94 protein-coding genes, 1 tRNA gene, 1 other RNA gene and 27 pseudogenes (1 of these 123 cut by a window edge) are annotated in these 112,741 nt (G+C 68.8%); 64 read left to right on the top strand and 59 right to left on the bottom strand.

The genetic code is table 11. The features are described 5' to 3' along the window. Window positions 1–1,228 carry the 3' portion of an NAD(P)/FAD-dependent oxidoreductase gene (locus tag C7T91_RS06925; RefSeq protein WP_108258624.1) on the top strand. 62 nt of this gene lie to the left of the window's left edge, so only the last 1,228 of its 1,290 coding nucleotides appear in the window; its start codon lies off the left edge, out of view; its stop codon occupies window positions 1,226–1,228. An 11-nt stretch (window positions 1,229–1,239) separates the two neighbouring features. Further along, window positions 1,240–2,670: an aldehyde dehydrogenase family protein gene (locus C7T91_RS06920; RefSeq protein ID WP_108258623.1), complete on the top strand. Its 1,431-nt coding sequence runs from the start codon at window positions 1,240–1,242 to the stop codon at window positions 2,668–2,670. A gap of 154 nt (window positions 2,671–2,824) precedes the next feature. On the opposite strand, the pseudogene C7T91_RS34965 reads toward C7T91_RS06920, so the two are convergent. Next, a pseudogene (locus C7T91_RS34965) lies at window positions 2,825–3,235 on the bottom strand (hypothetical protein); the annotation flags it as partial. Between the two features lie 8 nt (window positions 3,236–3,243). On the opposite strand from C7T91_RS34965, the gene C7T91_RS06915 reads away from it, so the two are divergent. The 3 genes and pseudogenes from C7T91_RS06915 to C7T91_RS06905 all read left to right on the top strand — a co-directional run bounded on the left by C7T91_RS06915 (window position 3,244) and on the right by C7T91_RS06905 (window position 5,101). Next, the gene (locus C7T91_RS06915) at window positions 3,244–3,471 is read left to right on the top strand and encodes a hypothetical protein (protein WP_108258622.1); all 228 of its coding nucleotides are present in this window, start codon (window positions 3,244–3,246) and stop codon (window positions 3,469–3,471) included. 708 nt (window positions 3,472–4,179) lie between these two features. After that, window positions 4,180–4,485, top strand: a pseudogene (locus tag C7T91_RS06910) (DUF2852 domain-containing protein); the annotation flags it as partial. Between the two features lie 540 nt (window positions 4,486–5,025). Then, window positions 5,026–5,101: transfer RNA gene (locus tag C7T91_RS06905), tRNA-Thr, on the top strand. An 859-nt stretch (window positions 5,102–5,960) separates the two neighbouring features. Here C7T91_RS06905 and C7T91_RS06900 read toward each other — a convergent pair. Together C7T91_RS06900 and C7T91_RS06895 are read right to left on the bottom strand one after the other, a co-directional pair. Then, window positions 5,961–6,248, bottom strand: a complete 288-nt coding sequence (locus C7T91_RS06900) for a hypothetical protein (RefSeq protein ID WP_108258620.1) — start codon at window positions 6,246–6,248, stop codon at window positions 5,961–5,963. Beyond that, complete coding sequence (locus tag C7T91_RS06895; protein ID WP_108258619.1) at window positions 6,241–7,155, bottom strand: ABC transporter substrate-binding protein; 915 nt, start codon at window positions 7,153–7,155, stop codon at window positions 6,241–6,243. The genes C7T91_RS06900 and C7T91_RS06895 overlap by 8 nt, the downstream gene beginning before the upstream one ends. Window positions 7,156–7,456: 301 nt before the next feature. Between C7T91_RS06895 and C7T91_RS06890 the strand changes: the two genes are divergently transcribed. After that, the gene (locus C7T91_RS06890; RefSeq protein ID WP_236638071.1) at window positions 7,457–8,569 is read left to right on the top strand and encodes a metallophosphoesterase; all 1,113 of its coding nucleotides are present in this window, start codon (window positions 7,457–7,459) and stop codon (window positions 8,567–8,569) included. 14 nt (window positions 8,570–8,583) lie between these two features. Beyond that, window positions 8,584–8,856 carry an amphi-Trp domain-containing protein gene (locus C7T91_RS06885; RefSeq protein WP_108258846.1) on the top strand — a complete coding sequence of 91 codons (273 nt, stop codon included), beginning with the start codon at window positions 8,584–8,586 and terminating at the stop codon, window positions 8,854–8,856. 419 nt (window positions 8,857–9,275) lie between these two features. Here C7T91_RS06885 and C7T91_RS34960 read toward each other — a convergent pair. Both C7T91_RS34960 and C7T91_RS32300 read right to left on the bottom strand, forming a co-directional pair. After that, window positions 9,276–9,551 (bottom strand): annotated as a pseudogene (locus C7T91_RS34960) (site-specific integrase); the annotation flags it as partial. Beyond that, entirely contained in the window at window positions 9,548–11,137 is a 1,590-nt protein-coding gene (locus C7T91_RS32300; protein ID WP_108258618.1) for a DUF484 family protein, read from the bottom strand. The gene C7T91_RS32300 and the pseudogene C7T91_RS34960, both read right to left, overlap by 4 nt. Before the next feature lie 101 nt (window positions 11,138–11,238). Between C7T91_RS32300 and ygfZ the strand changes: the two genes are divergently transcribed. After that, the gene (gene ygfZ, locus C7T91_RS06870; protein WP_236638070.1) at window positions 11,239–11,979 is read left to right on the top strand and encodes a CAF17-like 4Fe-4S cluster assembly/insertion protein YgfZ; all 741 of its coding nucleotides are present in this window, start codon (window positions 11,239–11,241) and stop codon (window positions 11,977–11,979) included. A 28-nt stretch (window positions 11,980–12,007) separates the two neighbouring features. Here ygfZ and C7T91_RS06865 read toward each other — a convergent pair. Next, window positions 12,008–12,127, bottom strand: a pseudogene (locus tag C7T91_RS06865) (lycopene cyclase family protein); the annotation flags it as partial. Window positions 12,128–12,491: 364 nt separating this feature from the next. Between C7T91_RS06865 and C7T91_RS06860 the strand changes: the two are divergent. Then, window positions 12,492–13,400: a DMT family transporter gene (locus tag C7T91_RS06860; protein ID WP_161555777.1), complete on the top strand. Its 909-nt coding sequence runs from the start codon at window positions 12,492–12,494 to the stop codon at window positions 13,398–13,400. Window positions 13,401–13,605: 205 nt separating this feature from the next. Continuing rightward, window positions 13,606–14,829, top strand: a complete 1,224-nt coding sequence (locus tag C7T91_RS06855) for a PhnE/PtxC family ABC transporter permease (protein WP_201742010.1) — start codon at window positions 13,606–13,608, stop codon at window positions 14,827–14,829. A gap of 6 nt (window positions 14,830–14,835) precedes the next feature. Here the strand turns inward: C7T91_RS06855 and C7T91_RS39160 are convergent, their stop codons facing one another. The 4 genes from C7T91_RS39160 to C7T91_RS06835 all read right to left on the bottom strand — a co-directional run bounded on the left by C7T91_RS39160 (window position 14,836) and on the right by C7T91_RS06835 (window position 17,798). Further along, window positions 14,836–15,138 (bottom strand): pentapeptide repeat-containing protein, encoded by a 303-nt coding sequence (locus C7T91_RS39160; RefSeq protein WP_407943271.1) that lies wholly within the window; start codon window positions 15,136–15,138, stop codon window positions 14,836–14,838. A gap of 1 nt (window position 15,139) precedes the next feature. Continuing rightward, a complete protein-coding gene (locus tag C7T91_RS34955; RefSeq protein WP_236638069.1) occupies window positions 15,140–16,120 on the bottom strand; it encodes a hypothetical protein in 981 nt (326 codons plus the stop codon). A gap of 20 nt (window positions 16,121–16,140) precedes the next feature. Then, window positions 16,141–16,278, bottom strand: coding sequence for a hypothetical protein (locus tag C7T91_RS32295; protein WP_161555776.1), 138 nt, complete (start codon window positions 16,276–16,278; stop codon window positions 16,141–16,143). A 119-nt stretch (window positions 16,279–16,397) separates the two neighbouring features. Beyond that, window positions 16,398–17,798 carry a glycosyltransferase family 2 protein gene (locus tag C7T91_RS06835; RefSeq protein ID WP_108258613.1) on the bottom strand — a complete coding sequence of 467 codons (1,401 nt, stop codon included), beginning with the start codon at window positions 17,796–17,798 and terminating at the stop codon, window positions 16,398–16,400. Here C7T91_RS06835 and C7T91_RS06830 point away from each other — a divergent pair. Both C7T91_RS06830 and C7T91_RS06825 read left to right on the top strand, forming a co-directional pair. Continuing rightward, a pseudogene (locus C7T91_RS06830) lies at window positions 17,781–18,113 on the top strand (LLM class flavin-dependent oxidoreductase); the annotation flags it as partial. The gene C7T91_RS06835 and the pseudogene C7T91_RS06830 sit on opposite strands and share 18 nt — an antisense overlap. Beyond that, window positions 18,113–19,003: an aldo/keto reductase gene (locus C7T91_RS06825; RefSeq protein ID WP_108258612.1), complete on the top strand. Its 891-nt coding sequence runs from the start codon at window positions 18,113–18,115 to the stop codon at window positions 19,001–19,003. The pseudogene C7T91_RS06830 and the gene C7T91_RS06825, both read left to right, overlap by 1 nt. Before the next feature lie 132 nt (window positions 19,004–19,135). Here the strand turns inward: C7T91_RS06825 and C7T91_RS06820 are convergent. Beyond that, a pseudogene (locus tag C7T91_RS06820) lies at window positions 19,136–19,690 on the bottom strand (IS5 family transposase); the annotation flags it as partial. Window positions 19,691–19,787: 97 nt separating this feature from the next. Here C7T91_RS06820 and C7T91_RS34950 point away from each other — a divergent pair. Both C7T91_RS34950 and C7T91_RS39155 read left to right on the top strand, forming a co-directional pair. Beyond that, window positions 19,788–20,141, top strand: coding sequence for a hypothetical protein (locus tag C7T91_RS34950; RefSeq protein ID WP_108258611.1), 354 nt, complete (start codon window positions 19,788–19,790; stop codon window positions 20,139–20,141). After that, window positions 20,120–20,824: a hypothetical protein gene (locus C7T91_RS39155; protein WP_407943264.1), complete on the top strand. Its 705-nt coding sequence runs from the start codon at window positions 20,120–20,122 to the stop codon at window positions 20,822–20,824. The genes C7T91_RS34950 and C7T91_RS39155 overlap by 22 nt, the downstream gene beginning before the upstream one ends. 336 nt (window positions 20,825–21,160) lie before the next feature. Here the strand turns inward: C7T91_RS39155 and C7T91_RS06805 are convergent, their stop codons facing one another. After that, a complete protein-coding gene (locus tag C7T91_RS06805; protein WP_108258609.1) occupies window positions 21,161–21,868 on the bottom strand; it encodes a DUF1028 domain-containing protein in 708 nt (235 codons plus the stop codon). A 380-nt stretch (window positions 21,869–22,248) separates the two neighbouring features. On the opposite strand from C7T91_RS06805, the gene C7T91_RS06800 reads away from it, so the two are divergent. The 6 genes and pseudogenes from C7T91_RS06800 to C7T91_RS34945 all read left to right on the top strand — a co-directional run. Next, window positions 22,249–23,136, top strand: coding sequence for a hypothetical protein (locus tag C7T91_RS06800; RefSeq protein WP_108258608.1), 888 nt, complete (start codon window positions 22,249–22,251; stop codon window positions 23,134–23,136). Further along, window positions 23,133–23,426 (top strand): hypothetical protein, encoded by a 294-nt coding sequence (locus C7T91_RS06795; RefSeq protein ID WP_108258607.1) that lies wholly within the window; start codon window positions 23,133–23,135, stop codon window positions 23,424–23,426. Before C7T91_RS06800 ends, C7T91_RS06795 begins: the two co-directional genes overlap by 4 nt. Window positions 23,427–23,689: 263 nt before the next feature. Next, the gene (locus C7T91_RS06790) at window positions 23,690–24,427 is read left to right on the top strand and encodes a class II aldolase/adducin family protein (RefSeq protein WP_269100285.1); all 738 of its coding nucleotides are present in this window, start codon (window positions 23,690–23,692) and stop codon (window positions 24,425–24,427) included. Next, a complete protein-coding gene (locus tag C7T91_RS06785) occupies window positions 24,424–24,750 on the top strand; it encodes a Rossmann-fold NAD(P)-binding domain-containing protein (RefSeq protein WP_108258605.1) in 327 nt (108 codons plus the stop codon). The genes C7T91_RS06790 and C7T91_RS06785 overlap by 4 nt, the downstream gene beginning before the upstream one ends. 647 nt (window positions 24,751–25,397) lie before the next feature. Beyond that, window positions 25,398–26,090 (top strand): calcium-binding protein, encoded by a 693-nt coding sequence (locus tag C7T91_RS06775; protein WP_108258603.1) that lies wholly within the window; start codon window positions 25,398–25,400, stop codon window positions 26,088–26,090. Window positions 26,091–26,571: 481 nt separating this feature from the next. Continuing rightward, a pseudogene (locus C7T91_RS34945) lies at window positions 26,572–27,328 on the top strand (transposase); the annotation flags it as partial. A 651-nt stretch (window positions 27,329–27,979) separates the two neighbouring features. Here the strand turns inward: C7T91_RS34945 and C7T91_RS06755 are convergent. Genes C7T91_RS06755 through C7T91_RS06740 form a run of 4 tightly spaced genes read right to left on the bottom strand, consistent with a single transcriptional unit; the run spans window position 27,980 to window position 30,487 of the window. Continuing rightward, window positions 27,980–28,585: a hypothetical protein gene (locus C7T91_RS06755; protein ID WP_108258601.1), complete on the bottom strand. Its 606-nt coding sequence runs from the start codon at window positions 28,583–28,585 to the stop codon at window positions 27,980–27,982. Beyond that, window positions 28,560–28,958: a CBS domain-containing protein gene (locus C7T91_RS06750; protein ID WP_201742008.1), complete on the bottom strand. Its 399-nt coding sequence runs from the start codon at window positions 28,956–28,958 to the stop codon at window positions 28,560–28,562. Before C7T91_RS06750 ends, C7T91_RS06755 begins: the two co-directional genes overlap by 26 nt. Before the next feature lie 3 nt (window positions 28,959–28,961). Next, a complete protein-coding gene (nqrF, locus tag C7T91_RS06745; RefSeq protein ID WP_108258600.1) occupies window positions 28,962–29,897 on the bottom strand; it encodes an NADH:ubiquinone reductase (Na(+)-transporting) subunit F in 936 nt (311 codons plus the stop codon). Continuing rightward, window positions 29,840–30,487, bottom strand: a complete 648-nt coding sequence (locus tag C7T91_RS06740) for an MFS transporter (RefSeq protein WP_108258599.1) — start codon at window positions 30,485–30,487, stop codon at window positions 29,840–29,842. The genes nqrF and C7T91_RS06740 overlap by 58 nt, the downstream gene beginning before the upstream one ends. Before the next feature lie 90 nt (window positions 30,488–30,577). Between C7T91_RS06740 and C7T91_RS06735 the strand changes: the two genes are divergently transcribed. Beyond that, window positions 30,578–31,456 carry a LysR family transcriptional regulator gene (locus C7T91_RS06735; RefSeq protein ID WP_108258598.1) on the top strand — a complete coding sequence of 293 codons (879 nt, stop codon included), beginning with the start codon at window positions 30,578–30,580 and terminating at the stop codon, window positions 31,454–31,456. Window positions 31,457–31,471: 15 nt separating this feature from the next. On the opposite strand, the gene C7T91_RS06730 is transcribed toward C7T91_RS06735, so the two are convergent. From C7T91_RS06730 to C7T91_RS06710, 5 genes are all read right to left on the bottom strand, one after another. After that, complete coding sequence (locus tag C7T91_RS06730; RefSeq protein ID WP_108258597.1) at window positions 31,472–31,873, bottom strand: ExbD/TolR family protein; 402 nt, start codon at window positions 31,871–31,873, stop codon at window positions 31,472–31,474. Between the two features lie 2 nt (window positions 31,874–31,875). Continuing rightward, entirely contained in the window at window positions 31,876–32,256 is a 381-nt protein-coding gene (locus tag C7T91_RS06725; protein WP_108258596.1) for an ExbD/TolR family protein, read from the bottom strand. Further along, window positions 32,253–32,447, bottom strand: coding sequence for a MotA/TolQ/ExbB proton channel family protein (locus tag C7T91_RS06720; protein ID WP_108258595.1), 195 nt, complete (start codon window positions 32,445–32,447; stop codon window positions 32,253–32,255). The genes C7T91_RS06725 and C7T91_RS06720 overlap by 4 nt, the downstream gene beginning before the upstream one ends. Continuing rightward, the gene (locus C7T91_RS06715) at window positions 32,414–32,653 is read right to left on the bottom strand and encodes a hypothetical protein (protein ID WP_108258594.1); all 240 of its coding nucleotides are present in this window, start codon (window positions 32,651–32,653) and stop codon (window positions 32,414–32,416) included. Before C7T91_RS06715 ends, C7T91_RS06720 begins: the two co-directional genes overlap by 34 nt. Window positions 32,654–32,778: 125 nt before the next feature. Then, the gene (locus tag C7T91_RS06710; protein ID WP_108258593.1) at window positions 32,779–33,321 is read right to left on the bottom strand and encodes an NADPH-dependent FMN reductase; all 543 of its coding nucleotides are present in this window, start codon (window positions 33,319–33,321) and stop codon (window positions 32,779–32,781) included. Window positions 33,322–33,502: 181 nt separating this feature from the next. Here C7T91_RS06710 and ffs point away from each other — a divergent pair. The 5 genes and pseudogenes from ffs to C7T91_RS06680 all read left to right on the top strand — a co-directional run bounded on the left by ffs (window position 33,503) and on the right by C7T91_RS06680 (window position 38,668). After that, an RNA gene (gene ffs / locus C7T91_RS06705) (signal recognition particle sRNA small type) lies at window positions 33,503–33,599 on the top strand. A gap of 77 nt (window positions 33,600–33,676) precedes the next feature. Next, a complete protein-coding gene (locus C7T91_RS06700; protein ID WP_108258592.1) occupies window positions 33,677–34,588 on the top strand; it encodes an alpha-hydroxy acid oxidase in 912 nt (303 codons plus the stop codon). Between the two features lie 127 nt (window positions 34,589–34,715). Continuing rightward, the gene (locus C7T91_RS06695; RefSeq protein WP_108258591.1) at window positions 34,716–34,952 is read left to right on the top strand and encodes a dihydrodipicolinate synthase family protein; all 237 of its coding nucleotides are present in this window, start codon (window positions 34,716–34,718) and stop codon (window positions 34,950–34,952) included. Window positions 34,953–36,112: 1,160 nt separating this feature from the next. Then, a pseudogene (locus C7T91_RS06685) lies at window positions 36,113–37,220 on the top strand (transposase); the annotation flags it as partial. 1,298 nt (window positions 37,221–38,518) lie between these two features. Beyond that, window positions 38,519–38,668 (top strand): hypothetical protein, encoded by a 150-nt coding sequence (locus C7T91_RS06680; RefSeq protein ID WP_201742007.1) that lies wholly within the window; start codon window positions 38,519–38,521, stop codon window positions 38,666–38,668. A gap of 1,893 nt (window positions 38,669–40,561) precedes the next feature. On the opposite strand, the gene C7T91_RS06675 is transcribed toward C7T91_RS06680, so the two are convergent. Together C7T91_RS06675 and C7T91_RS06670 are read right to left on the bottom strand one after the other, a co-directional pair. After that, window positions 40,562–41,200 (bottom strand): FUSC family protein, encoded by a 639-nt coding sequence (locus tag C7T91_RS06675; RefSeq protein ID WP_108258589.1) that lies wholly within the window; start codon window positions 41,198–41,200, stop codon window positions 40,562–40,564. Between the two features lie 73 nt (window positions 41,201–41,273). After that, entirely contained in the window at window positions 41,274–41,723 is a 450-nt protein-coding gene (locus C7T91_RS06670) for a MarR family winged helix-turn-helix transcriptional regulator (protein WP_108258588.1), read from the bottom strand. Between the two features lie 409 nt (window positions 41,724–42,132). Here C7T91_RS06670 and C7T91_RS39150 point away from each other — a divergent pair. Beyond that, a pseudogene (locus C7T91_RS39150) lies at window positions 42,133–43,074 on the top strand (LacI family DNA-binding transcriptional regulator); the annotation flags it as partial. Window positions 43,075–43,770: 696 nt separating this feature from the next. On the opposite strand, the pseudogene C7T91_RS39145 reads toward C7T91_RS39150, so the two are convergent. From C7T91_RS39145 to C7T91_RS32290, 5 genes and pseudogenes are all read right to left on the bottom strand, one after another. Continuing rightward, window positions 43,771–43,947: pseudogene (locus C7T91_RS39145) on the bottom strand (helix-turn-helix domain-containing protein); the annotation flags it as partial. Window positions 43,948–44,321: 374 nt separating this feature from the next. Continuing rightward, on the bottom strand, window positions 44,322–45,035 hold the full coding sequence (locus tag C7T91_RS06655) for a lysophospholipid acyltransferase family protein (protein ID WP_108258587.1): 714 nt from the start codon (window positions 45,033–45,035) through the stop codon (window positions 44,322–44,324). Window positions 45,036–45,093: 58 nt separating this feature from the next. After that, window positions 45,094–45,360, bottom strand: a complete 267-nt coding sequence (locus C7T91_RS06650) for a DUF982 domain-containing protein (protein WP_236638066.1) — start codon at window positions 45,358–45,360, stop codon at window positions 45,094–45,096. Window positions 45,361–45,534: 174 nt separating this feature from the next. After that, window positions 45,535–46,278: a DUF502 domain-containing protein gene (locus C7T91_RS06645; protein ID WP_108258585.1), complete on the bottom strand. Its 744-nt coding sequence runs from the start codon at window positions 46,276–46,278 to the stop codon at window positions 45,535–45,537. A gap of 97 nt (window positions 46,279–46,375) precedes the next feature. Further along, window positions 46,376–46,603 carry a pseudouridine-5'-phosphate glycosidase gene (locus C7T91_RS32290; protein WP_407943263.1) on the bottom strand — a complete coding sequence of 76 codons (228 nt, stop codon included), beginning with the start codon at window positions 46,601–46,603 and terminating at the stop codon, window positions 46,376–46,378. A gap of 4 nt (window positions 46,604–46,607) precedes the next feature. Between C7T91_RS32290 and C7T91_RS34925 the strand changes: the two genes are divergently transcribed. Then, entirely contained in the window at window positions 46,608–47,150 is a 543-nt protein-coding gene (locus tag C7T91_RS34925; protein WP_161555775.1) for a PP2C family protein-serine/threonine phosphatase, read from the top strand. Between the two features lie 619 nt (window positions 47,151–47,769). Here C7T91_RS34925 and tuf read toward each other — a convergent pair. The 3 genes and pseudogenes from tuf to C7T91_RS39140 form a co-directional block, all read right to left on the bottom strand. Continuing rightward, a pseudogene (tuf, locus tag C7T91_RS06630) lies at window positions 47,770–48,915 on the bottom strand (elongation factor Tu); the annotation flags it as partial. Continuing rightward, window positions 48,876–49,443, bottom strand: a pseudogene (locus tag C7T91_RS31410) (hypothetical protein); the annotation flags it as partial. The pseudogenes C7T91_RS31410 and tuf, both read right to left, overlap by 40 nt. Window positions 49,444–49,702: 259 nt before the next feature. After that, the gene (locus C7T91_RS39140) at window positions 49,703–49,951 is read right to left on the bottom strand and encodes a hypothetical protein (protein WP_407943270.1); all 249 of its coding nucleotides are present in this window, start codon (window positions 49,949–49,951) and stop codon (window positions 49,703–49,705) included. Window positions 49,952–50,124: 173 nt separating this feature from the next. Between C7T91_RS39140 and eutB the strand changes: the two genes are divergently transcribed. Both eutB and atpD read left to right on the top strand, forming a co-directional pair. Further along, window positions 50,125–51,120, top strand: coding sequence for an ethanolamine ammonia-lyase subunit EutB (gene eutB / locus C7T91_RS06615; RefSeq protein WP_236638064.1), 996 nt, complete (start codon window positions 50,125–50,127; stop codon window positions 51,118–51,120). Next, the gene (gene atpD / locus C7T91_RS06610; protein ID WP_330848821.1) at window positions 51,117–52,298 is read left to right on the top strand and encodes a F0F1 ATP synthase subunit beta; all 1,182 of its coding nucleotides are present in this window, start codon (window positions 51,117–51,119) and stop codon (window positions 52,296–52,298) included. Before eutB ends, atpD begins: the two co-directional genes overlap by 4 nt. Here atpD and C7T91_RS06605 read toward each other — a convergent pair. Next, the gene (locus tag C7T91_RS06605; protein WP_108258582.1) at window positions 52,226–53,260 is read right to left on the bottom strand and encodes a siderophore-interacting protein; all 1,035 of its coding nucleotides are present in this window, start codon (window positions 53,258–53,260) and stop codon (window positions 52,226–52,228) included. The two genes, atpD and C7T91_RS06605, sit on opposite strands and share 73 nt — an antisense overlap. Before the next feature lie 460 nt (window positions 53,261–53,720). On the opposite strand from C7T91_RS06605, the pseudogene cobW reads away from it, so the two are divergent. The 3 genes and pseudogenes from cobW to C7T91_RS34920 form a co-directional block, all read left to right on the top strand. Beyond that, window positions 53,721–54,593: pseudogene (cobW, locus tag C7T91_RS06600) on the top strand (cobalamin biosynthesis protein CobW); the annotation flags it as partial. A 448-nt stretch (window positions 54,594–55,041) separates the two neighbouring features. After that, window positions 55,042–55,932 (top strand): cobaltochelatase subunit CobN, encoded by an 891-nt coding sequence (locus C7T91_RS37760; RefSeq protein ID WP_456237836.1) that lies wholly within the window; start codon window positions 55,042–55,044, stop codon window positions 55,930–55,932. Window positions 55,933–56,125: 193 nt separating this feature from the next. After that, window positions 56,126–56,476, top strand: coding sequence for a hypothetical protein (locus tag C7T91_RS34920; protein ID WP_330848828.1), 351 nt, complete (start codon window positions 56,126–56,128; stop codon window positions 56,474–56,476). On the opposite strand, the pseudogene C7T91_RS06590 reads toward C7T91_RS34920, so the two are convergent. After that, window positions 56,424–56,627 (bottom strand): annotated as a pseudogene (locus tag C7T91_RS06590) (GTP-binding protein); the annotation flags it as partial. The gene C7T91_RS34920 and the pseudogene C7T91_RS06590 overlap by 53 nt on opposite strands. A 52-nt stretch (window positions 56,628–56,679) precedes the next feature. Further along, window positions 56,680–56,964 (bottom strand): precorrin-6A/cobalt-precorrin-6A reductase, encoded by a 285-nt coding sequence (locus C7T91_RS06585; RefSeq protein ID WP_108258581.1) that lies wholly within the window; start codon window positions 56,962–56,964, stop codon window positions 56,680–56,682. On the opposite strand from C7T91_RS06585, the gene C7T91_RS06580 reads away from it, so the two are divergent. Then, entirely contained in the window at window positions 56,942–57,370 is a 429-nt protein-coding gene (locus C7T91_RS06580) for a hypothetical protein (protein ID WP_145962801.1), read from the top strand. The two genes, C7T91_RS06585 and C7T91_RS06580, sit on opposite strands and share 23 nt — an antisense overlap. 182 nt (window positions 57,371–57,552) lie before the next feature. Here C7T91_RS06580 and C7T91_RS06575 read toward each other — a convergent pair whose 3' ends face one another. The 5 genes from C7T91_RS06575 to C7T91_RS06550 all read right to left on the bottom strand — a co-directional run bounded on the left by C7T91_RS06575 (window position 57,553) and on the right by C7T91_RS06550 (window position 64,043). Then, on the bottom strand, window positions 57,553–58,041 hold the full coding sequence (locus C7T91_RS06575; protein WP_108258579.1) for a hypothetical protein: 489 nt from the start codon (window positions 58,039–58,041) through the stop codon (window positions 57,553–57,555). After that, window positions 58,038–60,047: a site-specific integrase gene (locus C7T91_RS06570; RefSeq protein WP_108258578.1), complete on the bottom strand. Its 2,010-nt coding sequence runs from the start codon at window positions 60,045–60,047 to the stop codon at window positions 58,038–58,040. The genes C7T91_RS06575 and C7T91_RS06570 overlap by 4 nt, the downstream gene beginning before the upstream one ends. Continuing rightward, window positions 60,040–62,193, bottom strand: coding sequence for a hypothetical protein (locus C7T91_RS06565; protein WP_145962800.1), 2,154 nt, complete (start codon window positions 62,191–62,193; stop codon window positions 60,040–60,042). The genes C7T91_RS06570 and C7T91_RS06565 overlap by 8 nt, the downstream gene beginning before the upstream one ends. 265 nt (window positions 62,194–62,458) lie before the next feature. Continuing rightward, complete coding sequence (locus C7T91_RS06555; RefSeq protein WP_108258575.1) at window positions 62,459–63,496, bottom strand: site-specific integrase; 1,038 nt, start codon at window positions 63,494–63,496, stop codon at window positions 62,459–62,461. Window positions 63,497–63,755: 259 nt separating this feature from the next. Next, complete coding sequence (locus tag C7T91_RS06550; RefSeq protein WP_108258574.1) at window positions 63,756–64,043, bottom strand: helix-turn-helix domain-containing protein; 288 nt, start codon at window positions 64,041–64,043, stop codon at window positions 63,756–63,758. A gap of 1,525 nt (window positions 64,044–65,568) precedes the next feature. Here C7T91_RS06550 and C7T91_RS34915 point away from each other — a divergent pair. The 13 genes and pseudogenes from C7T91_RS34915 to C7T91_RS06485 form a co-directional block, all read left to right on the top strand. Beyond that, window positions 65,569–66,348 (top strand): annotated as a pseudogene (locus C7T91_RS34915) (Y-family DNA polymerase); the annotation flags it as partial. Between the two features lie 439 nt (window positions 66,349–66,787). Further along, the gene (locus C7T91_RS06540; protein WP_161555773.1) at window positions 66,788–67,309 is read left to right on the top strand and encodes a hypothetical protein; all 522 of its coding nucleotides are present in this window, start codon (window positions 66,788–66,790) and stop codon (window positions 67,307–67,309) included. Between the two features lie 183 nt (window positions 67,310–67,492). Continuing rightward, window positions 67,493–67,543, top strand: a pseudogene (locus tag C7T91_RS39135) (hypothetical protein); the annotation flags it as partial. A gap of 81 nt (window positions 67,544–67,624) precedes the next feature. Further along, a complete protein-coding gene (locus C7T91_RS06530) occupies window positions 67,625–69,490 on the top strand; it encodes a tandem-95 repeat protein (RefSeq protein WP_108258572.1) in 1,866 nt (621 codons plus the stop codon). Next, a complete protein-coding gene (locus C7T91_RS32280; protein WP_161555772.1) occupies window positions 69,487–69,651 on the top strand; it encodes a hypothetical protein in 165 nt (54 codons plus the stop codon). The genes C7T91_RS06530 and C7T91_RS32280 overlap by 4 nt, the downstream gene beginning before the upstream one ends. A gap of 115 nt (window positions 69,652–69,766) precedes the next feature. Next, window positions 69,767–69,949, top strand: a complete 183-nt coding sequence (locus C7T91_RS06525; protein ID WP_108258571.1) for a hypothetical protein — start codon at window positions 69,767–69,769, stop codon at window positions 69,947–69,949. 1,350 nt (window positions 69,950–71,299) lie between these two features. Then, window positions 71,300–72,476 (top strand): annotated as a pseudogene (locus tag C7T91_RS06515) (putative PEP-binding protein); the annotation flags it as partial. Between the two features lie 166 nt (window positions 72,477–72,642). Then, window positions 72,643–73,308, top strand: a pseudogene (locus C7T91_RS06510) (cell wall hydrolase). Between the two features lie 147 nt (window positions 73,309–73,455). After that, a pseudogene (glmM, locus tag C7T91_RS06505) lies at window positions 73,456–74,806 on the top strand (phosphoglucosamine mutase). Window positions 74,807–74,969: 163 nt separating this feature from the next. Continuing rightward, on the top strand, window positions 74,970–75,653 hold the full coding sequence (locus C7T91_RS38370) for a VPLPA-CTERM sorting domain-containing protein (protein WP_108258569.1): 684 nt from the start codon (window positions 74,970–74,972) through the stop codon (window positions 75,651–75,653). After that, window positions 75,653–76,018, top strand: a complete 366-nt coding sequence (locus C7T91_RS06495; RefSeq protein ID WP_108258568.1) for an RNA-binding S4 domain-containing protein — start codon at window positions 75,653–75,655, stop codon at window positions 76,016–76,018. Before C7T91_RS38370 ends, C7T91_RS06495 begins: the two co-directional genes overlap by 1 nt. A 46-nt stretch (window positions 76,019–76,064) precedes the next feature. Then, window positions 76,065–76,403, top strand: coding sequence for a ferredoxin FdxA (gene fdxA / locus C7T91_RS06490; protein WP_108258567.1), 339 nt, complete (start codon window positions 76,065–76,067; stop codon window positions 76,401–76,403). A gap of 346 nt (window positions 76,404–76,749) precedes the next feature. Beyond that, window positions 76,750–77,259, top strand: a complete 510-nt coding sequence (locus C7T91_RS06485) for a CarD family transcriptional regulator (RefSeq protein WP_108258842.1) — start codon at window positions 76,750–76,752, stop codon at window positions 77,257–77,259. Between the two features lie 64 nt (window positions 77,260–77,323). On the opposite strand, the gene C7T91_RS32275 is transcribed toward C7T91_RS06485, so the two are convergent. Genes C7T91_RS32275 through cbbR form a run of 3 tightly spaced genes read right to left on the bottom strand, consistent with a single transcriptional unit; the run spans window position 77,324 to window position 79,415 of the window. Continuing rightward, window positions 77,324–77,461, bottom strand: a complete 138-nt coding sequence (locus tag C7T91_RS32275; RefSeq protein ID WP_161555771.1) for a hypothetical protein — start codon at window positions 77,459–77,461, stop codon at window positions 77,324–77,326. Next, a complete protein-coding gene (locus tag C7T91_RS06480; protein WP_108258566.1) occupies window positions 77,449–78,456 on the bottom strand; it encodes a LysR family transcriptional regulator in 1,008 nt (335 codons plus the stop codon). Before C7T91_RS06480 ends, C7T91_RS32275 begins: the two co-directional genes overlap by 13 nt. Then, the gene (gene cbbR / locus C7T91_RS06475) at window positions 78,453–79,415 is read right to left on the bottom strand and encodes a LysR family regulator CbbR (protein WP_108258565.1); all 963 of its coding nucleotides are present in this window, start codon (window positions 79,413–79,415) and stop codon (window positions 78,453–78,455) included. The genes C7T91_RS06480 and cbbR overlap by 4 nt, the downstream gene beginning before the upstream one ends. 102 nt (window positions 79,416–79,517) lie before the next feature. Between cbbR and C7T91_RS06470 the strand changes: the two genes are divergently transcribed. The 3 genes and pseudogenes from C7T91_RS06470 to C7T91_RS06460 all read left to right on the top strand — a co-directional run. After that, complete coding sequence (locus C7T91_RS06470; RefSeq protein ID WP_108258564.1) at window positions 79,518–80,519, top strand: class 1 fructose-bisphosphatase; 1,002 nt, start codon at window positions 79,518–79,520, stop codon at window positions 80,517–80,519. Window positions 80,520–80,534: 15 nt separating this feature from the next. Further along, a complete protein-coding gene (locus C7T91_RS06465; protein WP_108258563.1) occupies window positions 80,535–81,407 on the top strand; it encodes a phosphoribulokinase in 873 nt (290 codons plus the stop codon). 12 nt (window positions 81,408–81,419) lie between these two features. Then, window positions 81,420–82,266 (top strand): annotated as a pseudogene (locus C7T91_RS06460) (1-deoxy-D-xylulose-5-phosphate synthase N-terminal domain-containing protein); the annotation flags it as partial. A 175-nt stretch (window positions 82,267–82,441) separates the two neighbouring features. On the opposite strand, the gene C7T91_RS06455 reads toward C7T91_RS06460, so the two are convergent. From C7T91_RS06455 to C7T91_RS32270, 5 genes and pseudogenes are all read right to left on the bottom strand, one after another. Next, window positions 82,442–83,026, bottom strand: a complete 585-nt coding sequence (locus C7T91_RS06455; protein WP_108258562.1) for a DUF3833 domain-containing protein — start codon at window positions 83,024–83,026, stop codon at window positions 82,442–82,444. Continuing rightward, on the bottom strand, window positions 83,011–83,295 hold the full coding sequence (locus C7T91_RS06450; RefSeq protein ID WP_108258561.1) for a hypothetical protein: 285 nt from the start codon (window positions 83,293–83,295) through the stop codon (window positions 83,011–83,013). Before C7T91_RS06450 ends, C7T91_RS06455 begins: the two co-directional genes overlap by 16 nt. Window positions 83,296–83,936: 641 nt before the next feature. After that, a pseudogene (locus C7T91_RS39130) lies at window positions 83,937–84,111 on the bottom strand (IS5/IS1182 family transposase); the annotation flags it as partial. A gap of 134 nt (window positions 84,112–84,245) precedes the next feature. Then, window positions 84,246–85,043, bottom strand: a pseudogene (locus C7T91_RS06440) (ABC transporter permease); the annotation flags it as partial. A gap of 13 nt (window positions 85,044–85,056) precedes the next feature. Beyond that, complete coding sequence (locus C7T91_RS32270) at window positions 85,057–85,218, bottom strand: hypothetical protein (RefSeq protein ID WP_161555770.1); 162 nt, start codon at window positions 85,216–85,218, stop codon at window positions 85,057–85,059. 124 nt (window positions 85,219–85,342) lie between these two features. On the opposite strand from C7T91_RS32270, the gene C7T91_RS06435 reads away from it, so the two are divergent. Further along, a complete protein-coding gene (locus C7T91_RS06435) occupies window positions 85,343–86,113 on the top strand; it encodes an alpha/beta fold hydrolase (RefSeq protein WP_108258558.1) in 771 nt (256 codons plus the stop codon). On the opposite strand, the gene C7T91_RS06430 is transcribed toward C7T91_RS06435, so the two are convergent. Beyond that, complete coding sequence (locus C7T91_RS06430) at window positions 86,101–86,283, bottom strand: hypothetical protein (RefSeq protein WP_108258557.1); 183 nt, start codon at window positions 86,281–86,283, stop codon at window positions 86,101–86,103. The two genes, C7T91_RS06435 and C7T91_RS06430, sit on opposite strands and share 13 nt — an antisense overlap. Before the next feature lie 286 nt (window positions 86,284–86,569). On the opposite strand from C7T91_RS06430, the pseudogene C7T91_RS39125 reads away from it, so the two are divergent. The 4 genes and pseudogenes from C7T91_RS39125 to urtA form a co-directional block, all read left to right on the top strand. Continuing rightward, window positions 86,570–87,486 (top strand): annotated as a pseudogene (locus C7T91_RS39125) (hypothetical protein); the annotation flags it as partial. A gap of 1,053 nt (window positions 87,487–88,539) precedes the next feature. Then, window positions 88,540–88,899, top strand: a pseudogene (locus C7T91_RS40335) (hypothetical protein); the annotation flags it as partial. A 101-nt stretch (window positions 88,900–89,000) separates the two neighbouring features. Further along, window positions 89,001–89,231 (top strand): adenosylcobinamide-GDP ribazoletransferase, encoded by a 231-nt coding sequence (locus tag C7T91_RS37750; RefSeq protein WP_108258553.1) that lies wholly within the window; start codon window positions 89,001–89,003, stop codon window positions 89,229–89,231. Window positions 89,232–89,615: 384 nt separating this feature from the next. Further along, entirely contained in the window at window positions 89,616–90,893 is a 1,278-nt protein-coding gene (urtA, locus tag C7T91_RS06395) for an urea ABC transporter substrate-binding protein (protein ID WP_108258552.1), read from the top strand. 612 nt (window positions 90,894–91,505) lie between these two features. On the opposite strand, the gene C7T91_RS06390 is transcribed toward urtA, so the two are convergent. Next, window positions 91,506–92,411, bottom strand: a complete 906-nt coding sequence (locus C7T91_RS06390; RefSeq protein ID WP_108258551.1) for a TRAP transporter large permease — start codon at window positions 92,409–92,411, stop codon at window positions 91,506–91,508. Window positions 92,412–92,449: 38 nt separating this feature from the next. Between C7T91_RS06390 and C7T91_RS06385 the strand changes: the two genes are divergently transcribed. The 5 genes and pseudogenes from C7T91_RS06385 (at window position 92,450) to murJ (ending at window position 100,203) form a co-directional block, all read left to right on the top strand. Further along, window positions 92,450–93,670: an efflux RND transporter periplasmic adaptor subunit gene (locus tag C7T91_RS06385; RefSeq protein WP_108258550.1), complete on the top strand. Its 1,221-nt coding sequence runs from the start codon at window positions 92,450–92,452 to the stop codon at window positions 93,668–93,670. Between the two features lie 176 nt (window positions 93,671–93,846). Continuing rightward, window positions 93,847–94,554, top strand: a pseudogene (locus C7T91_RS38365) (site-2 protease family protein); the annotation flags it as partial. Window positions 94,555–95,059: 505 nt separating this feature from the next. Continuing rightward, window positions 95,060–96,118 carry a penicillin-binding protein activator gene (locus C7T91_RS06365; RefSeq protein WP_108258546.1) on the top strand — a complete coding sequence of 353 codons (1,059 nt, stop codon included), beginning with the start codon at window positions 95,060–95,062 and terminating at the stop codon, window positions 96,116–96,118. Further along, entirely contained in the window at window positions 96,099–98,906 is a 2,808-nt protein-coding gene (locus tag C7T91_RS06360) for a [protein-PII] uridylyltransferase (RefSeq protein WP_108258545.1), read from the top strand. The genes C7T91_RS06365 and C7T91_RS06360 overlap by 20 nt, the downstream gene beginning before the upstream one ends. Window positions 98,907–98,913: 7 nt before the next feature. Beyond that, the gene (murJ, locus tag C7T91_RS06355; protein WP_108258544.1) at window positions 98,914–100,203 is read left to right on the top strand and encodes a murein biosynthesis integral membrane protein MurJ; all 1,290 of its coding nucleotides are present in this window, start codon (window positions 98,914–98,916) and stop codon (window positions 100,201–100,203) included. Window positions 100,204–101,589: 1,386 nt separating this feature from the next. On the opposite strand, the gene C7T91_RS34885 is transcribed toward murJ, so the two are convergent. The 3 genes and pseudogenes from C7T91_RS34885 to C7T91_RS06340 all read right to left on the bottom strand — a co-directional run bounded on the left by C7T91_RS34885 (window position 101,590) and on the right by C7T91_RS06340 (window position 103,522). Next, entirely contained in the window at window positions 101,590–101,979 is a 390-nt protein-coding gene (locus tag C7T91_RS34885; protein ID WP_236638100.1) for a M20/M25/M40 family metallo-hydrolase, read from the bottom strand. A gap of 148 nt (window positions 101,980–102,127) precedes the next feature. Then, a pseudogene (locus C7T91_RS34880) lies at window positions 102,128–102,232 on the bottom strand (hypothetical protein); the annotation flags it as partial. A 333-nt stretch (window positions 102,233–102,565) separates the two neighbouring features. Then, a complete protein-coding gene (locus tag C7T91_RS06340; protein ID WP_108258541.1) occupies window positions 102,566–103,522 on the bottom strand; it encodes an XdhC family protein in 957 nt (318 codons plus the stop codon). 150 nt (window positions 103,523–103,672) lie between these two features. On the opposite strand from C7T91_RS06340, the gene C7T91_RS06335 reads away from it, so the two are divergent. Both C7T91_RS06335 and C7T91_RS32245 read left to right on the top strand, forming a co-directional pair. Next, window positions 103,673–104,548, top strand: coding sequence for an AAA family ATPase (locus tag C7T91_RS06335; RefSeq protein WP_108258841.1), 876 nt, complete (start codon window positions 103,673–103,675; stop codon window positions 104,546–104,548). Further along, window positions 104,545–105,354 carry a hypothetical protein gene (locus C7T91_RS32245; RefSeq protein WP_161555763.1) on the top strand — a complete coding sequence of 270 codons (810 nt, stop codon included), beginning with the start codon at window positions 104,545–104,547 and terminating at the stop codon, window positions 105,352–105,354. Before C7T91_RS06335 ends, C7T91_RS32245 begins: the two co-directional genes overlap by 4 nt. Here C7T91_RS32245 and dctP read toward each other — a convergent pair. The 6 genes and pseudogenes from dctP to C7T91_RS06300 all read right to left on the bottom strand — a co-directional run bounded on the left by dctP (window position 105,290) and on the right by C7T91_RS06300 (window position 110,985). Beyond that, window positions 105,290–106,408, bottom strand: coding sequence for a TRAP transporter substrate-binding protein DctP (gene dctP, locus C7T91_RS06325; protein WP_161555762.1), 1,119 nt, complete (start codon window positions 106,406–106,408; stop codon window positions 105,290–105,292). The two genes, C7T91_RS32245 and dctP, sit on opposite strands and share 65 nt — an antisense overlap. A gap of 59 nt (window positions 106,409–106,467) precedes the next feature. Next, complete coding sequence (locus C7T91_RS06320) at window positions 106,468–107,775, bottom strand: TRAP transporter large permease (RefSeq protein WP_108258538.1); 1,308 nt, start codon at window positions 107,773–107,775, stop codon at window positions 106,468–106,470. Continuing rightward, on the bottom strand, window positions 107,775–108,326 hold the full coding sequence (locus C7T91_RS06315; RefSeq protein WP_108258537.1) for a TRAP transporter small permease: 552 nt from the start codon (window positions 108,324–108,326) through the stop codon (window positions 107,775–107,777). Before C7T91_RS06315 ends, C7T91_RS06320 begins: the two co-directional genes overlap by 1 nt. A 454-nt stretch (window positions 108,327–108,780) precedes the next feature. Then, window positions 108,781–109,662 carry a DMT family transporter gene (locus tag C7T91_RS06310; RefSeq protein ID WP_108258536.1) on the bottom strand — a complete coding sequence of 294 codons (882 nt, stop codon included), beginning with the start codon at window positions 109,660–109,662 and terminating at the stop codon, window positions 108,781–108,783. A 358-nt stretch (window positions 109,663–110,020) separates the two neighbouring features. Then, a pseudogene (gene mutL / locus C7T91_RS06305) lies at window positions 110,021–110,408 on the bottom strand (DNA mismatch repair endonuclease MutL); the annotation flags it as partial. A gap of 49 nt (window positions 110,409–110,457) precedes the next feature. After that, the gene (locus tag C7T91_RS06300) at window positions 110,458–110,985 is read right to left on the bottom strand and encodes an acyl-CoA thioesterase (protein ID WP_108258535.1); all 528 of its coding nucleotides are present in this window, start codon (window positions 110,983–110,985) and stop codon (window positions 110,458–110,460) included. Window positions 110,986–111,133: 148 nt separating this feature from the next. Here C7T91_RS06300 and C7T91_RS06295 point away from each other — a divergent pair, with 148 nt between their 5' ends. Both C7T91_RS06295 and C7T91_RS06290 read left to right on the top strand, forming a co-directional pair. Beyond that, window positions 111,134–111,427: a YggT family protein gene (locus C7T91_RS06295; protein WP_108258534.1), complete on the top strand. Its 294-nt coding sequence runs from the start codon at window positions 111,134–111,136 to the stop codon at window positions 111,425–111,427. 504 nt (window positions 111,428–111,931) lie between these two features. After that, entirely contained in the window at window positions 111,932–112,159 is a 228-nt protein-coding gene (locus C7T91_RS06290; RefSeq protein ID WP_108258533.1) for a sulfurtransferase TusA family protein, read from the top strand. A gap of 6 nt (window positions 112,160–112,165) precedes the next feature. Here C7T91_RS06290 and C7T91_RS34875 read toward each other — a convergent pair. Next, window positions 112,166–112,741 (bottom strand): CheR family methyltransferase (locus C7T91_RS34875; protein ID WP_330848820.1); only part of this gene is annotated, 576 nt, incomplete at its 5' end.

The raw sequence follows: 112,741 nt of genomic DNA, 5'->3' as shown, positions 1-112,741 counted from the left end.
CGCCGACGCGCCGGGGCCGTTCCCGCCGGCAGAGGGCGAAATCCGGACGGATGTCTGCGTCGTCGGCGGCGGCTTCACCGGGCTGTCGGCGGCGCTGCACCTGGCCCGTGCCGGGCACAGCGTGGTGCTGGTCGAGGCCAACCGGATCGGCTCCGGCGCGTCGGGCCGGAATGGCGGCCAGGTCGGCACCGGCCAGCGGGTCGAGCAGATGGAGCTGGAGAAGCTCGTCGGGATCGACGACGCGCGGAAGCTCTGGGAGATCGGGCTCGAGTCGGTGGCGCTGGCGAAGGCGCTCGTCGAGGAGGCGGGCGGCGATGCGGGCTGGGGGCAGGGCATCATCCATGCCGATCACCGCGCCCGCTATGCCGATGACAGCCGCGCCCATGCCGATCACATGGCGCAGCATTACGGCTACGAGCTGATCCGCTATCTGGACCGCGACGAGATCCGCCACGAGGTGGGCTCCCCCGGCTACCATTCCGGCACGCTCGACATGGGCGGCGCGCATCTGCACCCCTTGCGCTACGCCTTCGGGCTGGCGCGGCTCTGCCTTTCCGCCGGCGTGGCGCTGCACGAGGACAGCCGGATCACCGGGATCGAGGGCACCACGGTCGTCACCGGCCGCGCCCGGATCCGCGCCGAAAAAGTCGTGCTGGGGCTGAACGGCTACCACAACAACCTGCTGCCGGGCCTCGCCCAGCGGGTGATGCCGATCAACAATTTCATCGCCGCGACCGAGCCCCTGGGCGAGCGCGCGGCGGAGATCATCCGCAACGGCCATGCGGTCGGCGATTCGCGCTTCGTGATCAACTATTTCCGCCTCAGCGAGGACGGGCGGCTGCTGTTCGGCGGCGGCGAGAGCTATGGCTACCGCTTCCCGTCCGACATCGCCGCCAAGGTCCGGAAGCCGATGCTGCAGGTCTTTCCGCAGCTCGCGGACGTGAAGATCACCCATGCCTGGGGCGGCACGCTGGGCATCACCATGCAGCGCCTGCCGCATTTCGCCGAAGTGTCTCCGGGCGTGTTCAGCGCCTCGGGCTTCTCCGGCCACGGCGTCGCCATGGGCACGCTGGCGGGCAAGATGATGGCCCACGCGGTCGGCGGCGACCGTGCGGACTTCGACCTGATGGCGGGACTGCCCGCCTCGAAATTTCCCGGCGGCGTGGCGCTCAGGGAGCCGCTCTTGGCCGCCGCAATGACATGGTACGCGTTGCGTGACCGGTTCTAAGGAGTAATGAGATGACCGCACTTCAGACCGACAAGTTCTACTATGCGGGCACCTGGATGCAGCCCTCCGGGCAGGACCGGATGGGCGTGATCAACCCCGCGACCGAAGAGCAGATCGCCGAGATCGCGCTCGGCAATGCCGAGGACGTGGACCGCGCCGTGGCCTCTGCGCTGAACGCCTTCGAGAGCTTCTCGCGCAGCAGCAAGGCCGAGCGGCTGGAGCTCTTGGCCGCGATCCGCGCGGTCTACGAGAAGCGGTCCGAGGAGATGGCGCAGGTCATCACCTCGGAGATGGGCGCGCCGATCCGGCTGTCGCGCAATGCCCAGGCAGCGGTCGGGATCGGGCATCTCGACGGCTTCGTCCGCGCGCTGGAGCACATGCAGTTCGAATTCGAGAACCTGCAGGGCGACCTCATCGTGAAGGAGCCGATCGGCGTCTGCGGGCTGATCACGCCCTGGAACTGGCCGATCAACCAGATCGCGCTGAAGGTTCTGGCGGCGCTGGCGGCGGGCTGCACCATGGTGCTGAAGCCCTCGGAGCTGACGCCGCTCTCGGGGCTGCTCTATGCGGAAATCCTCGACGAGGCGGGCGTGCCGCCGGGCGTGTTCAACCTCGTCAACGGCACCGGGCCGGAGGTCGGCGCGGCGCTGTCGAAGCATCCCGACGTCACCATGATGAGCTTCACCGGCTCGACCCGGGCCGGCCAGCAGATCAGCATCGACGCCTCGGCCAACATCAAGCGCGTCGCGCTGGAGCTGGGCGGCAAGTCGCCGAACATCCTGCTCGACGATTGCGATGTCGAGGCTGCGGTCAAGCAGGGCTGCCGGGCGGTGTTCATGAATACCGGGCAGAGCTGCAACGCGCCGACCCGGATGCTGGTCCCGGCCTCGCTCTACGAGCGCGCCAAGGACGTGGCGAAGGCGGCGGCCGAGGCGACCGAAGTCGGCGATCCGGCCGAAGATGGCCGCCATATCGGCCCGCTGGCTTCGGACATCCAGTTCGGCAAGGTGCAGGCGCTGATCCAGCAGGGCATCGACGAGGGCGCGACGTTGCTGGCGGGGGGCACGGGCCGTCCGAACGGGCTGAACCACGGCTATTACGTGCAGCCGACGGTCTTCGCCGATGTCACCAACGGCATGGCCATCGCGCAGGAGGAGATCTTCGGCCCGGTCCTGGCGATGATTTCCTATTCCGACGAGGACGAGGCGGTGAAGATCGCCAATGACACGCCCTATGGTCTCGCTGCCTATGTGCAGTCGGGCGATCTCGACCGGGCGATGGCGGTCGGGCGGCGGCTGCGCGCGGGCATGGTGCGGCTCAACGGCTCGGATCTGGACTACGGCTCGCCCTTCGGCGGCTACAAGATGTCCGGCAACGGCCGCGAGGGCGGCGAGATGGGGATCGAGGATTTCCTGGAAACGAAATGCGTGTCCCGCCCGTGAGGCGGTCAGGCTGAAGGCCGCTCCGCCGAGGCGGGGCGGCCGTCAGGAAGGGCAGGGGGCCGGTCGGCCCCTTGCCGGGTCTCCGCGGCGCGGAACCGCTCAGTTGTTCGGGCAGGTGCCGAGGCTGCGGCAGGTCGCGCCCGCTGACGCGGCTCACGCGCTGGGTTGCCCGCGGGATGCCGCTGAGGGCCAGGGCGGCCGGGCAGTCCTCCTTCCGGAGGCGGCCCTTCCTGCGGATGGGAATGACCGCCGTGGCGCCACGCACCAAGATCTTCGCATGGAAGCGGCGCGTGCCCAAGGCGTCGCCAGCGGTGCCCGGCATTGCCCCATCGCGGCGCCATCGGACCGCGCCCGACGGGCGAGGGCGCATCCGCTGGCAACCCGCTCGTTGCGGTGCCGATCTTTTCATCCTGCGGTGGCTGGCCGGAGAATTCCGGCAGCTCCCAACTGCCGCCGCCGCGGCTGGACGTAAATTCCGCCGCCCGGACATCGCCGGTCGCCGTGTCCATCGCGAGGTGGAACTTGCAGCAAATGAGCGGCGGTCGTGGCCGCAGTGCGGCCGCGAATGTTCTCATGATCTTCCGCGAGGCGCTCGGCGACGCCAACGTGCTGTCCATGGCCGAGCGCCGGACCCGCTTCGCGGTGCTGATCCGGAACAGCGACCGCAAGCCCGGTCCGGTGGCGGACACGATCATCGATGCCCTTGCCCCTGGCGGTCCGGCGGTCGGGCATCTTGGACGGCAGGTGCGGCTTCGGCGCCTGGCGGGAGCTCGGCACCGGCATGGCCACAGGGCGCGGTAGCCATCGGCCTCGGACCGGCGGCCGCGCGATGGCTCACCCTGCGACCCGCAGGCACCGTGGCAGAAGGGCCAGATCGAGACCCTGAACCGCCGCGTGCGCCGCTGCCTGCCCCGGGACACCGCGGTGTTGGCGCTCCCAAATCGATCCATGAGGTCGATTTGCGACCGCCTCAACGCCTCGCCGGGGAAGTGCCTCGGCGACCGAATCCTGGCCGAAGCTTTCCGCGAAGAACGCGCCAGGCTGATCTGAACCGGAACCGGTGTCGCAACCAGGTTGGAACTCACAGGGAAGGCGAAGAACGTTCAGGTGCTCCGGCCAGGACACCATTGCTGTCCGAATGGCAGATCAGCCCCGGCGCCGGTCGGCAATTCTGCCGCGCCATGCGCATCCCATCGACCGCGGGTCTGTTCCGTAGACGGTCCGGCATCTACCAGCCTGCAATCTCCATCGGGACCATTTCCTTCAAGGCCACAAGGTGAAGGCAGCTCCTGTCCGGATGCCTGGCTCCTCGCCAGATGGCCGACGAGCGCCTCCTGCCGATGACCCGGGAGGTTTTCGAGGCTGGCCACCGACGCCATGGCGCCGCCGCCAGCTCGGCAGGCCCCGATGTGAAAAACTTTCACATCCGCCCTTGATAGAAGTTAAGAGGCTTCACATCTAGGGGATGTGAAAGGAATTCACATCAAGGACACACCAAGGGAGACCAAGATGAACGCAGTCGCTTCCTGGCCCGGCCAGGCGGAACAATGGCTCGACCAGCGCGGCAAGGGCGCCTGGATCGCGGCCATGGTTCTCGGTTTCATATTCTTCTGGCCTGTCGGCCTCGCCCTTCTCGCCTACATGATCTGGAGCAAACGCATGTTTTCCGGCTGCAAGAACGCCCGCAAGATGAAGACCGCCAAATACGCCTTCCAGTCCTCCGGCAACAGCGCCTTCGACGCCTACAAGGCCGAGACCCTGCGCCGCCTCGAGGACGAGCAGGAGGCCTTCCAGGACTTCCTGAAGCGGTGGCGCGGTTGACGGGGCTCGAACCCGCGACCTCCCGGACCGGTGGCGGTCCCCGGCGACTGTCCCGGGACGTCCGGTCTTCGGCAGGCGCGTCGGCCTCGGGCAGCAGCTTTCCCTCCGCCCGCGCCTCGGCGCGCCACTTGGGGAGCGCCGCCCGCGATATCCCGCCCCCAACCGCCAAGCGGTTCCAGGGCATTCGCGATGGCCGCCCGGAGCGATGGCGCGACATGGCTCGGTGTTCGGCGGCAGCATCTCCGCGGGAACCGCCGCCTTCCGTCCCGGCCGACAGGCCATGCGCCATCCTGTCCCGCCCGTCTGAATGCAGGAGGGGGCAGTTCCAGGGAAGGTGAAAAAAGGAACAAGGTGGGATCGTAAGTGGACTCCCGGACGGTCCGCATCAACTGGCGGCCATGCGGGCGCAGCGTAGGGACCGGGCGGTCCGGCTCCGTCTTGCAGAGACTCCAGTCACCTGATATTCCTGCCGTGAAATCGACGCATGGTTGGGACACCTTCTCCTTAAGTCCAGGCCCCATTCAGAGCGTCGATGCCCCTATAGCTCAGCTGGTAGAGCAACTGATTTGTAATCAGTGGGTCCGCGGTTCGAGTCCGTGTGGGGGCACCAATAAAATCAAGAACTTAGAGCCGGTTTTGCGATTTTCGGGGGCCTCTTGCGCTGAGATGGGCGACAATTGGGCGACAAATTTCGTATGCTCCCACAGGGGACGAGGCTAATATGCTACTCCCCTCCATGGTGAGGATTGAAGCTAGAATTTTTCACGGTAAGTTTCCATATTTATTATGTATATACATTAAAGTGAGGTCAGTCCTTAAGCGCATAGGGCGAATCGTTTAGAGTCGGGCTCCGCGCGCCCCCCGGCTGTGCTCCTCGGCCAAGAGGGACCCGTAGCCAAATCCGATCAAGCCGATCAATGCTAGGCGCCAGGCCCCTTCGGCGGCCGTGCCGGTCCCTAGGTGCTCTCACCTTTTCGTTGAGCAACCTGTTACGGGGAGATGTTCCGAAGGGCGTCCCACAGGCAGCCGTGTCCCAAGAACAGGGACAGGAGTGACGGGCTCACCCCGTCGCTTTCCAGCGCCTGCCTCGTCATGGCCGCGCGGGAGTCGTCGGGCGCGATGTTGTTGTCGAAGAGTTCGCTTCGAGGCTGTGCGGCGCCAGCTCTACGCCTTGGACGCTGGCGTTACCGTCGTCCTGTCGGCCGGATTTGGAGCGATCGAGGTGCTGAGGCGGGATGACCTGGAGGCGAAGCCCGTCTGGGACGCGGCGCAGCAGGACCAGCGCCTCGGCGTCAACGGTGGATTTAAATGGGTTTGTTTTGCCGGTGGGTTGCTGCCGTCCGGACTTACGTGTTCCCAGCTCCCACGTTGCAAACGGGGAATTCCGAGAACGGACGGTCGCGTAACGCGAGACATGACGAAGGCTGCCAGGCAGCCGGATGGCAGATCGCGTTAACCATGAATTCGATCTACCAGCTCCATCGCTCCCCGGACTCGTGCCAGGTGTGCCTCAGCATGCAAAAGTGGCTCTCGAAGACCTCCGCGCCGCGATCCGGCCCGCAGGCGGTGAAATGGGTATGCGCGTCGATCGCGCCGGGCATGAGCCAGAGCCCGCCGGCGTCGATCGTCCGGGCCGCCTCCGGTCCGGTTCCCGGGGCATGCAGGCCGTCGATGGTGCCGCCGGTGACGGTGACGTCGAGCGGCTGCGCACCGTCCGGGCAGATGGCGAGAGCGCCGGAAATCCTCAGGTCAGGCATTGGCCGCCTCCGCCAGCAGATCCCGTGTCAGCCCCGCCGGATCGGGCAGCTCCCGGAGCCAGCCGGAGGCCTTCAGCAGCCGTCCGAAACGCAGCATGTCCCCGGCCGGGATGCGGTGGTCCTGCGGCCAGAGCCCGGCCGTGCGGTAGAGATCGACGATCCGCGCGATCACCTCCGGCGCGAGATCGGGGAAGGCGGGGGCGACCGTTTCCGCCACCTTCCCGGCATCCGCCTCCGCGAGCCAGGCCAGCGCCTGGGCGATGGCCCGGGTGAAGGCAGCAAAGGCCTGCGGGCCGGCATCGATCGCTCCGGGCCGCGCGATATAGGCACTCCAGGGCACCCCGCCGGTCGCCCCGGCCAGGCTGCAGAGGGCATGGATTCGCCCCTCGGCCATCAGCGGCGCGGCGGCATGCAGGTGATGGATCGCGAAGTCCATGTCCGAGGCGAGGAAGTCGCCGACGGTTGCAGCGGCCTCCGGCTCCACGCGCTCGGCCGCGATCCCCTGCTCGGCCATGACCGCATCGAAGATGAAGCCCGCCGTGCCGATCTTGGCGAGGTCGAAGACCCGCTGCCCGGCCAGGTCGGACAGGGCGAAGCCAGGGACCGGCTCGCGGGCGAGCACGACCCAGGGGTTCGACCGGACCGCGGCGGCGAAGCTGACCAGCCGCTGCCCCTCTTCCGCCAGCTTCATCGTCACCATCGGCCCGCCGATGGTCAGGTCGGCACTGCCGTCGAGCACCGAGGGGATCTGGCCGCCATTGACGGTCTGGCCGCCCGACAGGCTCTGCACGGCCTCCACCCGGAGCCCCTGCCCGGCGAAGAAGCCCAGCCGCTCCGCAAGCACATGCGGCAGATAGTAGATCCGCGCCTCGGTCGGATCGCCGAGATTCATGGTCAGCCGGTACATTTGGCACCTCTAGATTGTTATACAATCATACAACGCATACTTGGACGGGACGGAACAGGCAAGACCGCGTGTGGCGCGCGCAAAAGGCCGAAGCGCCCTGGAACCGCCCGCGGCGGGCCAGGCCTGCGTTCCGTCGGAATCATGGAGCCGTGCGCCGGGTCTCCCGCGGATTTCAGCCGCAGCACCCCAAGCGGCCGGGCCAGCCTGCCGCCGGGCATGGGCATCGGGCGCGTGCCGCTTTGCCTGTCCGACCACGCGGCCATGGATGCCTTCGTCATCTTGCCTGCCCGGTAACGGCCCCGTGGCCCGCAGGCTGGTGCCCGGCCAGGACCGCGAAGGCTTCTGCGCCGTCAGCTTGCTGCCGTCAGCCGCATTCGGGCGCAAGGGCTTCGAGCTGACCGAGTTCGGCCGCGCGGCGCGGATCATCCTCGGCGGCGACTGCCTCGACAAGGGCCCGAGCAATCTCGCGATGCTCGACGCGCTGGCCGATCTGCGCGCCACCGGCGCCGCGCTGACCATCCTTGCGGGCAATCACGACCTGCGGCTGCGGCTCGCCGTCACCGCCTTGGCTGGCCCGCGCACGCCGATGACCGAGCACATTTTCCTGCGCATGGGCCGCAAGATCCTGCCGGCGCTGCGCGAAGTCTTCGACCGCTTCGTCACGCCCGAGGATCTGGCGGCGCTCCCGGATGACGCCGCCTGCCTGGCACGGCTCTCGCCCGGTCCGGACTGGCCCGCCACCTTCGCGGCCGCCGCGCGGGGACGCCTGCCGGAGAAGGCCATCGCCAAGGAGATCCGCAAGCTCGAAGAGAAACGCGGCCAGTTCGCCAAGGCTCTGGACCGCACCGGGCTGTCGGGCCGCGAATTGCTGGCCGCGGTGCTGAAATGCCGGGACGTGTTCTTCGCCCCGCGCGGCGCCTATGCTTGGTTCTACGAGGAAATGGATGTGGTCGCGCGCATGGGCTCGCTGCTTTTCGTGCATGCCGGGCTCTGCGACCGGATGTGCCGGCTGCTGGCCGAGGGCGGCACCGGGGCGGTGAATGCCGCCTACCGCGCGGGCGCCGAGGCCCCGACGCTCGATTTCTATTTCGGCCCGCTCGCCAACCTGGTGCGGACCAAGTACCGCGCCTCCGACTGGGCGCTCGGCGAGGAGGGCGTCGGGCTCCTGCACCGGCGCGGCATCCACATGGTGGTGCAGGGCCATGTCAACAACCATGCCGGCCAGCGGCTGCTGGCCAAGCAGGGGCTGCTGCATCTCGAGGCCGATGTCACGCTCGACCGCGCCTCGCGCAGCCTCGAGGGGCTCGACGGCATCGGCGCCGGCGCGACCTTGATCTTCCCCAGCGGAGATGTGATCGGTCTCAGCCGCGACTATCCGCGTGCCAAGCATTTCGCGCCCGGGCGCGCCGCCTGAACGGAAGGACCGCAATGGCCGACAAGACCACCCGTTTCTCGCATGACTCCCTGCAGGACGCGAAGACGATCAAGACCCTGCTGACCGCGCTGTCCAAGGGCTTCTCCAAGGGCGAGTTGACGCTCGGCGACGATGACAGCGAAATGGTGCTGCAGACCGCCGGGCTGATGAACCTGCGCCTGCGCGCCGAGCGCGAGGACGGCGAATGCCGGGTCAGCCTGCGCGTTTCCTGGACCGATCCCGCGGCGGAACCGGCCCAGAAGGGCGCGCCCAAGATCAGCTCCTGAGCGCTCCCCGCAGCGCGGAGCCCTTTGCGGGCTCCGCAGGCGAGACCGCGCCCCGGCGCCGGAGCGGCACCGCTGCTGCAAGGCATCCTGTCGTCCGCTGGGCAATGTAGCAGAAGTCTGCGTCGGGACGTGATGCCCCTTTCCCTGAGGTGGTCCCCAAAATCCGGACACCCGGCTACCTGGCCGGCATCGAGCCCCAGCGCCTCGGAGATGCGCAGCCCGCAGCCATAGAGCAGCGTCACCACCGCCACGTCGCGCGCCGCCACCCAGGGGTCGCGGGCCTGCAGCTCCACCGTTTCCAGCAGCGCCTTGGCGGCATCTTCGGTCAGCGGCCGGGGCAGCTTGCGGGTATAGCGCGGGGACCGGGTCGAGAGCACGGCGGTGACGTCGAAGCCCTCGCGCTCGGACCACCAGTTGTAGAAGCTCTTGACCGCCGAGAGCGCCCGGGCGCGCGACCGCGCGGCCAGCCCCTTGCCGGTTTCGTGCGCCATCCAGGCGCGCATCGCGGTCAGGTCGACCCCGCGCAGGCTGGACGGTGCGGCGCCGCCCTCGAGATAGCCGGCCATGAAGCCCAGATAGTCGCGCAGGTCGCCGCCATAGGCCAGGATCGTCGCGTTCGACGCATCGTCGAGCGCCCTCAGCGAGGTCAGCCAGCGTTCCAGCAGGTCGCGCGTGGCGGGGGGGAGGTCGATCACGCCAGCAGCCCCCGCAGGGTGCGTTCGCAGACCCGGCCGAAGAGTTCGAGCAGGTCGGTCGCGTGGCTCGGCAGGTACTGGTCGGGATCGGCAGCGCCGATCGCCAGCAGCGCGGCGGGGGCGGTGTCGCCCAGCTCCAGCCGGTAGAGCGCCTCGCTGCGGATCGGCCCGCGGCTTTCGTCATGCAGGCGGGGCATTTTCCCGGGGACGCGGCGCAGCGCGATCGGCACCGGGCGGCCGGAGCGCCAGCTGTCGATGTAGCGGGTGATGTCGCCCACGCCCACCGGCACCAGCACCTCGTGTTCGATCGGCATGCGGCCCTCGACCAGGATCCGGATCGAGGCGGCGCGCAGGATGTCCGCCACGTCGCTGCCGAGGCAGTCGAGGAAGGCCTCGAGCTGCAAGGGCGCGATCATCGAGAGGATCGCGCGGTGCACCTGCGTGGTGGTCGAGACATTCTCGTAGGAGGCCGACAGGACGTTCTGATGCGTGGATTCCAGCCGCGACAGCCGGTCCTCCAGCCGCGCGATCGCCAGCCCCCTGAGGTCGATCACGTTCTTGCCGCGCATCCCGTCATCGGCGGCGATCAGCGCGGCCATCAGCTCGGTGTCCTCCAGCACGGCGGCCGCATTCCTGAGGATCTGGTCGCGCACGTCCGGCTTCACGGCGCTCGCCGTTTCGATATGGGTCATCTGCTCTGGTGCCTCGGTCTTCTTGTTTGCTGCGAGGCTACCCCATTTTCCGCCGCAAGGGAATCTCCGAACCCTTGACGGCGCCGCGCGGGCCGTCAGGCTCGGGGCGTGTCCTTCAGAGAACGAGTGATCCGATGTCCGGTTTTCCCCCTGCCGCCCATGTCGTCCCGCTGGGCGACGGTCCCGCACCCGTCGCCGAAGGCGCCTGGCCCGACCGCGAGATCGTCCGCATCCTGCGGCCCGAGCTGCAGGGCTTCGCCGCGGCGCGGCCAAGGGCGCGGTCTTCGCCCCGCGCCGTGTCCAACCCTCGGCCTCGTAGCGCGCCGCGCTGGTTTCGGCGAGGCCGTCGAGCGCCCGCAGCCGCCCCTTGAGCGCCCGCGCCAGCGCAACGTCCTCCATCAGCGGAATGTCGGGATAGCCGCCGGTCTGGTCATAGAGCCGCCGCGACAGGAACAGGCCCTGGTCGCCATAGGGCAGCCCCAGCACCCGCGCGCGCCAGTTGGCCCAGCCTGCCACCCAGGCCGGCGCCAGCCCCGAGGCGCGGAAGCGCAGCGGGAAATAGCCCGCATGGTCCGGCCCTGCCGCCATGTGACCGGCCAGCGCCTTCACCCAGTCGCCCGACAGCTGCGTATCGGCATGCAGCACCAGGATCCACTCGCCCGAGGCCGCCGCCACGCCGCGCGCCAGCTGTCCGCCCCGCCCCGGCGGACCCGGCACGACCACGGCCCCCACCTCGTCGGCGATCTCCAGCGTCGCATCGGCCGAACCGCCATCGGCGAAGATCAGTTCATGCACCAGCCCCGCGGTCAGGGCGGGCAGAACGGCCTGCAACGTGCTTGGCAAGACATCGCCGGCGTTCAAAACCGGCATCACAACCGAAATCGGCGCCGCCATGACCTTTCCTTTCCTGAGCGTTTAGGTCATCTTTGACCCCGAACGCGCCCCTTACCGGGAGACCTAAATTGCTGCCAGACCAAACTCAACGGCCACGGACGGTGCTGCGCATCTCCGGACCGGAGGCCCGCGACTTCCTGCAGGGCCTGATCACCAACGACACCAAGCGGCTCGACGCGGGCGCGGTCTATTCCGCGCTGCTGACGCCGCAGGGCAAGTACATGTCGGATTTCTTCCTGATCCCGGACGGCCCCGACGCGGTGCTGATGGATCTGCCCGGCGGCCAGGCTGCCGCCGTGGCGCAGAAGCTGGCGATGTACAAGCTGCGCGCCAAGGTGGCGATCGAACCGGCGGAGCTGTCGGTGGAGCGCGGGCTCGGGCCAGTCCCCGCCGACGGCTTCGCCGATCCGCGCCATCCCGATCTGGGCTGGCGCCGCTACGGCACCGACCTCGCCGAGTCGCCCGAAGTCGCGCAGGAGATCGAGGCCCGCCGGGTGAAGCTCGCGGTGCCCGAGGCCGGGGTCGAGCTGATCCCCGACGACACCTACATTCTCGAGGTCGGCTTCGACCGGCTCAACGGCGTCGATTTCCGCAAGGGCTGCTTCGTCGGCCAGGAAATCGTCGCGCGGATGAAGCACAAGCTGGAGCTGCGCAAGGGGCTGAAGCGGGTCTCGGTCTCGGAACCCGTGCCGGTCGGCACCGAAATCCTGTCGGGCGGGGTGACCGCCGGCACGCTCTACAGCCAGGCGGAGGGCACCGGCCTCGCCTTCCTGCGCTTCGACCGGGTGGGCGACGCGATGACGGCGGGCGCGGCCAGCGTGGCGGTGCTCGAAGAAGCGTGAGCCAGCGCGGCCAGCGCGGCCGGGTTCTCGGGCTGCGGTCCCAGCCGCCGGCCTCGATCACGGTAACCTTGACCGACGGGTCCGCCGAAAGCCTTTTCGCGAGCACGGCGCCGGCAGAGCCTGCGCCGATGACGATGTAATCCGTCATGTCCTTCCTCCCATGTCATGTCTTCTGCCGCCCGGTCCCGATGCGCCCGGCCTCTCCCGCCGGGGCGCCGACGCTGGCAGCCTCCTCTGGACCGGAGTTATCCATATGCGACTTTCTTCGTCAATGACTAATCTTTACCACGGATGCGCCTTTTCTGCGGACGCAGCGCCATTCGGAGGCCGCAACCCTGCTTCCCGCCCTGGTCAAGTCATTCTGTTGGAACGGGAAATTTCATCCGGCGCAGCGGATGTCCGACTTGACTAACACGTTCATTAATCGCAAATTTTGTTGGAGACAGCGGATCCGCGCGGCCAAGAGACATCCGGCCGGCCCGGGCCTTCCGGCGCAACAGAAGCAGAACGCAATGACACGCATAGATTTTCCGAAGGTACATCCGTACCTTGCCGGAACCATTTTCGGTTCCATCACCGTGCTCATCTGGAGCATGTACAATATCGGCTCGAAGATCGGCATGGCAGACGGGTTCCGCGCCGCCGACCTGGTCTTCCTGCGCTTTTTCGGCGGCGGGCTGGTGATGCTGCCGGTGCTGTGGCTGGCACGCAGCGCGCCTGCCATCCCGGCCCGGCGCTTCCTGCCGCTGGCGTTGCTGGCTGGACCGGCCTTTGCCTTCGTGATCGCCTCGAGCTTCCAGGCCTCTCCGCTGAGCCATGCGGTGATCATCACGCCCTGCGCCTCTATGATGACGGCGAACCTGCTGGTCTGGCTGCTCGACGGAGACCGGCCCTCGCAGCGCCGCCTCTGCGGCATGGGGCTGATGGTGGCCGGGCTGGCGCTGGTCGGCATCGATGCCTCCTCCGCCCCGGAGGAGCTGAGCGGCTCGACCTTTCTCGGCGATGCGGGCTTCGCCACCGGCGGGGCGATGTGGGGCGGCTATACCTATCTGGTCGGCCGCTGGAAGCTGCCGGCACTGCAGGTCGCGTCGCTGATCACGGTGATCTCGGGGGCAGCGGTGACGCCGGTCTACCTGCTGCTTGCCGACTGGCCGGCGGTCGCCGCCTCGGGCTGGGCCGAGCAGGTGCTCTACCAGGGCGTGGGCGGCGGTGCGCTGGCTTTCGCCTTCTTTGCGCTGACGGTGTCGCGGCTCGGCGCGGCGCGGGCCTCGCTGTTCTTCGCGATGGTGCCGCCGATGGCGATCCTGATGGCGATCCCGATGCTGCACAGCATTCCCAGCCAGCTGCAGGTCGCAGCCATCGCGCTGGCGGTGACGGGGATCGGGATGTCGCTGAAGCGCCCGGCCGCGCAAGGCGGCTGACCCGGCGCGCCACAGGAGACGCGCCGGGGATTGAGGGCCGGGAGGCGCCGGATCAAGTCCGGCGCGGGAGCTCCTGCGGCCCGATTTTTCCGCGGTCGAGGACATCGTCCGCGCCACCGCCCTGACCGTCGGTTTCGCGCTGGCGGGCGTCACCATCGGCGGCCTCGCGGGGCTGGTCCTCGCGCCCTTCTACCACCTGCGCGCGGTGCGCCTTCCGGCGATCGCGCTGCGCTCCGTCCATGAGCTGTTCTGGGCGCTCCTGCTGATCGCCGCGATCGGGCTCGGGCCGACGGCGGGGGTGCTGGCCATCGCCCTGCCCTACACGGGCATCTTCGCCAAGGTCTTCGCCGAGCAGATCGAGGAGGCCGACCCGCGCCCCGCCGCCTGGCTGGGGCCGAAGGCGGATCCGCTGACCCGGTTCCTCTGGGCGCGCGCGCCGCTGGCGATCCGGCCGATGTGGAGCTACTGGCTCTACCGCTTCGAATGCGGGATGCGCGCCTCGGCGGTGCTGGGCTTCGTCGGCCTGCCGACGCTGGGCTTCCAGCTCGACGCCTTCTTCAAGATCGGCAATTACGGCGCGGTCAGCGCCGTCATGGCGGTCTATGTCCTCCTGATCGCGACGATCCGGCTCTGGATGCGGCCGCGCGCCGTGCCGGTCTGGATCCTCGCGGCCTTCGGGCTGCTCGCCAGCATCCCGGTGCCGCCGATGGGCCAGGGCGCGCTCCTTCGCGCGCTCCATGACATGGTCCCGGCCCCGGTCCGGAACGGCGACTGGGCGGGGCTGGCCCCTTGGCTCGGCGACCGGCTCACCGGCGAGATCCTCCCCGGCCTCTGGTCGACGCTGGTGGCGGGGCAGATCGCGCTGGCGCTGACCGGGGCGATCGCCTTCCTCGGCTTCGGCCTGGTGGTCCGCGAAGTGGCGGGACGCGCCGGGCGCGTGGGCGCGGACCTCGTGCTGATCCTGCTGCGCAGCTTCCCCGAATACATGCTGGCCTATCTCTTCCTGCAGATCTTCGGCCCGTCGATGCTGCCCGCGGTGCTGGCGCTGGCCCTGCATAACGGCGCGATCATCGCCCATCTGACCGGGCGCGAAGCCGCCGGCGTCACCCGCGAGCTGCGTGCCGATGCGCCGAAGGGCCTGACCCTCTGGGGCTGGGAGCTGGTGCCGCGGCTCTTCGGGCCGTTCCTGGCGCTCTGCCTCTACCGCTGGGAGATCATCCTGCGCGAGACCGCCGTCATGGGCCTTCTGGGCGTCGCGACGCTGGGCTTCTATGTCGACACGGCGATGCAGCAGCTCCGGCTCGACCGGGCGCTGGTGCTGCTGATCGCCTGCGGGCTGATGACGGCGGCGGTCGATGCGCTCAGCCGCGCGATCCGCGCGCGCCTGCGCGCCTCCACGCCGCACGAGGTCAAGCCCGACACCTGCTGACGAAGGTTACTCCGGCTGCTGCGCCACGACCGGGCTTTCCGGCTGGGTCGGCGCCGCCGGGCGGACCAGCTCGTAATGCACCCGCCCGTCCTGGCTCCAACTCCGGATCCGGGGAACCGATGCACCGATTACAGCGAATCTGAGCGCGCCGCCATTGTTTGTGCTCGCGCTCAGGTTCGTGCCGGTCAACGCAATGGCGGCCTCTCGGGTTCCGGCCAGATACGCCTCCGTGAGGAGTGCCCCTTGCATCCGCGCCAAGCGGAGGTCTGCCGCCTGCAGCCCGGTGGAGCTGAGATCGGCGCCGCGCAGGTCAGCATGGTCCGGGGCCCAGCGGGTCAGTGTCCCGCGCTTGGTGCTGCGCTCCGTCGCCCAGGCCTCGGGTCGGGCGCCGCGAAGAAGGCGGCGCAGTCTTCCGCCCCGAGCCGCCGGGACCAGTGCTTGCACCAGACTTCCCGCAGCCTGTCCAGATGCGGCATCTTTTCCGCATCCGAGAAATGCGGCGGGCCGCAGGTTTCGGCATCCAGCCCCTCGCGCGCGCACCATTCGTTGCGGAAGCGGCGCTTGTGGATCTCGCAGGGAAGCCAGTCCGCAGGCAGGGGGGCAGCACCTCTTCGCGGAGGCCGGCGGAGGCGAGCGCGAGATTTGGCGGGACGGGGCTCCGGTCGGCAATCCATGCCACTATCGGCGCCAAGTTGACCGGTCCGAAGCTGTCGTCCACGGTCTTGATCTGCGTCAGCGTCGCCGTCGCCGTCGCGGTTGCCAGCGTGGCGGCGATGGCGAGACCGTGGCGCCATGTGAAAATGCCCTTGCGCCCCTTCAGGTCATCCCGCAGGCGCGACCAGCTGGCAAGGCTGGCATGGAGTGCAAAGAGCGCGCAGGTCAGGGCCGAATAGCTCATCACCCAGTCATGGGCAGGCCAGCTGCGCCACCATGCGTATCCCAGCGCCAGGGGCCCGGCGCACCAGACCAGCAGGATCGCCGTCACCGTGGCGAGCAGGTCGAGCGGGCGGGCCTCTGCCGATCCGTCCTTGCGCCAGCGCAGGACGAGGTCGTTGAGCAGCCAAGGCAGGACATGCACCTCCAGCCGCGTGCCGTTGACATGCGCCGGAGGGACCATCAGCGCGGCGGTGCATTTGCGCACGAAGAGATGCAGGTAGACGTGCAGCGCGGCGCCGAGGATCGGGGCGGCGACGAAGAAGCTGGTCGTGGGGATCGACACGCCGACCAGCGGCAGCTCGGTCTGGCGGCTGTCGAGGAAGAAGTCCATATCCTCGACGCCCAGCAGCGTCACCGTGACGAAGGCCTGATAGGCTAGGAGCCCGAACCAGTTTGCCCGCCGACCCGCGTCAGGTCGTTGATCCGCGCGATGGCGAGGTCCCTGCCGTCCTGTTCCAGGCTGACAGGGAGCGCGGCGCGCGGGCGGCCATGGGGGAAAAGGCGGTTGGTCATAATGTGGCAAGACTGTCGCAGTCCGTGGCTCTGGAAAAGAGAGCTATGGCTGAATTTGGGTGACGCGGCTTGAGGACCGCAGCGGCGGCGCGGTCGTCCCGGACGCGGAACGGGCAGGGTCAGGCGGCCTCGCGCTTGCTGCCGCCGCGGATCACCCGCAGCGCGGCGCTGCCGGAAATCGCGCCGCCGAACATGCCGTGCTGGGTCTTGTCCCAGTAGAACGGCTTGTGCAGCATCTCGAAGAGCGCCTTGCAGGCGGCTGCGCTCGCGAGCGTGAAATAGAGCGGCAGGGTCAGCGCCCAGGGCAGCAGCCTCAGCCGTCCGGTGCGGTGCAGCGCCATTGCCGCCATCGCTGCCATCACCAGTTCGCTCAGCCCGAAGAACAGCGCGATCGCCGCCATCAGCGGATCGGGCACGACCTCCCGCACCGGATGCGCGATGCCGAAGGGAATCACCCAGAGCGACCAGAGCAGCGGGGCGAGCATGAACTGGACCAGCGTGCCGAGGAACATCGCCTGGAAGCCCCAGAACCGGCGCGCCCCGAGTTCGCGCCACAGCAGCCGCGGCTGCCGCATGTGGACTGCATAGGTCATCGCATAGCCCTTCAGCCAGCGCGAGCGCTGCTTGATCCAGGGCCAGGGGATGCAATTGGCCTCTTCCCAAGTGGTCATGTCGAGGATTTCGGTGACATAGCCCGCCCGCGCCAGGCGGATGCCCAGATCGGCATCCTCGGTGACATTGTGCGCGTCCCAGCCGCCGAGGGTTTCCAGCACGCTGCGGCGGAAGAACACCGTCGTGCCGCCCAGCGGCACCGCGAGTCCCAGATTGGCCACCCCCGGGAGCATCACCCGGAACCAGGCGGCGTATTCCATGGTGAAGCAGCGCGACATCCAGTTGAGCCCGGTATTGTAGAAATCGAGGCAGCCCTGCAGGCAGGCGACGCGCGGTCCGGCGGAGGCGAAGCGGTCGGCCACCTGGTGCAGCTGGCCGGGCTCGGGCGCGTCCTCGGCGTCATAGATGCCGACGATGCTGCCGCGGCAGAAATCCAGCGCGTAGTTCATCGCCCGGGGCTTGGTCTTCAGGCGGCCGTCGGGGACGGTCAGCACCCGCATCCATCCCGGCAGCTGGCTGGCCGACAGCGTCGCATGGGTCACGTTGTCATCGGCCTCGACCACCAGGCAGACATCGAGCAGCGCCTCGGGATAGTCGAGCTTTTCCAGGCGCCGCACCAGTTCTGTGGCAATGCGCTCTTCGCGGTAGAGCGGCACGAGGATCGAGATCACCGGCAGCTGGCCGGGGCGGCCGTCGCCATGCAGCTCCAGGATCTCCGCCCCCTGGGGCGGCGTCCCGCGGGCGAAGAGCGTGGCGCATTTCAGCACGGTCAGCCCGGCGAGGCTGAGGCAGGCGACGAGCAGCAGGATGGCGCAGAGCCAGGGAACCGACAGCATCCCGCCGAGCAGGCAGGCCGCGACGGCCAGCCCGGCGCCGGTGCGGAACGGCATTCGCTCGGCGTCAGCCATCAGGCCAGGGCCCGCGACAGCGCCGATGCCGACGGCTTCATCGAGCCGGGGCTCTGGACCGGGATCGGCCGGGCGCGCTCGGGCTGCGGGGCGGCGCTGGTCGGCTCGGCCGACCAGGTGCTGACCAAACTCGAGCGCTACCGGAAGATGGGGATGCGCGCCTTCATCCTCTCGGGCTATCCGCATATCGACGAATGCGAACAGGTCGGCCGCCTGGTGCTGCCCCATCTGAAGACCTGCTCGCTGCCCCATGAATACGGGCGGGTGCCCGCCGCGCCCCCCGCAACCCCTCTTGCCGCCGGAGTCCGCCGCTGATGGAACGCGTGTCCCTTGCCCCCGACCTGACCTTTTCGCGCCTCGTCTACGGCATGTGGCGGATCGGCGACGATGCCGACACCTCGCCGAAGCATGTCCAGGCCAAGATCGAGACCTGCCTGGCGCAGGGCATCACCACTTTCGACCAAGCCGACATCTATGGCGGCTACACCGCCGAGGCGATCCTCGGCGACGCGCTGCGTGCCGCGCCGGGTCTGCGCGAGCAGATGGAGATCGTCACCAAATGCGGCATCGTCGCGCCGGTCGGCCGCCATGCCGATGCCAGGGTGAAGCATTACGACACCAGCCGCGCCCATATCTTCGCCGCGGTCGATCATTCCCTGCGGGACCTCGCCACCGACCGGATCGACCTGCTGCTGATCCACCGCCCCGATCCGATGATGGATCACGAGGAGACCGGCCAGGCGCTCGACGACCTCGTGGCTTCGGGCAAGGTGCGCAGCGTCGGCGTGTCGAATTTCCGGCCCTGGGATGTCGAGCTGCTGGAGTCGCTGATGGCGCAGCCGCTGGTCACCAACCAGATCGAGATCTCGCTGTCGCGGGTCGCGCCCTTCACCGACGGCGACCTGGCCTTCCACCAGCGCCGCCGGGAAGCGGTCATGGCCTGGTCGCCCCTGGGCGGCGGCAGCCTGATGACCGGCAAGGGCCATCTCGCCGACATCATGGACGATCTCGCCCGGCAGCACGGCACCGACCGCGCCGCCATCGCGGTGGCCTTCCTGCTGGCGCATCCCGCCAGGATCCTGCCGGTGCTCGGCACCAACAGCCTGGAGCGGATCGCCCGGATCGGCGAGGCGGCGCAGGTCGCGCTGGGACGCGAGGACTGGTTCCGCCTCTACGAGGCCGCGCTCGGCCGCGAAGTCGCGTGACCGGCGCGACTTTTTTCGCGCCAGGGTAGGGCGCTCCGCCCCGGCATGGGCTATGAGGAACCCAAACGTGGTCCCCCGGGGGAGGAAATCGGATGAAGCCGTTGATCGCGGCGGCGCGCCTCCTCGGCGCCGTCAACAGCGGGCTGCTGGCGGCCGGGCGCTGGCTCGGCGTGGCAGCCATCGCGGCCATGGTCGCCGCGACCCTAGCGCCGCGGCCTCCGCCAGAGCCTTCTCCTTGCGTCTCAGCTCGCGCTCATCCGGCGGGCAGACAGTCCCCCGGATCGGTATGATCGGGTCTGCACCGTGCTCGAGGATCGCGGCACGGCAACGGCGTGTATCGCAGGCGCCATCGGCAGTGACCGTCTCGATGTCTTCTTCTTCCGGGATCTGCGTCAACAAATCAGGCAGGCCGGGACTGTCACCCTGCCTGCCCAAGGTGAACCCGACTGCACGAATATCGCCTGTAGCGGTGTCCATTGCCAAAAGCACCTTCCGCCATTCGCGCCTGCGCATCGCACCGTGCTTGAACGCCAGCCACTCACCGTCGCCACGAAAGCGAATGCGGGTGCTGTCGATCAGCAGGTTCAAGGGAGCGCCGGAACCCCGATATGGGGTCTGCACGGCGATCCGAGCCTGGTGCCCGCACAGGCTCGAATAGTCCGGTACCGGCCAGTCCGGACCCGCCATTGCCCTTCTGGTCCGCCTGGGCTGGTTCAAGCGCGTCCACGGCAAGTCTCTGGATGCCCGGCAAACCCTGGCGCTGCTGACGGCGCGGACCTTCCTGGTGGAGAAAGTCAGGGCAGCCGAGAACTCCTCGCGGGCCGCGCTGCGCAACTTCGGGCTGAGGACCGGCTCCGTGACCCGGAAGACCTGGGAAGGACGGGCCCGCGACCTTGCCGATGGCCATGACATCCTCGAAGGCCTCGTCGGGGCCATGCTGCGGGTGCGCGCCTTGCTGATCGCCGAACCGGACGCGCTGGACGGCCAGCTCACGGCACTCGCGAAGTCCGATCCGGTGACCCGGCTTCCGATGACGATGCCGGGTGTCGGCGTCATCGTGGCTCCGGGCTTCCGCAGCGCGGTCGACGATCCCGGCCGCTTTCCCGGTCCCGCAACGTGGGTGCGTGGCTCGGACTGACGCCGCGACGGTGGCAGTCCGGCAAGACCGACATCGCCGGCCGGCTCACCAAGGCGGGGATGCCCGCGTGCGCAGGCTGCGCTTCGGGGCTGCCGCCGTTCCGGCCGGGTGCGCATCCTGTCGCCGCTCGAGGCCTGGGGCCTGCGGATCGCGAAGGGGACCTGCACGAAGAAGGCCATCGTTGCCGTCAGCCGGAAGCTTGCCACGATCCTGTTGGCCATGTGGAAGACCGGCAGCAGATCGGCGATCTGTCCGGTCCGCGCCGCGGCATCGGCAGTCGCCAGGCGATCCGTCCCCCCGGACGGCGCGCTCGTCCTCCGCGCTCCCGGAACACGGTTTGCTGCGCCGGGCGGGCGAAGCGCAGGGCCGCCGTCCAGCCCGTCCGGATCTCGCCTTCTCCCCTGGCGGATTTGCCGCTGACGCGGACCGGCCCGACCTCCCGGACCGGCCCGGCCATGGCGCGGGAGCGCCCGATCCGGCGATCCGCGCCCGGATCCGGCGGATCGCGGCGCTGCCGGACGTCACCCCGGAGGCCGCGAGCCCGCTCCCGGCCTGAGCGCATTGGGACCGAAAGAGCGGCCTCCTCCCCGCGCCGCCGGGGCAGGTCCGGGAAGGTGGCAGGTACCGGCCGCCGCCGGTCGATCTCCAGCCGGAAGAGTCGAAACGGTTGTCGCAGCCGATGAGGTCGCGGAAGAAGGATTCCGCTTGGCCGACGCCGACGAGGATAGCCGCCATGCCCCGATCGCGGCCAACCGGCATCTCCTTGCAGTCATCGCCCAGCAGTGCCGCGCAGTCGATGCCGAAGGCCTTGGCCTCGAAGAATGCGCTGCGGCACGGATGCGGTTCGCCGCGGGATTCCCGAAAGTGCGGGCATCGGAGGGCGGCCGGGTCTGCCGGAACAGGCAAGCGTGGCGCCCGGACCAGCGTTGCGCGGAGCGGCGCGCCGAACCGGACAGGCGCTGCATCTGCAAGTTCGGGCTTGGCGCCGCCGCCCTGCGCTCCGGCCCAGGGCATTGCCGTCAAGCGATGGCCCGGGCTGCTGCGTAGCCGGACAGCGTCAGTTCCGGATTGTCGAGCCAGTCCCCGGCATAATAGGGCGCCAAGGGACCATAGGCGTCGAACAGCCGCCGCAGGTCGCGCACGGCATCGCCGCCCTCTTCGGGCAAGGGATTGGCCATGTCGACACGGATGTCGATCAGCGGCCGCTCGACCCCTGCGGTGCAGATCACCAGGCCGGCCGAGCGCTGGCCGATGGTCTCGCCCCCGGCGGCATAGCCCGCCTCGATCGCCTGCACGAGGCGCTCGCCGAAGCCGCCGCCGCCGCCCGCGGCAAAGCTGTCATGGATCGCCCCGACCACGCCCGCCCCAGACAGGTTGTTGCCCATAGCGACGAAGCCCTCGCCGACCAGATGCCCGGTCCAGACCGCGCCATGCGACGGGCTGTGCGCGGCAGCGCGGCCATCGGCGGTGACGATGCCGATCTGGCGGTAGTCGAAAAACCGGTCCTTCTGGCGCAGCGCGCCGAGGATCTGCTCGGGCGGCCAGCCCTGCCCGGCCAGCTTCAGCCCCGCGAGGCCGTGGCGCCAGTCGGAATGGCATTGCGACGAGATCGCCGCCACGCCGCCTTTCACATGCGGACATCGCGAGGCGACGCCCAGCGGGCTGGTGGCCAGGCAGATCCCGAGATCGCCGGTCTCGGCGTCGCGGGCGACGATGGTGAAGGTCATTGCGGAACTCCTCTGGAATGGCAGCGGGACGGGGCGCGGCTCAGAACGGCCGCGGCGCCACCGAGCGGGCGGCGTAGATCTCGACGAGCGGAAGGTATTCGCGATGCAGCCGCCGCAGGTCGGCCAGCGCGTCGCCCGCTGTCACCGGCGCGCGGCGCCCGCCTGCAGGCGGGTTCGCGATCATCCTGCCGGACTGGCTGCAGGCTCCGCTGCGGGCCGTTCTGTCGGGGGGCCATGATCCCGCCTATCTCGAGGCGGAAGCGCGGGCTTTTCTCCGGGACCTGCCGGGGACGGGGCGCAGCCCGCGTCCGGGACGGATCACGCAGGCACTGGCTGCGGCGCTCGATGCGCAGGCTTGCGACACCGGCCTTGCCGGGCTCGTGCTCGGCGCTGATCCGCGCACGACACCGCAGCTGTACTACCTCCAGACCGACGTGTCCGCGCTGGATGGCGCCTGCCGCACGGCCATTGCCGCGTGGTTCGGCGAGGCACCGCCGTATCCGGTGATCGTGCCGACAGGCCCGAAGACAAAGGTCGGATCGCGCCGCGTGCCGCCCGACAAAAAGGTTGCCGCGTATTTCCGGGAGCGCGGGGAGGCCGCAGCGGACGCGGCCCTCGGGCTGCAGCGCGGCAAGCCGTCCGCGGCCCGCGAGGTCCACGGAGCCTTCGCGGCGCATGCCGCCGCGGTGCTGCTGTGGTGTCTCGGACGGCGCCCACATGGCGAGGTTCTGCCCAAATTGCAGGAGCTTGTCCCTGGCGTCGCGCATGCCGCAATCAGGATCGTCGACAAGGGCAATCGCTCCGTCGATGACGGCCGCTGGCTGCCGCTGCCTTCCCTGGCGGCTGTGACGATCCGGGAAATACGATCGCAGCTGGACCATGTCATCGCCTGGGGGCGCATGTTCTCGCCGCAAGCCGTCGCCTATGCCCGGCGGGCGCAGGCCGGGGAGGTGTCGCCGCTGTTTCTGCTGCCTGATGCGGGCGGAACGCCGGTTCCGCTGCGCTGCAGCGAACACTGGGAGAGCGCGCCGATCCCGCGGTTGCCGCGCAACTGCTTCCGGCATGGATGGCGCAGCCGGATGACGCGGGACGGGGTCGCCGGGTGGCGGATCGATGCCTGGATGGGGCATGGCGGCTGGAGGTCCGCGCCGCTTCTGAGCGGATCGGCTTTCGCCGCCGGCGACCTCGACGGGATCGCGCAATGTATCGACGGGGTTGCGGCGGAACTCGGGATCACGGCGCCGATGGCGCGGAGGTTGCTGCCATGACGGGGCACTTCAGCGACGATCGGCTCGCGCAGGTGGTCGCGCGCCTGGCGGACCGTCTGCGGCCGGACGACCACGAGGCGCTGCGCGCGGCAGAAGAGGAAGCGAGGTCCGATCTGGCCGCGGCGGCTCCGGACCTGTCCGCCGCGGATGTGCAGAGGCTGGCGAAACTGGCGTTGGACCGGGCGGAGGATGCTCTGGGATGCCGCATTCCACGGGCGCGGCGCAAGCCCGCCCCGGCTCAAGGCCTCCGCCAACGGCCGGAATGCCGGAACCGGAAAGGCCGCCGCTGACGCGCCGCTTGCGGCGCTCGAGCCGAATGCCGGCGTTTCCGGCAGCCGAGACGCGGACGGCGCGCCGCCCTGCCGGAAGCGGCACGTCACCAGATGACTCCCGACTCGGCCGCCGCTCGGCCCTCTTCCGTCAAGCTCCAGCCCAAGTTTTGTGCTCCCAGGCAGAATTCCGGCGATTTGATCGCCAGTTTCCGGCACGTCCCTCCGTGTCCCGCATCCTGGATTGACCGCTTTCCCGCAGAACTACCACACTGGGATACCAGTTGCAGGAAGAGGCTTCCATGTTCGACGCCATCGACGAGACCCGCCAGGACCTGGCTGCCGTCTACCGGCTGATCGCCCGGTTCGGCATGGATGACCTGATCCATACCCATGTCTCCGCCCGGCTGCCCGGCTCGCCCGGCCATTTGCTGATCAACCGCTACGGAGACCTGTTCAAGGACGTCACCCCGGAAAGCTTGGTGGTGATCGATCATGACGGCCGGCAGGCCGAAGGCGCGCCGGTGCCGGTCAACACGGCGGGCGCGGTGATCCATTGCTGCATCCATGCCGCCCGGCCGGATGCCGCCTGCGTCGTGCATTGCCATACCCCCGCGGGTGTCGCCGTCAGCTCGCTCGAGGAAGGTCTCCTGCCGCTCAACCAGACATCGCTCCTGTTCTACGGCCGCGTCAGCTATCACGAGTTCGAAGGCATCGCGCTCGACAGGGACGAACAGAGCCGCCTGGTCGCAGATCTGGGCAGCAACCGGGCGATGATCCTGCGCAATCACGGGCTCCTGACCGTGGGCCGCAGCATCGGCGAGGCGTTCTCGCTGATGTACAATCTCGAGATGGCCTGCCGGATGCAGATCATGGCGGCCTCGACCGGCATGAAGATGCGCCTGCCCTCTCCCGAGGTCTGCGCCCGTACCGCCGCTCAATACGACTCCGACCCCGACGGCGCTGCAGATCTGGAATGGCAGGCGCTGCGCCGCCTCGCCTGGGAGGACCGGACGCCGTGACGACGACGGTCATGCTCGCCGATCCGCTGGCCTGGGACGACCGCTATCTCGCGGCGTTCCGGCAGCACTGTCCGGAGGTCCGGTTCCTGCGCTGGGACGAGGCCGCGGCGCGGGCGGAGCGCCATGACGTGCTGCTGGCCTGGCAGCTGCCGCCCGAAATGGAGGCGCTGCCGGCCTCCGTGCGCAAGGTCGTCTGCTTCGGCGCCGGGACCGACGGGCTGGACCGCGACCCGCGGCTGCCTGCCGGAATGCCGGTCGCGCGGCTCGTCGATCCCGACCAGGCCCGGCAGATGGCCGATTTCAAAGCCCTGCACCAAAATTGAGTCAGAGCCCAAATGGCTCCCGGCGAGGTCGTCATCCGGATGGAGGGCAAGGTCGACCTTGGGGCGCCGGACGCGACCGGCGGCGGTCCCGATATCCTGATCCGGCCGCGGCGCAAAGCGTCTGCAGCCAAGCGCTTCTGCCACAGGCTTTTCCGGCGCCGGGGAATGCCGAAGTTGAGGACTGGGCGCACCTGACGGTGCATGTCTCGCCGCAGCTTCGGGCCGAGCAATGCGCCGCCGCCGCTCTGCCAGCTCCCGGCGCCCCCGTGGCGGGATGCGACCGATCTCCATCCGGACTGCACCGCCCAGCCTGCAGCCGGAAGGGCGGCCGAAGCGCCGGAATTCGGACAGCGGGTGACAACCAGGCAAGGCCGCCAGTGGAATCGGGGCCTTGGCCGCCAGCGGATTTGCGCAACCGCGCCACGGCAACCGGCACGTCATCTCTGCCGGGTTTGAGCGGCAGCGCCTGTCCCGGAGAAATGCCGCCCGCTTCCGGCACCCCCCTGCGCGGAAGCAGATCGGCGGATGCCGTCATCCGGGCCTCGCGGAGGAGCACGTCATGGGTGTTCTAATTAATATGTTGTTTACTTACGGTTGCACCTGCCGCAAGGTAAAGAAATCGTGATTTTCTCGGGGGAGGAATTTTCATGAAACTCTTCATCGACGCCTTTGTCGTTCCGAAAAACCTGCTCGATGCCGTCTTCGGTCCGGGCACGGATGGCGGGTCATTGACGCTGGACCCGGCCGTGCCTGTGCAATTCCAGGATGCGGACGGGCGGATCGACATCTCCGACCCCGCGGCGACGCAGGTCGCAGTGGCGGACGGGAGCCCTGCCGACATCGTCTCGGTGCACTTCGCGGACCTCCTGCCGCCGGACGGGGGCGCCCCGCACCGCCTGGCCGTGATCGCGCGCGCGGGCTCGACGGACTGCATCCTTCTGCCCGTCGACCCGGCAACCGGCCAGGCCGTTGCCGCGGCAGGCATCCTCCCCGGCAGCTATCTCGCAGCCCGCAGTTCCGGACCAGTCGAGGTCACGTTGCCGCCAGCCGCCCCGGTGATGGAGATTGCGGCATCGGCCGCCTCCACCGCCGTTCCGACCGAGGGGCCGGATTCCCTGCCGGGAACATCGGGCGCGGACCTGATTGACGGGCTCGGCGGCGATGACACGATTTCCGGGCTCGGCAGCGGCGACCAGCTCTTCGGACGGCAGGGCCGGGACGACATCTGGGGCGGTGCCGGAGACGACCTGATCGAGGGCGGCGCGCAGGCCGACACGCTCGCCCGCCGCCAGCAGGCCCGGCTCGACGCCTGGCCGGCAGGAGAGGCCGCCGGTCCCTGAAAGGAGCTTGGTCCGCCGCCAGCGGCTTGGCCTGGCGCCGGAGCAGGATTCGGGATGGGCAGATGGGGGCGGCACCCAGCCCGGCGGCCGCGAAGCCGGTGCGGGCGTTTCCAAGCCCCGGTTCCGTCTGGCCATGGCGGAAACATCGCGCCGGACGGACCCGAGGCAAACTGCGTTGGCAGTGTTGCGGAACTCATTTGCCGCGGGGATCCACGTCGCGAATCCCACGGGGCAAGCCCCCATCTTGAGGAAGCAAGAACCTGCCCGCTACCGCACGGCGAACTGGAAATCCTATAACGATGCGTTGAAGCGTGGCGGGGCGCTGCTCGACTGGCCGGACCGGGACATGGCCCGCGCCGAACGCAGGCAAGCCCGGGCGTCCGCCGGTGTTCCCTGAACGACGACGATCAGAAGACGATCCGGGGGAGTCCGGTCCGATCGGCGCAAGCGGCAAATCCTCCGGCGGGGTTCCCTGAGGACCGGGCGGGCGGCGCCCTGCCCGAAGCTTGCCATCCAGGTCCGCCTGATCGTGAATGCCCTCTTCGGACTGCTGCTCCGGCAAGCGGCGGTCATGGTTTCCAGCATCCTCAAGAGGGCAGGGCTGGACTGGCGGCCCCCCTGCTTTTCCATGCTCTGCTGGAGCGTGACGGGACCGTGGCGCCAGCGGGGCCGCGAAAGCCTGTCGAACGATCACTGTCGAGCTATCGTTTTGCCGGGCCCAAGGTCCCGTGAACCTCCTTTGGTCCCCTCTCCGGCATTGCTGCGCAATGCCGTTCCGGGCAGCGGACAGCGCCGGCATCAAGGTCCCGGGCGGCGGCGGGTGGCTTGCGGGGAAGCACGGTATCCGGGCTGTCGCCAGCAACGCAAAGCCCATCTGGCAATGGACACGGGCACCGGCGACATCAAGGCGGCGGAAGTCACCGCCCGCCGCGAGGGCGACAGCCCCGTCCTTCCAGACCTTCTCGACCAGCTTCCGGAGGACGAAGGCATCGGCACAGTCACCGGCGAGCTGCCTGCGGATGCGCTGTCGCCCATCGGGCGCGGACCGATGCGCCGCGATGGGCAATTCCGGGCACCGCTGGCGGCGCCTCCGATACCCGGCGGTGCCACTCGGCGATCCTGGCGCGCGGAGGCACGAGGGTCATTCCGATCCGCAGGACGGCCGCCTCAGGAAGGCGGATTGCCCTGCCGCCTTGCCGTGCAACGGCATCCTGCGGGCAACCCGGCGCCTCGGCCGCGTTCGCCGCGCCGGTGCCTGCTGCGTCCACGCCGCCAAGCGCGGCGACGGCCGCACCGTCGAGCGCCAGCGGCAGGAAGGCGAAGGCGCCGAGCTGCTGCGCCGCGGTCTCGCCGTCATTGTCGGCCAGGATGAGGAAGCCGCCATCGGCATCGATCAGGAACCGGCCGTCAGCCTGCACCACCGTGCCGACATAGGTGCCGTCGACATAGCCCGACATCAGGTTGGAGCCGTCCTCGGCGATCTCCGCCGTGACCACCAGCCGGTGCCACGCATCGAGGCCGAACGCGCCCGCATACTGGCCGGAAATGCCGATGCCGAAGCTGTCGCCGGAGCGCAGCATGAAGAACTCGCCGTCCGAGCCGTTCGACAGGTCGGTCTGGAACAGGCTGTTATAGGACCAGCCGCTGTCCGAGCCGGCATGGAGGTCGAAGATCAGCGTGTAGGTGCCGATCATGCCGGAAAGGTCGCCCGGGATGACGGCAAAGCCGCCTTCCGGGCCCGAGGCCGGGGCATCGAGCAAGGCGATGGAGGACGTGCCGAGCGCCGGCAGGGAAAGGTCGCTGAGGGAGACGATGCTGCTCATGGGAAAATCCTGGAATTGGGGGGAGCCGGGGCTCCGGCACATGTCCGGAGCCGCGCGGGGCATGGATCAGGCGATGTCGAAGGACGCGGGCACCGCGCCGGTCAGGGCGATCTCGCCGAACAGGCGGTTCAGCCCCTCGGCCATGGCCTGCGCTTCGGCCTCGCTGGCGAACTCCGCCTCGAAGCCGCGCGTCACCGCGCGGCCGGCGACCGAAAGCCCGGTGCCGTCGGCGACGGCCCCGGCATCGCTCCCGTCGCCCCAGGCGAGGATGCGTTCGTAGAAATTGGAGGTGCGGGTGACCGTGCCGCCCTCTTCGGCGACGATCGCCTCGACGAAGCGTTCCAGCCGGTCGAAGGTTTCGACCGATCCGCCCATGTCCGGGGTCAGGCCGAACGCCTCCGCCGCCGCATCGTAGAAGACCCGGGCATCGCCGATGTCGAAGCGGAATTCGTCGGGACCGGCGGCCAGCGCGCCGGTGTCCCGCACCTTGGCCAGGACCTCGTCCGCGAAGGCATCGAAGGCCCGCGCCGTCTCGGAATCCGCGAATTTCGCCCGGAACAGCCCGTCGACCGCATCGCCTCGGATGGTGACTCGGGTCTCGGCGAAGACCAGCGAATTGACCTGGGCGCCGCCCGCCAGCGCGGCGTCATCGATCTCGCCGCGGAGCCGCACCGTGCCGCCGAAGGCCTCCGCCGCCGCTGCGAGCAGCGCGTCGATGCTCCAGCACCGGAAAGGCGCGGTGCGGCAGGTCGCGGAACGCCTCCGCCGCCGCGACGATCTCGGTTCCGGCATCGAGCACCGCGACCTCGCGCGTCATGTGATGCGCCACCGTGTCCGACCAGCGCTGGTAATAGGCAGCGCTCAGCGCCGGGCCGAAACAGTCCTTCTGCGTGAGGATGCCGACGAGCTGTCCCCCCGCATCCAGCACCGGCGCCGCCGAGACCCGCGCCGCGACCAGCCGGGTCACCGCCTCGCGCATCGGCAGCTCCGGCGCCAGCGCCAGGAACTCGCGGCGCATCACCGCGGCGATCATCTCCTCCGCCATGTGCTATCCTCCGAAATCGTCGCTGAAGATGCGTCCCGGCTCCACCCCGGCTTGGTCGAGCGTGCGGCGGACCGCGGCGATCATCAGGGGCGGGCCGCAGAGATAGTATTCGCAGGCCTCCGGCGCCGGATGGCGGCGCAGCGCGGCGCCCAGCGTCTCGTGGATGAAGCCGGTCGCGCCGGTCCAGCGGTCGCCGGGCGCCGGATCGGAGAGCGCCGGGGTCCAGGCGAAATTCGGGCAGTCCCGCGCGATCGCCTCGAATTCCTCCGTGTAGAACAGGTCGATCGCCGAGCGCGCGCCGTAGAAATAGTGCATCTTGCGCGGCGCGCCCGCCGCCACCTGTTCGTGGATCAGCGCGCGCAGCGGCGCCATGCCGACGCCGCCGCCGACGAAGACCATCTCGCGGGACGTGGGCTGGGCGTGGAACTCGCCATAGGGGCCCGACAGCTCCATCGCATCGCCCGGCTTCAGCCCGAAGAGATAGCTCGAGACCAGCCCCGGCGGAACGGTATCTTCCTGCCCCGGCGGCGGCACCGCGAGGCGGATGTTGAACACGGCGCGGCCGCGGTCCCCGGGACGGTTGGCAATCGAATAGGCGCGCGTGACCGGCCCCGGCGCCGTGGCGGTCAGCCCGCGCCAGCCGGCATCGGCCCAGGTCTCGGCGTAGTCCTCCGGCACCTCGATGCGCGAGAACGGCAGACGGTAGGCCGGGACGGTCAGCTGCATGAAGCTGCCCGCGCGGAACTGAAGGTTCTCCTCGCCCGGCAGTTCCAGCACCAGCTCGCGGATCAAGGGCGCCAGCATCCGGTTCGACGCGACGCGGCACTGGCGGGTCTCGACCTCCAGCAGATCGGCGGGCAGCTCGACCGCGACCGGGCCCTTCACCGCGACCTGGCAGGCCAGCCGGACATGGCCGCGCCGCTCGCTGGCCGAGAGCATGCCCCTTTCGGCCGCGCCGGGATCGCCGAGACGAGCGCCACGCCGGCCAGCGCCGCCACCGGCAGCCGCCAGCCGGTGGTCTCGACCATCGTGCCGACCAGAAGCCGCGCGGCCATGCCGCCGATGGAATTGCCCGCCAGCACGTAGCCCACCGCCCGGCCGAGGTGCTCCGGCGCCATCTCCTCGGCCAGCCAGGCCAGGTTGATCGCGGTGATGCCGCCGAGGATCAGGCCCAGCAGCGTCCGGAAGACGAGGAACATCGTCCAGTCGGTTGCCGCCGCCATGGCGAGAAGCAGCACGGCGGTCATCAGCGTGGAGAACAGGATCACCGGCTTGCGCCCGACCGCGTCCGAAACCGGCCCGGTGACCACGAGGCCGAGCGCCAGCGCGATGGTCGGCAGGCTCAGGCTCATCCCCGCGCCGGTCACGCCGATGCCGAATTCCTGCGCGAAGACAGGCATCAGCGGCTGCACGAAGTAAAGCGCCGAGAAGGCCGTCGCGCCGCACATCACCAGCGCCGCGCAGATCCGGGCGAAGCCGGGGCGGCGGTCCTCGAGCGGCAGGACGGGGGCAGCGATCGTGGCGGGCATGGCGGACTCCTTTTCGCCGCCTCTCCTACTGGACGCCGCACCATGCCGAAATTACAATATAGGCAAGTTATCCATGCCGGAATTCTATAGATGGACCTCAGAAGGCTGCAGACCTTCCTCCGCGTCGCCGAGACCGGCTCGCTCAGCGCCGCCTCGGACCGGCTGCGCATCGCCCAGCCTGCGCTGTCGCGCCAGATCCGCATGCTGGAGGACGAGGTCGGCCAGGTGCTCTTCACCCGCTCGCGCGAGGGCATGGCGCTGACCGCGGCAGGAGAGCTGCTGCAGGCGCGGGTCTCCGGGCTACTGCGCCAGCTCGAACAGGGCGTCGAGGACGTGCGCAGCATGGAGGAGGCGCCGCAGGGCAAGGTCGCGGTCGGGCTGGTGCCCTCGGCTGCCGCGATCATGGGCGCGGATTTCGCGCTGGCCGTCCGCCGCGCGCATCCCGGCATCCGGCTGAACCTCCAGCAGGGCTATACCAGCCACCTGCTCGACTGGGTGCATCGCGGCGATCTCGACATGGCGCTGGTCTATCGCGGCGCCGGACAGCTGCCTGCGGAGCAGCTGGTGCGCGAGGAGCTGCTGCTGGTCGGGCCGCGGGGCCATCCGCTGTTGGACGCCCCCGCCGAGATCGCGCGGCTCGACGGCGTGCCGATGGTGCTGCCGAGCGCCGAGAACGGGCTCAGGCTGATCGTCGACATGGCGGCCGAGCGCGCGGGGATGCGGTTGGGCTGGCCACCGGTGCGGGCGGCGGCTCCGGTGCGGCCGGAGCTTCGGGCGGCGCCGGCTCGGGGGCGATCTCGGGCGGGGTTTCCCACTCCTCGACCATTGCCGCGATCATTTCGGAACTGCCCTGAACGGAGACAGCGGCAGAGCCGCCCGCGCCGCCGGAGGCGCCGCCTTCCTCATCCCTCGCGAAGGCGGCAAAGATCGCCAGATGGCCGGCGAGCGCCGCGCAAATGCAGGCGGTGAACTGGATCTGCCGTTTCATTTCGAGGCCGTCACGATCTCGGCCCTGAGGATGCCGGCTGCGGGAAGCTGCGCCATCAGCGCGGCGAGCTTGGCCGCGGGCAGCGCGGCATCGACCCGGATCTGCAGAGGCGCGGCACAGCCGTCGCCGCAGTCGGCCATCGCGGCGGAGACCGCCTGCAGGACCTCGTCGCCGCCGGCCATGTCGCGGAAGCCGAGCTGTCCATCGGCATCGACCAGAAGAGTCAGCTCGCCTTCGGGCTGGGCCTCGCTGCGGGCTTCGGGCGGCTCGACCTCGAAGGGGGCCGGCGGCGCGATCTGCGCGGTCATCAGGAAGAAGATCAGCAGCAGGAAGACGACATTGATCATCGGGATGATGCTCTCCGACGGCTGCCGCTTGGGGGGAGAGGCAAGTCGCATGGCTATTCCACCAGTACCAGATTGGAGAAGCCGGCCTGGCCGAGGGCTTCCATCACCTCGACCAGCCGCTGCACGTCGGCGCCCTCGCCGGCCCGGAGCACGACCGGATCGGTCGCTGCCTCGGTCAGACGGCCCAGCTCGGCGGCCAGGGCTTCGGGCGCCATGGCGACGCCGTTCAGCGCCAGGCTGCCGGCCTCGACCTGGACCAGCCGCGGCGGTCCGGACCAGCCGCCGCCGCCGCCCGCCAGCGTCATCGGGATCTGCATGTCGATGCCGAAGCGCGAAGCGAGCATGAAGAACACCAGCAGCAGGAAGACCACGTCGATCATCGGCGTGAGGCTGGGCCGGCGCGAGCGGCGGGGCTTGGCGAGGGACAGGCTCATTCCGCGGCGGCCCGGTATTGCGGCGCGGCAGTGTCGCGGGCGAGGAAGACGCGGGTGCCGAGGTCTTCGAAGTCATGCGCCAGCCGGTCGCAGACGCTTTCCAGCCAGCTCAGCGCCATGGTGGCCGGGATCGCCACGGCCATGCCCGCCGCGGTGGTCAGCAGGGCTTCCCAGATGCCGCCGGCCAGCATCGCCCGCCCTGCCGCCGCGCCTTCTGCAGCGCGCGGTAGGGCTCCACCCAGGGCAGGACGTCCTGCATCGGCGAGACCGGAAAGGCCCCGGCGATGCCGTCCGGCGCAGCCAGCGCGGCCAGCATGGCCTCCGGCGAGACCGGGTCGGGATGCACCGGACTGCGCCCGGTGCCGAAGCGGATGGCGGCAAGATGCGGCTGGAACACGGGGCGACGGGCCTCTGCAGGTTGCGGGTCTCGCCCCGGATCCTACACGAGTTTTCCCTGCCCCGTCATGACGACCTCGCGAACCGCGCGGCTTTCCGCGCAGCCCGCCCGCCATCCGGGCCGTGTCAGGCCTTGGTGTCGACCCAGTCCGCGAAAGCGTCGACAAAGCCCTGCAGGAACTTGCGTGCGCCCTCGTCGGCAATGCCGCCCTCGGCATCGAAGCTCGAATCGCGCAGGCTCATGTAGACGCCGGGCTGGGTCATCACGGTCATGCCGACCGCGCCCATCAGGGTGATCAGCGACATGATGCCCGCCAGCGCGCCGAGCGCGCCCGGGGTGGCGCCGATCCCGGCGGCCGGCTTGCCGCTCCAGGAGCCCTTGCCATAGGGGCGCGAGCCCCAGTCGATCGCGTTCTTCACCGCGGGCGACATGAAGCGGTTGTATTCCGGCGTCAGCACCAGCACCCCGTCGGCGGCATCGACGATGCGCTTCATCTCGGTGACGGCGGCCGGCGGGTTCTCCCACAGGTCCTCGTTGTAGAGCGGCATGTCGAGATCGACATAGTCGAATTTCAGCTTGCCCTCGGCCAGCTTCTCCAGCGCTTCGGCGAATTTGCGGTTGATCGAGTCGCGGCGCAGCGATCCGACGAGTACGGCAACAGTTTTCATCACGGGCTCCAAACGGATAATTGTTAAGCTCTGGCCCCCTAGATATTCCGATGTACGGGAAAGAAAACCGGCACTTATGTGCGCAGGCGAACACAGATCGGCGCGAAACGGGCATATCTTGGTCCGCCTGCGTGCCCGCAGGGGGTTGAAACCTCCGTTTGCAACGCGTAGATGACCGCTCGAGAGGTTGGCGCGGGCAGGCACCTCGCCAACCCGGTCAGGTCCGGAAGGAAGCAGCCGTAACGAGCCCCGCTTGGGTCGTTGTCCAGCCTCTCACCCCACCCCCCTCTAGCGCCATGAAAATGCAGGAAACTCCTGCACTCCAAGGGCCTCTGCCACAAATCCTGCTACAAACGTGGTCGAGCGCGACGGCGAGACCCGGCTGGCGCGCGCCGCCACCCGGCGCGGCCTGCCGCTCTGCCTCTCCACCCAGTCGGTCACGCCGATCTGGGCGATCCGCGAGGCGGTGCCCGAAGCGCGGATCTGGATGCAGCTCTACACTTGGAACGACAAGGAGCTGAGCTACGGGCTGATGCGCCAGGCGGCCGATGCGGGCGCCGAGGTGCTGGTGCCGACGCTCGACACGCCGATCGCCATCCGCAAGGACTGGAACAGCCGCCGCGGCTTCGGCATGCCGTTCCGCTGGCGCGCCCGCACGGTTCTGGACGTGGCGCTGCACGCGCCCTGGGCGATGCGGGTGATCCTGCCCGAACTGCTGAAGGGCGGCATGCCCGCGCACGGCCATTATCCCGCGGAAAGCCGCCCGACCCTGACCCACGCACCGGACGACGCCCGCATCGGGTTCGCCCCGCCGCGCGACTGGGACGAGATCGCCCGGATCCGCGACCGCTGGCAGGGCAAGCTGGTCCTGAAGGGGGTCTGCGCCCCGGAAGACGCGGAAAAGGCGGCGGAATTCGGCGCAGACGGGATCGTCGTCTCGTCCCATGGCGGCCGCAATTTCGATGCCTGTCCGGCAGTGATCGACCTGCTGCCGCCGATCTGCGCGGCCGTGGGCAGCCGCGTGACGGTGCTTGCCGACAGCGGCGTGCGCCACGGGCTCGACGTGCTGAAATACCTGCATGCCGGGGCCGCGGGCGTGATGGCCGGCCGCCTGCCGCTCTGGGGACTGGCCGCGGCAGGCGAGCCCGGGGCGGAAACTGCGCTGGCCGGGCTGCTCCAAGAGCTGCAGGAGGCGATGATCCTGTCGGGGCTCGACCGGGGCGACCTGCCCGGCATGGCAGCGCCGCAGCACAAGGACGCCGCCTGAATTCCGGGCAATCCGGCAGCCCGGCACCCTCAAAGGATGTTTTTTTCGTATAGGCTACGATTTTTCCTTTGATGGATGGACTGCCGGACGCAGAACGGGAGGCAGGACAACAGGAAGGACCGCCCCCATGCAACTCTCGGGCATCGTCACCGCAACGCCGACCCCGCTTCTCGGGACCGGCCGGATCGACCGCAAGGCTGCCGCCGATCTGGCGAATGCGCTGGTCGCGGCCGGCACGGAGGGGCTGGCCCCGATCGGCGGCACCGGCGAGGCCACCGCGCTGACCGCTCCCGGGCCGCGGTCCGGGCCTCAATTGGTGCGCGTGTGCCGCATCGGGACCTGGCGCCCATGCCAGGAGGCCTGAGCTCGCCCGAGCCGCCGCCGGCGTCTCCATATGCGCCAGCGCCGCCGGCCGTCATGGCTCCGCTTCCGGAGGCGGGATTGCCGCCATCGCAGCTGGCGCCCTTCGCCATGTGACAAGTCGCAGGTTCAGGCGGAACATCGATGCCCGTTGCCGGGAGAGCAGCCGCGCGGCTGCGTCCGACGGTGCCATGACCAGCGGAAACTTGGGCAGGTTTCTTCGGCCTTGCTGGTTCGGAATCGGCAATGCGCGGGCCGGCACGGCTCTCCGGGCCGTGGGCGGGGGGAGCGCGATGGCGCTCAAGCCCCTTTCCAAGGCAGAGCCTCCCGGCACGCCCCTCGCCTGCAACATGCCGTGAATCATCAAGAAGCGCTCTGTGCGGCGTCATGTTTGCCCAAGGGCTCGGACACCGGCACGCCCCGCCGGCGCTATCCCCCTCGAAAACACCTGAAATCGGAATTTAGGGGGCGGATGCAGCGCTTGCCGTTCATCGGGCTTTCGGGGCCCCGCTGGCGCCACGGCCCCGTCCCGCATCGGCGCCGGCTAAGCGTGGAGACGTCCGGCACCGGCCAGTCCATGCCTGCCATTTCGAGGATGCTGGCGGCAATTCCGCCGCGCCGCCGCCCATCGGGCCCGAACCGATGGGGCCGCGATGGGCAACTCACGCGGGCCCGCGGCGATCCCATCGCCCGATCTGGCGCGGCGGCAGGCCGGACAGGACCTTCGCCATGACGCGGAACGGGACGGCATGCGCCGGGCAGGGCGCCGCCCGTCCGGCCAGGAATCCTCCGCGGAGGATTTGCCGCCTTCGCGGATCGGACCGGACTGTCCCCGGACCGTCTGCCGATCCTCCTTGTTCAGGAATGCCGGCGGACATCCCGTCTTGCCGATCTTCGTCACGAGCCAGGCCATGTCCTTGTCCAGCCAGACGAGCCGTGCCCCGCGCCGCTTAAGCGCGTTCGACCTTGCGCTCGGACCAAGGGCGCATCGACGGCTCAGGGCTGCATTTCGGTTGGTGGTACGGTAGCGGGCGGCGTCAGGCCTTGCTCATGGCAGGCTCTCGCCCCGCCGGAGCCACGCCGTGAATCCCGGAAGCCGCTGAGCCCTGCAACAGCGCCCACTCGCCATTGTCACTCGGACCAATGGCGCGACATGGCTCGTTCCAGGAGGCCTACATGCAAGGCATCTCGACCCGGTCGGTGGACGGCTTGGTCAAGGCGATGGGATGAGGAGGATCAGCGGAGCGTCCAGTGGACGGTCCGCCCGACGAATGCGGCATGTCGGAAAGCCAGGTCAGCCGCCTGTGTCCGGAGATGACGAGCGGGTGAACGCAGTCCTCACGCGGCCATTGGAGGGCGCCTGGCCATGCCTCTGGCTCGATGCGACGTACCTCAAGGTCCGCGAGGGCGGGAGGATCATCAGCAAGGCCGTGATGCTCGCCGTGGCCGTCAACGAGGACGGCAAGCGCGAGGTGCCGGGCGTCGCCACGGGCCCGTCGGAAGCCGAAACGTTCCGGACGGATTTCCTGCGCACCTTGGCCGATCGCGGTTTGCGCAGCGTCAATCTGGTGATTGCCGCCGCCCGCCGCGGTCTCGGCGCCGCCGCGCGCCGCGTGTTCAGCGCCACCCACCGGCGCTGCGTTCGGCAGCGGTCCCGGAGTTGCCCATCGTGGCGCCATCGGTCCGAGCCCGATGGGCGACGGCGGCCACTGCCTCACTGCATTGGATGCGCAACGCGCTCGCCCATGCTCCCGCCAAGCAGCGTACGGCCGTGGCGGCGATGCCGAAGGCCATCTTTGCGCAGGAGGCCAAGGCCGAGGCGGAAGCCCAGTGGATTGCCGTTGCCGACGCGCTGAGGGAAAAGCGGCCGAAGCTCGGCGAAATGATGGACGGCATCCGCGAAGATGTCCTTGCCTGCATGGGGCTCCGCCCGTTCTTGCCTCGAACCGTCCCCCGGACGGTTCGCCGCCTGCGGCGGACCGGCGCGAACTCCCCAGGCAGCATTGGAGCCAGATCGCGTCGACCAACCCGCTGGAAAGGGTGAACCGCGAGATCAAGCGCCGCGCCGACGTCATCGGGATCTTTCCGAACGATGGTGCCATCATCCGCCTCGCCGGCACGTCCGGCATGGGCCTCGGACCCATGGCGGCCACATGCCGAACTGCTCGAGACCAACGGCGAATGGGCCGTGGCTCGGAGATACATGTCTCTTGAACCCCTCGCCCGCGTGACCGAAACTCGGAACATCAGGCTGCCCGCCGCAGCCGCCTGATCAGATCCGGGCCTCTCCGAAGGTCGGCGATCTTACATGCGCGGCCTGCATCAAAATTGAGTCAGAGCCCCATTTGCCTGCCGGAGCCCGTCCGCGACCTGATGGCTGGAGGCGGCACTGGCTGGTCCATGACGGTCCGGAGACCTACCTCTGCCACGTGGGTCCGGGCGGGGGAACCGATCTTCGGCCCGAATGCGGACGGGCCGCATGTGCAGGGAACTGGATGGGCCGGAAGCCGCTGGACGCAGCGATCGCCGAGCGGGTCCTGACCGAGGGACCTCGTCCCGGACCCGGTCCTGAGGCTCGGCCGCAGCCGTCGCGCGGGCATGTCCAAGAGGCCGCCTTCCCATTGTGTGAAGGCCGGCAGGCCGAACGGAATGCTCCGCTGCACGGCCCGGACAATGGCCTGCTCCGGTCGCCAAAGGTGCAGACAGGCGAACGGGCACAAGTCCCGGCGGGGCTGACCTCAAGAGGAAGCGGAGGCCACCGATTGCGGTTTCCGCATGCGAACATGCGTGTCGAGGGCGGAAGGGGACCGGAGCAGCGGTGCTGGCGGTTTCGGTGCTCGCTTCGATGCGGTGCCGGGCGCGATGCCATCCTCGGGGGAGTTTCCGGGACCGGGGCAAGGCGGCCCGGCGCATCGCACGGTCTCCGAAACGCTTTCCAAGCTGGTCGCATTCTGTCTGCAGCTTTGCCTGAAGCAGGGCGGCTGCATCGGCGTCTTTGGGCGCGCGCCCGAGGCTGGGGCCTGTCGCCCATATCGGGGGGGAAATCCGTTCGGTCCTCCTCCGGGGCGGACCGGCCGCGTTCCGAACCCTTGCCCCTGGCGAGATCATGCGGCGCCGTCGGTCCTGCCGCTGGCGGCGACGGCAGGCGCGCCGCTCGGGAGACGTGGGTCCTTTGATCCGGGAATGGCGTGGCATGCCGGCAAGCGCGGCCTGCCCGGACCGTTTCGCGGGCCGCCTCGTTGCCCGGGTTTCTGCCGCAGATGCCTGCTGTCCGGGCCATCGGGACGGCCAGCAGGCATCTGCATGCGGCAACCTGCGGTGCCATGCTGCCATCCTGCGGGCAAGGCGATGTCCGGCCGGGCGCTGCGGAACAATCCGGCCTGCCGCCAGGCGCGCGGCAGAGACGGCCCGGATGATCCGCGTCAAGCGCGTCGGCGGGCGGATCATGTCGCGGGAGGCCGGACGCCAACGGACGGGTTTCAGTTCCGGATCGGACAAGCGGAAGAGCTGCCCGAAGCTCCCGCAGAGGAACCGGCGGCGGAAGCTGCGGCGCCTGAGGCTCCTGCCGAAGTGCCTGCAGCCGAAGCACCGGCGGAACCGGCCGAAGAGGCTGCTCCGGCGCCCGCTCCCGCGGCAGCGCCCGAGCAGGAGCTGGAAACCGCCGAAGCGGATGCCGCGGCAGCCAAGCCGAAACGGCGCGGCTGGTGGTCGGTCGGCTGATCACAGGCGATCCGGACGGACAGGAGGGCCACAGCGGAACACCGCTGCGGCCCTTTTCCTTTGTGCGTGCAGGACCCCGCAAGGCCGCGCCGGCGACCCTTGCAAAGGGGGGGCGGCAGCCCTTGGCGCGTCCCTGATCGGCCATGGGGTCCTTGATTGGAAAGCGTCGGCCGTGGTCTTTCCGGTGCGGGCGATTTGCATCTGGTTTGCGGCCCTGGGCCGCGACCGTCCGGACGCAAGAAGCGGTGCCGGGCCAAGGGGCGCCGACGCCCCTTGCCATCGGCCTCCCGCGCCCGGCCCGTTGGACGCCCCGTGCCGTCGGGAATCTGGCAATCGGTCTCCGGCGGCGGCGGTTTCCCGGGCAGATCGCCCGGTCCGCTGACAAGGGCAGTGCGGGGTGCGGTCCGGGAACCGGACGGCGGGACGCTGCAGAGTTGGCCCGCGCTCCGGGGCGCGCTTTGGCCGAGGATGAGCGGTCCCGTGCCCCAGGTCCGAAAGCCGTGTGGACACGGCGCGCCGGAACCGCGCCATCGCGGCGGGACCGGCATCGGCTGACTGGCTGCGGGAGGGAGCCTCGCGCAGCGGGCGACAGGAAGAGAGGGGCTGAACCGCGCGCCCTGCCTGCAAGGATTTCTCCGGTGCCAAGGCCGAAGCTCGCCGGGTGTCCGTGCCGGTCCGCGACAGCGGAAAATCTTCCGCGGAAGCTTCGAGGACCGAACAGGCTTGGTGAAAATCGATCGCCGCAGGCTGGCGCCAGGCGTCCGGCCATCAGCACGCAGGGGGTCGTGCTGCAGGAGCGGGGATGGTCTGCGGTCCTTCCGGGAAACGATCGCCCGCCAAGCAGTCATGCCGCCGCCGAGGCCGGGTTCGGGGCAGACCGGCTTGGGGAGGCGATTGCCGGGCAGGGGCCGGGGGCGCCCCGGCGGGGCAAGCCATGCTCGGAGCTGCCACGGCGCCGGCGCCCGATGGGCGACGGCGCATCCGCTGGCAACCCGCCGACGACGGCGGCGATCTCCCCGTCCGCCGGGATCCGGGCAGGCAGGTCAGGCAGCATCCCGCGCCGGTCCGAGCGAACCGGCATTGCCGGAGGTGACCTCGACGGCCCGGATCTCCTGCGTTTTCCCGTCGATGCCGAGGCGGATCCTGCGCCGTGAGCGAACCGCGCCACCGGTCAGGGCGGACCCGCGACAGCGCCGCTTGGCGCTGCCATAATTGCGCCTGTGCCATGATGCGCACTGTCGCGGCCATTGCTCCGAAGCCTTTCGCCTGCCGCATTGATGCCATTCGGCATCGTCCCCGGAGCGATGGCGGTCGGTGCCCCAGTGTCCGCGAGCAATCGAAGGGGGCCACCGGAACCGCCGCAGGGCCTGGCCACGTCCATTTTCCGGCGGGTTTTCGCGGCAGCACTGGCGCCAGCGTCACGTCTCCCTCTGCCGCTGCGGCAGGGCGAACCGGCGAGGTGCATGATGCAGCGGCAATCATTCCGCCGCATCGCAACGCGGACCTATGGATGCCCGACATGGCCGGAGCGCGTGCAACGGGGTCCTGCGGACTTCGGAGCAGCTCGGCCTGTCCCTGCGGCGCACCTGGAGCGGATGCCGGAGCCGGGTCGAGATATGAGCCGGATCCGGAAAAGGTCCGGGCGATCGCTTTTCCGGCGAACGGGGCCGTTGGCCTCGTGGCCGGAGGCGAAGCCCTCCCGGATGCCGCCCGCCGCAGTATCCCCCGCCGGGCAGAGCTTGCGGCGCTGGCGGCAGCGATGCGTGGCCTGTGCCCTGGCCGTCCATTCATCGGGCTCTTGCGGCGCCGCTGGCGCCACGGCCCCTCTTCCTTCGCCGGGGACTTTGACGCCGGCGCCGTCTTCAGCAGGCCTGGAGCACGGCGGGACGATACCTAGACGGCAATCCTTCGAGGAACTACGGCAGCCCCGTCCCGCTCTGCCATAGGCTGAGCGTGGAGACGTCCGGACCGGCCAGTCCAGCGCTGCCATCCCGATGACGGCCGAGACCGTCCCGCCCGCCGTCGCCCATCGGGCCCTGACCACTGGCGCAGCGGCGGGCCGGACAGGACCTTCGCCACCGCGCGGCACAGGATCGCCGCGCCCGAAAGGACCGGCGGCCTTCGGCGCGAACCCGGCCATGCGAGCTCCAGGCCGCCGGACGGGTCGAGCATCGCCGGGAGCACCACCACGGCAACGGTGATCGCGCTCATCAGCGGCAGGTAGCTGCGCACGCCCTGCCACAGATGGGTCAGCGACGCGCCGGCCGCGAGAAGCAGCGCCATGCCGATCGCGGTGGCCCAGGGGGAAGGGGAGAGCGCCAGCAGGGCCAGCCCGGCTGCCCCGCCGAGAACCGTGCCGAGAAGCCGCCAGAGCGCGCGCTCGAAGATCACGCCGCGCCAGGGCTGGGCGACGACCCAGACCGGCATCGAGGCCCAGAAGGCGTGTTCGATTCCAAGGGCGGTTGCCAGCGCGAAGGCGGTCCAGGCCGCGGCGCCCAGCGACAGCGCCCGTCCGAGCTCTGCTTTCGTCATTGGTCATGCCTTTCCTGTCCCGGTCCCGCGACCGGAGGTTCGGGTCTGCAATTGTCCGGCCCGGCCCGCGGGATCAGTCCCGGCGGCCGAGCGCCTGCATGTTCGCGTCGAGCTGCGCGAGCAGCGTCAGCGCGCTGTCGACATCGGCTTCGTCGACCCCTGCGAAGATCTCGCCGCGCAGCAAGTCCAATCGGCCGGCAAGTGCGGCGAGGAAGCCGCGCCCGGCATCGGTGGCGGTGACCAGCTTGGCCCGCCGGTCTCCGGGATCTTCGGCGCGCTGCACGAAGCCCTGCGCCACCAGCGTGTCGAGCACCCGCACCAGCGTGGGGCCCTCGATGTCCAGCTCCTCCGCCAGGTCCTTCTGGCGGTAGGGCCGGTCCTGCCGGATCAGGAAGCGCAGCGGCAGCGTGGAGGCATCGCTGAGCCCGTGCTCGGCGAAGACTGCGTCCATCATGCGGCGGTAGCGTCGCGATACGGTGATGAGCTGAAGGCCCAGGTCCTCCCGCTTTCCGGGACGAGACATTGCCGTTCTCCCAATAGATAGGTCGACTATCTAAATGACCGCATCCTGGCTGGCAAGGGGGGCGGTTCCGGAGAAACGCGGGTCCATCGCCCGACAAGATCCCCGAAAAAAATTTCTTATCAGAATCTTGTCCGTGTCGCGGCCCAGTTCTACAGAAATGACCATAGCTATTACTAATAGATAGACTTTCAAATTAATAGCATACCGAACGAAAACATGTGCAACGCTATCGACCTATTTGCGCCATTCGAGCGAGCGGGGGTGCCGTGGCTGGCGCGGCCGGGAGCGCCGCCGGGCGGCGCGCGGCAGGCCGTTTCGCTTGCGGCAGTGGCGGGACTGTGCAATATTTGCTCAAATTGCACCAGATGAAAGTTTTTTGCAGGCGGGTTCCGCCGCTGCGAGGGTCCCTATGCACCACCCGTCCAAGAAAGTCCGCCTCAGCGACCTGGCGGCCCAATGCGGCGTCTCTCCCAGCACGGTCTCCCGTGCGCTGGCCGGCGCGCCGGGGGTCCGGCCCGAGATCCGCGCCAAGGTGCAGGCCGCGGCCAAGGCGCTGAACTACAGCACCGCAACGAATTTCGAGGGCACGACGATGATCGTCGCGGCCAGCACCCATGCGATGATCGACTACCAGCGCAACCAGTTCACCGCCCATGTGCTCGAAGGGCTGCGCACGCGGGCGGCGACGCTCGGGGTGACGCTCGACACGCGGGCGATCGGCGGTCCGCAGGAAGAGCGGAAGATGCTCGGCGAGGCGCTTGCCGATCCGGCGGTCGCGGGCGTGCTGCTCTTGACCATCGACGACGAGGAGCTGCTGGAGCCGATCCGCGATTTCGCCAAGCCGATCGTGCTGGTCAATGGCGAGGACCCGACCATGGGGCTGTCGAGCGTGGTGCCGAACAACCGCGCGGCGGCGGCGCTGGCGACGCGCTACCTGCGCGGCCTCGGCCATGAGCGCATCCTGTTCCTGTCGCGGCCGGGGCGGCGCACAATCGCGCGGCGGATGGATGGCTGGCGCGACGAGGTGCTGCCGGTGCTGGGCGAGGGCTGGCGCGATCTGGTGCTTGATGCCGCCGACTGGACGCCGGAAGCGGCGATAGAGGCACTGCGCGGCCATGTCGCCGCCCGCGGCACCGATTTCACCGCGATCCTCGCGGCCGGGGACAGCCTGGCGATCGGCGCGCTGATGGCGCTGCGCGAAATGGGCGTGGCGGTGCCGGGGCAGGTCTCGGTGGTGGGCATGGACGGGTTGCCGCAGAGCGATTTCCTCGACCCCAAGCTCAGCTCGGTCGCCATCCCGATGCGCGAGATCGGTGCCGTGGCGATCGACCTGCTGCGCGACCATTTCGACGACGCCGCCTTCCTGCCGCGGCGGATCGAGCTGTCCTGCCGGCTGGTCGAGCGCGCCTCGGCGGGCCCGGTGCGGCAGGGCTGCGAGCGGCAGCATCGCCGCCTCGCGGCGGTAGCGCTCCAGATAGTGCCGCGCCAGCTCCCGCGCCGGGGCGGTGAGCTCGGTCGCCTCGGCCAGCACCGCCTCCGCCGCGCCGCCCTCTTCCAGCACCGGGAAATGGAAGCGCTGGCTCTCCAGGAACAGCTCCAGCTCCTCCCAGGGCGTGCCCGCCTCGGTGCGCGCCTCGTCCTCGCCGTCGAGGAAGCTGGTCAGCGCCTGCGCGCTTTCCGCCAGCGCCAGGCTGTCGCCATGCAGGTTGCGGTGGAAGCGCCGCCGCCAGGCCTCGTCGATATCCTCGGTCTCGACCAGGATCGTCGCCGCCGAGCGGATCGCAGTGGCCTTGGACAGCACCTCGTGCATCGCCGAAGACAGCCGCGGATCGTGGCTCAGCCGGTCGCTCAGCCCCTCGATCCGGTCCTGCAGGTCCTGGATGCGGCGATGCTGCGCCTGCACCACGGCCGCCCAGCCCGGAAAGCGGCCGACGAACTCGTCGCCGCGGTCAAGCTCGGCCCCGGCCTGGGGCAGATCGGCCGCTGCCTGCCCCAGCAGGTCGAGCAGCTCGGCCTCGGCACCGCGGGTCAGCTGCGCCACCTCGACATGCAGTTCGCGGGCGATCTCGCCCAGCAGCTTGCCTGCGATCCGGCGGCGGTTGTGTTCGATGAGGTTGAGATAGGAGGGCGAGATCTCCACCGCCCGCGCCAGCTCCGCCTGTTTCATCCCCAGAAGCGTGCGGCGCTCGCGGATCCGCGTGCCGGTCAATGCGCTGCGCGACATGGCCGCCCCTTCCCTGAAATTCACCGGCCGTCCCCGGGCCGCCTCAATCCGCAACCCGGTTCCGGGACCGCCCCGCGACCGGAACCCTATCCCGGCTTCTACCCCGATGAACAGCGTAACAGCAATGTGATTTGGTTACCTTTCCTTACCGGCATCCCCGGAAACGGCCGGTTCCGTCTCGTACTTTGGTCAGAAACGGCCCGCTCCGGCGGGGTTTTCCGCAATTGCCGCATTGCAAATCCCGGGTTCAGCACTGACCGTCCCGCCATCACCGGCCGGGGCGCGCAGGCGCATCCCCGCCGGACAGGCCGGGTCCGGCGGGAGCGGACCCAGACACGGGAGAGACATATGCTCGATAAGGTGGAGGACTTCCCTCAGGCCCCGCTGCGGGCCAGCCGGTCCTTCTCGGCATCGAGCAGCGCCTCGACCCCGGCCATCGCCTCGGCGGCCGGCAGCCCGGCAGGCACGGCCGGAAGATAGGACAGCGTGACCGTTCCCGCCGCCTTGCCGTCCGCGCGCCAGAAGCAGCCGGCATTGTGCGCCACCGGCACCACCGGCAGGTCGAGCTTGCGGTAGAGCGCGATCAGGCCCGGCTGGAACTTGCAGCGCTCCTCGACGCCGACCCGCGTGCCTTCCGGAAAGATCAGGATCGACCGCCCCTTGGCGGCCTCGCGGCGGGCTTCGGTGATCATCGCCGCCAGCGCCCGGCCGCCGGCGCCCCGGTCGACCAGGATCATCGGCGCATTCGCCAGATACCAGCCGAAGACCGGGATGCGCCGCAGCTCGTGCTTCGCGACCATGCAGATGTCGGGAACCAGCCGGTTGAAGGCCAGCGTCTCCCAGGTGGACTGGTGGTTGCACACATAGATGCAGGGCCCGCCGGGATGCTTGTTCTCGAGACCTTCCTCGCGGTAGCGCAGGCCCAGCACCAGCCGCATCAGCGCGAAGGCGCCGTTGGTCCAGATGCGGATCGCCGCGCGGGTCAGGCCCGGCCGCTGCAGCCATGCAAGCACCGGGATGCAGGGGCCGAGACACATGGTCCACAGGCCGAAGAGCCCGTCGAACAGCTTCGTGCGGAGCCGGAGCATCGCCGGAGGCGTCTCCGCCGCGGGGGCGCTGCGTCCGGTTGCGGCCCGGACGGCCGCTTCAGGCGTCATGGCGCACCCCGCTCTCGACCCGCGGCGCAAGGCCTGCGGTCCTGGCCGCCGACAGGAACGCGCTGCGTGCATTGCCCACCGGGCACATGCACTCCATGGCCGCGTCGAGCTGGCCGATGGCGCGCTGCCGGGCCACGTCGGAGACCGGCCATTTGCGGCGGAGCCAGTACTGCGCCTGCTCGATCGTGCTGATCCTGATGCGGCTGCCGCCCGCGGGTTCGGTGAGGGACATCGGTTCGCCCCAGTAGATTTCCATCAAATTCCTGTTTTCTTTCGCTGTTGAAGAGCCGGTGCATGTCATCGGACTGCACCGCTGCCGGCCCCCGGGGGGCGACGCTGTCCCGTGCGGCGCCGCGCTTGCGCGGCGATGGCCAGGATCAGCGACAGGCCGGTGGCGAAGCCGAGAGCGAAGGCGCCCGGCAGCACCGGCTCAGCCGCGCTTGGCTGCCGCTGCCGCAGTGTCGTGCATCTTGACCAGCGCGCCGTCATCGGGGGCGGGCGCGGCGCCGCGGTCCTGCGGGTAGACGAGCCCCGCGGAGATCACCAGCTTGGCGGCGTCCTCGACGGACATGTCGAGCTCGATCACGTCGCGGCGCGGGATGTAGAGCAGGAAGCCCGAGGTCGGGTTCGGCGTGGTCGGCACGAAGATCGACAGCAGGTCGTCGTCGCAGGGGGCGCGGCGGTTGATTTCGCCGCGGGCCGGCGTGGAGATGAAGCCGAGCGCCCAGGAGCCCTTGCGCGGGTATTCGATCATGCAGGCCTTGTCGAAGCTGGTGTCCTGCTGGGCGAAGACGGTTTCGGCGATCTGCTTCAGGCCGTTGTAGATCGAGCGCACCACCGGCATCTGGCCGACCAGTTCCTCGGCGGCGTTGAGCAGCGACCGGCCGATGATCCCCTTGGCGATCCAGCCGACCGCGATGGTGAAGAACAGGAAGAAGATGACGCCGACGCCGCGCAGGTTGATGCCGATATACTGTTCGGGATTGAACCGCGCGGGCACCAGCGGCAGCACGAAGCCGTCGATCCAGCCGACGACGGTCCAGATCAGGTAGATCGTCAGGCCGATCGGCGCGATCACGACGAGCCCGGTCAGGAAGCTGGCGCGCAGATTGGCAAGCAGACGGTGCTTGCGCGGTTTCTGGGGGATATTGGGGTCTTCGAAGGGCTCTAGCATCTGCGGGGGGTCCTGAGGGCGCGACAGAGCGAATTTAGGCATTGCGGCGGGAGCGCACAATGGCCGGCTGCCCATGGAATGGGCAGCCGCATCCGGTTCAGGCGAGTCTGGTGAATTCTTTGGCAATGGCCGCGGCAAGCCGGGCGTTGCTGCGCACCAGCGCGATGTTGGTGTCGAGCGAGCGGCCGCCGGTCAGCTCGAGGATGCGGCCGAGCAGGAACGGGGTCACCGCCTTGCCGAGGATGCCCTGTGCCGCCGCCTCGCGGGTGGCCTGGGCGATGACCGGCGCCATCTCGCCGGCGGGGAGCTCGTCGGTTTCGGGCACCGGATTGGCCACCAGCTCGGGGCCGGGCGAGATGATGGCGGGGCTGCGCCGCGCGATCCTCGGCGCGCATGAGCAGATCCTCGCCGAGGCGGCGCGCCGCGGCGGCGGTCCGATCGGCGCGACGGTGGTGGCGCTGATCCTGACCAACGACCATTTCGCCGCCTTCTGGGCCGGGGACAGCCGCCTCTACAGCTACCGCGAGCACCATCTCGACATGCTGACCTCGGACCATTCGATGGTGGCCGAGCTGGTGCTGGGCGGCGAGATGACCTGGGAGGAGGCCGAGAAGCTGCCCCATGCCAACGTGATCACCCGCGCCGTCGGCGTCGGCGAGGCGCTGGAACTCGACAAGATCCGCGGCGAAGTCCGCCCCGGCGATCGGTTCCTGCTCTGCACCGACGGGCTGACCAAGCATGTCGGCGCGCGGGAGCTCGCGGGCGTGCTCGAGCGCGAGCCGATGGAAACCGTGTCCGAGGCGCTGATCTCGCGCGCGCTGAAGGCGGGAGGAACCGACAATGTTTCGGCCATCGTCGTCGATGTCGTCTGAGCGGAAGGAGGTCCGATGCGCGCCGTTCCCTGGCTGATCGCCGCCATCGTCGCGCTGGCGCTGGGGCTGGCCGCGCTCCTCTTGCTGCCGCGCCTGCAGCTTCCCACCGGCGGCGTCCCAGGCGGCAGCGGCATCGACAGCGGCGCGCGGATCGACATCGAGCGGATGCGCTTCCAGATCGAGAACCAGCAGGACCGCATCGACGAGCTCGAGGGCCGGCTGAAGGCGCTCGAGGAAAGCCGCCTGCGCCGTCCCGCCCAGCCTGCGCCCGGCGGTCCCGGCCCCGGTCCAGGCGCGGGGGGCTTCCGCCAGGAGGGGCCGAACCCGATCCTCGACGCCTATGCCAAGGTTGTGCTGATCGCCGACCGGCTGAACGTCAACAAGGGCATCACCGTCGCCTCGCCCAATTTCCTGCAGGATTTCCTCGGCAAGCCGCGCGAGGTGCTCAGCGACGATTGCGAGCCGATGACCAACCCGGCGCTGAAGGACCGGCTGCGGATCGAGCAGGTCGGTCCGATCCGCGTCAACATGCTGGAGCCGGCGATCCAGAGCCTGAAGCGCGTCTTCGCCCGGATCGAGGCCTCGGACCCGGATCTCTACGGGCTGATCGCCAGTTCCGGCCGACGGTGCGGCCGCCTTCGCGGATGGCGAAGCGCAGCTTCTCTTCCATCGCGATCGGGGCGATCAGCTCGACTTCGAACTTCAGGTTGTCGCCCGGCATCACCATCTCGGTGCCTTCCGGCAGCGTCACGGTCCCGGTCACGTCGGTGGTCCGGAAGTAGAACTGCGGACGGTAGTTCGCGAAGAACGGGGTGTGGCGGCCGCCCTCTTCCTTGGTGAGGATGTACGCCTCGGCCTCGAACTTCTTGTGCGGCTTCACGGAGCCCGGCTTGCAGAGAACCTGGCCGCGCTCGACGCCTTCACGGTCGACGCCGCGCAGCAGCGCGCCGATGTTGTCGCCGGCTTCGCCGCGGTCCAGCAGCTTGCGGAACATCTCGACGCCGGTGCAGGTCGTCTTCTTGGTGTCGCGGATGCCGACGATCTCGATCTCGTCGCCGACATTGATCACGCCACGCTCGACGCGGCCGGTCACGACGGTGCCGCGGCCCGAGATCGAGAACACGTCTTCGATCGGCATCAGGAACGGCTGGTCGATCGGACGGTCCGGGGTCGGGATGAACTCGTCGACGGCTGCCATCAGTTCCTTGATCTTGTCGGCGCCGATGGCGTCGTCGCGGCCTTCCATCGCGGCCAGGGCCGAGCCTGCAACGATCGGGATGTCGTCGCCGGGGAAGTCGTAGGACGACAGCAGCTCGCGGACTTCCATTTCCACCAGCTCGAGCAGTTCCTCGTCATCGACCTGGTCGACCTTGTTGAGGAACACGACCAGCGCCGGAACGCCGACCTGGCGCGCCAGCAGGATGTGCTCGCGGGTCTGCGGCATCGGGCCGTCGGCTGCGTTCACCACCAGGATCGCGCCGTCCATCTGCGCGGCACCGGTGATCATGTTCTTGACGTAGTCGGCGTGGCCGGGGCAGTCGACGTGGGCGTAGTGGCGCGCCTCGGTCTCGTACTCGACATGCGCCGTCGAGATGGTGATGCCGCGGGCTTTCTCTTCCGGTGCGCCGTCGATCTGGTCGTAGGCCTTGAAGTCACCGAAATACTTGGTGATTGCCGCGGTCAGGGTCGTCTTGCCGTGGTCCACGTGGCCGATCGTGCCGATGTTCACGTGCGGCTTGTTACGCTCAAACTTTGCCTTTGCCATTCCCCATGCACCTCCAGAGGAGGCCCGGAATCACGGTATCCCAAGGAAATCAATGGGTCCTGACCCTGGAGGCTTCTCCTCCCGGCCGCGATCCGGCTGCGGACGTGGTAGCCCGACCTTTTCGAGATCGTCCGTCCGAGGCGCTGTGTGGCCTGCAGGATGTCGTTGCGCGCCAGCGCAGCAGGGCAGTCCTCTTTCCGCAATCGTCCGTGCCGCCACGTACCAGGATCTCCGCATGGCACCGGCTGGTACCGAAGGCATCGCCAGCGGTGCCCGGAGTTTCCCAACGCGGCACCATCGGTCCGAGCCGGATGGGCCATGGCACATCCGGCGGCAACTCGCCCGTTGCGGAGCCGATCTCCTCGTCATGCGGGATCTGGCCGGGGGCTCGGGAAGGACGGCGCTGTCACTCTCGCGGCTCGACGTGACTTCCATCACCCCGATGTCGCCCGCCGCCGTGTCCATCGCCGGATGGCCCTTGCGGCACTGGCGACGGCGGTGGGTACCATGCTTCCTGGCCAGCGATTCATTCACCGGGCTTTCGCGGCGCCGCCTGAGTGCGTTCGCCGTTGCACTCGGACCAAGGACGCAGCAACGGCTCTCTGCAGGATGTCCCGTTGGCGGCGCGGTGGCAGGCAGGCTCAGGCTTTGCCATGGCAGGCTCTCAATCCACGGGATTCACAAAATTAATCCCGGAAGCCGCTGAGTTCTGCAACAACGCCGGTCGGGGACAAGAGGGACCGGCCGGACGGCACCCGGGCCCCGGAAGGCCCCGACCGCCCGGGGTTCACTCGGCGGCGTGAAGCCGGGGCGCGGGCTCTGCCGAGCTCCGGGAATGGACCGGCTCCGTGATCAGCCGCGCGCTCTTCTGGCCCATCGCATGCGACCAGAGCCAGCTCAGCGCCACCGCCATGCGGTTGCGGGTGCCGATCAGGAAGTAGATATGCGCCAGCCCCCAGACCCACCAGGCGAGGCTGCCGCGGAGCCGCAGCCAGCCGAAATCGGCGACCGCCGCCTTGCGGCCGATCGTGGCCAGGCTGCCCTGGTGGCGGTAGACGAAGCTGCCGGGATCGCGCCGCCCGCCGGTGCGGGACAGGATCTTGCGCGCGACATAGGCGCCCTGCTGCTTGGCGGCCGGGGCGAGCCTCGACCGGGACCGCCCAGCTGGCCGCCGCGGCGCCCGGCATCACCCCCGAAATGGCCGCCGCCGTGTCGAAGCTGATGCGCAACCAGGACCTGATCGGCGTCGCGCAGAAGATCGAGGTCGTCTCGCGCTTCCGCACCACGCTGGGCCTGAAGGGCCGGCTGGCGACGCGGCTGCAGCCGAACCATCCGGCCGACGATCCGGCGGGCATCGCGGTGGCGGTGCTCGACGGACTGCTGCAGGGGGCGGGCGACGCGGTGATCGGCATCAACCCGGCCTCCGACAGCATTCCGAACTGCACCCGGCTGGTGGAGGCGCTGGACCGGCTCCGGCTGGAATTCGCCATGCCGGTGCAGAGCTGCGTGCTGACCCATGTGACCAACACGATCCGGATGATCGAGGCAGGCGCGCCCGTGGACCTGCCCTTCCAGTCGATCGCCGGGACCGAGGCGGCGAACCGCGGCTTCGGCGTCGACCTCGCCGTGCTGGGGGAGGCCAACGATGCCGCCCGCAGCCTCAACCGCGGCACGGCCGGAAACAACGTGATGTATTTCGAGACCGGCCAGGGCGCGCCCCTGTCGGCCGACGCCCATCACGGGGTCGACCAGCAGACGCTGGAGGTGCGCGCCTATGGCGTCGCCCGCGCCTTCGATCCGTTCCTCGTCAATACCGTCGTCGGCTTCATCGGCCCGGAATACCTTTATGACGGCAAGCAGGTGATCCGCGCCGGGCTCGAGGACCATTTCTGCGCCAAGCTGCTCGGCCTGCCGATGGGCTGCGATGTCTGCTACACCAACCATGTCGAGGCCGACCAGGACGACATGGACACGCTGATGACGCTGCTCGCCGTCGCGGGCGTCAATTTCGTGATCTGCGTGCCCGGCGCCGATGACGTGATGCTGAGCTACCAGACCCTGTCCTTCGAGGACGGCGCCTGGCTGCGCACCACGATGGGCAAGCGCCCCGCCCCGGAATTCGAGGACTGGCTCGCCGGCATGGATCTGGCGGCCGGTCCCCTGGCCCTGCCCGACCTGGCGCGGCGCATGGGGATCCCGGCATGAGCGGCAAGATGACCCTGCTCGAGGCGCGGCTGCGCGCCATGACCCCCGCCCGCGTGCGGCTCGCGCCCGAAGGCGGGCCGGTCGTGCCGCGCCGTCCGGTCCACCGCGCGCCGCCGCCCTTGCGGGCCCGGGCCGGCGCGGCGGAGATCTTCCGCACCGGGATCAAGGTGATCGACCTGCTGACGCCCCTGGCCCGTGGCGGCAAGGCGGCGATGTTCGGCGGCGCGGGCGTCGGCAAGACCGTGCTGGTGATGGAGCTGATCCATGCCATGGTCGCGGGCTATGACGGGATCTCGATTTTCTCGGGGGTCGGCGAGCGGTCGCGCGAGGGGCACGAGATGCTCCTCGACATGACGCGGGCGGGGGTGCTGGACCGGACCGTGCTGGTCTATGGCCAGATGAACGAGCCGCCGGGGGCGCGCTGGCGGGTGCCGCTCTCGGCGCTGGCGATCGCCGAGCATTTCCGCGATGCCGAGGCGCGCAACGTGCTCCTGCTGATGGACAACGTGTTCCGCTTCGTCCAGGCCGGGGCCGAGGTCTCGGGGCTGCTGGGCCGCCTGCCGAGCCGGGTGGGCTACCAGCCGACCCTGGCCAGCGAGGTGGCGCAGCTGCAGGAGCGGATCGCCTCCTCCGGCCGGGCCTCGGTCACCGCGATCGAGGCGGTCTATGTCCCGGCCGACGATTTCACCGATCCGGCGGTGACGGCGATCGCGGGCCATGCCGACAGCATGGTGGTGCTGTCGCGGGCGATGGCGGCGGACGGGATGTATCCGGCGGTCGATCCGATCGCGTCCTCCTCGGTGCTGCTCGATCCGCTGATCCTGGGCGAGGCGCATGTCGCGGTGGCGGCGGGGGTGCGCCGCGCGATCGAGCATTACCGCGAACTGCAGGACGTGATCTCGCTTCTCGGCCTCGAGGAGCTCGGCGCCGAGGACCGCCGCTTGGTGGAGCGCGCGCGGCGGCTGCAGCGCTTCCTGACCCAGCCCTTCACGGTGACCGAGGCCTTCACCGGCATCGCGGGCCGCTCGGTCGCCTTGGAAGACACGGTGGCGGGCTGCCGGGCGATCCTCGACGGCGAGGCGGATGGCTGGAGCGAGGAGTCGCTCTACATGGTCGGCACCTTCGAGGAGGCCCGCGCCCGCGAGGCGGCCGCCCGCAAGGCGGAGACGGCGGCATGAGGCGGCGGACGGAGAGGCGGGAGCAGGATGCAGGGCACGATCAGCAGGTGCCAGTCGAAGACCTGCGCGATCACCGCGGAGCCGCGCGGCCCGGCGACATGCAGCGCGCTGCCCGGTTCCGCCTGGCGCGCCCAGTCGGTGGCGGGCCCGGCCTCGTGCATCGCGAAATCGATGGTCAGCGTGCCGTCCGCGTTGTCATAGGCGCGGGGCGTGTAGTCGCGCATCTCGGGTTTCCCGCCGCCGGTTTCGAAGAACAGCTTCACGTGGTCGTCGAAGCCGAGGCTGGAAAAATTCTCCAGCCCGCCGCCTTCCAGGACGATCCGGCGCATCTGCGGGGTCACGTCGGACGCGGCGCGCACGGTCAGGTCGCGGCGGTGGATTTCGTGGCGGTGGCGGGTGATGATCTCGGTCATGTCGGTATCCTTTGCGGGCCCGTCCGCGGCGGCGGCGCCCAGTTGCTCGACCCTGTCTGCTGCAGCCCGGATCGCCGCTGCGGCGGCCCGGACAGCCTCGGGCGCTGCATCGCCGTCGAGAAAATTGCGGCGCAGCGCGGCCTTGAGCCGGTCCATCGCTTCGACGATGTCCGGCGGCGCCCCGTGGCGGAAGCGGTGGCCGCCATGCAGGAGCGGCCCGGTGCGGGTCTCCAGCGCGGCGGTTTCATGCTTCAGCCGCTCCTGCCCGAGCGGGGTTATGCGGCAGAGCTTGCGGCGGCCGTCCATGGCCTCGCTGGCAATCAGCCCGTCCTCTTCCAGCGCGGAGAGGTTGGGGTAGAGCACCCCGGGGCTGGGACGGTAGGCACCGGCGGTGCGGGCCTCCAGTTCGGTCATGATCTCGTAGCCGTGGCGCGGCTGTTCCGCGATCATCTGCAGGATCAAGAGGCGCAGCGTGCCGTTGTCGAAGGCGCGCCTGCGGGGGCGTCCGTTGCGCCGGCGGGGCTGGCTCTTGTCGGTGTCCTGCGTCATGCGGGAGATTTAGTATCAGATATATCTAACTGCAAGATATATCTGAAACGGACGGACAATCCCGCTCCGGTCTCCCGGAGGGGCGGTTTGCGATGCGGTGCAAGGGGGGGGAGCGACTTGGCGGCCTGGCCGTCCCGGGGGCGGGGCCTTCACGATCGCGTGCCTGCCGCCGTCCCGGCAGGTGGCGGGACGGCCGGGGTCCGGCGGCGCGGCGCCGTGCCGAGATCACCGCGACGCGCAACAAGGTCTGGGCCGAGGCGCCGGAAATCGGCGCCGACAGCCGCGCCGCCTGGGAGGATCTGGTCGGGATCGACGGCATCGGCGCGACTGTCGCCGTGTCGCTGGTCTCCGCCTTCGCGCAGGAGACCGAGCGGGCCTCGATCGACCGGCTGGCGGCGGAGCTCGCCATCCAGCGCGTCGAACGCCCGCAGGCCGAAGGCAGCCCGATCGCGGGCAAGACAACGGCTGCATCTGCTGCACCGTGGCCGAGGATTTCGTCCCCGCCATCGAAGGCCTGCTGGCGCGCGAGCCCGCNCCCCGACCATATCGTCATCGAAACCTCCGGCCTCGCCCTGCCGCAGCCCTTGGTGCGGGCGTTCCAGTGGCCTGCGATCCGCACCCGCGTCACCGTCGACGGCGTCGTGACCGTGGTCGACGGCCCTGCGCTGAGCGAAGGCCGCTTCGCCGCCGACGAGGCAGCGGTTGATCGCCAGCGCGCTCAGGACGAGGGGCTGGATCACGAGACGCCTCTTTCCGAGCTCTTCGCCGACCAGCTGGCCTGCGCCGACATGGTGCTGGTGAACAAGTCCGATCTTCTGGACGATGCCGGGTCCGTGGTCGCCTCTGTCCATGAGCGTGTCCGGAAGGGCGTGCAGGTGATCCCGACCGCGAAGGGCGCTGTCGATCCGGGCGTGCTTCTGGGGCTAGACATGGGGGCCGAGGACGACATGGAGGCGCGCCACGAGCTGCACCACCNATCACCATCATCATGACGATCATGACGATGATCACGACGACCATGATCACCATCANTCATCACGACCACGGACATGACGAGTTCGAAAGCTTCGTCGTCGTGCTGCCCGAGATCGCGGACGCGAAATCGCTGGAGGCCCGCGTCGCCGAGGCAATCGCGGCCCATGACCTGCTCCGGGTGAAGGGCTTTGCCGCGGTGAAGGGCAAGCCGATGCGGCTGGTGCTGCAGGCGGTCGGTCCGCGCATCGACACGCATTTCGACCGGCCCTTCGCGGCAGGCGAGGCGCGTGCCACGCGGCTGGTGGTGATCGGCCTCTCCGGCCTCGACCGCGCAGCCATCTCGGCAACCCTCGGCGCCGTCACCGAGCNCCGCCTGATGCACNCTGCTGGCCGCNAACGCCCGGAGCCGTCAATGACGGCTCCGANACCCGTCGATCCGGGCCAGACCCCGGCAGATNGTCATCTTTCTCTCGGCNCGCCGATACCGAGCTGGCCGCGCTTTCCGAGGCGCGGGGCCAGATGGCGGCACCGCCGGGACTGCGGCTGGCGAACATGGGCTGGCTGAGCCATCCGTTCACGGTCGACACCTATATCGACGACACNCTGTTCGGGCGCGAANGCTGGTGGTGGCCCGCNGTGCTGGGCGGGGCGGCCTATTTCCGCTNACGCGNGCCGAACAGCTTTCGGCGCGGCTCGGCGAGGCCGGGATTAGGCTTGCGCTCCTGCCCGGTGACGACAAGCCGGACGAGGAACTGTTTACGCTCTCGACGGTCTCCCGGGAGGATTGGGAACAGCTCTGGGGCTACATGGTCGAAGGCGGCCCGGCGAATGCCGCAGGATTCCTCGAGCTCTGCGCCCACATGACCGGGCAGGGCGAGCGGCCCGCGCCGGCCCTGCCGCTCCTGCGCGCCGGGTTCTACTGGCCGGGCTCGGGCATCGCCGATGCGTCGGAGGTGAAGCGCTATTGGACCGAAGGCGCGCCGGTCGTCGCGCTGGTGTTCTACCGGGCGCTGGTCGCGGGGGCGGGGCTCCATCCGATCGGCCAGCTGGTCAAGACGCTGCTCAGGCGCGGGTTGAATCCGCTGCCCGTCTTCGTCGCCTCGCTGAAGGACCCGGTCAGCATCGCGACGCTCGAGGGCATCTTTGCCGATGCGCCGCCGGACCTGATCCTGAACGCGACCTCCTTCGCCGTCTCCTCGCCCGATCCCGCCCGCTGGCAGGGCGAGCGGCCTGCGACGGTGCTCGACGCCACCGGCGCGCCGGTGCTGCAGGTGGTGCTGTCGGGCGCCTCGGGGCAGGCCTGGCTCGAGTCGGTGCGCGGGCTTTCCGCGCGCGACGTGGCGATGAACGTGGCGCTTCCCGAGGTCGACGGCAGGGTGATGACCCGGGCGGTCAGCTTCAAGGACGAGGCCTATTTCGACGAAGCCACCGAATGCATGATCGCCACCTATCGCGGCCTGATGGACCGGGTGGGCTTCGTGGTCGATCTGGCCGAGAACTGGATCAAACTGCGCCGCGCTGCGCCGGCCGAGCGCCGCGTTGCGCTGGTGCTGGCGAACTACCCGAACAAGGACGGGCGGCTGGCCAATGGCGTCGGCCTCGATACGCCCGCTGCGANCCGTCGGCGTGCTGAAGGCGCTGTCGGCGGCCGNGATACNGCCTTGNGAGAATGNCGCCGGAGGACGGCGCCGCGCTGATGGCAGACGTGCTGGCCGNGGCCGACCAACTGGCTGACCGACNCGGGCCGAGCGGACAGGCGGCGTGCGNGCTGCCGATGGATGCCTACCGCGCCTGGTATGACGCGCTNGCCTTGGGAGACGAAGCTGAAGATCGAGNGAGCGCTGGGGCGCGCCCGAGACCGATCCCTTCGTCGAGGACGGCGCCTTCGCGCTGTCGATCCTCGAATACGGCAATGTCGTGGTCGGCGTGCAGCCCGCGCGCGGCTACAACATCGATCCCGAGGACNACCTATCACGCGCCGGATCTGGTGCCGCCGCATGGCTATCTCGCCTTCTACCTGTGGCTGCGCGGGCCGTTCGGCGCCCATGCGATCGTGCATATGGGCAAGCACGGCAACCTCGAATGGCTGCCCGGCAAGGCGCTGGCGCTGAGCTCGGAATGCTTCCCCGAGGTGGCGCTCGGCCCGGTGCCGCATGTCTATCCCTTCATCGTCAACGATCCGGGCGAGCGACAGCTCGATCACGTCATCCTCGGCGCAGCCCTCGATGCCGCAGCCCTTGAGGATGCCGCCATCGACGCCCAGATCGCCGAATTCGTTGATCACCAGCGCGATCCGCTTGCCGCCTGCATTCTGGATGAGATGGCGGATCAGCGTGGTCTTGCCGGCCCCGAGAAAGCCGGTGACGACGGTCGCGGGAATCTTCTGGGCCATGGGGCACCTCCTTCTTGGGTCCGGCGCATTTGCCGGTCCCGACCGAGGCGTGTCAAGCAAGCCCTTCGATCCAGTCCGCCGCCTCCCGTGCCGAAGTGCAGAGCTGCCCCAGAGGCAGCGGCGGCGGCGCGACGAGCAGCACCTCGAGCCCCAGATCGCGGGCGGCGTCGAGCTTGTCCCGCGCCGGGCCGCCGGAATTCTTCGCCACCAGATGGGTGACGGCGAGATCGCGGAAGAGCGCGCGCTCGGCCGCGCAGCCGCCCGGGCAGAAGCCGCCAAGGCGCCGGGGTCCGGCGCAAGAAAGGAAGAGAAAGATGAAAACGAATTTTGCCGCCATCGCCGCCCTCGCCCTTGCCGCAACGGGCTTTGCCGCAAGCGCCGATGCCTCCGACCAGCTGGCCCGCTCGCTGGGCGTCGCCCCGGGCGCCTACAGCACCGCCGAACTCGTGCAGCTGCGCAATGCCCGCGAGCAGGGCGACTGGACGCGGGTGGCCTTCATCGAAAGCAAGGTCGCGCCTTCGGCCGCTGCCGCAGAGCAGGCTGCGCTGAAGACCGCCGCCGAGAAGGATGACGTCCAGCGCCTCGCCTTCCTGCAAGGCGCCGGCGTGACCGCCTCGCGGGACGCCGCCGCCGTCTCGGCCAATGCCCAGCTGGCCCGTGCCATCGGCGTGGCGCCGGGCGAGTTCGGCAGCGCTGCGCTGGCATCGGGCTACCTGCATGCCACCAGCCTCGACCGGCATTGATCCCGGTCCGGTTTCAGGCCTGCGCAAGCGCCCTCCGGGGCGCTTTTGCGTGTCTGGAAGGCGGTGAAGGACAGAGGTCGATAATCCAAGATTACCGGACATGAAGGAGACCGGCAGGAGGTGGCGCTTTGGAGAAAAATTGACGGACATAGCGCCGCCCCTGCCGATGAAGCGCCGTCTGGCTATGATGGCTCCCCGTCCCTGGAGTGGAAACCGACCACGTTGCCTGCCCCTTGCAGCCCCGCGATCTGCGCCTCGAGGTTGCGGATCTTCTCTTCCAGTTCGGCCTTGTCGGTCTTCCAGCGCAGGGCCTGGGCAGAGACCTGCTTCAGGGCTTGCTCGTAATAGCGGAGCGTGTCCTGCCGCAGTTTTCCGGCCTCGGCCTTGGTCGTGGCCGAACGCTTCGACAAGGCCCGCAGCCGGTCCTGCACGATCTTTCGCAAGCTCTTGTTGCGCGCGTTGCGCAGATAGCTCTCGCTCAGGCCTGCGCGCCGCAGCACCTCGGCCTGGGACAGCCTGCACGGCTTATCGCGATCCTCGGGATCGGGATAGAAGCCGTGCTCGGCGATTTCCGCTTCGATCTTGCCGAGCGCCGAGAGGAGAGCTGTCCGGGCATCCTCTTGGCGCCGGTGGTGGTAGCTGGCCAGAGCTGCGCCGTCTTGTCCTGTCATGTCATCTCCAGCAGGTTTTCCAGTTTGCGGCGGGTGTCATCCGGGAGGACTGAGAAGTTGCGGGGATCGCAGTCCTCCAGGGCCGCCCTCAGGCGCGGATCGCCAAGGAAGGCATCGAGCACTTGCCCGAACGGAGCCAGATTGGCGAGGATCTGTCCCTGGAGATAGGCGCGGTGCCCGGGGTCTGTCTCGCCAGAGAGGGCCTCCAGCGCGTCTGCGACGGCATCCCTGCGGTCTTTCGCGGCGGCCGCGGTTTCCAGCCGGAAGATGCACCCGGCATTGCAGGCTCCTATGTCGCGCTGGCCGGCGACCCTGCTGCAGAGCCCGGTTTGTTTCGAGTCCGCTGTGCAGTAGCGGCCGGGCCCCACGAGTTGCAGCGACGGGATGAGCGTTGCGAGGAGTCCGGGGTCGTCTTCTCCCACCTGGTCTGCCATCATCCGGGCCTGAAGATCCTCCCTGGCGATCCGCAGCCCGTCGGCAGCAGGCCCGCCGCAGTCATCGAGTTCGCTGGCGATCTCCTTGCGGCGCAGGTGCAGGATCTCGTGGCGCACCCGGTCGGCGTCCCGTCGGAAATCTGGATCGGCGAGCATGTAGCCCAGCGTGACTTCGATGTCGCGGTGTCCGAGAACGTCGTAGAGGACACCGCTCGCGCCCTCGAGGCAGAGACCGGCCAGGCGCGCCATGGTCTTGCGGTAGCGGTGCGGGGAGAGGTCTCCGTCGATTTCGGCGAGGGGCGTGCCGTCGCGGGTGCGGACAGCGCGCCCGAATCTGAGAATTCGCTTGCCCAGGCCCGAGATGTCCGGCCGGCTTTTCGGGTCCGTCGACCAGAGGTAGGGGCCATCCTGTGCCAGAGTGCAAAGCAGGCTCTGCTGCCGCCGGACGGCCGCCACGCCGTGACTGGCCAGCGGCCATTGCCGAACCTGCCCCGCGGGATTTTCGCTTTCCTTGTAGGTGAGGCCGGCGATGTGGCGGTACCCGGCGAAGGGGACCAGGGGGTCCCGGCCGAGGGTGACGAGTTCGGAGTGGCGCGCAGCGGTCATTGCCGCCAGGATCTGCGCATTGGCGATTTCGCACAGCCGCAGCAGGAAACGGACGCTGTTCAACGTCGCCACCGGCCAAGCGGACGCCAGGACCGTTTGCCTGCCCTCGCCGTCAATCAGGAAGCCGTTGGCGAAGGCATATCCCGGCGTGAGGATCTTTCCGCGCCACCGTGACAGGCGGCGCTTCCTGCATGCACGAACCGCGTCAGCACCGCGTCGGCCACGTTCATCGGCGGCAACTGCGGAAATCTCCCGGTAGCATGCCTCGAGGTCCGACTGGATGGAGGCCAAAAAGAAGCAGGCGCCCAGAATTTCGCTGAAGGCGGCATCGCAGAACGGCTGGATCGGATCATGTTCCCTTTTCTTCTTGGGGACATCCCCTGCGGGCCAGTCGTCGAATAGGCCGGCATTGAAGAGGGCGTTCAGCCGCGGAATGCATTTTGTTGCAAATGTCGGCTGGCTGTCGAGCAAGCGCCGGAACGCGTCGGGTGCCAGGGTCCGGAAAATGGCACCTCCATCCGGACAGCCGCTGCTGGCTGTCCGGCGCTGACCGGTCATTTCGATGGCCGTCTTGGCGGCACTCAGCATCGCCTTTGTCCGTGCCGCCCAGGTCGATATCGATGGCGGCTTCGAGATGCTCTTCCCGCCGCGCACGGTCTGGGTCAGATCGAGGAGGGCGATGCGCTTGAGGCGCCGGAGCATTTGCTCGGTCCTGGCGTCAGAGCGGCCCCAGCCCTGCAGGATTGCGGCGCGGAAGTCCACCGACCGCTGTCCTTGCGCGCGCTGGAAAGGCGGTACCATGTCTGCAGGTGCGAGGAAGACATCATCCTCCATCACGATGCCCGGAAACACCGGAAAATTGCGCAGCTCCTGCCAGGGCAGGCTCCAGCTCCGGCCGATTGGCACTGGGTGGCGGGTCAGCTCGCGGCGATGATCGTCCAGGCGTGCCTTCTGGTCATCAGGCATTGGCAGTACCTCCTGCGGCGGCCGGGTATTCGACCGCAATTTCGGCCGCGACGCGGGAAAGCGGGAATTCGTCGAAAATTTTCGCGGCTCCGGTTTTTAGCGCCTCGCGATGGCGGCCCATGGCTGCCTCGAAGGCGGCCCGCCGGTTCCGGCCCAGCCCGTCACGGACGATCTCGATCGTGTCCATTTCGCGGCGGAAGGAAGACGTCGCGAAACGTTCGGCCGGGAGGATCCTGGCCAGCTCCGAAAGTTCCGCAAGGCGGAGGGCGAGCGGCTCCAATGCTTCCAGCGTCAGGCTCGCATGGCGGCAGAGGGTGCAGCGCTGGACCATGCAGAGAGTGCCGGGAACATGTCCGGGCGCAAGCTCGGCCGGCGGATTGCGCGGGTCGGCACAAGCCAGGCGATCTCGCGAACGGAACGTCTGCAGGGAGGCCCGATCCTCTTCCGTCACTGCGTTTCGGACCGTTGCGGCAAGACGCAGCATGGTGGGATCGACGGTTCCGCCGCTTGCGGCTTCGGCCCCGAGCGCTTCCGTCATGCGCCGCCAGGCCGCGAACCGTTCCCTGATCTGGCGCTGCTGGCGGAGGTAGTGCCGCGTGGTCGAGACAGCCTTGTGGTGCAGTGCTTGCTGGACTGCAAAGATGTTGCCGCCGGACGTTTCGAAGACGTGGCTGGCATGGGCGTCGCGCAGGTCCGTCGGCTTGATCCTTGCGGTTGCGGCAACGAGGTCCGGGTCGTCCCGGTGGCGGGCCTCATCGATGGCGCAAGGGCGAATATGGGCGCGAAAAGCGCCCGATACCCAGGTGGTCACGCCGAGAACGCCGACCGCTTCGTGACCGAGGCCCTTTGAGTTGTAGTAAATCCAGGGCGACCGGAGTTTCCGCTCGATCATCGCAAGCTCGCGGGATGACGCTGCCGCCTGCAGGGAATCGGACAGAATTCTGGCACGGCGGGTCCTCAGGCTGTCGCGCAGGAATCTCGTCCGCTCCAGCTGAAATTTTATCACGGAAAAGGGGTGGTAACGGGACCGCTTCAGCGACAATGAGGATGCGAGCCGTCCTGTCTTCGGCCGGAGCGACAAGATTGCCGCCTGCCCGGCCTCCGCCTCGGATATTCCGTCGGAAGCGAAGATCGCGACGGTGCCGCGCCGGTCCTGGTCGCGCGAGAGATGTGCGCTGCGGTCGGAGTACCAGCCATTCCATTCCTCGAAAGCGGCATCCACCACGCAGATGCCCCGGACGTGATCGGTCCAGCCAGTATGGCATGAAACAAGCGTATGTCCTGCCACTGCGTCGGCGACACTGGGCGCATGCTCGCCCGCCAGGGAGGCGAAGTCCATGCCTGCGCCGCTCGTGTCGATCCGTTTGATGTCGGCTTGACTCAGGTCCCGCCCATCGACGATGCGCGACTGCATGCGTGCCCGCATCAGGACGGAGAGATTTGCGCGCGTTCGCCAGACGGACCCGGCGTCATCTTCGCTCGGGCCAGCATGGCGCGGGTCCATCCCGGTCCGGAGGGCCTCCTGCCCCCGCAGGTGGTACCACGTGCTCTCGTCCATGCCGCGCTTCGCGGCGGTATACACCATCTTCACGGCGCGTGGCTCCACGTCCATATGGTCGCTGATGTCGCGATCGGCCTCGATGGTCGGCCAGACGAGCGCAGGATCGAATGCGGGGTCTGTTTCCGAGATACGTGTGCGCGCCAAGAGCAGAAGTTTGAAGATGAAATTCAAGCATGTGATTTTCTCTCGGGATTTTCCGGCCTGCGAGAGGAGGAAACGGCGGAAGCTCTCGCCGTCGGCGGACTCGATGTCGGTCACGGAGGTGATGTCTCGGCCGAAATCTTGCGATTGACGGCCGAGAAACAGAAAGAACTTGCTGAGCTGGCCCTTCCTGCTTCGCACTGTTTTACTTGCATTTCCGCGGGTCAGCGCGCGGAAATGCGGCGCAATCTCGCCGATGAGCGCTGCACCGCAGCCGTCCCGGAAGGTCCGGAGGTCGACCTCGACGAGGATCTCTGCTGCATGCCGATGCGTCCAGACCAGCGGATCGTGCTCGTCATCGTCCCGGGACGGAGGCAAGTTCTTCCTGCGCGGCAATGTTGCGGAGAAACGCCTGTCGTCCTCAGATTTTCTGTACTTGCTCATCGCCTGCCTCCTCCTCAAGGGCGTCCAGAGAGATGGACCTCTGCAGCGAAATCCGGTCGGCCCCGACCGCGGTGCGGAGCCAGACAAGATACATTTCCGTTGTCCGTTTGCTCACATGGCCGAGAATTGGCCGGACGTACTGGTCTAGGAAGTCGCTCGCCATCGCCTCGATCATCGTGGCGGAAGGCGGCAAGGGGGACAGTCCGCCCCGGGCCCCAAGCAGTTCGAGCTCTGATTGCAGGCGGTCGAGGACCTGGTAGCACGCTCAGGCGTGCCGTCCGCAATGCGGACTCCAGCCCGCGAAAGGCACCGCGGAGCCATCGACCCAGAAATCATGCAGGCGCCTGTAAGAATAGCGTTTTCCCGTGACCGGAGACAGGAAGAGCTCTCTTGGATCCGGCTGCCCGGGGTGCTTCCGGCGGAAGGTGCGCAGCGCAATTTCGCGTCCGATCTTGCAGTAGGTCTGCAGCTCCGCGCACAGGGCGCGATCCATTTCGATCCAGCGGCGCTTGCCGCGCAGCTCGGGATCACCGGGAATGCGCTGCCCCTTCGTGCCGTACATGATCTCTACTTTCTCTTCCTCGGCGGAACCGGACTCCTCCGGCAGCTGATCGCGGCGGAACAAGAGCAATTCGCTAGCGCGCATGCCCGTGCCGAGAATCGTGCGGCACATGAGCGACGCGGTGATGCCGACGAGACCTGGGTGGGCGGCCCGTATGCCGGCGTCCCACTCCGCGAGTTCCCGGCGGCTCGGCAGCCGAAGCCCCTCGGGATGTGTCCGGACAGGGCTCGTGTTCGGAGCCCGGGGCTGTCCGAGGTCCGGAGAAGCTTGGTCGAGGGAAAGCAGGCCGTCTCGTTCGAATGGCGGACGCAAACCGCGGCAGGCGGCGAAGACGAGAAAATCGACGGCGATGTCCGTGCGCCGGCGGACAGTGCCCGCGGAAAGCGGGCGGCCGCGGGACGAATAGCTGCCGGTCTCCATCTGGTTCTGGTATGTGTCCTCGAGATCCGTGGGGCTCATTTCGCGCCAGTCGAGCTTGGCGCGCTCGCAATAAGTGATGAAGTTTTCGAGGTCGCGACCGTAGGAAAGCATTGAACTTGCGGATAGCCTTGAATGGAGCGCGTAGTCGCTGGCGCTCTCCTTCCGGCGGCGGGTCCAGTTCCCGGCTCCGAGCTGCATCAGGTAGTCGAGCGCTTCCTCGGCCAGCCGCCAGTCGGCTGACCAGATGACGGGGACGTGCTGGTACTTGCCGATCTCCAGCTCGTGGCATTTTTCCGCGCATGGCGAAATCAGGAAGGCCATCGCTGCCCTCGCGATTCTGATGTGCGGGATGGGGCGGCATGTCGATGCCGCAGGCCGGCGATCGCATCGCCGTCCGATTGAATGACGTCCATGTTTCGTTCCTTGTCCGGGCGCAGCCCGGCAGATTGCGCCCGGAGTCACCGAGCGCTGGAGCTTGACTTTGCAATCTGGCTGGGGAAGAGACGGACCGTCCTAGCGACAGCCTGGATCTTCCAGGTCGCCTCGGCACTGGTAGGACAGTGCCGAGGCAACTCTCACTTCACTTCAGTCTTTGTTTCGGCGTGTCCCTATCCTCCCCGCTCTGCGCTTCGGCCGGCCAGAGCAATCTGACGTCCTGGCCGAGGCGTGCCGCAATGTCGGCGCGGATCTTGCCCGACACTCTCTGGCTGCCGATGACCTGGGACACCATCGTGCGCCCGACGCCGAGCTCTTCGGCGAGTTCCGTCATGGTGATGCCTGCCCGCGCCAGGAGCACGTGCAGATACTGCTGGCGATCCGCCGGATCCCGGAGGTCAAAAGCCAGCGCTACTGTCGTGTTTGCGGGCATCGGTTCGCGTCCCTTGTGATTCGGTGCTGTTATCGGCCGGTTTTTCCGGCAGTGCAAGCGCAAATTGTCACTTTTTCTGCGCGGGCCCTGCCTGGGGTTCCGATGCGAGGATCGTGCCAGCTTTTTTTAATTACTTTTGCTATTTTTGGCCGCGAACCTCTGGTTATCCTGCAGAAATGGCATCTTGTGCACTGAACGTGCACAAGATGCCACCGGAACGAAGTGTCACCCTATAAGGTTCGGGGGGAATTCGTCTTTGTGCAATTAAAAAGTGACGAACGTCACTTTCTGTTCCGGAGGTTTTCGAACCCGGATACCCGAAAGTGAAACATGATTGCGCATCGTCTCCAAAACTCCCAATTTATTGAGAGCGGCTTCCGGTCTTCCTCTGGCCTGGCCGTTCCCGCCGAACGGATCTTCCAGCTGCTTTGCAGGTCGCGGAGGCCATCGCCCTTGCGTGCAGAGGAACGGTCTCGGGGTGCCGGGCGCAAAAGTTCGGGGGCGGTGCCCTCCGAGCCCGGCCTTGACCGGACGTAGCGGGATTTCCCGGTGTGCAGATAACGCCTGATATATGCGGCTGAAAACCGTTACATAATTGAAAAACAAGTGAAATTTTCTATGTAGCGCACTTCCGGACCGTGACGTGGCATCCCGGGATCCGAAGCGTCGGGCCGTCCCGGCAGACGCCCCTCGGCCTGGCTGCCATCGGCAAGGGAAGCAACGCGATCATGCACTTGCAAGGCGCTGCGGCCGTGGTGCTCAACTTCGCCCGCCCGGATCGGTCCGAAGGAAAAGTTTCGCGGAAAGCGAAGGTCGACTATAATTTCATTTTCGAGCTGTTGGCTTGAATTGCGCCACGGCCCCGAAGTTGGTGTCATTATACACGCAATTCCGCGTGCGGGGAGAGGTTCTCGCCGGGAAAGCCGGGCCGGAGGGCTTTGCCTTCCGTTCAGGCAACTGCACCGTCCCGGCTCGGCGGCCCGTGCCCGGGCGGAGCTTGCGATCGGCCATTCGCGGCAGTGGAAGGTCCCCTCTCTCGATCGAGGGGGACGCTGGGGCGGGGCAGGGCCTGGAGGCTGCGGTCAGCGACCGTGAGATGGAACGCGGCGTGGCCGGCCGAGGGAGTCTCCGCCTGCGTCATCGTGCATGGCCGTCCCGGCGCGTCGCCCGGTCCTGGCGCCCGCAGCTGCCTTCGCGCCGGGCGCGGGTTGCCCTTGCCTCGGTCCGGCTGCCTTCGGCGCGTGCCGGGACAAGGGCAACCCGGAGGCCGTCCTTGCCGAAGTTTCCCGGGTAGCCGGGATCTGCCAGAGCGCGGCTCTGACAGCCTCGCTGTCTTCTGCCCTTGCCGGCTGATCCGCTTGCAGCCCTCCGGCACCGGTCGTTTCGGCTGCGGCGTTCCGATATCTTTCGCCCAGCTCCGCCAGGGCCTCGCCGAGCCCGGAGAAGCTGCGACTCTCCGCCTCGGCTTCCGCCTTCTGCGCCGCCCTGCGGCCCGCCCAGCCAAGGACCAGCGCTGCGCTGGCAAATGCGGCACCTGCGATGGCGATCGGGTCGATTGGCATCATGGTCTCCAGTCATGAACCGGCACAGTCTGCGGGGCGGGGCATCGCTCAGCCTAGCCGCAATCCGGTCCGGCGGGAACCGGCTGCTGCCGCGTCCCGGCCGGAAGGGAGGCCTCCCGCGCTTTCCGGGGCGGTCCAGGCACGGGAGCATGCGGCGTGCTCCGGGCATTCGCAGGGGGGCGGACTGGCATTCCCGGGAATGCGGCAGCCGGAGGACATCGCCGGGGTCAGGCCTCCTTCGAGCGACCGTCCGGCCTGAACTCTCGCGCTGCCCGTGCTATATCCAGCGGAGCAATGCTTCCCGGAGAACGGCCGTGACAGAAAGCGCAGACGGAAGGGCCCCGGAAATTGCGCGTCTTTACCTCGATTTCGACAGCTTCTTCGCCTCGGCCGAGCAGCATTTCAACCCGTCGCTCCGCGGAAAACCGGTGGGCGTGGTGCCGCTCGACTCCCCACATACCAGCTGCATCGCCGTCAGCCGCGAGGCCAAGGCGCGGGGCGTGAAGTCGGGCTTCTCGGTCAAGGCGGCGCGGCAGGTCATCCCGGACATGATCTTCGTCATCGCCCGCCACGACGTCTATGTCCGCCTCCACAAGCGCATCCTCGTCGTCGTCGACACCATCCTGCCGGTCGCCGAGGTGCGGTCTATTGACGAGATGGTCTGCGCCCTCCTGCCCGAGGAGGCGCGGCAGGGCGCGGTGCTGGCACTCCGCATCAAGGCGGCGCTGGCCGAGGCCTTCAGCCCGGTCCTGACCTGCTCGATCGGCATGGCGTCGACCGAGTTGCTGGCCAAGATCGGCGCGGAGATGCACAAGCCGGACGGCATCGCGGTGATCCGCAGCACCGACCTGCCGGAGCGGCTGGCCGGGCTGGATCTCGCCGCGCTGCCCGGCATCTCGAAGGGCATGCAGGCCCGGCTCGCCGCGGCCGGGGTGACAGATTTCCCGGCGCTCTGGCGGCTGGCGCCGAAGCAGGCCCGCGCGATCTGGGGCAATGTCGAGGGCGAACGCTTCTGGAACGGGCTGCACGGCCACCATTCCGAGCGCCCGGAGACGGCGAAGAGCATGTTCGGCCACAGCCGCAACCTGCCGCGGGACTGGCGCACGCCCGAGCGCATCGCGGCCTGCGCACGGCAGCTGGCGCTGGGTCGGGGCGGCGCTCGGGCCGGAGGAGGAGCGCGCGGTGCTGGCCTTCTTCTCCTCGCCGCAGGGCGGGCGCATCGTCGAGCTGGAAATCTCGGCGCGCCGCGCGCTGCTCGAAGACGGCGTCGAGGAAGCCAGCCTGGCGCGGGTCGGCCAGCTCGAGGCCGAGGGCGCGCCGTTCTACGGCCAGATCGAGCGCTTCGTCGAGGTGAACGGCCTGATCGATTCCAACGTGGCCGGGGCGCTGAATTCCAGCTTCGCCTTTCTCGACGGGCTGGGCCAGGGCATGGGGAGCGAGGGGCAGGGCGATCCGCTGGGCGACGTGATGGCCCAGGAGCCCGAGATCCGCGCCTCGACCACCGAATGGGTCTATTCCTTCGCCGCGCTGGCCTATGCGCCGCTGGACGCCGCGGAACTCGACGCCTATATCGCCTTCAGCGAGAGCGCGGCCGGGCAGGCCTTCAACGCGGCGCTGTTCTCGGCCTTCGACCAGATGTTCCTGGAGACCTCCCATGCCACCGGCAGGGCGCTCGGGGCGATGATGCTGTCGGAGGATCTCTGAGCCCCGGACTGCTTGACACAGCGGGGCTTTTCCTGCATCAGGCGGCTTCCCGTCGCAGTGGCGGGATTCTCACAGCCGTAAGGCACGCAGTCCGATGGTGCGTCAGCGCACGAACTCCGCTCCGCGGGACCTAAGGGCGCGAAACCGAAAAAGGGTAGACACGAACGCTTCGACGGCTACCAGATCGACACCGTCACCGTCGCCGGGCATTTCCTCGGCCGCGCGACCGGGATCGAAGAGATCGTCTTTGCCGACGGCACCGTCTGGGACCGGGCGGCGATCGCGGCGCGGCTGCGCGACGGGCGGTTCAACGCCATGGACGACCTCGTCCGCTTCGGCATCGAGGACGCGCCGCTGCTGATCGACCCGGCCGACCTGATCGCGAACGACGCCGAGACCGGCGCGGAAGAGCTCGAGCTACTCTCGGTGCAGGCTGCCGAATTCGGCACGGTCGCGCGCGCGGAAGACGGCCTGATCGAATTCCTCGGCGTGCAGGACCACAATGGCGACGCGTTCTTCGCCTATACCGTCCGCGATCCGCTGGGCCGCGAGTCGACCGCGCGGGTCGAGGTGAACCTGTCGCCGGTCAACGATGCGCCGGTGGCGATGGACGATCCGCTGGTCTACGGGCTCGAGGACGTGCCGCTGCGCATCCGCATCGAGAACCTGCTGGCCAATGACTACGATGTCGACGGCGATGCCGAAGCCGAGGGGCTGCGCATCGTTTCGGCGGAGCCGCTGGCCAATGCCGCGGGCGCGCCGCTGCGGCCCTACAAGGACAACGACTATGACGGCGACGCGACCGACGCGACCTGGCGGCTCGATGGGCAATATATCGAGCTCCTGTCGCGCCCGGACCATTTCGGCTTTGCGGGCTTCACCTATGTTCTGGCCGACAACAGCGGCGCCGAGGCGCGGGCGGATGTGGAGATCTACTTCGCCCCGGTGAACGACGCGCCACGGCTGAAGGGCCGCGCCGCCTCGGCCAAGCTGGAGGAGACCACCCGCTTCACCGTCGCCCAGCTGATGGATCAGGTCTACGACATCGAGGGCGACGAGGTCAGCTTCGTCGGCCTGCATCTCGGCGCGGACGGCAATGCCACCCGTAACGGTGCCGAGGTCTTTGACGCGGAGGCCGGGACGATCGACTACACGCCGGCCCAGCTCGGCAAGGCCTGGATCTCCTTCGACGTGATCGACGCGCGCGGCGCGGAGGCGGTGCTCGATTTCCAGATCGAGGTGCGGCCGCAGAACCTGCCGCCGGTCGCCCGCGACGACCGCGGCATCCGCGCGCTCGAAGACAGCACGATCGCCATCGACCCGGGCCTGCTGCTGGAGAATGACAGCGATCCGGACGGCGACCCGCTGAGCTTCGCGGGGGTCTACCGTTTCGCCGAGAACGGCAAGGTGCGGGTCCGCGAGGACGGGCTGATCGAGTTTGCGGTGCGGCGCGATTTCAACGGCACGGCGAGCTTCGAATATACCGTCAGCGACGGGCGCGGCAGCACCGACACGGCAACCGCCTACATCACCGTGCTGCCGGTCAATCATGGCCCGGAGCTGAGGAACGACGTGGTTGCCGGCCTCGAGGACGGGCCGCAATACGTGATCCCGGCCGAGGCCTTCGGCAATGACCGCGATCTCGACGGCGACGTGATCTTCTTCCGCGACACCGTATTCCTCGGCAATTTCGCCTACCGCTTCCAGTCGCCGGACTACACGGTGCGGGCGGCGGCGGCGGACAACACCGGCCTGCCCGGCTGGCTGGACTTCGACGCGGCGACGCTGACCTTCTCCGGCATGCTGCCCGAGGGCAGCGGCCCGGCCGAGGTGGCGGTCTTCGTCGAAGACCCCGCCGCCGATGCGGTCCATGCCTTCCGCTTCGCCTTCGGCGATGCCGATCAACTGGCGGCGGGCATCTCGGTCGCGGAAGAGGTCATGGGCGGGTTCCGCCTGCGCGAGGCCTATGGCTGGTCGCCGGATGCCGATGGCGACGGCGTGGCGGAGTTCGACATCTCGGCGGGCAGTTTCGCCGCCACCAGCCAGGGCGGACGGCCGCTGCCCGATTGGCTGGCCTTCGACGCGGCGGCGCGGCAACTGGCGCTGTCGGGCTTCGCCAGAGCATCGCCCGGCCCCGCGAACATGCCGACGAAACCGCGGCGCGGGTCGATGCGGCGGTGATCGCGGTCCTGAAGGAGGCGCAGGAGGCCGCGCGCCAGGTCATCGCCGGCCACCAGCCGCAGATCCGCGCGTTGGTGGCCGAGCTCGAGGCCCGCGAGGTTCTGGACAGCGCGCAGATCGCGGCCTGCCTCGGTCCCAAGGCCGGCAAACCGGCGGATTGATGCACGTTTCCGGGAGGCAGGCTGACTCGGCGGCGGAAATCGTCTAGGGTCCGGCTACCCGGGGTGCCTGGCTTCGTGACGGCCCGGCACGGCTCCGGGAAGGGAGGAGTGACCCATGGACATGAACCAGATTTCCCAGCATGCCCACGCGCTTTACCGGGCGCATGGCGACAGGGCCGAGGCGGAGGCAGCGCAGAAGAGCAAGCTCTGCGAAAGCCGCGGCGACATGGAGGAAGCCGAGGAGTGGAACGCCATCCGCGGCGCCATCCGCATGCTGCGCGGCCCGAACGAAAGCTGATCCGCGCCGCGGATCGCTGACCGGTCCGCGCCCCGGCGCGGATCTCCGGCGGCGCTCAGGTCCCGCCGCGCCGCTGCTTGCGCATGTCTCGGACCCTCGCCAGCGCCGCAGGCTGCGTCCACCGCCGGTCGCGGCATTGGCGAGGGTCACCGGAACGGCAAGGCTCTGCGCCTCCCCGGTATCGCCCCGCGAAACGGCGAAGCCGGGGTGAGGCGCCGACTTTCCGCCGCACAGCTCCGGAAGCGCGAGGACCGTCATGCCACGATCCGGTTGGGCCGTGCGGCCCATGGCGTCACCTTCCGGAAGCTTGCCAGCCACGGAAGGCCGTNTCGGTCNCCGGCCAGGTCTTCCAAGNCAAATGTGCCGCTGCCATCACAGGNTCGGTTGCATCGGAACGTAGCGCCGCCGCATGGCCGTTGCCGAAGGGCCAGTTCCGCCGGGCATCGGCGTGCCNGCGGATATCGNGCACTGCGCNACGGCCCTGTACAGCCTTCCGATNCAGGGCAATNCGCCTTGTCCCTCGATCAGCTGCCTCTGCGGGGAAGGGGGGACCTCGGGATGCCCCGCGAACCCTTGCCGCCGCCCCGCCGAGGCCGATGCCTCATCCCCGGCGTGCCCGGACCGGAGCCGCGGCGCGCCGCCCTGGAGGATGGCACCGTGGCCAGCCGACCGAATGGCGGTCCGGAAGCTCGCCGCACAGCTTTCCGTCTCCGGCCTGCCGTGTTACGGCCGCGCCCTGCTGGCCGGGTCGAAGAGGGGCGTCGCCGCAGTCCCGCATTCCGGCCAGACCGCGGCGCCGGGACGGGAAGGGCGCGGCTGGCGGCCCGACCTCGACATCTTTGCGGGGGGTCCAGCCGGGCTTTCGGGGGGCGGAAAATCACCCGCGACGGGCGAAAAACCGCGCCAAAGCAATTGGCGGGGCGGTAGCAGATCCCGTCGCGCGCGGCGGATTTCTGGGGGAGGGCGTCCATCATTGCCCCGGCCCGGGCGGCCGACGGCAGAGTCTCGGTCCGGCCCTCGGGGAGGAAGACGATGTTGGTGCCGAGCTTGGAAAGCGGCGCGTCCGAAGGAAGGCGGAAAAATCGCGCGCCATCGCCCATCCCATGACGATGCGCTGGAGAGGGCTGCCCGGGCCCGCGCCGGGCTTGCGGCACCGTCTATGCGGATGGCGCGGCCCCGGCAGCTCATCGCGAGCTCGCGGTCTTCGGACGCAGGCCGTCGGCACGGGTCCCGCCAATCACGATGCTCCGGGCGCTGGCGGTGCCGGCATTGCCGCCGATCTCGGGGAGGCCATGGTCGCCAGCTCGGAGATTGCCGTCGCGGTGCCGGGCTGAGACAGCGCGCCACATGCGGCTGCCGGACGGGCGGGTGCTGGAAGAAGGCGCGCTGGTCACGCTCGACGGCTCCGCGGGCGAGGTGCTCGACGGCGCGGCCGAGATGCTGGAACCGGCGCTCGGGGAGGCGTTCCAGACGCTGCTGGGCTGGGCGGACGAGGTCCGCGACATCGGCGTGCGGGTCAATGCCGACACGCCCGAGGATGCCCGGATCGCGCGGACCTTCAAGGCCGAGGGCATCGGCCTCTGCCGCACCGAGCACATGTTCTTCGACGACGACCGGCTGACCGTCATGCGCGAGATGATCTTCGCCGATGCGCCCGAGGACCGGGCCGATGCGCTGCGCCAGCTGCTGCCGATGCAGCGCGAGGATTTCACCCGGCTCTTCGAGATCATGGAGGGCCTGCCGGTCTGCATCCGGCTGTTCGACCCGCCGCTGCACGAATTCCTGCCGGCCGACCGGCAGGGGGTGGTCGACCTGGCCAATGCGCTCGGCCGCCCGGTCTCGGACGTGCAGGCGCGGATCGACTCGATGACCGAGTTCAACCCGATGCTCGGCCTGCGCGGCGTGCGCCTCGGCATCGCCGTGCCCGAGATCTACGAGATGCAGGTCCAGGCGATCTTCGAGGCGGTGATCGCCATGGCCGAAAACGGCACCGAGGTGGTCCCCGAGATCATGCTGCCGCTGGTGTCGGCGCAGCGCGAGGTCGAAATCCTGCAGAGCCGGATCGAGCAGGTCGCCGCCAAGGTCCGCGCCGAGCGCGGCTGTTCCTTCCACTACAAGCTGGGCGTGATGGTGGAGACGCCGCGCGCCGCGCTGAAGGCGCAGTCGATCGCCGAGCTCTGCTCCTTCATGAGCTTCGGCACCAACGATCTGACGCAGATGACCTACGGGCTGTCGCGCGACGATGCCGGGCGCTTCATGCAGACCTACGTCCAGCAGGGCGTCTTCAATGAGGACCCGTTCCACTACCTCGACAAGGAGGGCGTCGGCGAGCTCCTGCAGATCGGCGCGCAGCGCGGCCGGAAGGCAAATCCGCGAATCGTCCTGTCGATTTGCGGCGAACATGGCGGCACGGCTGATTCGATTGCCTTCGCCAGGGAGTGCGGTTTTAACTATGTTTCCTGTTCGCCGTTCCGTGTTCCGGTTGCCNCGGTTGGCAGGCGCCCATGCGGTTTTGACTCGACGATAACCCCGGAATTACGACAAATTCTTGACAGTCGGCAGAATCTCGCCGACGCTGATTTGTGGCCTTGGTGCCACAATCCGCGGAATGCGTACTTTTTGACGAGTATTGCATCTAGCGGCGCGTCTTTATACGCCCCGAGTCGTAATTGATCGACTTGGGTGAAATTGTCATGATACTGCGTGCATTGGCGACTCTGGCTGCTGTCCTTTCCGTGGGAAGCGCCGCAGCAGAGGTAACCTTGAGCACCTCGAATGACCCCTCTTTCGATTTCGGCACCGGGCTTGGCTCTGTCTTCGAGGCGGAGCGCGATATGCTCCTGTCGGACGGGGTTGTCCTGAGCGCGCTCACCGTGCGGCCGGTCCCCCGCGGGGAGCGCCAGCCGCGCTTCCGCCGGAAGGTCCAGTACACCCGCGACTGGCTGGCCGAGCAGACCGCGAAGGGCAAGGGCGCGGAATGGGAGTGCCTGTCCGAGGCGCTCTNATTTCGAGGCNGCGCGGCGAAGGTGTCAAAGGCCAGTTCGCCGTTGCCGAGGTGATCCTCAACCGGGTCAAGTCCAAGGCCTATCCGGACACGGTCTGCGGCGTGGTCAACCAGGGCACCGGCCGCAAGCATGCCTGCCAGTTCAGCTATGCCTGCGACGGGCTGGCCGAGCATATCGGCGAGAAGAAGGCCTGGAAGCAGGTCTCCAAGGTGGCGGCTCTGATGCTGAAGGGCGCCAAGAGCAACCTGACCGACGGTGCCACGCACTACCACACCCGCGCGGTCCGGCCGAACTGGGCCAGGGTCTTCCCGCGNCACCGCGTCGATCGGCGTGCATTACTTCTACCGGCAGTGACCCGNCGCCGCTGCGGCGGGGCTCCGCCGCGNGCATCGCGCTGCGGCAGTTCCGGCTTGCCTTGGCTGTCCGGCGGCAGGTAACTTGCCGGACCGGATNCAGGGTGTCCGGCCGATGGCGGCCGGGCGGGAAAGCGGGAGACTTGGGATGCGGAAGCTGTTCGGAACCGACGGGGTGCGCGGCCGCGCCAATAGCTACCCGATGACCGCCGAGATGGCGCTGCGCCTNCGGCGCGGCGGCCGGGCGCTATTTCCGCCGCGACGGCAAGGACACGCACCGCGTGGTGATCGGCAAGGACACCCGCCTGAGCTGCTACATGCTGGAGACCGCGCTGACCGCGGGTCTGACCTCGACCGGCATGAACGTGCTGCTCCTCGGTCCGGTGCCGACGCCGGCGGTGGGGATGCTGACCACCTCGATGCGCGCCGATCTGGGGATCATGATCTCGGCGAGCCACAACCCGCACGAAGATAACGGCATCAAGTTCTTCGGGCCGNGACGGCTNTCAAGCTGTCGGATGCGGCCGANAGAAGAGATCGAGNGCGCTGCTCGAGGCCGGCGTGGACCCGGNCCAAGCCCGAGAATATCGGCCNGCGCCAAGCGGATCGACGACGGCCGCTTCCGCTACCAGGAGCGGGTGAAGTCGACGCTGNCCGCACGGCATGACGCTGGAAGGGCTGAAGGTCGTGGTCGATTGCGCCNAACGGCGCCGCCTACCGCGCCGCGCCCGAGGTGCTGTGGGAGCTCGGCGNCCGAGGTGGTCCATGTCGGCGTCTCCCCGAACGGGCGCAACATCAATGACGGGGTCGGGTCCACCGCGCCGCAGGCCGCCGCCGAGGCGGTGCGCGCCCATGGCGCCGATGTCGGCATCTGCCTCGACGGCGATGCCGACCGCATCCTGATCCTCGACGAGACCGGCGCCCAGGCCGACGGCGACCAGCTCATGGCGCTGATGGCTGCCCGCTGGGCCGAGGAAGGGCGGCTCAAGGACGGCACGCTGGTGGCGACCGTCATGTCGAATCTCGGGCTGGAGCATTTCCTTGCCGCACGCGGGCTCAGCCTGCACCGCACTCCGGTCGGCGACCGCTACGTGGTCGAGGCAATGCGCCGCCACGGCTGGAACCTCGGCGGCGAGCAGTCCGGCCATATCGTGATGACCGACTATGCCACGACCGGTGACGGGCTGCTGGCGGGACTGCAGTTCCTCGCCGAGATGGTCCGCACCGGCCGCCGCGCCTCCGAGCTGGCACGGAGCTTCGAGCCCTGTCCGCAGCTCCTGAAGAATGTCCGCTACGCCGCGGGCAAGGCGCCGCTCGAGGCCGAGGAGGTCAAGGCGGCGATTGCCGCGGCGGAGAAGCGCCTCGAAGGGCAGGGGCGCCTGCTGATCCGCAAGTCGGGGACCGAGCCGCTGATCCGCGTCATGGCGGAGCATGCCGACCCCGCGGTGCTCTCCGAAGTGGTCGAGGAACTGGCTGGCGCCGTGGAGCGCGCCGCCTGACCGCTCTTCGTGCAAGGGAGTCGGCCGCAATATATTGAATGTAAATAAAAATTTCCCCCACCGGGGAACCGGCAAGAGCCTGCCGGGTTGATCCTGCAGAACGGGTCGCGGTGCGGGGGAGGTCTCCGGCTGCTTCGTTCCCTACCAAGCAAGGTCAAATTACATGCGTAAAGTTGTGCTGGCAGCAATTGTCGCTGCCGCTCCCGCTGCTGCGTCCGCCGTTCCGGTCACCCCCGGCTCGCATCTGTCGTTCAGCGACGTTCTGGCGCCGGGCGGCACCGCCTCGTTCGAGTTCGAAGTGAACGAACCGGTGCTGATCGACGTGTCCTTCGCCCTGACCGGCACGCTGAACGATCTGCAGTCGCTGTCCTTCGATTACGGCGAAGGCATCATGACATTCGGTGCGGACGATTTCGACATCGACGATGTCGATCCGGAAGTCGCCTATCTCCAGCTGACCAACTGGCGGGCCGAAGATGACTTCACGATCTCGTTCTATGACGGCATTTCCGACACGGTGGCGATTGCCGGGACGCTCGACGCGGTTGCCGCTGCAGTGCCGATCCCGGCACCGGCGCTGCTGCTGATGGGCGGCCTCGCCGGGCTGGGCGCGCTGCGCCGCAAGCGCGCCGCCCGCGACGGCAAGCCGCGCGGCGAGCGCGGCGAGGGCGGCAAGCCCCGCGGCAAGGGCAAGCCCGGCGGCGGCAAGCGCGACTGGAACAAGGACGGCCCCCGCAAGGACCAGGGCGCCAAGGTCTATTCCGCCAAGCCGCAGCGCAAGGAAAAGGCCATTGATCCGGACAACCCCTTCGCGGCAGCGCTGATGGGGCTGAAGGACAAGAGCTGATGTCCGACGAGGCGCGCCTGCGGGTCGACAAATGGCTCTGGCAGGCGCGTTTCTTCAAGACCCGGGGGCTGGCCGCAGAGGTCTCGTCCTCGGGGCATCTGCGCCTCAACGGGGCGCATGTGAAGAAGTCCTCGCAAGCGGTGAAGCCCGGCGACACGCTGACCTTCCCTCAGGGTGGCCGGATCCGGGTGATCAAGGTGCTGGGCATCGGCACCCGCCGCGGCCCGGCCCCCGAGGCGCAGGCGCTCTACGAGGACATGACCCCGGAACAGCCGCGCGACGAGTCCGCGCCCGCGGCCGGAGCCGCTCCCAGCCGCCGCGAGCGGGAACAGGCGCGTGCCCTCAAACGTTCCGCGCTTGAATGACCGGGACCAAGGCCTTAAGGACCGGACTGATCAATCGAGAGAGTCCATGACCTACGTCGTCACCGAAAACTGTATCGCTTGCAAGTACACCGACTGCGTCGAAGTCTGCCCCGTGGATTGTTTCTACGAGGGCGAGAACACGCTCGTCATCCATCCCGACGAATGCATCGACTGCGGCGTCTGCGAGCCGGAATGCCCCGCCGATGCGATCCGTCCCGACACCGAGCCGGGCATGGAGAAATGGGTCGAGTTCAACCGCAAGTACAGCGAACTCTGGCCGGTCATCGTCGAGAAGAAGGATCCGATGCCCGACGCCGCCACGCATGACGGCGAAGAGGGCAAGATGGAGAAGTACTTCTCCGAGGCTCCGGGCGCGGGCAGCTGAGATTCGCCGATCCGGGAGATTCGCTCTGGTTTGCCCGGAAAAAGCGCTCTAAGACTGGACTGGCATCGCGGAGCGTCCGCGATGCCGGCGGAAATGCCTTGAAAACCGGCGCATCGTCTCCGGCCGTCCCCATTTTGGGGTGACATGGCCGGTATGCCTGCGCCGGGACTTTTTTTCCTGCCCATTTTTTGCTATACAGTGCGGCACAAACGAGTCCCGTCTCAGCGGCCGGCACAATTGTGCGGTCGTTTTTTTGCCCTGTGCGTCCCGGTTGCGGCGAATGTTTTTGTGCCGGAAGGGGAACAGGGGGCCGGGAATGCTGGGGAAAGCCGAGGAATATACCGCGATGAGCAAAGCGAAGATGTCTGAATTCCGCCCGAACGACTACGTCGTCTACCCGGCCCATGGAGTGGGGCAGATCGTATCGATCGAGGAACAGGACATTGCCGGCATCACGCTGGAACTGTTCGTGATCTCTTTTGAAAAGGACAAGATGACCCTGCGTGTCCCGACGGCCAAGGCGGCCGAGGTCGGCATGCGTTCGCTCTCCAGCCCCGATGTCGTGACCAAGGCGATGGACACGCTGCGCGGGAAGGCCAAGGTCAAGCGGGCCATGTGGTCCCGCCGCGCCCAGGAATACGAGCAGAAGATCAATTCCGGCGACCTGATCTCGATTGCCGAAGTTGTCCGCGACCTGCACCGCGCCGACGACCAGCGCGAGCAGTCCTATTCCGAGCGCCAGCTCTACGAAGCCGCCCTGGAGCGCCTGACCCGCGAAGTCGCTGCCGTCTCCGGCACTGACGAGGGCTCGGCCCAGAAAACCGTCGGCGAGGTTCTGGTCGGCCGCGCCGCCTGATCTTCCTGACATAAGATTTCATCAAAGGGGCCGTGCCGGAAGGGGCGGCCCCTTTGCCTTGCGCTCAGGGCAGCGGCGCGGCCAGCGTGCCTTCGGCATCGATGGCAGAGACGATGGCGACGATCCGCCAGCCCTCTGCCGTCTCCTGCAGCACCGGCCCGCCGGAATTGCCGAAGGTCGCCTCGCAGCTCAGCCGGAGCACGCCCTGGCCGAGCGGCCGGAAACCGCAGCTCCCGGCATCGCTGAGGGCATGCGGCCGGTCCCAGCGATAGCCCAAGATGCGCACCGGCAGCTCCGATGCGGGCGCGGCCTCGGGCAGGGGCGCGATTGCGCGGCAGCGCGGCGCAGGAAGGCCTCGACCAGCGGCGGCAGCGGATCGCGGTCGGGCGCCACCACGCCGACCGGGTGGCGCTGGAGCGGAGCGGACATCGGGATGATCCGCACCGGCTTTCCCGCGGCGCTGAACTCGGCGAGCTGCCGCGGCAGGATGGTGCAGAGCCCGCGCTCGACCACCTGCGCCATCAGCACCACGGTGGAGTTCGATTCCACCACCCCCGCGGCCATCGCTCCGGCCGCCGCGAAATTGCGGTTGATGATGTGGCGGTTCTGCATGTTCGGGGTCAGCAGGCAGAGCCGCTCGCCCGCGACCTCGTCCCAGCCGATCTCGGCGCGCCCGGCCAGCTCGGCGCCCTCGGGGCAGACGAGGCAATAATCCTCCTCGTAGAGCGCGACGCTGCGGCGGCCCTGCATGGCGCCATCGAGATAGGTGACGCCCAGATCGGTTTCGAGATTGTCGAGCATGGCGAGGATGTCCTCGGAGCTTTCCGAAAGCACGGTGAAGGTCACCTCGGGATGGGCCGCGCCGAATCGCGCCGCCAGCGTCGCCGCCGCCGGCAGCGCGGTCGGGATCGAGGCGATCCGGAGCGTCCCGGACAGGCCCTTGCGCAGGGTCTGCATCTCGGCCTTCAGCGTGCGGGCATCGCCGACCATGCGGCGCGCCCAGACCAGCACCCGCTCGCCCTCGGGGGTCAGCCCGTGATAGCGCGCGCCGCGCTTGACGAGCTGCACGCCGAGCTGGCTTTCGAGCTGCTTGATCCCCGCCGAGAGGCTGGGCTGGGTGACGCCCACGCTTTCGGCGGCATGGCCGAAATGGCGTTCGCGCACCAGCGCCAGGAACATTTCCAGCTTGTCGATCACGGCCGGTCCCTCGCGCCGGGATTGTTGGGCAGCAGTTCCATGCGCGGCAGCAGGCTGTCGCGGTGGCCGAGCATCCAGTCGCGCACCTTCTCGGCCGCGCGGCTGAGCGTCTGCTCGCGCCGTTCGACCAGGTACCATTGGCGGGTCAGCGGCAGGCCCGGACAGCGCAGCGCCACCAGCCGCCCCGTGCGCAGCTCCTCGAAGACCGTGTGGCCCGAGAGCATGGCGATGCCGAGGCCGGAAATCACCGCCTGCTTGATCGTCTCGTTGGAATTCATCTCCAGCACCTCCGCCTCGCGCCCCTCGCCGGTCTCGTCCAGGTAGCGCGCAGCGAGGATCCGCGTGCCCGACCCAGGTTCGCGCAGGATGAAGGTCTGGTCCAGCAGTTCCGCGGGCCGGATGCGGGTGGCGCGGGCCAGCGGGTGGTCGGGAGCGGCGACGATCAGGTGGGGATGCGCGCCGATCGGCTCGGCGATGACGGGCGGCATCCGCGGCGGGCGGCCCATGATGCACAGATCGAAGCGCCGCTCGGAAAGCGAGGCCAGCGTTTCGGCGCGGTTACCGACATCGAGCCGCACCCGCACATCGGGCAGGTCCTTCTTCAGCCGGGCGACGATCGAGGGCGCGAAATATTTCGCGGTGGAGACCACGCCGAGCACGACCGACCCCGCAAGCCCGGCCGCGAGTGCATCTATGTGATGTATTGACCGCTCCAGCGCGGAGCGGCCCTCGCGATGCGCCAGAAGCAGCGCGCGGCCCTCGCCGGTCAGCTCGAACCCCTCGGCGCGGGACCGGTCGAAGAGCGTGCAGCGCATCAGATCCTCAAGCTGTTTCAACTGGTTGTGCACGGCCGGCGGGGTCAGGCCCAGCGCCTCTGCCGCACGGTTGATTGCCCCCTCGCGCGCCACCGCATCGAGGGCGCGAAGCTGCTTCAAGGTGATCTGGTCCAGGCGCCGCATCAAATTTTCTGACTCCTCCATCAGAATGATTAAATTTCCATAGGGCGGGAAATGGCGAATATCAACGTCAACGAAGCAAGTTGAGGAAGGGAGGCCTTGACGATGCAGACCAGTCTTGAGGCCGGCACGGGGCGCATTCCCGACGCGCTCCGCCCGCTGATGGCGGCGCTTTGCCGGGTGGCGGCGGATCTGTCCGTCCGCATCGCGGCAGGCCCGGCGGCAGGGGCGCTCGGCGCGGAAGTCGGCGAGAATGCCGATGGCGACGCGCAGAAGGCGCTGGACGTGATCGCCGACGAGGCCTTCCTGGCGGCCGTGGCCGGGACCGGAGTGCGCCACTACGCCTCGGAAGAGCGCGATGACGTGCTGGAAGTGGATCCCGGCGGCACGCTGTCACTGGCCATCGACCCGCTCGACGGCTCGTCGAACATCGACGCGAATGTCTCGATCGGCACGATCTTCGGCATTTCCCGCGCGGCGACGGCCCCGGCGGCCAGCGTGCTGCGCGACGGCCAGGCGATGATCGCGGGCGGCTACTTCATCTACGGTCCCTCGACCCAGCTGGTGGCCACTTTCGGCCAGGGCGTGCTGCAATTCGTGCTCGACCGCGCCACCGGGCAGTTCGTGCTGGCCGGGCGCCTCGAAATTCCGCCCGAGTCCCGCGAATTCGCGATCAACACCTCGAATTACCGGCATTGGAGCCGCCCGGTGCGCAGCTTCGTCGATGACTGCCTCTCGGGGCGCGACGGACCCTGCGGGCAGAACTGGAACATGCGCTGGATCGCCTCGCTGGTGGCCGAGACCCACCGCATCCTGACCCGCGGCGGCATCTTCCTCTATCCGGGCGACGCCCGCGACGGCTACGGCCAGGGGCGGCTGCGCATGGCCTATGAATGCCACCCGATCGCGCTCCTGGTCGAAGCCGCCGGCGGCAAGGCCACGAACGGCACCGAGCGGATGCTCGACCAGGTGCCGCTGAGCCTGCATGCAAGATCGCCCTTCGTCTTCGGTTCCGCCCGCGCGGTGGAGCGGGTCTGCGTCTATCACGATCTGCCGGAGGAAGAGGTCTCCGCCCTCTTCGGCACCCGCGGCCTGTTCCGCGCCTGAGCTGAGAGCAAAGACATGTCCAAGAAACACCCGATCATCTCGGTGACCGGCTCCTCGGGGGCTGGCACCACGACGGTGAAAAGCACCTTCGACCAGATCTTCCGCCGCGAGGGGATCAAGGCCGTCTCCATCGAGGGCGACGCCTTCCACCGGCTGAACCGCGCCGACATGAAGGCCGAGCTTGCCGCGCGGCTCGACGCCGGCGACCAGACCTTCAGCCATTTCTCCTACGAGGCCAACGAGCTGAAGGCGCTGGAGGAAACCTTCCGCAGCTACGGCGAGACCGGCACCGGGCGCACCCGCCACTATGTCCATGACGACAAGGAGGCGGAACGCTTCGGCGTGGAGCCCGGCAATTTCACCGACTGGCGCGACCTGGAGGAAGGGTCCGACCTGCTGTTCTACGAGGGGCTGCACGGGGCCGTCCACAGCGACGAGGTCAACCTCTCGGCTCTTGCCGACCTGAAGATCGGCGTCGTGCCGGTGATGAATCTCGAATGGATCCAGAAGATCCACCGCGACCGCGCCAGCCGCGGCTACACCACCGAGGCGGTCACCGACGTGATCCTGCGCCGCATGCATGCCTATGTGCACTGCATCTGCCCGCAATTCACCGAGACCGACGTCAACTTCCAGCGCGTGCCGGTGGTCGACACCTCGAACCCGTTCATCGCCCGCTGGATCCCCACCGCCGACGAAAGCTTGTTGGTGATCCGCTTCAAGAACCCCCGCGGCATCGATTTCCCCTACCTGACCTCGATGATCCACAACAGCTGGATGACCCGCGCCAATTCCATCGTGATCCCCGGCGGCAAGATGGACCTGGCGATGCAGCTGATCTTCACCCCGATGATCGACCGGCTGGTCCGCGAGAGCCGCCGCGCCTGAGGAGGACGCCCGATGAACGAACAGACAAGGATCACCGTCTCCGAGACCGTCATGGCCAATGCCATCCGCGTGCTCGCCATGGACGCCGTCGAGGCCGCGCAATCGGGCCATCCCGGCGCGCCGATGGGCCTTGCCGATGTGGCGACCGTGCTCTTCAACCGCTTCCTGTCGGTGGACCCCGCCGACGACAAATGGCCCGACCGCGACCGCTTCGTGATGAGCGCGGGCCATGGCTCGATGCTGGTCTACGCGATCAACCACCTCTTGGGCTATGACGACATGGGGGCGGATCAGCTGCGCGCCTTCCGCCAGATGGGCAGCCGCACCGCCGGGCACCCGGAATACGGCCACGCCAAGGGGATCGAGACCACCACCGGGCCGCTGGGCCAGGGGATTTCGACCGCGGTCGGCATGGCGCTGGCCGAAAGGATGCAGAACGCGCGCTTCGGCGACGATCTGGTGGATCACTGGACCTATGTGCTGGCCGGGGACGGCTGCCTGATGGAGGGCATCTCCCACGAGGCGATCGACATGGCCGGGCATCTGCGGCTGGGGCGGCTGGTCGTTTTCTGGGACGACAACGGCATCACCATCGACGGCTCGACAGACATCTCCACCTCCACCGACCAGCGCGCCCGCTTCGCTGCCGCGCAATGGCATGTGCAGAGCGTGGACGGCCATGACACCGCCGCCATCGCCGCCGCCATCGAGGCCGCGCGCCAAGACCCCCGTCCCTCGCTGATCGCCTGCAGGACGGTGATCGGCAAGGGCGCGCCCACCAAGGCCGGGAGCCACAAGGTCCATGGCGCGCCGCTGGGCGCGGAAGAGATCGCCGCCGCCCGCGAGGCGATGGGCTGGACCCGGCATGCCTGCCGCGACCTGTTCCAGCCGCCCCGCCGAACGCGCGCTCAGCACCAGCTCCGCGCCTTCGGCGGCCAGCGCTTCGGCCAGCGCCAGGCCCAGCCCCTCGGAGGCCCCGACCACCCAGTAGCGGCGATCCTTCAGTTCCGTCATCACCCAGCTCCCGCCGCCTCTCAGGCGGTCTTGTCCAGGGCCTCCCGTGCTGCCGCTGGGCGCATCACCGCCACCAGCTCCGCCACCTTGATCCCGAACTTGCGGAACTGGCTGCGGTTCACGATCGCCCCGTTCTCCATCACGTACATCCAGTCGGTCACATCGAGCACATGCCCGCCCGACCCCTCCGGCAGCCGCAGCCGGTAGTTGAGGCACAGGGCCGGACCGCATTGCCGTCCGTGGCCGGTGCCCACCAGATCCGGCGCCTCCGCCAGGACCGTGCCGTCCTCGCGGGCGGTCAGGGTCCAGACACGGTCCTGCGTGCTGCCGGTATGATAACGGAAGGCCTCGGTCATCGTTCCCCGGTTCCCGTCCCAATCCGCCTGCATCTGCGCAACAAATCGTGCGGCGACCCGGCCGAAGGGACCGTAGATCACGCCTTCGCAGTCGATCGGCCCGGAAATATGGCGCACGAGGTCGAAGGCCGGGCCGTCGCCGGCATAGTCCTCGGGGCGCTGCGCGCGGAACGAGGCAATGCGCGAGGCCAGCAGGACGAGGACGAGCGCGGCCACGAGGCCGACCAGGAAACTCAGGACGAGGGACATGCGGTTCTCCGGTCTTCGAGGGGAGTGGCGGCCAGCAGCGCCATCGCCGCGAGCTTCAGTCCGAGCGGCAGGAGGCCGTAGAGCAGCGCCAAGAGGAGCGAGGCGCCGGGACGCCCCTCCTCCAGTCCGGCGCGGTCGAGAAGCGGCAGCAGCACCAGCGCCGCGAGCGCCATCGAGGCCTTGCCCGCCACCGCCCAGAGCCCGAAGCCCTGCCCGGCGGAGGGCGCGATCCCGCGCAGCCCTGCGGCACCCGGCCACCTGCCATGCAAAACCGGCCTCGGCACCACAACGCCAGCCCCGGACGCACCAGCTCGGACCACGAGTAGGTGCCTCTCCGATGGACGGACCGCGCGACACGGCAAGGCCGGGCGCCACGCTCTCCGGAAATCCCGGCTTCCGGCAGCGGCGGCAACCCCACCGGGCCGCCCGCGCACCCTGCCCCGCGCCTTCCGGAACCGCGCAGCTTGATCCAGCGGCGTTCCGCAGTTGATGGCCGCCCGATCGCGTTCATCCGTCGAGAGACGCGTCACGGGGGCGGCATTCGGGAATGGCACCGAGCTTGTGCGCGTCCTCATGTCCGATCCCAAGATTGAACTCCTGTCCACGGCGGATAGCCCGCCGGTGGCACTGAAACGATGCGGACAGCGAGGTCAGGACCGCTACCGGTCCGAGGGAAAGAAGTGGTCGCGGGATGTCGCTGCGGGCCAGGGCGGAAAGGCAGTCCGCCTTCCGGAGGCTGCGTTCCTGCGGATTGGAAAGGCTCCTGTGCCGCCAAGCGCCAGGATCGCCGAGTGGCACCGCCTTGTGCCGAAGGCGTCGCCAGCGGTGCCCGGAGTTGCCCATCGCGGCGCAATCGGTCCGAGCCCGATGGGCGACGGCGCACCCGCTGGCAACTCGCCCGTTGCGATGCCGATCTCCTCGTCCTCGGGGAGCTGGGCCAGAAGTTCAGGCAGCACGGGGCTGTCGCCCTCGCGGCTGCAGGTGACTTCCACCGCCTTCATGTCGTCGGTGGCCGTGTCCATAGCCAGATGGGCTTTGCGGTGCCGACGGCGGGGGCCGTTCGTCCTGGCCAGCCATTCATCAGGTATTCGCCGCGCCGCTGGCGCCATGGTCCCGGATCGCTTCGGCGCCGGCTGAGCGCGGAAAAGCCGGAGACCGCCCAGTTCAGCCCTGTCATCTTGAGGATTGAGGTGGTCCCCGTTTCCCGGACAGTTTTGCGGAGCCCGACGAGGACGAGAAACGCGCCGATCCGGTCGACGAAGCGCTGGATGCCGGGCGCGCCGTTCCGCGCGTCGCGCCAGCGCATGCCCTCGTCGCGGTAGCGCGCCTCGGCCTCGGCCTTCACCGCGTCGAGATCGGCGGTTTCCGGCAGGTCGAGCCGGTAATCCGTGTCGAAGAGCGATCCTTCGGAGAGCAGCCCCGAGCCGTCGAGCGCCGGGGTGGCGACGATGCTGCGCGGCCCGAGCGAGAAGCCCGAGGTGCCGGCATCGGGCTCGCGGGCCAGCTCGGCCATCAGCACGAAATCCTTGGCGCCCAGCCGCACCGTGTCGCCGGGAACGAGCCCCAGCCGGTCGATCAGCACCTTCTGCATGACGATGCCGGGACGGGTTCCGTCGCCGGCCAGCGCCTCGGCCAGCGGCATCTCGGGCACCAGCGCGACATTGCCCAGAAGCGGATAGAGGCCGTCGACGCCCTTGACCTGGGTCAGCCCGCGCTCGCCCGCCGCGTTGACCGCCATCGAGCGGAAATCGACGATCTCGGACATCCGGTCCGAGACCGAGCGCATCCAGGCCTTCTGGTCCTCGGAGGCGAAGCGGTAGGTGAATTCCATCTCGGCATCGCCGCCGAGGATCACCGCGCCCTCGCGCGACAGCCCGTCCTCGATCGACAGGCGCACCGTGCCGACCGCGGCGATGGCCATGACGCCGAGCGTCAGGCAGGTGAGGAAGATGCGGAAGGCGCCGAGGCCGCCGCGCAGTTCCCGCCGGGCGATCCGCCCCGCCTGGGCGAGCCTCATTCCGCCGCCTCGCTCAGCCGGTCCTCGCCCTCGATGGCGCCGTCGGCACCCGCCGCGGCACCCGGCGGCCGATCCCGCGCAGCTGCTGGCGCAGTCCCGCATCCGCCAGGCCCAGCTTGGCATGGAGCTGCGCCGCCAGCGCGCCCGAAATTTCGCCGATCCTGTTCTCCTGCATGGCCGGACCTCCTCGCCCCCAGAGTGGCACCAACGCGCGGCCCTGTCGCCGCGCATCGCCCGGCAGGCCTTGACCTGTTGCCGGAGGGCCGCAATACCGCGGGGCAGAGGCAAGGGAACAGGCCATGCTCAACATCATCCGCCACGGCACCGTCGAGACCGGAACGCCGCTCCTGATCGTGCACGGGCTCTTCGGATCGGCCCGCAACTGGGGCGTCATCGCCAAGCGGCTGTCGGACACCCGTCCGGTCTATGCCGTCGACCAGCGCAACCACGGCGACAGCCCCTGGACGGACCGCCATTCCTATCCCGGCATGGCCGACGACATCGCCGAGGCCATCGGCACGATCGGCGGCCGCGCCGACGTTCTGGGCCATTCGATGGGCGGCAAGGCGGCGATGGTTCTGGCATTGACCCGGCCCGAGCTGGTCCACCGGCTGATCGTCGCCGACATCGCGCCGGTGGGCTACCGCCACAGCCAGATGCAATATGTCGAGGCGATGCGCAGCGTCGACCTCTCGGCGGTCGAGACCCGCAGCGATGCCGACCAGCAGCTGCGCGCCAGCGTGCCGGAACTCCAGATCCGCGCCTTCCTGCTGCAGAGCCTCGACGTGAAGGAGAAGCGCTGGAAGCTCAATCTCGACGTGCTGGCCGCCGAGATGGACAAGGTCATCGGCTTCCCGCAGATCGAGGCGAGCTTCGGCGGCCCGGCCCTGTTCCTCTCGGGCGGCGCCTCGGACTATGTCACGCAGGAGTACCGCCCCGAGATCAAGGCGAAATTCCCCAAGGCGCGCTTCGTCAAGATCCCCGGCGCGGGCCATTGGCTGCATGCCGAGAAGCCGCGCGAATTCGAGGCCGCCGCGCGGGTCTTCCTCGATGCCGGTCAGGAGCCGTAGAGCGCCTTCGCCGCGACCCGGGACAGCGGCAGCGCGGCCAGCGTACCGGCTGCGGCGGCCGAGAGGATCGCCGCCGCGCCCTTGGTCCCGGCGGCCAGCGCGATCACCGCGCCGGTCCCGGCAAGCGTCGGGACGATCAATCCGCAGAGCAACGAAGCAAGGCGCAGCATGGCAGGTCCTCCGGTCAGGCGCCTGCAGTCCCAGGTGTTTGCTCCCGGGGTATGATGGGTGAGAAATGCGCGAAAGTTGGCGACGCTTGATCAGGCCGCAGCTTGAAGGTGGCGGAGGCCGTCGCGGAACTCAACCCCGCTGATGACCTCCGGCAGGCGGTTCCGGCCGCCGCCTGTTGATTTCCGTTGAGAACTGACCCGGGCAGCCCGGAAATTTCCACTGAGAACTGACCCATGTTTGAACTCGCCCCCGACTTGATCATCGGGGGTCAACGGAGTGATCGACATGGCATTTCTGAGCGTGATCCGACGCTGGGCATTGAGGGACCAGCTCTCGATCCGGGAGATATCCCGGCGTACCGGGCTATCCCGGAGCGAGGCGCGCGCCGCCACCGGTCCGAGGCCGCGCCGAGCGATCCGCAAGTATCCCAGGGCCGGGACCGTGGATCCGCCGTTCCAAGTTCCCGAGCGGCCGAGCAAGCTGGACCCCTACGCGGAAAAGCTGGCGGCCTGGCTGAAGACCGAGGCGGGCAAGCCGCGGAAGCAGCGGCGAACGCCGAAGCAGCTGCACGCCGAACTCGCCAGCCTGGGCTACGAGGGCTCCCATAACCGGGTGGCCGCCTTCGCGCGGCGCTGGAAGGAGGCGCGGCAGCGCGAGAGCCAGAGCGCCGGACGCGGCACCTTCGTGCCGCTCGCCTTCGAGCCCGGCGAGGCCTTCCAGTTCGACTGGAGCGAGGCCATGACTCAAGAAATTGGGCGACGATCGGCGGCGAGCACACGAAGCTTCAGGTGGCGCATATCAAGCTGGCGCACAGCCGCGTTGCCATCACCGCTCGGACCGGTGGCGCGGCGATGGCAACTCCTCGTCCGGGTCCATCTGCTGCAGACCCACGAGATTCTGTTCGACGCCCACTGGCATGGCTTCGTTCGGGGCATCCTCGGACCGGTGGCGGATTGCCCCTCACCTTCGGAGGCGTCCCGCGACGGGGGATTTGCGACAGCGTTCGTTGATCCGCCATTGGTCCGAGGAGTTGCCGACGAGGCGCCATCGGTCCGATCCCGCCGGCGACGGACGCGAAGACGGCGGTGGACCGGGTGGGCAAGGGCAAGGCGCGGCAGGTCAACGCCCGCTTCCCGAGCATGGCAAGCCACTACGTCTTCGAGCCGGAATTCTGCAATCCGGAGGCTGGCTGGGAGCGGGGCATTATGCGCCATTGGTTCAAGCAGTTGCCAGCGGCTGCGCCACCGGTCCGAGCGCCGCTGGTGACGGCGAGCGGACAGGTCGAGAAGAACGTGCAGGACGCCCGCCACCGGATCCTCCAGCTGGTGCCGCCGCCCATTGGGCTCGGACCAATGGCGCCACAATGGGCAACTCCCCGACCTGGCGGCGATGAACGGCTGGCTGGAACAGCGCTGCATCGAGCTCCGGGGAGAGACCCGGCATGGCACGCTGCCGGGCAGCATCGCGGATGCCTGGGCCGCGGAGAGGACAGCGCTGATGCCGCTGCCGACGGCCTTCGACGGCTTCGTCGAGCAGAGCAAGCGGGTGTCGCCCACCCGTAGCCCGGCAGGCGATTGCGGGCAATCGCCGAGAGGGGGCCTGATCACCTTCGAGCGCAACCGCTGCAGCGTTCCGTGCTGCGGGCTTTCGCGGCGCCACAGGCGCCACGGTCCCTGCGCACCCTTCGCCAACCGCCCCGTCAGCCTCCGGATCCACCCCGGCCGCCTTGTCGTCGTGCCGGAGGCACGCCTGTGGCGTGACGCCGCCGAGGGGCAGATCCTCTGCGAGCATGGGCGGCTGATCCAGCGCTCCCACCATCTGCCGAACCGGACCATCTACGGCTGGCGGCACTGCCTCGCCGTCATCCGGAGGAAGCCTGGCGCGCTCCGGAGTGAGCCATGTGGTCGCCACCGGTTCGAGACCCATGGCGAACGCTCCCCTCGCGGAATTGCCCGACGCCGTCCGGACCCTCCAGCATCAGCTGCCGAAGCGGCCGGGCGGCGACCGGGAGATGGCCGATATCCTGGCCCCGGTGCTGCAGCCCGACGGGGCTGCCGTGCTCCGCGCGGTGGAAATGGCCCTGGAGGCCGGCGTCCCTGCCAAGACCCATGTCCTGGACCTCCTGCACCGGCTGACCGGTGCCGCGCCCAGCCTGCCCGAGGTCACGCCTCCGGAGGCGCTGGCGCTGTCGAAGGAGCCCAAGGCGGATGTCGGGCGCCATGACGGCCTGCGCGGCAGGGAGCAGGAGAGCCGCAATGCGTCATGGTCCGGCCAGCGGCGCGATCGCCGTCATGGCTCGCGCAGCCTGAAGATGTACGGCATGGCGTCGTGCCCAAGGCACGCCTGCGGCGTGACCGGTGGACGATCTGATGAGCCAGGGCGCGCCAGCCTTCGAGGCATGAGGAGGATCAGGAAACGATCCGGGGGATCGTTTCCCCGACGATTGAACCCCGATCCTGTCGCAGCTGCTCAAGGCAGGGCGCGCGGAACGCGAGGTCCGCTCCATCGCCTGCCACATGAAGGCCGCGCGCTTTCCGGCCTGCAAGGACATGGCCGGGTTCCGCTTCGAAGCCAGCGAAATCGGCGAGGCGCTCGTGCGACAGCTCCACCGCTGCCCTCGCCAGCGGTCTCGGACCGATGGCGACACGCTGGCTCGATCCTCGACGGCGCCCGCAATGCCGTCCTGATCCGCTGCCCGGCAGGGTATCGCGTAGCAATGCCCGAGAGGGGGCGGGCCCGGCACGGGAAAGACGCAGGTATCCACAGCTCGCCGGGTCCGATGCCACGGCTGGCCGCCCTCGCCGCCGGGATGCTTGCCGCCGGCCTCGGACGGTACGCGCGGGCGCGGATCGGCGGGCAGACCGGCGACGTGCTGGGCGCGGTGCAGATCTGCAGCGAAATCTGCCTGATGCTGGGGGCGCTCACGCTGCTCGCCCCGGGCGGCTGATGTCCGCCGATATGTCCATGCAATATATGGGGGGCCTGGCGCAGTTGCCGGGCAACCCTGCTCCGGGCGGCGCGAAGGCCGCCCACCCCGCCGGACTGCACAATTTTTCACGATCTGCTTACTGATTGTACACAATCGCAAAAAGCGCAGGCAGTCGCGACTTATTTCGCACGGTCCGGCACCTGCCCCCGCGCTTCGCAGTTCCGTTGCATGGCCCATGTTGCGAAGCCTCCTGCGCAGGCGCCCCGAGCGGGCGCCGCCAACAGGGGGGCGGTCCGCAGGGACCTGCTTCCGCAGACAGGGACGGCGGGGGGACAACGGCGCGACAACCGACAGTGCGGAAACTGCCGGCCGAGCCGTCCCAATTTCAGGGGAAACCGTTAGATGACCAAATTCACCAAGACGCTGCTCGGCTTCGGCACGGCCGCCATGCTGATGGGCTCCACCGCGATGGCGCAGGAAGACACGATCAAGGTCGGCATCCTGCACTCCCTCTCGGGAACGATGGCCATTTCCGAGACCACGCTGAAAGACGCCATGCTGATGCTCATCGACGAGCAGAACAAGAAGGGCGGCGTCATGGGCAAGCAGCTCGAGGCGGTCGTCGTCGACCCGGCCTCCGACTGGCCGCTCTTCGCCGAGAAGGCGCGCGAGCTGATCGAGGGCAACGGCGTCGACGTGGTGTTCGGCTGCTGGACCTCGGTGTCGCGGAAATCCGTCCTGCCGGTCTTCGAGGAGCTGAACTCGATCCTGTTCTACCCGGTGCAGTACGAAGGCGAGGAATCGCAGCGCAACGTGTTCTACACCGGCGCCGCCCCGAACCAGCAGGCGATCCCGGCGGTCGACTACCTGATGGAGAACGAGGGCGTGGAGCGCTGGGTGCTGGCAGGCACCGACTACGTCTATCCGCGCACCACCAACAAGATTCTCGAGGCCTACCTGAAGGACAAGGGCGTGGCCGAAGAGGACATCATGATCAACTACACGCCGTTCGGCCATTCCGACTGGCAGACGATCGTGTCCGACATCAAGGAATTCGGCTCGGCCGGCAAGAAGACCGCCGTGGTCTCGACGATCAACGGCGACGCCAACGTGCCGTTCTACAAGGAACTGGGCAACCAGGGCGTCTCGGCAGAGGACATTCCCGTCGTCGCCTTCTCGGTCGGCGAGGAAGAGCTCTCGGGCCTCGACACCGGCCCGCTGGTCGGCCACCTGGCGGCCTGGAACTACTTCATGTCGATCGACACTCCGGAGAACGACGAGTTCATCGAGGCCTGGTGGGAATTCACCGGCAACGAGGACCGCGTCACCAACGACCCGATGGAAGCCCATTACGTCGGCTTCAACATGTGGGTGAAGGCCGTCGAGGCCGCAGGCACCACCGATGCCGACGCGGTGATCGCGGCGCTGCCGGGCACCGAGGCGCCGAACCTGACGGGCGGCATCTCGACCATGCTGCCGAACCACCACATCACCAAGCCGGTCTTCGTCGGCGAGATCCAGGATGACGGCCAGTTCGACGTCGTCTGGGAAACCGAGGAGCTGGTGCCGGGCGACGCCTGGTCGGACTTCCTGCCGGAATCCGCACCGCTCAAATCCGACTGGGTGGAGCTGAACTGCGGCAACTACAACACCGAGACCGAGACCTGCGGCGCCGAGTGACCGCGTCCTGACCTCACGCGGCGGCTCCCCCCGGGCGGGGGGCCGCCCTTCCCTGTTCCGCCGGAGGCCCGCCCCATGCGCCTGCTGACCCGCCTGTTGCCGTCCATCGCGCTCTGCCTCTGGGCCTCGCTCGGCCTCGCGCAGACCCTCGAAGAGCTGGTCCCGGCGCTGCCGGAGGGCAGCTATGACGACCGCGCCGCAGTGGTGGCGCAGATCGCCGCGACCGGCGACGACCGGGCGCTCCGGGTGCTCGAAGTGCTGCTCGAAGGCGATCTCGAAGTGCTCGACTCGAACGGGCGCGTGGTCGCGGTCCGCTCCGAGGGGCGGGACGACTTCGCCGCCGATATCCTGACCGGCGAAGACTATGGCGAAATTCCGTCGCGCGGGTCCGAGCGGATCCGGGTGAACAACAGCCTGCGCCGCGACATCCGCACCGCGATCGGCACGATGACGCTGCGTCACCCCGACCCGGCCCGCCGCCGCATGAGCCGGGCGAAGACCCGTTCGCCACCGCCGCCGGGGCGGCGCGCCACGAGATCCTGCGCCCGCTGGCGATCTCGCCGGTCCGCTGATGCGCGAAGGGCCGGCATGTCCGCCGGCCCTTCGCCCCTCTCAGCCCATCAGCTCGGGCAGGAACAGGATCAGCTCGGGGAAGGCCAGGATGATCCCGATGATGACGATCTCGCCGACGAGGAAGGGCGTCACGCCGCGGAACACCGATTGCAGCGGGATGTCGGGACGGATGCCGCTGACCACGTAGCAATTGAGCCCCACCGGCGGCGTCACAACCCCGACCTCGATCAGCTTGACCAGCAGGATGCCGAACCAGATCGGGTCGTAGCCGAGCGCCGTGACAGCGGGGAACACCACCGGCAGGGTCAGCATCATCATGCCGAGCCCGTCGAGGATCATCCCCAGCAGCAGGTACATCACGATGATCCCGGCCATGATCGCCCAGCGGGGCATGTCGAGCCCGGTGACCCATTCGGTGACCTCGCCCGGCAGGCCGGTGAAGGCGAGGAAGCGCACGAAGATCATCACGCCCCAGATCACCATGAAGATCATCACCGTGGTGCGCACCGTGTCCAGGAGCCCGTCGCGGAAATCGCCGAGGCCGATGCGCTTCCACAACGCCATGCAGAGGATGATCGCGGTGGCCACGCCTGCGGATTCGGTGGGCGTCATCCAGCCGAGATAGATGCCGCCGAGGATCACGCCGACCACCGCGAAGACGCCGCTGACCTGCGGCAGCGCCCGCAGCTTCTCGCCGAAGGTGGTCGACGGCTCCAGAGGCGCCAGCCCGGGCTTCATCTTCACCACCACGGTGATCACCACGAGATAGACGATGATCGAGATCACCCCCGGCACCAACCCGGCCATCAGCAGCTTCGCCACCGACTGCTCGACGATGATGCCGTAGATCACCAGGATCGCCGAGGGCGGGATCAGCGCGGCCAGCGTGCCGCCCACCGCCACGACGCCGGCGGCCAGGCGCCGGTCATAGCCGCGCGCCTCCATCTCGGGCAGCGCCAGCCGGGTGAAGACCGCCGGGGCGGATGCGGATCCGCGCGGTGTCCTCGGCGGCGGGCTTCGGCAAGCGCGCCAGCCTGGTGCGCGAGGTCGGGCTCGCCATGGACGAGGCCGCCGACCAGGAGGCGGTGATCCTCTGGCCCGCGCCCGAGGACTGGGAATTCCGCGTCTCCCGCGCCGCCGGGGAACTGGCCGCCTCGCATGGGGTGGGATCGGTGCTGACCATCCCGATGATCGCGGGCAGCGAGATCACCGGCGCGCTGACCTTCGAGCGCCGCCGCGACATGCCCTTCACCGCACGGGACGTCGAGGTCTGCGACGCGGTCGCCGCGATTGCCGGGCCGATCATCGAGGACCGCCGCAAGGACAGCCGCTGGCTGCCCGCCAAGATTTTTGCCAGCCTGCGCCGCGGACTGGCCGCCCTCGTCGGCCCGCGCCATTTCGGCGCCAAGCTCGCCACGCTCGGCGTCGCGGCGGCGGCGGCGGCGCTCTATCTCCTTCCGGCGGAATATGACGTGACCGCCCCGGTGCGGCTGGAAGGCAAGGTGCAGCGCAGCGTGATCGCGCCGTTCAACGGCTATCTCGCCGCGCAGGCGGCGCGGGCGGGCGACCAGGTGACGGAAGGGCAGATCCTCGCCGTGCTCGACGAGAAGGATCTGGCGCTGGAAAAGCTGCGCCTCGCCACCGCGCGCCAGCAGAAGACCCGCGAGCTCGACCGCGCCATCGCCGCGCGCGAGGTTGCCGAAGCCTCGATCATCCGCGCCCAGCTGGAGCAGACCGATGCGCAGCTGGGCCTGGTCGGGGAACAGCTGGCCCGCACCCGGATCCGCGCGCCTTTCGACGGCTACGTGGTCGAGGGCGACCTGAGCCAGTCGGTCGGCGGCGCGGTGGAGCGCGGCCAGACCCTGTTCCGCATCGCCCCCCTGGACGGGTTCCGCGTCATGCTCGAGATCGACGAGCGCGACATCGCCCAGATCGCCCCGGGACAGCAGGGCAGCCTGCGCCTCTCGGCCTTCCCCGACGAGCCGCATGGCTACCAGGTCGAACGCATCACCCCGCTGGCGCGGCAGGGCGAGGGGCGCAACTTCTTCGTCGTCGAGGCCGCGCTGGCCGAGGGCTTCGAGCGGGCGCGTCCCGGCATGGAGGGCGTGTCGCGCACCGAGATCGGCGAACGGCGGCTCGGCTGGGTGCTGTTCCATGACCTTGCCGACTGGGCGCGGCTCGCGCTCTGGAGGTGGCAGCCTTGAAGACCCGCAGCTGGCGCGCCTCGTCCTGGTACCGCGTCGCGGGGTTCCGCCCGCGGCTGCGCGCGCATGTCCGCATCCACCGCCATCTCTACCGCGGCAAGCTGTGGTTCGTGCTGCAGGACCGGCTGTCTGGGCGGTTCCACCGCTTCACCCCCGAGACCTACCGGCTGGTCTGCATGATGGATGGCAGCCGCACGCTTGAGGAGATCTGGGAGCACGCGGTCGCGGCCTTCGAGATCGACGCGGTCACCCAGGACGAGCTGGTGCGCCTCGTCGGACAGCTCTATTCGGCGGATGTGCTGTCGGGCGATGTTCCTGCCGACATCATCGAGATCTCCGAGCGCGGCCGCCGCCAGGCGCGGCAGACGCTGATCCGCTCGGTGCTGAACCCGCTGGCGCTGCGCCTGCCGGTCTTCGACCCCGAGGACTTCCTGCGCGCGACTTTCCCGCTGGTGCGGCCGTTGCTGAGCTGGTTCGGGGTCCTGCTCTTCCTCTGCGTGGTCGGCTGGGGCGTGGTCACCGCGGCGCTGAACTGGGGGCCGCTGACCGAGAACGTGCTCGACCGGACGCTGGCGCGGGACAACATCCTGCTGCTGTTGCTGGCCTATCCCTTCGTGAAGGCCTGCCACGAGCTGGGCCATGCCTATTTCATCAAGCGCTGGGGCGGCGAGGTGCACGAGATCGGGATCATGTTCCTGGTCTTCATGCCGGTGCCCTATGTCGATGCCTCCGACAGCATCGGCTTCCCGCAGAAATGGCGCCGGGCGGCGGTCTGCTCGGCCGGCATCCTCGTCGAGATCCTGCTTGCCGCCATCGCGATGATCGTCTGGGCCCATGCCGAGGAGGGCATCCTGCGGGCGCTGGCCTTCAACGTCATGCTGATCGGCGGGGTGTCGACGCTGCTGTTCAACGGCAATCCGCTCCTGCGCTTCGACGGCTACTACGCGCTCTGCGACATCCTCGAGATCCCCAATCTTGGCCAGCGCTCGAACCGCTATCTCGGCTACCTGATCCAGCGGCACGGCTTCGGCATGGACTGGGCGGAGTCGCCGGTGACCGGACGGCATGAACCTTTCTGGTTCGTCACCTATGCCATCGCTGCCTGGGTCTACCGCTTCTTCATCATGGTGGCGATCGTCGGGCTGGTGGCGACGCGGTTCTTCTTCATCGGGGTGATGCTGGCGGTCTGGGCGCTGTTCCTGATGCTGGTGCTGCCGGTGCTGAAGGGCATCTGGTGGCTCTTCACCTCGCCCGCGCTGCGCCGCCACCGCGGCCGCGCCTTCGCCGTGACCGGCGGCGCGCTGGCGGCGGTCCTCGGCTGTCTCCTCTTCGTGCCGGTGCCGCAGAACACGATTGCCGAGGGCGTGGTGATCCCGCGTCCCGACGCCTTTGCCAACGCGACCTGGGACGGCCAGGTGCGCGAGGCCCTCGGGCGCGGCCGATCCGCAATTCGGCATCATCGCCGACAGCCTGACCAAGGCCGCGCGGCTTGCGGTCTCCGAAGCCGAGCCGGGGCTGGTGACGCTGCGCACCTATTCGACCGCCGCCGATCCCGGCCGCGCCCAGCAGGCCGCGCAGCAGGCCAAGGCGGAAGGCGCCAACATCATCCTCGGCCCGCTCCTGGCGCAGAACGCCGCCGCCGTCGGCACCGTGATGGCCTCGACGAACACCGCCGTTCTGACCTTCTCGAACAATTCCGACATCGCCGGGCGCAACGTCCTGATGATGAGCGACACCTTCGACAACCGCGCCGCCGAACTGGGCAGCTATGCCGCCAGCCAGGGCAAGCGCCGGGTGTTCATCATCCACGCCAATTCGACCGCCGAGGAAGCGATCCGCGACGCCGCGGTCCGCGGCCTCTCGGGCACCGGCGTGCAGGTGGTGGGCACCGGGTCCTTCGACCTGTCGCAGGAGGGCCTGACCGCCGCGCTGCCGGGCATCGCCGCCTCGGCGCGCGCCGCAGGCGCCGACAGCCTGCTGCTGACCTCGGACACCAATGCCGCGCTGCCGACGCTGGTCGGGCTGCTGCCGGATTACGGCCTGCCGCCGAACGAGTTCCAGTACATGGGCATGACCCGCTTCGACCGTCCGCCCTCCGCCACCTCACTGCCGGGGCTGCAGGGCGGCTGGTACACCATGCCCGACACCACTCCGGTCGGCGAGTTCAACCAGCGCTACATCGCCGCCAACGGCAATGCCCCGCACCTGCTGGCGCCGCTGGCCTATGACGGCATCCGCGTGATCGCCGAACAGGCGCGCAAGTCCGGCCCGGCCGGGCTGACCCCGCAGGCGCTGTCGAGCGCGGGCGCCTTCTCGGGCGCGACCGGCACCTTCCGCTTCCTGTCGGACGGCACCAACCGCCGCAGCCTGTCGATCGCCACGATCCGCAGCAACACCGTAACCATCCTCAAACAGGCTTCCTCCCGTCTTGGCGCATTCGGTTCCTGATCGTTCCCTCCTCCGCACGGACGCCTATGTCCCGCCTGCCGACCTGATCCTGCCTCCGGACGAGATCTTCGACATCGCGCGGATCCACGCCGCCCTCGACACCCTGGCCGAAGAGGCCGGGGACAGCCGGGGCATCCAGCAGGGGGCGGTGGAAATCCTGATGCTGGCGCGCAAGGGCGGCGACAAGGCGATCACCGAGGCCGTCCGCCGCGCGCCGATGCAGTCGGGCCGCGCCGTGCGCTCCTGGGCCTATCTGATGGACTGCATCACGCGGACCGTCTTCGAGGTGGCGACGCGCTACCTGCACCCGGCCCAGTCGCGCAACCAGCTCAAGGGGCTGGCGCTCCTGTCGGTCGGCGGCTACGGCCGCGCCGAGATGGCGCCGCATTCCGATGTGGACCTCTTGTTCCTGACCCCGTCCAAGCCCTCGGCCTGGGCGGAAAGCGTCATCGAGAGCTGCCTCTACATCCTGTGGGACCTGCGGCTGAAGGTCGGCCATTCCAGCCGCTCGGTCGCCGAGACGCTGACCCGCGCCAAGGGCGACATCACGATCCGCACCGCGGTCCTGGAAACCCGCTACCTGATCGGCAATCCCGAGCTGTTCGAACAGCTCGTCGAGAAGCTGCAGAGCCAGCTCTTCTCGAAAACCGGCCCGGAATTCGTCGCCGCCAAGCTCGAGGAGCGCGCCGCGCGCCACAAGAAGCAGGGCGGCCAGCGCTATGTCGTCGAGCCTAACGTCAAGGAGGGCAAGGGCGGCCTGCGCGACCTGCAATCGCTGTTCTGGATCGCGAAATACCTGCACGGGGTCGATGACGCCGCCGATCTGGTCGATCTGGGCGTCTTCACCCAGGACGAATTCGACCGCTTCGACCGCGCCGAGCGCTTCCTGATGGCGGTGCGCAACCAGCTGCACCTGATCGCCGGGCGCGCGCTGGACCAGCTGACCTTCGACATGCAGGTCGAGGTGGCCGAGAAGCTGGGCTATGTCGACCGCGGCGGCCGCCGCGCGGTCGAGCATTTCATGCAGGACTATTTCCGCCACGCCACCACGGTGGGCGAGCTGACGCGGATCTTCCTCACGCAGATCGAGGCGACCCACGTCACCAAGACCTCCTTCATCGAGAACATCCGCAAGCTCGGCCGCAAGCCGAAAGTGCCGGAGAATTTCGAGGTCCAGCACGGCCGCCTGCGCCATTCCGACGACGCGGCCTTCCTCTCCGATCCGCTGAACTTCCTGCGGATGTTCGAGGAGGCGCTGGATACCGGGCTCCTGATCCATCCCGACACGATGCGGCTGGTGGCGGCAAACCTGCACCTGATCGACTCGAAGATGCGGCAGAACCCGCATGCCAACGAGATCTTCCTCAGGCTGCTCCTGGAACACGGCAACCCCGAACGCGCGCTGCGCCGGATGAACGAACTGGGCGTGCTCGGCGCCTTCATCCCGGAATTCCAGCCGGTCGTGGCGATGATGCAGTTCAACATGTACCACCAGTACACGGTGGACGAACACACCATCCAGTGCATCTCCACCCTAGCCGAGATCGAGCGCGGCGAGCTGAAGGACGGCCTGCCCGCCGCCAGCCGGGTGATGGCCGAGGGCTCGGTCAACCGCCGGGTGCTGTATCTGGCGCTGTTCTTCCACGACATCGGCAAGGGCCGCAACGAGGACCATGCGGTTCTGGGCGCGCGCATCGCCCGCAAGGTGGCGCCGCGCTTCGGCCTCGACGAGCAGGAATGCGAAACCGTCGAATGGCTGGTGCGCCAGCACCTCCTGATGTCGGACATGGCGCAGAAGCGCGACCTTTCGGATCCGCGCACGATCCGCGACTTCGCCCGCGCGGTGCAGACCAAGCGGCGGCTCGACCTCCTCCTGGTGCTGACCTGCTGCGACATCATCGGGGTCGGCCCGAATGTCTGGAACAACTGGAAGGCGACGCTGCTGCGGCGGCTCTACGGGCTGACCGAGACGGCGCTGGCCACCGGGATGGAGCATCTCAACCGCGACGCGCTGGCCTCCGAGGCCAAGGAGCGCCTCGCCGGAGCCCTGTCCGGCTGGCCCTCGGAAAAGCTCGAGGCCGAACTGGAGCGCCATTACCCGCCCTATTGGCAGGGCCTGGCGACCAATACCCAGGCGATCTTCGCGCGGCTGCTCGACGGGCTTCCGGCAGACGAGATCCGGCTGGAGCTGACCGAAGCCGAGGAGATGGACGCCACCCAGTGCTGCTTCGCGATGCAGGACCATCCGGGCATCTTCGCCAGGCTCGCGGGCGCGCTGGCACTGGTCGGCGCGAACGTGGTCGATGCGCGCAGCTTCACCACCAAGGACGGCTATGCCACCGCCACCTTCTGGATCCAGGATGCCGACGGCCACCCCTACGGGCCCGACCGCATGGACCGGCTGCGCAGCATGATCCACAAGACCCTGCTCGGCGAGGTCGTGGCGCGCGAGGCGATCAAGTCGCGCGACAAGATCAAGAAGCGCGAGCGCAAGTTCGAGGTGCCGACCAAGATCCTCTTCGACAACGAGGGGTCGGACATCTACACGATCATCGAGGTGGACACCCGCGACCGTCCCGGCCTGCTCTACGACCTGACCCGGACCTTCGCGAACAACCATGTCTACATCGCCTCGACGCAGATCGCGACCTATGGCGCTCAGGCGGTCGACACCTTCTACGTCAAGGACATGTTCGGGCTGAAGATCGTCAGCCCCGGCAAGCAGGACTCGCTCTCGAAGAAGCTCGAGGAATCGATCCGCAAGGGCGCGATGCGCGCCACCGAGTGAGGACATCTTGAAACCGATACGCCTGATTTCGGGCTTCGTCACCGTGGGCGGCTGGACTATGGCCAGCCGCCTTCTCGGTTTCGCCCGCGACATCCTGCTGGCCGTTATCCTCGGGACCGGCCCGGTGGCCGAGGCCTTCCTGGTCGCCTTCGCCCTGCCCAACATGTTCCGCCGCTTCTTCGCCGAAGGCGCCTTCAACATGGCCTTCGTGCCGATGTTCTCGAAGCGCGTCGAGGATCCCGAAAAGGCGCGCGCCTTCGCGCAGGAGGCCTATTCCGGCCTCGGCTTCGTGCTGGTCGTCTTCTCGGCGGCGGGCGTCATCGCGATGCCGCTCCTAGTGCTTGCCATGGCGGCGGGCTTCGCGGACGACATCCGCTTCGAGCTGGCCGTCGAGTTCGGCCGGGTCTGCTTCTTCTACATCCTCTTCATCTCGCTCGCCGCGCTGCTGACCGGCGTTCTGAACGCGATCGGCCATTTCACGGCGGGGGCCGCCGCGCCGGTGGTTTTGAACATCATCCTCGTCGCGGCGCTGGCGCTGGCCCAGAGCGGAATCATCCCGGTGTCGCCCCGTGCCGAGGAGATCACCGGCCTCCATGCCGGGCGCATCCTGGTCTGGGGCGTGCTCGCCGCCGGGATCGGGCAATTCCTGCTGCTGTGGTGGACCGCGCGGAAATGGGGCTACCGGATGGGGATCACCCGGCCGCGCTTCACCCCCGACATGCGCCTGCTGGTGAAGGTCGCGGTGCCTGCCGCGCTGGCCGGCGGCGTCGTGCAGGTCAACCTGCTGGTCGGCCGCCAGGTGGCCAGCTATTTCGACGGCGCGGTTGCCTGGCTCGCCTATGCCGACCGGCTCTACCAGCTGCCCTTGGGCGTGGTCGGCATTGCAGTCGGCGTGGTTCTGCTGCCGGACCTGTCGCGCCGGCTGGCCGCCGGGGACGAGGCCGGGAGCCGCCACGGGCTCAATGGGCGCGCCGCAAAGCCCATTGCGTCCTCCGCCTGCGTGACGCTGCGATGCCCGGCACCGTCCGCATGGGCGGCCGCCCCGGCATCAGCGCCATCCCTCTCCGCCCCGGGCGCCGCGTCGGCCCTGCGTGTCCGGACTGCTCCCCCCGGGGACTCCCGGCTCCGGCTTGCCTGTCCCGCGTCCCGGGTTGCGGAGCAGAGCGAAACTCCCTGCAGCGAATGGCAAGCGTTCCCGGAAACCGGTCCCGGCACCTCCATCCAACGGCACCGGCCCAGATCAGCGCCGCATGCCAATATGGATGGCGGTTTATTTTCCGCGTTTTCCAAATGTTGAAAGGCCGGCCGCGCCACTCGCGCGGTACGGCGACTCGCAAGGGACCTTCAAGTCGTCTCTGGCAAGGCCTTTGCCGCCGGGGACGGGTCACGCAGGTCCTGATGGGATCGCGCATTCCGTCGCCGCATTGCCGCACCTGCCCAAGGAGCTGCCCGGGCTGGCCTCGGTTCGTGATCGGCTTCCGGCGGACGGGGCCCGTCCTTCCGGCGGTTCGAACTCCTCGGTGCGGATGACCCGGAGCCCCTGATGCCGGCATGTCCGCTGCCTTCCGGTCGGCGGGCGGACCGTCATCGCCGCATGCCGGACCGAGAGCAGCGCGCGATGACCGTTGCCCTGCGCATCGCGGAACCGTCCTTCGCCGGAGCCTTTGGACGGCACCCGCGCCATGACCTTGGCGATGGCCGTGCCGCCATCCTCTGCCAGGCGGTCGCCGCAGCTCCGGACCGGCAGTTTGCTCCCGAGTTCCTCGGCCAGACAGCAGAGCTTGCAGATGTCGCGCCCGCGGCCGCCGGCATGAACGCAGCGCTCCGGCGCACCTGCCAGTCCGGCGGACAGGTGCCGCTCGCCGAGCCGACGCATGCTTTCCGTCTGGCCGATGGGCACGCGGGCCGGGTTGATCTTGCGCTTGGGCGCGGCAGTGCCCTTGACTGCGGCGCGGGACAAGACCTTTGCCGCCGCCGGCCCGAGGGGCAGCCCGTCCGGCGTGATCGCCAGCCCGGCAGGGATCCGGATCCCTCAGATGGCGTGCGTCCTGCGGCGGCGGGCCGGCAACCTGTGCCCGGTCGGGACATGGGGGACGCCGATCTTCTCCGGGGCCGCGCGCGTGACGTTGAATTCCGCGGTGTCCCGAGGGATCGGATCGGGAGCTGTGGTTGTCCGCCTGCGCAGGGCGGATGCCGCGGCATGCCCCTTTGGGATCCTGTCTTCTCCGACATTTCCGCCGGAAAGGAACCGGCAGGCCGCCTTGGCGCTCGACCAGTCCCGGAACGCCGCGGGCAGCGATTTCCCGGCCGCTCCCCGAGCACATCGGGCACCGCCCCGAGCCCGCGGTTCAGCCGTTCATCCCCCGGGCCGGACCCCGGCGGTTTCCGTTTCCGCCCGGCTTTGCTCCAGGCCCGCACCTCACGCATTCGGTGCCACATGGCGGCTCGTGATCCTGTCCTTGTCGCCAAGGCCTGCGCTGGTCGCGGACCCAATTCACCGCACCACTGGTGGGCAACGGCACGGCCGGGCGGACGCAGACGAGTGCCGCGGTCCGCCCGCGGTCACCGGCATGGCCGCAGAGGCAGCCCTTGCGGATGCCCCGCGACCGGGCGCCGGACCGCGCAATTTCCGTCCCGGGCGCTGCCGGGGATGTTCTTCCCCGTTCCCCGATCGAAACTCCGGTCACCCCGCGCGCAGGAAATCCGAAAGGACCGCCTGCGCGGCGGCCAGATCGGACGGACGGACCGACTCTGCCGGGTTGTGGCTGATGCCGTCGCGGCAGCGCACGAAAAGCATCGCATAGCCGCAGAGCGCGGTCATGTGCGCCCCGTCATGCCCTGCCCCGCTGAGCAGATCCGGGACCTCCCGGTTCCCCGCCGCCGCGGCAGCCGCGTGCAGCTTCGCGCGGAGCCCCGGATCGCAAGGCGCGCTGTCCGCCTCGCTGAGGATGCGCAGGCCGAAGCCGGTGCCGCGGCATGTGGCCGCCATGGTCCGGGGCCCATGCCGGACGGCCGGGGCCCATGCCGCGGTTCCCGGCCTCGATCCGGTGGAAATGAGCCATTGTTCCGCCATTGGTCCGAGGACAATGGCGACTGCGATGCGCCGGAGCCCCTCGGCGGCGATCGTCACGCCGAAGGCGTGCCTTCGGCACGACCCCGTCCCGGTCGAATGTTTCCCGCAGCTTGCGCCGCGCATGTGCCCGGCAATGCGCGACGGTGACCGGGGCGCCGCCCTTGCGGGAGGGGCGCGCCAGCCGGTTGCAGCCCGGATAGCCGTCCGTTGCCCGGCAGGCGATTGCTTGCAATCGCCGAGAGGGGAGCTGCAGGATGCCGCCGAAGCCGGCCAGGAACGTCCCGGCATGCTCGCCGCCGCGGCCCGGGGGCGTGGAAACAGACAGGGGCCGGCGCTGCCATCACAGGGGAGGGCGGTGTCGGACGTCCGGCCGGTGGCGCCATGCGGGCGGGCCTGCGCGCGCGCCGGTCCGGGAATGTCGATGTGCTGCCCGCGGAAGCGGCGTCCTGCCATGTGAGGCGCCAGAGGCCGTGATCGCCGGCTGCAGCCGTTCCCTTTCGGGACTGCCTCTCCCCGTTCCGGCCCGCCATTCCGCGGAAGACCGGACGGCCGCCCTGCGGACAGGGACTTGCGGGGCGGGTCCGGATCAGCCCGCCACGGCCTTGGCTTCTGCGAGGATTTCTGCCAGCACCGACACGGCCAGCGTCCCGGCATCGCGCGCCGAGGGGATCAGTCCGACGGGCCCGTGCAGCCGCGCGCGGTCTTCCGCGCCGACGCCCATCGCCTCCAGCTCCAGCATCCGCGCGTCGCGCGCCCGCTGCGAGCCCTGCGAGCCGATGTAGAAGGCGTCGGTGGCCAGCAGATCCCGCAGGATCTCCGGCTCCCAGTCATGGTCGTGGAAGAACAGGACCGCCGCCGTCCAGGCATCCGCCGTCACGCCGCCGGGCAGCGCCTTCTGCACGAGCTGCTCGGTCGCGCAGCCCGCGCCGCGGCCCAGTTCCAGCGTCTCGGGATCGGGCGACAGGAGCAGGTTCGGATAGCCTGCCGACTGGACCAGTGCGGCGAAGGTGGAGGCCTCGGGCCCCTTGCCGAAGACCAGGAATTTCAGCGGCGGATCGTAGCGCACGCAGAACGTGCTGCCGTCCCAGCCGGTCGCCCCCTCGTCCGCCAGCGCCATCGCGCCCGTGTCCCGGTCGATCCTCAGCACGCAGGGTACGCGGGCCGAGCGCCGTGCGGTGACGGATTGCATCAGGCCCGGATCGGGCCTCGGCACCAGGAGGATGTCGAGCCCGCCGCCGCAGGGCAGCTGGATGTCGATGAAGGGCGAGCCGCGGCCATAGCGGATCGCCGCCGGGATGCCGGTCTCCAGAACCTTCATCGCATGGATCATGATGTCCGACTCGATGCAGCCCGAGGACAGCGTGCCGGCGCGCTCGCCGGTATCGAACAGTGCCATCGCCGCGCCGACCGGACGGTAGGACGGGCCCTCGACCCCGGTGATCACGGCGAGCACCGCATCGGAACCGCTCCCGGCCAGCGCCTCGATCGGGTCGCGCGCCAGAACGGAGGTCGGGTTGAGGAAATTCATGGCCGGTCCTTCCATGCTGCTTTGGTCCTATGTCGGTCTCCGCGCCCGGAATGGCAAGGTCCGGGCGTGGACAGCGGCTCGGCCGGTCTATACCACGGAAATTGGGCACCGGCGGGGAGGACGAAGGTGGCAGGGATACCGGGTTCGATCGAGGATACGCTGGAGATGCTGGCGGGCGAGGACTATGTCTGCAGCCGCGCGCTGGGAACCGTGGCCTTCCTGTCGCTGAAGCTCGGCAAGCCGCTGTTCCTCGAAGGGGAGGCGGGCACCGGCAAGACCGAGATCGCCAAGGCGCTGGCCGCCGGGCTCGGGCGCAACCTGATCCGGCTGCAATGCTACGAAGGGCTCGACAGCGCCTCGGCGATCTACGAATGGAACTTTGCCGCGCAGATGATCGCCATCCGCACCGCCGAGGCCGCGGGGCAGGCCGACCGCAAGGCTTTGCAGACGGAGCTGTTCTCCGACGACTATCTTGTCCGCCGCCCGCTCCTGCAGGCGATGTCGCCCGATCCGAAGGGCGCGCCGGTCCTGCTGATCGACGAGGTCGACCGCACCGACGAGCCCTTCGAGGCCTTCCTTTTGGAGGCGCTCAGCGATTTCCAGGTGACGGTGCCGGAGTTGGGCACGATCCGCGCGCCCGAGCCGCCCATCGTCATCCTGACCTCGAACCGCACCCGCGAGGTGCATGACGCGCTGAAGCGGCGCTGCCTCTATCACTGGGTCGACTACCCGAGCTTCGGGCGCGAGATGGAGATCCTGCAGGCCCGCATCCCGGGCGTCTCGGCGCAGCTTTCCGCCGAGGTCGTGGCCTTCGTGCAGGGGCTGCGCGACCAGGACCTGTTCAAATCGCCCGGCGTCGCCGAGACGATCGACTGGGCGCGCTGCCTGATCGCGCTCGACGCCGTGGCGCTGACCCCCGACCTGATCTCGGAGACGCTGGGTGCCGTGCTGAAATACCAGGACGACATCGCCCGGATCGCCGGGTCCGAAGCCGCGCGCATCCTCGAGGAAGCGAAGGCGCGGCTCAGGGAAATGGCGTGACCGCACTGCCCGAAACGCCGGGGCGGTTGCCCGACAACATCGTGCATTTCACCCGTGCCCTGCGGAAGGCCGGGGTCAAGGTCGGCACCAACCAGGTCGAGGACGCGGTGCGCGCCGTCGCCGTGGCGGGTTTCACCGAAAAGCGTGACTTCTATCACACGCTGCGCGCCTGCCTGATCACCCGGGCCGAGCATCTCGACCTCTACGACCAGGTTTTCGCGATGTTCTGGCGCGATCCGGAATTCCTCGAGAACATGATCCACATGCTGTCGCCCGCGATCCGCAAGGACGAGGAGCGCGCGAAGCCCCGTTCGGCCGAGCGCCGGGCCGCCGAGGCGCTGACCGATGCGCCAGAGCCAAAGCGCCAGGCCGGGGAGCGCGAGGAACTGCAGATCGAGGCCTCCCTGAGCTGGTCGGCCAGCGAGCGGCTCCGGGCGATGGATTTCGAGCAGATGAGCCTGGCCGAGACCCGCGAGGCCGAGGCCGCGATCCGCCGCCTCCGCCTGCCGGTGCCGCCCCTGAAGAGGTCGGCCACGGCCACCCGGCCGCCATTGGCCGCGAAGACCCTTGCGCAGGCCGCGCCCATGCCGCTGCCGGCACCGACGACCAGCGCCGCCAGCCCCTCGATCGGCGAGTTGCGCATCCAGTCGGCCGGGCGGGTGTCAGTCTCGTCGCTCAAAGCTCTCTCCTTCCAGGATCGGATCGGCTGCGGCCGGGGACCTGCGCCCCCGGCCGGCGGTGTCATTCGAGGCCGTAGGTCTCGACATCGACCTTGCCGAAGATCTCGCGGTCCAGAAGCGCCGTGACCGCGTCAAGATCGGTGCGGTCGACCTCGGCCAGCAGGCCCTTCCACTTCTCGAAAGTGGCCGTGAAATTGTCGATCAGCGGCTGGGCATCCTCGATGCCGCGCTTCTCGCGGGTGGCTTCGGGCAGCCCCTCGAGGAACTGCTCGGCATAGGCGGCCAGCGTCTCGGTCCCGGCGGCTTCCGGCTGGTTCAGCGCGACCCCGGCCGCGGCGGCGGCCTCGAAGGCCTTTTCGGTATTGCCCGCCCAGTCGATCATGCTGCGTGCGGTCGCCCGCGACAGCGCGTTCAGGAGGATGCGGCGCTCCTCGGGGCTGCGGTCGGTCCAGAAATCGCGGTTGAAGTAGTAGCCGCCATTCGCGTTGGAGCCGAGCGGCAGCAGGTAGACCGACTTCGCCACTTCGGAGAGCTTGAAGAAATCGGTCAGGAACAGCGGCGTGCCCATCGCGCAATCCAGCGACTTGCGCTGGATGCCGGTGTAGATTTCCGGCCCCGGCACCGCGACGGTGACGCCGCCGACCGCCTCGGTGAAGCCGACCTGCGCGCTGGAAGACGTGCGGATCTTGCGGCCCTGGAAGTCGTCGATGGAGTCGGCCTCGAAGCCGCAGATCAGGCTGTAGATGCCGATGGTGAAGCCGGTGGCGAAGACCAGGTCGAGCTCGTCCACCTCTGCCTGCAGCATCGGGTCGAAGAAGTTCAGCTCGGTCGAGGTGAAGGCCAGCGCCATCTGGTCGTCCGCCACGAAGGACAGGTCGGCGATGACGTTGTTCACCGGCATGTCCGACGGAATGTAGGCCGCGGTGATGTTGGCGAGCTGTGCCACGCCGCTGGCCAGCCCCGGCAGCGTGCCGTCGGCCGGAAGCAGCATGCCGCCCGGGAAAATCTCGAAATCGATGCTGCCGCCCGAGGCCTCGCGGACTTGGGTAGCGACATCCGTGAGGAAGGTGTCGTTGGGCGATCCGGCCGCGTTCCAGGTGGCGGCGCGGAAGGTCTCTGCCGATGCGGGCAGCCCTGCGGCGGCTATCGCGGCGGCGGCCGCGAATGATGCGAATTTCATGGTGTTCCTCCCAGAACGTGGCTTCAGTCTTCTTGTTGTCGAGAGTGTCCGTGCCGCGGTCATTGCATGATCCCCGGCAGGAAGAGCGTGATCGCCGGGAACAGGATCAGCAGAAGCAGCGTGATGATGTCGGTCAGGATGAACCAGGACGTGCCCTTGAAGATCTCGCCCAGCGACACTTCGGAACCGAGCGCGCTGCGGATCACGTAGACATTCAATCCGACCGGCGGGGTGATCATGCCGATTTCCAGCAGCTTGATCGCGATGATGCCGAACCACACCATGTCGACGCCCAGACCGTTCAGGATCGGCTGGATGATCGGGATGGTCAGCAGCATGATCGACACGCTGTCGACGAACATGCCCAGGAGCACGTAGATCACCGCGATCGCCAGGATGATCGCGAAGGTCGAGCTGACATGGTCGAGCATCGCGCCCGAGAGCGCATCCGGCAGGCCCGAGAGCCCCATGAAGACCGCGAACATGGTTGCGCCGATGGCGATGATGAAGATCGAGGCGGTGCCCTCGGCGGTCTCGATCAGCGCGCGCAGCACGGCCTTGCCCGAGAGCGAGCGGCGCAGCGCCGCGATCAGCACAGCGAGCCCCGCCCCGATGGCGCCGGCTTCGGTGGGCGAGAAGATGCCCGCGAAGATCCCGCCCAGAACGCCCAGGATCAGCGCCGGCAGCGGCCAGATGTCCCTCAGCGCGGCCCATTTCTCGTCGCGCGTGTAGGTGGCGCGGTTGACCGGGCCGAGCTCGGGATTGGCCATGCAGCGGATGGTGATCATCGCGATATAGGCGACGGCCGAGAGAATGCCGGGGATCACCCCCGCCACGAAGAGCGCGCCGATCGAGGTATCGGTGAAGATGCCGTAGAGGATCAGCAGGATGCTCGGCGGGATCAGCGATCCGAGCGTGCCCGCGGCGGCGACCGATCCGGTGGCCAGCGACGGGCGGTAGCCCGATTTCAGCATCTCGGGCACCGCGATGCGCGAGAAGGCGGCCGCTGTGGCGACGCTGGAACCCGAGGCCGAGGCGAAGAGCGCGGAGGCCACGACGGTGGAGGAGGCGAGACCGCCGGGGATGCGCCCGACGACGATCCGCGCCGAGGCGAAGAGCCCGTTGGTCAGCCCGGCCTGCGCCGCGATATAGCCCATCAGCAGGAACATCGGCACCGCGCTGAGGCTCCACTGGGCGATGAAATTGGCCGGGATCGCGGTCAGGATGCCCCAGGCCGCGCCGGTGGTGGTGATCGCGGCGATGCCGCCGAAGGCGACGATGCCCAGAACCACGCCGACCTGCATCCTCAGCGCGATCAGCACCAGCGAGATGACGATGCCGGCAATGCCGATTTCGAGACGATCCATCAGACGGGTTCCTTGACTTCGGTATGGCCGGCCATCGGGCGGGCGAAGGTGGTGACCTCTTCCCAGTCATCGCGGGTCAGCGCCTGCACCAGCCGCAGGAGGCTGATCGCGGCGGCGAAACCGAGCCCCGCCGGCAGCATGAAGGTCGCGGGCCAGGTGTAGACCGTGATCTGCCCGTCGATGTATTCGTTCTTGGCCATGGCCTTCATCGCGTCGTGGAAGCTCTGCCAGGTCAGCAGCGAGAAGAAGGCGAGCTGCCCGATGAAGGCGAGCACGACGCAGGCGCGCCGCAGCCGCGGGCCGAACATGCCGTAGAACAGGTCGACCGAGATGCCGGTATTGCGCGCCTCGACGAAGGCCAGCGGCAGGAAGACCGCCGCCAGCATGTAGTAGCGCGCGACGATCTCGGCGGTGCCCGGGATCGGCTTGTTGAGGAAATACTTCATCCCGACGTCCAGGCAGACATGCACTGCCATCGCCAGGAGGAACGCTCCCGACAGCCAGACCAGGAGTTTCGCGGACAGCGTCAGGATCCGCTCTATTGCTTGCATCTCGGTTCACCTCCCTTCCGGCGCGGGTGGCATGCGGGCGCCGGACTGCACGGGAGGTTCGCTCCTCCCGTTTGCATGCCGGGGAAGTGCAAACGGCATGCCAGACTGCGGCACTGCCTCGCTTTCCGCAGCGGCGCCATCCGGACCGGCAGGGATATGCCCCGCTGCCGCCAGCCTTCTTGCGCGGCAGCGCGGGCTGCGCCATGTCCGGAGTCCGGGCCGGGAGCGCCCTCCCGGAAAACCGCCCGGCGTCCCCCAAGCCTTGGCAGTCTGGCGCCTTCCCGCAGAGCAGCGGCGCAGGCCTGCCCGGCCGTCCCGTGCACATGGCAAAGGAGCCTCGTCCTCCGCGGGCGGCACAGCGCTCCGCCGCTTGCCGCATATGCGCCGCCCCGTCCGGCTGCGGGGCAAGGTCCGCAGCCGGCCTGGCTTGCGGGACTGCGGCGCGCGGATGCCCTCAGCCCTGCGCCCGGTGCTCGCGCCAGATGGTGAAGCCGCCGCTGGCGATGATCACCGCCGCCCCGAGAAACACCGCCGGTTCGGGGATCTCCCGCCAGACCGCCCAGCCGAGCAGCGTCGCCCAGACCAGCGCGGTATAGTCGAGCGGTGCCACCACGACCGCGGGGGCCAGCCGGAAGGCTTGGGTGATCATCGTCATACCCGCGGTGCCGAAGACCGAAATCGCCGCGCAGAGCCACAGGTCGCCCGCCCGCAGCGGCACCCAGAAGAACGGAACAGCGAGCGCGCTGATCAGCGCCCCCGCCCCGGTGAGGTAGAGCAGCAGGGTCCAGACGCTCTCGCCGCGGTCGACCCAGCGGGCGCTGACCATCAGCAGCGCATAGAGAAGCGCGGTCGCGACCGGCAGGAGCGAGGCCGCGCTGAACGTCTCGGCGCCGGGCCGGATGGCCACGAGCACCCCGAGAAACCCGGCGAGCACCGCCAGCCAGCGCCGCCAGCCGACCTGTTCGCCGAGAAAGAGCGCCGAGATCGCGGTGATGAACAGCGGCGCGACGAAGACCAGCGCCGTCGCTTCCGCCAGCGGCATCAGCCGCAGGCTGGAGAAGAACAGGAAGGCCGCCCCGATCCATAGCACCCCGCGCAGCAGATGCGCCGCGGGCCGCGCCGAGCGCAGCGCCCCCGGCCCGCCCATCCGGACCGCGACTGCCAGTGCGACCGGAAGCGCCATCAGGTTGCGCAGGAACAGGATCTGCATCGGGTGGTAGCTTTCGGCCAGCAGTTTGGCGATCGCGTCGTTGATGCTGAGGCAGGCGACGCCTGCGCACATCAGCAGCATCCCCGCGGTGCCGTGCCGCGGCGCTGTGCCGGTTTCTGTCCGCATGCCTGTCTCCTGAGCCTGCCGCGGCGCGCGGCGCCGGGCGTGTCCGGCTCTCATGGCAGATTGCGCCATGGCCAGGCAAGCACCGGTTCCGCCAGGGCGCTCCGCCGCGGCCCGCGGGATAGCTGCGAGCCTGCGATGGATGACCTGCGGCAAAGACGTGCGGATCCTCCGCCCGCACTCGGCCGGCCGGGTCCATGAGGAGAGAGCCTCCATTGGCGCGGGCTCCGGCGCCGATCTGCACTTTGGGCTGCCGGAAGCCTCCCCGATCGGCGCCCGGTCCCGCCGCGCTCCGCCAGGCTGCGGAACCGGGATTCCTGGCGCGGTCGCGGCGGCCCCCTTCCGGCCAAAGCCGGGCCCACGGCCGCCTCGGCGCCCGGCGGGCGGCTGGTTACCGTCAGGCGGCCGACCGCGCCGAGCGACGGCAGCGCCTCGCCGCGGAAGCCGAAGCTGTGGATGTTCAGCAGGTCGCTGCCGTCGATCTTGGAGGTGGCGTGGCGCGCCATGGCCAGCGGCAGGTCGGCCGCCGCGATGCCATGGCCGTCATCGGTCACCCGGATCAGCGTCTTGCCGCCATCGGCATAGTCGATCTCGATCCGGCTGGCGCCCGCGTCGAGCGCGTTTTCCACCAATTCCTTCACCGCCGAGGCAGGCCGCTCCACCACCTCGCCGGCGGCGATGCGGTTGATGGCGGCCTCGTCGAGCTGGCGGATCGGGGCAGAGCTGATATTGCGGTTGTGCGCGTTCATTCCACAAGGGATAGCATGGACACGGGCGCTGTCCAAGCGAGTCGCAGGACTATTGCGGCGGCCAGGGACGGGCGGCCTCGGCCTCGATCCAGGCCTGCACCCAGGCGGGGGCCGCGGGCTTCGGCCCGTCATAGCCCATCGCGTCGAGCACCCTGTCCGTGGGCACGATGCCGTCCGGATCGGTGACGGCGATGCGCACCAGGATCTGCGAGGTGCACTCGCCCTTCCGCCACATCGACTGGTCGAGATAGAAGAACCGCGCATCCCAGGCCGCCAGCCGCACCCGCGATTCCACCTTGTGGAAGACCCGCACCCGGCGGCGGTAGCGCACCGAGAGCCCCGCGACGGTCATGCCCCAGGCTTCGGCCTTCAGCGTGTCCCAGAGCCCGCAGCGCTTGGCCTGGATCACCCGGGCGACATCGTAGAGCGTCAGCGTGCGGCCGTTGTTGAGCTCGAGGAACATGTCGAGATCCCAGGGCCAGATGCGGTGGGTGGTGACGTGCGGCTCCAGCGGCGAGAGCGGCGGCGCCTTGCGGAAGAGCCACAGATCGACTCCCATGCGGACAAACGGATACATGACGGGCCCCTTTCCAATCCGTCCGAAGGGAGCCGCGGCGGCGCGCCGCGTCAAGCTGGACATGGGGTCCGTTCTTGTTCTTTTTACCCTGAATGCCTAGGTGACGGGCAAATCGCCATTTCCGGTCATTCCCGAGGAGACCCCGCCCATGATCATGATCCTTCAGCTCGTCGACCTGATCCTCAGCGTCGTCTTCTTCGTCATGATCGTGCACATCATCATGAGCTGGCTGATCAATTTCAACGTGCTGAACCTGAGCCAGCCGCTGGTCTACCAGATCTGGGACGGGCTGAACCGGCTGCTGGAGCCGCTCTACCGTCCGGTGCGCCGCTTCCTGCCGGATACCGGCGCGCTGGATCTGGCCCCGCTGGTGGTGTTCATCGCGATCATCGCGATCCGCGACATCATCATCCCCGGCCTCGCCCGCGGCGTCATGATGTGATGGCCGGTCCGGGACCGGCCCGGCGCGCAAGGCCCGACCCGGCTGCCGCTGCGCGCCGGGCCCCGGCCTCCCCGCAGCGACCGGACGCATCCCGCGGGCTGCGCCCGCCCGTCATGCCGTCCTGCATCCGGACGTCCCCCGGCGCAGCGGCACAACGGTTCCGGGCCGCAGGCCGTGCATATTTCTGCAGCCCCGGGCCTCGCAGGCGACCTGCGGCGCTACCCTCCGTCCTGGCGAGGCCTCGCTCGCAGCCTGCCGACGAAAGCCGCCCGAACCGGGATGCAGGGGCCGCCGGCACCCCCCTAGCTTCATGCCCGTTCGCAAGGCATCATGCCCTCCCGCCTTGCGGACCGCTTCGGAGCCGACCGGCTTTCAGTGCCTCTGCGCCCCGCCCCTCACAGGCGGACGCTGCCCGCCGCACGCAAGCCCGGCCCCTGCCGCGCGCTTTGCGGACAGCACCGGACGGGATGGACAGCGGCAGGGGTGCGGCCTATCACTTGCGCCATGGACTGGGATCATGACCTCGATGCGCGCGGGCTGATCTGCCCGCTTCCCGTCCTGAAGGCCCGCAAGCGCCTTCAGGGCATGGCCAGCGGCCAGGTGCTGCGGATGATCGCCACCGACCCGGCGGCGGTGATCGACGTGCCGTTCTTCTGCAGCGAGGCCGGGCACGAGCTGGCCGCCACCGGCGAAGAGGACGGCGCGCAGGTCTATCTGATCCGCAAGGGCTGAGCCCGCTCAGCCCAGCCCGAAAGAGGCATAGGGCAGGTAGCGCACCGGCGTGCCGGGCGTCACCTCCGCCGCGCCGTCGGGCAGCTCCACCAGCCCGTCCGCCCAGGACAGCCCGCTGATCCGGCCCGAGCCCTCGGAGCCGAAGACCTCCGCCTGGCCCTCGGGCGTCAGCCGCGCCCGCAGGTATTCGCGGCGGAGGATCGCGCGCTCCACCTGGGCGCGCGGCGAGCCGCCGGTCAGCGGCGGGGTCATCTCGCTGCCCAGCCGCGGCAGGCCGTGCGACAGCCGGCCCAGCGGCAGATCCAGCGGCCGCGCCATCTGGTTGTCGCGGCGGAAAATCCGCACCGAATGGTCGAATTCCTCGAAACGTTCGGTCACGCCGGTCGGGTTTTCGGAAAGTCCCAGCATCAGGAATCCGCCGGGGGTCAGCGCGTAATGGAACACGCTGGCGGCGACCTTCTGCAGCTTCGGCTCGAAATAGATCGTCAGGTTGCGGCAGGAGATCAGGTCGAGCTTGGAAAACGGCGGGTCCTTGATCAGGCTCTGGTAGGAGAAGCGCACCATGTTGCGCAGCACCTTGCC

This window comes from Mangrovicoccus ximenensis, assembly GCF_003056725.1.
Taxonomy (GTDB): Bacteria; Pseudomonadota; Alphaproteobacteria; order Rhodobacterales; family Rhodobacteraceae; genus Mangrovicoccus; species Mangrovicoccus ximenensis.
This window is presented reverse-complemented; position numbering and strand designations above follow the sequence as displayed.

Coding starts and splice junctions, on each gene's coding strand:
- C7T91_RS06920 (WP_108258623.1), top strand. CDS start 1,240: ATGACCGCACTTCAGACCGACAAGTTCTACTATGCGGGCACCTGGATG.
- C7T91_RS06915 (WP_108258622.1), top strand. CDS start 3,244: ATGATCTTCCGCGAGGCGCTCGGCGACGCCAACGTGCTGTCCATGGCC.
- C7T91_RS06900 (WP_108258620.1), bottom strand. CDS start 6,248: ATGCCTGACCTGAGGATTTCCGGCGCTCTCGCCATCTGCCCGGACGGT.
- C7T91_RS06895 (WP_108258619.1), bottom strand. CDS start 7,155: ATGTACCGGCTGACCATGAATCTCGGCGATCCGACCGAGGCGCGGATC.
- C7T91_RS06885 (WP_108258846.1), top strand. CDS start 8,584: ATGGCCGACAAGACCACCCGTTTCTCGCATGACTCCCTGCAGGACGCG.
- C7T91_RS32300 (WP_108258618.1), bottom strand. CDS start 11,137: ATGGCGGCGCCGATTTCGGTTGTGATGCCGGTTTTGAACGCCGGCGAT.
- C7T91_RS06860 (WP_161555777.1), top strand. CDS start 12,492: ATGACACGCATAGATTTTCCGAAGGTACATCCGTACCTTGCCGGAACC.
- C7T91_RS32295 (WP_161555776.1), bottom strand. CDS start 16,278: ATGACCAACCGCCTTTTCCCCCATGGCCGCCCGCGCGCCGCGCTCCCT.
- C7T91_RS06835 (WP_108258613.1), bottom strand. CDS start 17,798: ATGGCTGACGCCGAGCGAATGCCGTTCCGCACCGGCGCCGGGCTGGCC.
- C7T91_RS06825 (WP_108258612.1), top strand. CDS start 18,113: ATGGAACGCGTGTCCCTTGCCCCCGACCTGACCTTTTCGCGCCTCGTC.
- C7T91_RS06805 (WP_108258609.1), bottom strand. CDS start 21,868: ATGACCTTCACCATCGTCGCCCGCGACGCCGAGACCGGCGATCTCGGG.
- C7T91_RS06795 (WP_108258607.1), top strand. CDS start 23,133: ATGACGGGGCACTTCAGCGACGATCGGCTCGCGCAGGTGGTCGCGCGC.
- C7T91_RS06775 (WP_108258603.1), top strand. CDS start 25,398: ATGAAACTCTTCATCGACGCCTTTGTCGTTCCGAAAAACCTGCTCGAT.
- C7T91_RS06750 (WP_201742008.1), bottom strand. CDS start 28,958: ATGGCGGAGGAGATGATCGCCGCGGTGATGCGCCGCGAGTTCCTGGCG.
- nqrF (WP_108258600.1), bottom strand. CDS start 29,897: ATGCTCTCGGCCAGCGAGCGGCGCGGCCATGTCCGGCTGGCCTGCCAG.
- C7T91_RS06740 (WP_108258599.1), bottom strand. CDS start 30,487: ATGCCCGCCACGATCGCTGCCCCCGTCCTGCCGCTCGAGGACCGCCGC.
- C7T91_RS06735 (WP_108258598.1), top strand. CDS start 30,578: ATGGACCTCAGAAGGCTGCAGACCTTCCTCCGCGTCGCCGAGACCGGC.
- C7T91_RS06730 (WP_108258597.1), bottom strand. CDS start 31,873: ATGCGACTTGCCTCTCCCCCCAAGCGGCAGCCGTCGGAGAGCATCATC.
- C7T91_RS06725 (WP_108258596.1), bottom strand. CDS start 32,256: ATGAGCCTGTCCCTCGCCAAGCCCCGCCGCTCGCGCCGGCCCAGCCTC.
- C7T91_RS06720 (WP_108258595.1), bottom strand. CDS start 32,447: ATGCTGGCCGGCGGCATCTGGGAAGCCCTGCTGACCACCGCGGCGGGC.
- C7T91_RS06710 (WP_108258593.1), bottom strand. CDS start 33,321: ATGAAAACTGTTGCCGTACTCGTCGGATCGCTGCGCCGCGACTCGATC.
- C7T91_RS06695 (WP_108258591.1), top strand. CDS start 34,716: ATGCAACTCTCGGGCATCGTCACCGCAACGCCGACCCCGCTTCTCGGG.
- C7T91_RS06675 (WP_108258589.1), bottom strand. CDS start 41,200: ATGACGAAAGCAGAGCTCGGACGGGCGCTGTCGCTGGGCGCCGCGGCC.
- C7T91_RS06670 (WP_108258588.1), bottom strand. CDS start 41,723: ATGTCTCGTCCCGGAAAGCGGGAGGACCTGGGCCTTCAGCTCATCACC.
- C7T91_RS06655 (WP_108258587.1), bottom strand. CDS start 45,035: ATGCTCCGGCTCCGCACGAAGCTGTTCGACGGGCTCTTCGGCCTGTGG.
- C7T91_RS06650 (WP_236638066.1), bottom strand. CDS start 45,360: ATGGAAATCTACTGGGGCGAACCGATGTCCCTCACCGAACCCGCGGGC.
- C7T91_RS06645 (WP_108258585.1), bottom strand. CDS start 46,278: ATGCTAGAGCCCTTCGAAGACCCCAATATCCCCCAGAAACCGCGCAAG.
- atpD (WP_330848821.1), top strand. CDS start 51,117: ATGAGCGGCAAGATGACCCTGCTCGAGGCGCGGCTGCGCGCCATGACC.
- C7T91_RS06605 (WP_108258582.1), bottom strand. CDS start 53,260: ATGACGCAGGACACCGACAAGAGCCAGCCCCGCCGGCGCAACGGACGC.
- C7T91_RS06580 (WP_145962801.1), top strand. CDS start 56,942: ATGAAAACGAATTTTGCCGCCATCGCCGCCCTCGCCCTTGCCGCAACG.
- C7T91_RS06585 (WP_108258581.1), bottom strand. CDS start 56,964: ATGGCGGCAAAATTCGTTTTCATCTTTCTCTTCCTTTCTTGCGCCGGA.
- C7T91_RS06575 (WP_108258579.1), bottom strand. CDS start 58,041: ATGACAGGACAAGACGGCGCAGCTCTGGCCAGCTACCACCACCGGCGC.
- C7T91_RS06570 (WP_108258578.1), bottom strand. CDS start 60,047: ATGCCTGATGACCAGAAGGCACGCCTGGACGATCATCGCCGCGAGCTG.
- C7T91_RS06565 (WP_145962800.1), bottom strand. CDS start 62,193: ATGAGCAAGTACAGAAAATCTGAGGACGACAGGCGTTTCTCCGCAACA.
- C7T91_RS06555 (WP_108258575.1), bottom strand. CDS start 63,496: ATGGCCTTCCTGATTTCGCCATGCGCGGAAAAATGCCACGAGCTGGAG.
- C7T91_RS06550 (WP_108258574.1), bottom strand. CDS start 64,043: ATGCCCGCAAACACGACAGTAGCGCTGGCTTTTGACCTCCGGGATCCG.
- C7T91_RS06530 (WP_108258572.1), top strand. CDS start 67,625: ATGGACGACCTCGTCCGCTTCGGCATCGAGGACGCGCCGCTGCTGATC.
- C7T91_RS06525 (WP_108258571.1), top strand. CDS start 69,767: ATGGACATGAACCAGATTTCCCAGCATGCCCACGCGCTTTACCGGGCG.
- C7T91_RS38370 (WP_108258569.1), top strand. CDS start 74,970: ATGCGTAAAGTTGTGCTGGCAGCAATTGTCGCTGCCGCTCCCGCTGCT.
- C7T91_RS06495 (WP_108258568.1), top strand. CDS start 75,653: ATGTCCGACGAGGCGCGCCTGCGGGTCGACAAATGGCTCTGGCAGGCG.
- fdxA (WP_108258567.1), top strand. CDS start 76,065: ATGACCTACGTCGTCACCGAAAACTGTATCGCTTGCAAGTACACCGAC.
- C7T91_RS06485 (WP_108258842.1), top strand. CDS start 76,750: ATGAGCAAAGCGAAGATGTCTGAATTCCGCCCGAACGACTACGTCGTC.
- cbbR (WP_108258565.1), bottom strand. CDS start 79,415: ATGCGGCGCCTGGACCAGATCACCTTGAAGCAGCTTCGCGCCCTCGAT.
- C7T91_RS06470 (WP_108258564.1), top strand. CDS start 79,518: ATGCAGACCAGTCTTGAGGCCGGCACGGGGCGCATTCCCGACGCGCTC.
- C7T91_RS06465 (WP_108258563.1), top strand. CDS start 80,535: ATGTCCAAGAAACACCCGATCATCTCGGTGACCGGCTCCTCGGGGGCT.
- C7T91_RS06455 (WP_108258562.1), bottom strand. CDS start 83,026: ATGTCCCTCGTCCTGAGTTTCCTGGTCGGCCTCGTGGCCGCGCTCGTC.
- C7T91_RS32270 (WP_161555770.1), bottom strand. CDS start 85,218: ATGCAGGAGAACAGGATCGGCGAAATTTCGGGCGCGCTGGCGGCGCAG.
- C7T91_RS06435 (WP_108258558.1), top strand. CDS start 85,343: ATGCTCAACATCATCCGCCACGGCACCGTCGAGACCGGAACGCCGCTC.
- C7T91_RS06430 (WP_108258557.1), bottom strand. CDS start 86,283: ATGCTGCGCCTTGCTTCGTTGCTCTGCGGATTGATCGTCCCGACGCTT.
- C7T91_RS37750 (WP_108258553.1), top strand. CDS start 89,001: ATGCCCGAGAGGGGGCGGGCCCGGCACGGGAAAGACGCAGGTATCCAC.
- urtA (WP_108258552.1), top strand. CDS start 89,616: ATGACCAAATTCACCAAGACGCTGCTCGGCTTCGGCACGGCCGCCATG.
- C7T91_RS06390 (WP_108258551.1), bottom strand. CDS start 92,411: ATGGAGGCGCGCGGCTATGACCGGCGCCTGGCCGCCGGCGTCGTGGCG.
- C7T91_RS06385 (WP_108258550.1), top strand. CDS start 92,450: ATGCGGATCCGCGCGGTGTCCTCGGCGGCGGGCTTCGGCAAGCGCGCC.
- C7T91_RS34885 (WP_236638100.1), bottom strand. CDS start 101,979: ATGGCGGAACAATGGCTCATTTCCACCGGATCGAGGCCGGGAACCGCG.
- C7T91_RS06340 (WP_108258541.1), bottom strand. CDS start 103,522: ATGGAAGGACCGGCCATGAATTTCCTCAACCCGACCTCCGTTCTGGCG.
- C7T91_RS06335 (WP_108258841.1), top strand. CDS start 103,673: ATGCTGGCGGGCGAGGACTATGTCTGCAGCCGCGCGCTGGGAACCGTG.
- dctP (WP_161555762.1), bottom strand. CDS start 106,408: ATGAAATTCGCATCATTCGCGGCCGCCGCCGCGATAGCCGCCGCAGGG.
- C7T91_RS06320 (WP_108258538.1), bottom strand. CDS start 107,775: ATGGATCGTCTCGAAATCGGCATTGCCGGCATCGTCATCTCGCTGGTG.
- C7T91_RS06315 (WP_108258537.1), bottom strand. CDS start 108,326: ATGCAAGCAATAGAGCGGATCCTGACGCTGTCCGCGAAACTCCTGGTC.
- C7T91_RS06310 (WP_108258536.1), bottom strand. CDS start 109,662: ATGCGGACAGAAACCGGCACAGCGCCGCGGCACGGCACCGCGGGGATG.
- C7T91_RS06300 (WP_108258535.1), bottom strand. CDS start 110,985: ATGTATCCGTTTGTCCGCATGGGAGTCGATCTGTGGCTCTTCCGCAAG.
- C7T91_RS06295 (WP_108258534.1), top strand. CDS start 111,134: ATGATCATGATCCTTCAGCTCGTCGACCTGATCCTCAGCGTCGTCTTC.
- C7T91_RS06290 (WP_108258533.1), top strand. CDS start 111,932: ATGGACTGGGATCATGACCTCGATGCGCGCGGGCTGATCTGCCCGCTT.